General features: G+C 53.2%; 117 protein-coding genes, 3 tRNA genes and 1 pseudogene (2 of these 121 cut by a window edge). 47 read left to right on the top strand and 74 right to left on the bottom strand.

The window, feature by feature from the left end; all coding sequences use genetic code 11:
* A protein-coding gene (rraB, locus tag EOS97_RS12905) for a ribonuclease E inhibitor RraB (protein ID WP_000013206.1) crosses the window boundary here: on the bottom strand, positions 1-260 show its 5' portion. It extends 157 nt beyond the left edge of the window; the window shows 260 of its 417 coding nt (coding positions 1-260); it begins with the start codon at positions 258-260; the stop codon falls past the left edge of the window.
* A 165-nt stretch (positions 261-425) separates the two neighbouring features.
* On the opposite strand from rraB, the gene argF (EOS97_RS12900) reads away from it, so the two are divergent.
* Positions 426-1430, top strand: coding sequence for an ornithine carbamoyltransferase (gene argF / locus EOS97_RS12900; RefSeq protein ID WP_000103041.1), 1005 nt, complete (start codon positions 426-428; stop codon positions 1428-1430).
* Positions 1431-1503: 73 nt separating this feature from the next.
* Here argF (EOS97_RS12900) and EOS97_RS12895 read toward each other — a convergent pair whose 3' ends face one another.
* Positions 1504-1956: a YhcH/YjgK/YiaL family protein gene (locus EOS97_RS12895; protein WP_000635207.1), complete on the bottom strand. Its 453-nt coding sequence runs from the start codon at positions 1954-1956 to the stop codon at positions 1504-1506.
* A gap of 675 nt (positions 1957-2631) precedes the next feature.
* On the opposite strand from EOS97_RS12895, the gene arcA reads away from it, so the two are divergent.
* The 5 genes from arcA (at position 2632) to EOS97_RS12860 (ending at position 8045) form a co-directional block, all read left to right on the top strand.
* Positions 2632-3852 carry an arginine deiminase gene (gene arcA, locus EOS97_RS12880; protein WP_000410846.1) on the top strand — a complete coding sequence of 407 codons (1221 nt, stop codon included), beginning with the start codon at positions 2632-2634 and terminating at the stop codon, positions 3850-3852.
* A gap of 10 nt (positions 3853-3862) precedes the next feature.
* Complete coding sequence (arcC, locus tag EOS97_RS12875) at positions 3863-4795, top strand: carbamate kinase (protein WP_000428751.1); 933 nt, start codon at positions 3863-3865, stop codon at positions 4793-4795.
* A gap of 111 nt (positions 4796-4906) precedes the next feature.
* Positions 4907-5911, top strand: coding sequence for an ornithine carbamoyltransferase (gene argF / locus EOS97_RS12870; protein ID WP_000237031.1), 1005 nt, complete (start codon positions 4907-4909; stop codon positions 5909-5911).
* Between the two features lie 55 nt (positions 5912-5966).
* Positions 5967-7370, top strand: a complete 1404-nt coding sequence (locus EOS97_RS12865; RefSeq protein ID WP_000514434.1) for a YfcC family protein — start codon at positions 5967-5969, stop codon at positions 7368-7370.
* A gap of 186 nt (positions 7371-7556) precedes the next feature.
* On the top strand, positions 7557-8045 hold the full coding sequence (locus EOS97_RS12860) for an arginine repressor (RefSeq protein WP_000666051.1): 489 nt from the start codon (positions 7557-7559) through the stop codon (positions 8043-8045).
* On the opposite strand, the pseudogene EOS97_RS12855 reads toward EOS97_RS12860, so the two are convergent.
* Positions 8015-8156 (bottom strand): annotated as a pseudogene (locus tag EOS97_RS12855) (hypothetical protein). The gene EOS97_RS12860 and the pseudogene EOS97_RS12855 sit on opposite strands and share 31 nt — an antisense overlap.
* Between EOS97_RS12855 and pyrL the strand changes: the two are divergent.
* The 5 genes from pyrL (at position 8136) to EOS97_RS12830 (ending at position 10666) form a co-directional block, all read left to right on the top strand.
* Complete coding sequence (gene pyrL / locus EOS97_RS12850; protein ID WP_000249504.1) at positions 8136-8237, top strand: pyr operon leader peptide; 102 nt, start codon at positions 8136-8138, stop codon at positions 8235-8237. The pseudogene EOS97_RS12855 and the gene pyrL overlap by 21 nt on opposite strands.
* Positions 8238-8272: 35 nt before the next feature.
* Positions 8273-9208 (top strand): aspartate carbamoyltransferase, encoded by a 936-nt coding sequence (gene pyrB, locus EOS97_RS12845; protein ID WP_000013034.1) that lies wholly within the window; start codon positions 8273-8275, stop codon positions 9206-9208.
* A gap of 12 nt (positions 9209-9220) precedes the next feature.
* Complete coding sequence (gene pyrI, locus EOS97_RS12840; protein ID WP_000148566.1) at positions 9221-9682, top strand: aspartate carbamoyltransferase regulatory subunit; 462 nt, start codon at positions 9221-9223, stop codon at positions 9680-9682.
* A 76-nt stretch (positions 9683-9758) separates the two neighbouring features.
* Positions 9759-10145 carry a 2-iminobutanoate/2-iminopropanoate deaminase gene (gene ridA / locus EOS97_RS12835; protein ID WP_000047544.1) on the top strand — a complete coding sequence of 129 codons (387 nt, stop codon included), beginning with the start codon at positions 9759-9761 and terminating at the stop codon, positions 10143-10145.
* Between the two features lie 74 nt (positions 10146-10219).
* Positions 10220-10666: a transposase gene (locus tag EOS97_RS12830; RefSeq protein WP_000252552.1), complete on the top strand. Its 447-nt coding sequence runs from the start codon at positions 10220-10222 to the stop codon at positions 10664-10666.
* Positions 10667-10781: 115 nt separating this feature from the next.
* Here EOS97_RS12830 and mgtA read toward each other — a convergent pair whose 3' ends face one another.
* Positions 10782-13490, bottom strand: coding sequence for a magnesium-translocating P-type ATPase (gene mgtA, locus EOS97_RS12825; RefSeq protein WP_000920858.1), 2709 nt, complete (start codon positions 13488-13490; stop codon positions 10782-10784).
* Positions 13491-13630: 140 nt separating this feature from the next.
* Positions 13631-13684, bottom strand: coding sequence for a mgtA regulatory leader peptide MgtL (gene mgtL / locus EOS97_RS27500; protein WP_099374030.1), 54 nt, complete (start codon positions 13682-13684; stop codon positions 13631-13633).
* Between the two features lie 189 nt (positions 13685-13873).
* Here mgtL and treR point away from each other — a divergent pair, with 189 nt between their 5' ends.
* The 5 genes from treR to nrdG all read left to right on the top strand — a co-directional run bounded on the left by treR (position 13874) and on the right by nrdG (position 21211).
* On the top strand, positions 13874-14821 hold the full coding sequence (gene treR / locus EOS97_RS12815) for a trehalose operon repressor TreR (RefSeq protein WP_001181297.1): 948 nt from the start codon (positions 13874-13876) through the stop codon (positions 14819-14821).
* Positions 14822-14958: 137 nt separating this feature from the next.
* Entirely contained in the window at positions 14959-16377 is a 1419-nt protein-coding gene (gene treB, locus EOS97_RS12810) for a PTS trehalose transporter subunit IIBC (protein WP_000048830.1), read from the top strand.
* Positions 16378-16426: 49 nt separating this feature from the next.
* Positions 16427-18079 carry an alpha,alpha-phosphotrehalase gene (gene treC, locus EOS97_RS12805; protein WP_000155037.1) on the top strand — a complete coding sequence of 551 codons (1653 nt, stop codon included), beginning with the start codon at positions 16427-16429 and terminating at the stop codon, positions 18077-18079.
* 408 nt (positions 18080-18487) lie between these two features.
* Positions 18488-20626 carry an anaerobic ribonucleoside-triphosphate reductase gene (gene nrdD / locus EOS97_RS12800; protein WP_000187821.1) on the top strand — a complete coding sequence of 713 codons (2139 nt, stop codon included), beginning with the start codon at positions 18488-18490 and terminating at the stop codon, positions 20624-20626.
* 120 nt (positions 20627-20746) lie between these two features.
* Complete coding sequence (gene nrdG / locus EOS97_RS12795; RefSeq protein ID WP_001268863.1) at positions 20747-21211, top strand: anaerobic ribonucleoside-triphosphate reductase-activating protein; 465 nt, start codon at positions 20747-20749, stop codon at positions 21209-21211.
* Positions 21212-21214: 3 nt separating this feature from the next.
* On the opposite strand, the gene EOS97_RS12790 is transcribed toward nrdG, so the two are convergent.
* The 13 genes from EOS97_RS12790 to pmbA form a co-directional block, all read right to left on the bottom strand.
* Positions 21215-21499, bottom strand: coding sequence for a type II toxin-antitoxin system RelE/ParE family toxin (locus tag EOS97_RS12790; protein ID WP_000220577.1), 285 nt, complete (start codon positions 21497-21499; stop codon positions 21215-21217).
* Positions 21489-21731 carry a type II toxin-antitoxin system RelB/DinJ family antitoxin gene (locus EOS97_RS12785; RefSeq protein ID WP_000212724.1) on the bottom strand — a complete coding sequence of 81 codons (243 nt, stop codon included), beginning with the start codon at positions 21729-21731 and terminating at the stop codon, positions 21489-21491. The genes EOS97_RS12790 and EOS97_RS12785 overlap by 11 nt, the downstream gene beginning before the upstream one ends.
* A 77-nt stretch (positions 21732-21808) precedes the next feature.
* Entirely contained in the window at positions 21809-23722 is a 1914-nt protein-coding gene (locus tag EOS97_RS12780; RefSeq protein ID WP_001212145.1) for a BglG family transcription antiterminator, read from the bottom strand.
* A 16-nt stretch (positions 23723-23738) separates the two neighbouring features.
* Positions 23739-24479 (bottom strand): KDGP aldolase family protein, encoded by a 741-nt coding sequence (locus EOS97_RS12775; RefSeq protein WP_000779267.1) that lies wholly within the window; start codon positions 24477-24479, stop codon positions 23739-23741.
* Entirely contained in the window at positions 24476-25594 is a 1119-nt protein-coding gene (locus EOS97_RS12770; RefSeq protein WP_001139181.1) for a DgaE family pyridoxal phosphate-dependent ammonia lyase, read from the bottom strand. The genes EOS97_RS12775 and EOS97_RS12770 overlap by 4 nt, the downstream gene beginning before the upstream one ends.
* Positions 25578-26711: an amidohydrolase/deacetylase family metallohydrolase gene (locus EOS97_RS12765; RefSeq protein WP_000459941.1), complete on the bottom strand. Its 1134-nt coding sequence runs from the start codon at positions 26709-26711 to the stop codon at positions 25578-25580. Before EOS97_RS12765 ends, EOS97_RS12770 begins: the two co-directional genes overlap by 17 nt.
* Before the next feature lie 58 nt (positions 26712-26769).
* Positions 26770-27414, bottom strand: a complete 645-nt coding sequence (locus tag EOS97_RS12760) for a DUF4310 family protein (protein ID WP_000392127.1) — start codon at positions 27412-27414, stop codon at positions 26770-26772.
* An 11-nt stretch (positions 27415-27425) separates the two neighbouring features.
* On the bottom strand, positions 27426-28202 hold the full coding sequence (locus EOS97_RS12755) for a DUF4311 domain-containing protein (RefSeq protein WP_000478578.1): 777 nt from the start codon (positions 28200-28202) through the stop codon (positions 27426-27428).
* Positions 28203-28224: 22 nt separating this feature from the next.
* Positions 28225-28527, bottom strand: a complete 303-nt coding sequence (locus EOS97_RS12750) for a DUF4312 family protein (protein ID WP_000975187.1) — start codon at positions 28525-28527, stop codon at positions 28225-28227.
* Positions 28527-28889 carry an SFCGS family glycine-rich protein gene (locus tag EOS97_RS12745; RefSeq protein ID WP_000435389.1) on the bottom strand — a complete coding sequence of 121 codons (363 nt, stop codon included), beginning with the start codon at positions 28887-28889 and terminating at the stop codon, positions 28527-28529. Before EOS97_RS12745 ends, EOS97_RS12750 begins: the two co-directional genes overlap by 1 nt.
* 10 nt (positions 28890-28899) lie before the next feature.
* The gene (locus EOS97_RS12740) at positions 28900-29238 is read right to left on the bottom strand and encodes a glycine dehydrogenase (protein ID WP_001255103.1); all 339 of its coding nucleotides are present in this window, start codon (positions 29236-29238) and stop codon (positions 28900-28902) included.
* A gap of 277 nt (positions 29239-29515) precedes the next feature.
* On the bottom strand, positions 29516-29902 hold the full coding sequence (gene cybC, locus EOS97_RS12735; RefSeq protein ID WP_001232231.1) for a cytochrome b562: 387 nt from the start codon (positions 29900-29902) through the stop codon (positions 29516-29518).
* Between the two features lie 98 nt (positions 29903-30000).
* On the bottom strand, positions 30001-31353 hold the full coding sequence (gene pmbA, locus EOS97_RS12730; RefSeq protein ID WP_000852994.1) for a metalloprotease PmbA: 1353 nt from the start codon (positions 31351-31353) through the stop codon (positions 30001-30003).
* 95 nt (positions 31354-31448) lie between these two features.
* Between pmbA and yjgA the strand changes: the two genes are divergently transcribed.
* Positions 31449-32000: a ribosome biogenesis factor YjgA gene (yjgA, locus tag EOS97_RS12725; protein WP_000166287.1), complete on the top strand. Its 552-nt coding sequence runs from the start codon at positions 31449-31451 to the stop codon at positions 31998-32000.
* Positions 32001-32106: 106 nt separating this feature from the next.
* Here yjgA and mpl read toward each other — a convergent pair whose 3' ends face one another.
* On the bottom strand, positions 32107-33480 hold the full coding sequence (gene mpl, locus EOS97_RS12715) for a UDP-N-acetylmuramate:L-alanyl-gamma-D-glutamyl-meso-diaminopimelate ligase (RefSeq protein WP_001219832.1): 1374 nt from the start codon (positions 33478-33480) through the stop codon (positions 32107-32109).
* A gap of 174 nt (positions 33481-33654) precedes the next feature.
* Here mpl and fbp point away from each other — a divergent pair, with 174 nt between their 5' ends.
* The 4 genes from fbp to EOS97_RS12695 all read left to right on the top strand — a co-directional run bounded on the left by fbp (position 33655) and on the right by EOS97_RS12695 (position 38188).
* Positions 33655-34653, top strand: a complete 999-nt coding sequence (fbp, locus tag EOS97_RS12710) for a class 1 fructose-bisphosphatase (protein WP_000853764.1) — start codon at positions 33655-33657, stop codon at positions 34651-34653.
* 226 nt (positions 34654-34879) lie between these two features.
* Positions 34880-35410 (top strand): inorganic diphosphatase, encoded by a 531-nt coding sequence (ppa, locus tag EOS97_RS12705; protein WP_000055079.1) that lies wholly within the window; start codon positions 34880-34882, stop codon positions 35408-35410.
* A 409-nt stretch (positions 35411-35819) separates the two neighbouring features.
* Positions 35820-36983, top strand: coding sequence for a metallo-dependent hydrolase (locus tag EOS97_RS12700; RefSeq protein WP_000977207.1), 1164 nt, complete (start codon positions 35820-35822; stop codon positions 36981-36983).
* Entirely contained in the window at positions 36980-38188 is a 1209-nt protein-coding gene (locus EOS97_RS12695; RefSeq protein WP_000203131.1) for an MFS transporter, read from the top strand. Before EOS97_RS12700 ends, EOS97_RS12695 begins: the two co-directional genes overlap by 4 nt.
* A 54-nt stretch (positions 38189-38242) precedes the next feature.
* Here the strand turns inward: EOS97_RS12695 and EOS97_RS12690 are convergent, their stop codons facing one another.
* Genes EOS97_RS12690 through tamA form a run of 3 tightly spaced genes read right to left on the bottom strand, consistent with a single transcriptional unit; the run spans position 38243 to position 44099 of the window.
* Entirely contained in the window at positions 38243-38587 is a 345-nt protein-coding gene (locus EOS97_RS12690; RefSeq protein ID WP_001219167.1) for a gamma-glutamylcyclotransferase, read from the bottom strand.
* A 2-nt stretch (positions 38588-38589) separates the two neighbouring features.
* Positions 38590-42369, bottom strand: a complete 3780-nt coding sequence (gene tamB / locus EOS97_RS12685) for an autotransporter assembly complex protein TamB (RefSeq protein WP_000060821.1) — start codon at positions 42367-42369, stop codon at positions 38590-38592.
* On the bottom strand, positions 42366-44099 hold the full coding sequence (gene tamA, locus EOS97_RS12680) for an autotransporter assembly complex protein TamA (protein ID WP_001120230.1): 1734 nt from the start codon (positions 44097-44099) through the stop codon (positions 42366-42368). Before tamA ends, tamB begins: the two co-directional genes overlap by 4 nt.
* Before the next feature lie 212 nt (positions 44100-44311).
* Here tamA and msrA point away from each other — a divergent pair, with 212 nt between their 5' ends.
* Complete coding sequence (gene msrA, locus EOS97_RS12675) at positions 44312-44950, top strand: peptide-methionine (S)-S-oxide reductase MsrA (RefSeq protein WP_000051466.1); 639 nt, start codon at positions 44312-44314, stop codon at positions 44948-44950.
* Between the two features lie 182 nt (positions 44951-45132).
* Positions 45133-46476 carry a hemolysin family protein gene (locus EOS97_RS12670; RefSeq protein ID WP_000934969.1) on the top strand — a complete coding sequence of 448 codons (1344 nt, stop codon included), beginning with the start codon at positions 45133-45135 and terminating at the stop codon, positions 46474-46476.
* Positions 46477-46559: 83 nt separating this feature from the next.
* On the opposite strand, the gene EOS97_RS12665 is transcribed toward EOS97_RS12670, so the two are convergent.
* Positions 46560-46766 (bottom strand): DUF1107 domain-containing protein, encoded by a 207-nt coding sequence (locus tag EOS97_RS12665; RefSeq protein WP_000689229.1) that lies wholly within the window; start codon positions 46764-46766, stop codon positions 46560-46562.
* A 326-nt stretch (positions 46767-47092) separates the two neighbouring features.
* Here EOS97_RS12665 and EOS97_RS12655 point away from each other — a divergent pair, with 326 nt between their 5' ends.
* Positions 47093-47650 carry a YtfJ family protein gene (locus EOS97_RS12655; protein ID WP_000175300.1) on the top strand — a complete coding sequence of 186 codons (558 nt, stop codon included), beginning with the start codon at positions 47093-47095 and terminating at the stop codon, positions 47648-47650.
* On the opposite strand, the gene cysQ is transcribed toward EOS97_RS12655, so the two are convergent.
* Positions 47640-48380: a 3'(2'),5'-bisphosphate nucleotidase CysQ gene (cysQ, locus tag EOS97_RS12650; RefSeq protein WP_000893398.1), complete on the bottom strand. Its 741-nt coding sequence runs from the start codon at positions 48378-48380 to the stop codon at positions 47640-47642. The two genes, EOS97_RS12655 and cysQ, sit on opposite strands and share 11 nt — an antisense overlap.
* Before the next feature lie 267 nt (positions 48381-48647).
* Here cysQ and EOS97_RS12640 point away from each other — a divergent pair, with 267 nt between their 5' ends.
* The gene (locus EOS97_RS12640; protein ID WP_000589491.1) at positions 48648-50591 is read left to right on the top strand and encodes a bifunctional 2',3'-cyclic-nucleotide 2'-phosphodiesterase/3'-nucleotidase; all 1944 of its coding nucleotides are present in this window, start codon (positions 48648-48650) and stop codon (positions 50589-50591) included.
* Positions 50592-50648: 57 nt separating this feature from the next.
* On the opposite strand, the gene EOS97_RS12635 is transcribed toward EOS97_RS12640, so the two are convergent.
* Positions 50649-51035: a helix-turn-helix domain-containing protein gene (locus EOS97_RS12635; protein ID WP_001201297.1), complete on the bottom strand. Its 387-nt coding sequence runs from the start codon at positions 51033-51035 to the stop codon at positions 50649-50651.
* A gap of 87 nt (positions 51036-51122) precedes the next feature.
* Here EOS97_RS12635 and EOS97_RS12630 point away from each other — a divergent pair, with 87 nt between their 5' ends.
* The 3 genes from EOS97_RS12630 to ytfE all read left to right on the top strand — a co-directional run bounded on the left by EOS97_RS12630 (position 51123) and on the right by ytfE (position 53782).
* A complete protein-coding gene (locus tag EOS97_RS12630; protein WP_000560607.1) occupies positions 51123-51971 on the top strand; it encodes an SDR family oxidoreductase in 849 nt (282 codons plus the stop codon).
* An 80-nt stretch (positions 51972-52051) separates the two neighbouring features.
* The gene (locus EOS97_RS12625) at positions 52052-53017 is read left to right on the top strand and encodes a DMT family transporter (RefSeq protein ID WP_000623290.1); all 966 of its coding nucleotides are present in this window, start codon (positions 52052-52054) and stop codon (positions 53015-53017) included.
* Positions 53018-53119: 102 nt separating this feature from the next.
* Positions 53120-53782 carry an iron-sulfur cluster repair protein YtfE gene (ytfE, locus tag EOS97_RS12620; RefSeq protein WP_000331471.1) on the top strand — a complete coding sequence of 221 codons (663 nt, stop codon included), beginning with the start codon at positions 53120-53122 and terminating at the stop codon, positions 53780-53782.
* 111 nt (positions 53783-53893) lie between these two features.
* Here ytfE and cycA read toward each other — a convergent pair whose 3' ends face one another.
* Both cycA and fklB read right to left on the bottom strand, forming a co-directional pair.
* Complete coding sequence (cycA, locus tag EOS97_RS12615; protein WP_000228322.1) at positions 53894-55303, bottom strand: D-serine/D-alanine/glycine transporter; 1410 nt, start codon at positions 55301-55303, stop codon at positions 53894-53896.
* A 295-nt stretch (positions 55304-55598) separates the two neighbouring features.
* Positions 55599-56219 (bottom strand): FKBP-type peptidyl-prolyl cis-trans isomerase, encoded by a 621-nt coding sequence (fklB, locus tag EOS97_RS12610; RefSeq protein ID WP_000235161.1) that lies wholly within the window; start codon positions 56217-56219, stop codon positions 55599-55601.
* Between the two features lie 219 nt (positions 56220-56438).
* Between fklB and EOS97_RS12605 the strand changes: the two genes are divergently transcribed.
* On the top strand, positions 56439-57074 hold the full coding sequence (locus tag EOS97_RS12605) for an OapA family protein (RefSeq protein WP_001119448.1): 636 nt from the start codon (positions 56439-56441) through the stop codon (positions 57072-57074).
* Between the two features lie 49 nt (positions 57075-57123).
* Here the strand turns inward: EOS97_RS12605 and EOS97_RS12600 are convergent, their stop codons facing one another.
* The 5 genes from EOS97_RS12600 to rpsF all read right to left on the bottom strand — a co-directional run bounded on the left by EOS97_RS12600 (position 57124) and on the right by rpsF (position 59637).
* Positions 57124-58050: a DMT family transporter gene (locus EOS97_RS12600; RefSeq protein WP_127836157.1), complete on the bottom strand. Its 927-nt coding sequence runs from the start codon at positions 58048-58050 to the stop codon at positions 57124-57126.
* A 147-nt stretch (positions 58051-58197) separates the two neighbouring features.
* Positions 58198-58647 (bottom strand): 50S ribosomal protein L9, encoded by a 450-nt coding sequence (gene rplI / locus EOS97_RS12595; protein WP_001196065.1) that lies wholly within the window; start codon positions 58645-58647, stop codon positions 58198-58200.
* A gap of 41 nt (positions 58648-58688) precedes the next feature.
* Complete coding sequence (gene rpsR, locus EOS97_RS12590) at positions 58689-58916, bottom strand: 30S ribosomal protein S18 (protein WP_000135199.1); 228 nt, start codon at positions 58914-58916, stop codon at positions 58689-58691.
* A gap of 4 nt (positions 58917-58920) precedes the next feature.
* Positions 58921-59235, bottom strand: coding sequence for a primosomal replication protein N (gene priB / locus EOS97_RS12585; protein WP_001519453.1), 315 nt, complete (start codon positions 59233-59235; stop codon positions 58921-58923).
* Between the two features lie 6 nt (positions 59236-59241).
* A complete protein-coding gene (rpsF, locus tag EOS97_RS12580; RefSeq protein ID WP_001216673.1) occupies positions 59242-59637 on the bottom strand; it encodes a 30S ribosomal protein S6 in 396 nt (131 codons plus the stop codon).
* 386 nt (positions 59638-60023) lie between these two features.
* Here rpsF and yjfY point away from each other — a divergent pair, with 386 nt between their 5' ends.
* On the top strand, positions 60024-60299 hold the full coding sequence (yjfY, locus tag EOS97_RS12575; protein ID WP_000466074.1) for a DUF1471 family protein YjfY: 276 nt from the start codon (positions 60024-60026) through the stop codon (positions 60297-60299).
* A gap of 53 nt (positions 60300-60352) precedes the next feature.
* On the opposite strand, the gene EOS97_RS12570 is transcribed toward yjfY, so the two are convergent.
* The 7 genes from EOS97_RS12570 to ulaA form a co-directional block, all read right to left on the bottom strand.
* Entirely contained in the window at positions 60353-60910 is a 558-nt protein-coding gene (locus EOS97_RS12570; RefSeq protein WP_000026295.1) for a DUF1440 domain-containing protein, read from the bottom strand.
* An 87-nt stretch (positions 60911-60997) separates the two neighbouring features.
* Positions 60998-61684 carry an L-ribulose-5-phosphate 4-epimerase gene (locus tag EOS97_RS12565; protein ID WP_001170771.1) on the bottom strand — a complete coding sequence of 229 codons (687 nt, stop codon included), beginning with the start codon at positions 61682-61684 and terminating at the stop codon, positions 60998-61000.
* Positions 61684-62538, bottom strand: a complete 855-nt coding sequence (ulaE, locus tag EOS97_RS12560) for an L-ribulose-5-phosphate 3-epimerase UlaE (RefSeq protein ID WP_000949530.1) — start codon at positions 62536-62538, stop codon at positions 61684-61686. The genes EOS97_RS12565 and ulaE overlap by 1 nt, the downstream gene beginning before the upstream one ends.
* A gap of 9 nt (positions 62539-62547) precedes the next feature.
* Entirely contained in the window at positions 62548-63198 is a 651-nt protein-coding gene (gene ulaD / locus EOS97_RS12555) for a 3-keto-L-gulonate-6-phosphate decarboxylase UlaD (protein WP_000056761.1), read from the bottom strand.
* A gap of 13 nt (positions 63199-63211) precedes the next feature.
* Positions 63212-63676 carry a PTS ascorbate transporter subunit IIA gene (gene ulaC / locus EOS97_RS12550; RefSeq protein WP_000776531.1) on the bottom strand — a complete coding sequence of 155 codons (465 nt, stop codon included), beginning with the start codon at positions 63674-63676 and terminating at the stop codon, positions 63212-63214.
* A gap of 9 nt (positions 63677-63685) precedes the next feature.
* Positions 63686-63991, bottom strand: a complete 306-nt coding sequence (gene ulaB, locus EOS97_RS12545; RefSeq protein WP_000218358.1) for a PTS ascorbate transporter subunit IIB — start codon at positions 63989-63991, stop codon at positions 63686-63688.
* Positions 63992-64006: 15 nt separating this feature from the next.
* On the bottom strand, positions 64007-65404 hold the full coding sequence (gene ulaA, locus EOS97_RS12540) for a PTS ascorbate transporter subunit IIC (protein WP_000404873.1): 1398 nt from the start codon (positions 65402-65404) through the stop codon (positions 64007-64009).
* A 362-nt stretch (positions 65405-65766) separates the two neighbouring features.
* Between ulaA and ulaG the strand changes: the two genes are divergently transcribed.
* Together ulaG and ulaR are read left to right on the top strand one after the other, a co-directional pair.
* A complete protein-coding gene (gene ulaG / locus EOS97_RS12535) occupies positions 65767-66831 on the top strand; it encodes an L-ascorbate 6-phosphate lactonase (protein WP_000049161.1) in 1065 nt (354 codons plus the stop codon).
* A 104-nt stretch (positions 66832-66935) separates the two neighbouring features.
* Positions 66936-67691, top strand: a complete 756-nt coding sequence (ulaR, locus tag EOS97_RS12530; RefSeq protein WP_000133618.1) for an HTH-type transcriptional regulator UlaR — start codon at positions 66936-66938, stop codon at positions 67689-67691.
* Here ulaR and yjfP read toward each other — a convergent pair.
* On the bottom strand, positions 67688-68437 hold the full coding sequence (gene yjfP / locus EOS97_RS12525; protein ID WP_000560308.1) for an esterase: 750 nt from the start codon (positions 68435-68437) through the stop codon (positions 67688-67690). The two genes, ulaR and yjfP, sit on opposite strands and share 4 nt — an antisense overlap.
* Before the next feature lie 183 nt (positions 68438-68620).
* Between yjfP and bsmA the strand changes: the two genes are divergently transcribed.
* Together bsmA and yjfN are read left to right on the top strand one after the other, a co-directional pair.
* Positions 68621-68950: a biofilm peroxide resistance protein BsmA gene (gene bsmA / locus EOS97_RS12520; RefSeq protein ID WP_000586836.1), complete on the top strand. Its 330-nt coding sequence runs from the start codon at positions 68621-68623 to the stop codon at positions 68948-68950.
* A gap of 130 nt (positions 68951-69080) precedes the next feature.
* Positions 69081-69356, top strand: coding sequence for a DUF1471 family protease activator YjfN (yjfN, locus tag EOS97_RS12515; protein ID WP_001518964.1), 276 nt, complete (start codon positions 69081-69083; stop codon positions 69354-69356).
* Between the two features lie 44 nt (positions 69357-69400).
* Here the strand turns inward: yjfN and EOS97_RS12510 are convergent, their stop codons facing one another.
* The 22 genes from EOS97_RS12510 to nnr form a co-directional block, all read right to left on the bottom strand.
* Positions 69401-71023: an isovaleryl-CoA dehydrogenase gene (locus EOS97_RS12510; RefSeq protein ID WP_000118967.1), complete on the bottom strand. Its 1623-nt coding sequence runs from the start codon at positions 71021-71023 to the stop codon at positions 69401-69403.
* Between the two features lie 84 nt (positions 71024-71107).
* The gene (locus EOS97_RS12505) at positions 71108-72271 is read right to left on the bottom strand and encodes a glutathionylspermidine synthase family protein (protein ID WP_000943934.1); all 1164 of its coding nucleotides are present in this window, start codon (positions 72269-72271) and stop codon (positions 71108-71110) included.
* 2 nt (positions 72272-72273) lie between these two features.
* Positions 72274-72912: a DUF1190 domain-containing protein gene (locus tag EOS97_RS12500; RefSeq protein ID WP_001085607.1), complete on the bottom strand. Its 639-nt coding sequence runs from the start codon at positions 72910-72912 to the stop codon at positions 72274-72276.
* Between the two features lie 9 nt (positions 72913-72921).
* On the bottom strand, positions 72922-73320 hold the full coding sequence (locus EOS97_RS12495) for a DUF350 domain-containing protein (protein ID WP_000547738.1): 399 nt from the start codon (positions 73318-73320) through the stop codon (positions 72922-72924).
* Between the two features lie 17 nt (positions 73321-73337).
* Entirely contained in the window at positions 73338-74021 is a 684-nt protein-coding gene (locus EOS97_RS12490; RefSeq protein WP_000090294.1) for a YjfK family protein, read from the bottom strand.
* Entirely contained in the window at positions 73994-75064 is a 1071-nt protein-coding gene (locus EOS97_RS12485) for a potassium channel family protein (RefSeq protein ID WP_000899675.1), read from the bottom strand. Before EOS97_RS12485 ends, EOS97_RS12490 begins: the two co-directional genes overlap by 28 nt.
* Positions 75064-75762, bottom strand: a complete 699-nt coding sequence (locus tag EOS97_RS12480) for a PspA/IM30 family protein (protein WP_000511981.1) — start codon at positions 75760-75762, stop codon at positions 75064-75066. Before EOS97_RS12480 ends, EOS97_RS12485 begins: the two co-directional genes overlap by 1 nt.
* Positions 75763-75776: 14 nt before the next feature.
* Positions 75777-76181, bottom strand: a complete 405-nt coding sequence (locus EOS97_RS12475; protein ID WP_000312605.1) for a YjfI family protein — start codon at positions 76179-76181, stop codon at positions 75777-75779.
* A 131-nt stretch (positions 76182-76312) separates the two neighbouring features.
* Positions 76313-77044: a 23S rRNA (guanosine(2251)-2'-O)-methyltransferase RlmB gene (gene rlmB / locus EOS97_RS12470; RefSeq protein WP_001293274.1), complete on the bottom strand. Its 732-nt coding sequence runs from the start codon at positions 77042-77044 to the stop codon at positions 76313-76315.
* 90 nt (positions 77045-77134) lie between these two features.
* Positions 77135-79573 carry a ribonuclease R gene (gene rnr / locus EOS97_RS12465; protein WP_000076360.1) on the bottom strand — a complete coding sequence of 813 codons (2439 nt, stop codon included), beginning with the start codon at positions 79571-79573 and terminating at the stop codon, positions 77135-77137.
* 37 nt (positions 79574-79610) lie between these two features.
* Positions 79611-80036, bottom strand: coding sequence for a nitric oxide-sensing transcriptional repressor NsrR (nsrR, locus tag EOS97_RS12460; RefSeq protein WP_001177632.1), 426 nt, complete (start codon positions 80034-80036; stop codon positions 79611-79613).
* 206 nt (positions 80037-80242) lie between these two features.
* Entirely contained in the window at positions 80243-81541 is a 1299-nt protein-coding gene (gene purA, locus EOS97_RS12455) for an adenylosuccinate synthase (protein ID WP_000527976.1), read from the bottom strand.
* Between the two features lie 102 nt (positions 81542-81643).
* Complete coding sequence (locus EOS97_RS12450; RefSeq protein ID WP_001089290.1) at positions 81644-81841, bottom strand: DUF2065 family protein; 198 nt, start codon at positions 81839-81841, stop codon at positions 81644-81646.
* A 78-nt stretch (positions 81842-81919) separates the two neighbouring features.
* The gene (gene hflC, locus EOS97_RS12445) at positions 81920-82924 is read right to left on the bottom strand and encodes a protease modulator HflC (protein ID WP_001232417.1); all 1005 of its coding nucleotides are present in this window, start codon (positions 82922-82924) and stop codon (positions 81920-81922) included.
* 2 nt (positions 82925-82926) lie between these two features.
* Positions 82927-84186: an FtsH protease activity modulator HflK gene (hflK, locus tag EOS97_RS12440; protein WP_000312505.1), complete on the bottom strand. Its 1260-nt coding sequence runs from the start codon at positions 84184-84186 to the stop codon at positions 82927-82929.
* Positions 84187-84400: 214 nt separating this feature from the next.
* A complete protein-coding gene (gene hflX, locus EOS97_RS12435; RefSeq protein ID WP_000460338.1) occupies positions 84401-85681 on the bottom strand; it encodes a ribosome rescue GTPase HflX in 1281 nt (426 codons plus the stop codon).
* A 71-nt stretch (positions 85682-85752) separates the two neighbouring features.
* Positions 85753-86061 (bottom strand): RNA chaperone Hfq, encoded by a 309-nt coding sequence (gene hfq / locus EOS97_RS12430; RefSeq protein ID WP_001051875.1) that lies wholly within the window; start codon positions 86059-86061, stop codon positions 85753-85755.
* An 82-nt stretch (positions 86062-86143) separates the two neighbouring features.
* A complete protein-coding gene (gene miaA / locus EOS97_RS12425) occupies positions 86144-87094 on the bottom strand; it encodes a tRNA (adenosine(37)-N6)-dimethylallyltransferase MiaA (protein WP_001000734.1) in 951 nt (316 codons plus the stop codon).
* Positions 87087-88943 carry a DNA mismatch repair endonuclease MutL gene (gene mutL, locus EOS97_RS12420; protein WP_001122550.1) on the bottom strand — a complete coding sequence of 619 codons (1857 nt, stop codon included), beginning with the start codon at positions 88941-88943 and terminating at the stop codon, positions 87087-87089. The genes miaA and mutL overlap by 8 nt, the downstream gene beginning before the upstream one ends.
* A 9-nt stretch (positions 88944-88952) precedes the next feature.
* Positions 88953-90272 carry an N-acetylmuramoyl-L-alanine amidase AmiB gene (gene amiB, locus EOS97_RS12415; RefSeq protein WP_000640372.1) on the bottom strand — a complete coding sequence of 440 codons (1320 nt, stop codon included), beginning with the start codon at positions 90270-90272 and terminating at the stop codon, positions 88953-88955.
* 16 nt (positions 90273-90288) lie between these two features.
* Complete coding sequence (tsaE, locus tag EOS97_RS12410; protein WP_000981984.1) at positions 90289-90750, bottom strand: tRNA (adenosine(37)-N6)-threonylcarbamoyltransferase complex ATPase subunit type 1 TsaE; 462 nt, start codon at positions 90748-90750, stop codon at positions 90289-90291.
* Positions 90722-92269, bottom strand: a complete 1548-nt coding sequence (gene nnr / locus EOS97_RS12405; RefSeq protein ID WP_000968675.1) for a bifunctional ADP-dependent NAD(P)H-hydrate dehydratase/NAD(P)H-hydrate epimerase — start codon at positions 92267-92269, stop codon at positions 90722-90724. Before nnr ends, tsaE begins: the two co-directional genes overlap by 29 nt.
* On the opposite strand from nnr, the gene queG reads away from it, so the two are divergent.
* Positions 92268-93407 carry a tRNA epoxyqueuosine(34) reductase QueG gene (queG, locus tag EOS97_RS12400; protein WP_001805423.1) on the top strand — a complete coding sequence of 380 codons (1140 nt, stop codon included), beginning with the start codon at positions 92268-92270 and terminating at the stop codon, positions 93405-93407. The genes nnr and queG overlap by 2 nt on opposite strands.
* Before the next feature lie 269 nt (positions 93408-93676).
* Here queG and EOS97_RS12395 read toward each other — a convergent pair.
* The 3 genes from EOS97_RS12395 to EOS97_RS12385 form a co-directional block, all read right to left on the bottom strand.
* Positions 93677-93752: transfer RNA gene (locus tag EOS97_RS12395), tRNA-Gly, on the bottom strand.
* Between the two features lie 156 nt (positions 93753-93908).
* Positions 93909-93984: transfer RNA gene (locus tag EOS97_RS12390), tRNA-Gly, on the bottom strand.
* A 37-nt stretch (positions 93985-94021) separates the two neighbouring features.
* Positions 94022-94097: transfer RNA gene (locus EOS97_RS12385), tRNA-Gly, on the bottom strand.
* Positions 94098-94372: 275 nt separating this feature from the next.
* Between EOS97_RS12385 and EOS97_RS12380 the strand changes: the two genes are divergently transcribed.
* Positions 94373-95113 (top strand): arginine ABC transporter substrate-binding protein, encoded by a 741-nt coding sequence (locus tag EOS97_RS12380; protein ID WP_000727892.1) that lies wholly within the window; start codon positions 94373-94375, stop codon positions 95111-95113.
* 61 nt (positions 95114-95174) lie between these two features.
* Here the strand turns inward: EOS97_RS12380 and orn are convergent, their stop codons facing one another.
* Positions 95175-95720 carry an oligoribonuclease gene (gene orn / locus EOS97_RS12375; RefSeq protein ID WP_001271546.1) on the bottom strand — a complete coding sequence of 182 codons (546 nt, stop codon included), beginning with the start codon at positions 95718-95720 and terminating at the stop codon, positions 95175-95177.
* Between the two features lie 106 nt (positions 95721-95826).
* Here orn and rsgA point away from each other — a divergent pair, with 106 nt between their 5' ends.
* The 3 genes from rsgA to mscM all read left to right on the top strand — a co-directional run bounded on the left by rsgA (position 95827) and on the right by mscM (position 101284).
* Entirely contained in the window at positions 95827-96879 is a 1053-nt protein-coding gene (rsgA, locus tag EOS97_RS12370; RefSeq protein WP_000041945.1) for a small ribosomal subunit biogenesis GTPase RsgA, read from the top strand.
* 91 nt (positions 96880-96970) lie between these two features.
* Positions 96971-97939, top strand: a complete 969-nt coding sequence (gene asd / locus EOS97_RS12365; RefSeq protein WP_000934949.1) for an archaetidylserine decarboxylase — start codon at positions 96971-96973, stop codon at positions 97937-97939.
* Between the two features lie 18 nt (positions 97940-97957).
* Complete coding sequence (gene mscM, locus EOS97_RS12360; protein WP_001236755.1) at positions 97958-101284, top strand: miniconductance mechanosensitive channel MscM; 3327 nt, start codon at positions 97958-97960, stop codon at positions 101282-101284.
* A gap of 66 nt (positions 101285-101350) precedes the next feature.
* Here the strand turns inward: mscM and EOS97_RS12355 are convergent, their stop codons facing one another.
* From EOS97_RS12355 to epmA, 3 genes are all read right to left on the bottom strand, one after another.
* Entirely contained in the window at positions 101351-101665 is a 315-nt protein-coding gene (locus EOS97_RS12355; RefSeq protein WP_000074655.1) for a YjeO family protein, read from the bottom strand.
* A gap of 51 nt (positions 101666-101716) precedes the next feature.
* Positions 101717-103219 carry a glutamate/gamma-aminobutyrate family transporter YjeM gene (gene yjeM, locus EOS97_RS12350; RefSeq protein WP_127836155.1) on the bottom strand — a complete coding sequence of 501 codons (1503 nt, stop codon included), beginning with the start codon at positions 103217-103219 and terminating at the stop codon, positions 101717-101719.
* Positions 103220-103444: 225 nt separating this feature from the next.
* Positions 103445-104422, bottom strand: a complete 978-nt coding sequence (epmA, locus tag EOS97_RS12345; RefSeq protein ID WP_000004797.1) for an elongation factor P--(R)-beta-lysine ligase — start codon at positions 104420-104422, stop codon at positions 103445-103447.
* 322 nt (positions 104423-104744) lie between these two features.
* Here epmA and frdA point away from each other — a divergent pair, with 322 nt between their 5' ends.
* From frdA to EOS97_RS12320, 5 genes are all read left to right on the top strand, one after another.
* Positions 104745-106535 carry a fumarate reductase (quinol) flavoprotein subunit gene (gene frdA, locus EOS97_RS12340; protein WP_001192952.1) on the top strand — a complete coding sequence of 597 codons (1791 nt, stop codon included), beginning with the start codon at positions 104745-104747 and terminating at the stop codon, positions 106533-106535.
* On the top strand, positions 106528-107262 hold the full coding sequence (frdB, locus tag EOS97_RS12335) for a fumarate reductase iron-sulfur protein (protein ID WP_000829509.1): 735 nt from the start codon (positions 106528-106530) through the stop codon (positions 107260-107262). Before frdA ends, frdB begins: the two co-directional genes overlap by 8 nt.
* Positions 107263-107272: 10 nt before the next feature.
* Positions 107273-107668 carry a fumarate reductase subunit FrdC gene (gene frdC, locus EOS97_RS12330; protein WP_000208749.1) on the top strand — a complete coding sequence of 132 codons (396 nt, stop codon included), beginning with the start codon at positions 107273-107275 and terminating at the stop codon, positions 107666-107668.
* A gap of 10 nt (positions 107669-107678) precedes the next feature.
* Positions 107679-108038 (top strand): fumarate reductase subunit FrdD, encoded by a 360-nt coding sequence (gene frdD, locus EOS97_RS12325; RefSeq protein ID WP_000609650.1) that lies wholly within the window; start codon positions 107679-107681, stop codon positions 108036-108038.
* A gap of 110 nt (positions 108039-108148) precedes the next feature.
* Positions 108149-108682: a lipocalin family protein gene (locus tag EOS97_RS12320; protein ID WP_001221670.1), complete on the top strand. Its 534-nt coding sequence runs from the start codon at positions 108149-108151 to the stop codon at positions 108680-108682.
* 16 nt (positions 108683-108698) lie between these two features.
* Here the strand turns inward: EOS97_RS12320 and sugE are convergent, their stop codons facing one another.
* The gene (gene sugE / locus EOS97_RS12315) at positions 108699-109016 is read right to left on the bottom strand and encodes a quaternary ammonium compound efflux SMR transporter SugE (RefSeq protein WP_000118469.1); all 318 of its coding nucleotides are present in this window, start codon (positions 109014-109016) and stop codon (positions 108699-108701) included.
* Positions 109017-109272: 256 nt separating this feature from the next.
* Between sugE and EOS97_RS12310 the strand changes: the two genes are divergently transcribed.
* Complete coding sequence (locus tag EOS97_RS12310) at positions 109273-109860, top strand: LuxR C-terminal-related transcriptional regulator (protein WP_000912958.1); 588 nt, start codon at positions 109273-109275, stop codon at positions 109858-109860.
* A gap of 30 nt (positions 109861-109890) precedes the next feature.
* Here the strand turns inward: EOS97_RS12310 and ecnB are convergent, their stop codons facing one another.
* The 3 genes from ecnB to efp form a co-directional block, all read right to left on the bottom strand.
* A complete protein-coding gene (gene ecnB, locus EOS97_RS12305; protein ID WP_000239598.1) occupies positions 109891-110037 on the bottom strand; it encodes a lipoprotein toxin entericidin B in 147 nt (48 codons plus the stop codon).
* Positions 110038-110144: 107 nt separating this feature from the next.
* Positions 110145-110279, bottom strand: a complete 135-nt coding sequence (locus tag EOS97_RS12295) for an entericidin A/B family lipoprotein (RefSeq protein WP_000977686.1) — start codon at positions 110277-110279, stop codon at positions 110145-110147.
* 60 nt (positions 110280-110339) lie between these two features.
* Positions 110340-110906, bottom strand: a complete 567-nt coding sequence (gene efp, locus EOS97_RS12290; protein WP_000257282.1) for an elongation factor P — start codon at positions 110904-110906, stop codon at positions 110340-110342.
* A gap of 40 nt (positions 110907-110946) precedes the next feature.
* Between efp and epmB the strand changes: the two genes are divergently transcribed.
* Positions 110947-111975 (top strand): EF-P beta-lysylation protein EpmB, encoded by a 1029-nt coding sequence (epmB, locus tag EOS97_RS12285; RefSeq protein ID WP_000940483.1) that lies wholly within the window; start codon positions 110947-110949, stop codon positions 111973-111975.
* A gap of 280 nt (positions 111976-112255) precedes the next feature.
* On the top strand, positions 112256-113113 hold the full coding sequence (locus EOS97_RS12280; RefSeq protein WP_001229227.1) for a YjeJ family protein: 858 nt from the start codon (positions 112256-112258) through the stop codon (positions 113111-113113).
* A gap of 47 nt (positions 113114-113160) precedes the next feature.
* Here the strand turns inward: EOS97_RS12280 and EOS97_RS12275 are convergent, their stop codons facing one another.
* A protein-coding gene (locus tag EOS97_RS12275) for a DUF4156 domain-containing protein (protein WP_000558210.1) crosses the window boundary here: on the bottom strand, positions 113161-113486 show its 3' portion. The gene runs 28 nt beyond the window's last position; 326 of the gene's 354 nt are visible here — the last part of the coding sequence; its start codon lies beyond the right edge, outside the window — the gene reads right to left on this strand; its stop codon occupies positions 113161-113163.

Genomic DNA, 113486 nt, shown 5'->3' with positions numbered 1-113486 from the left:
GCGTTCAACGCGCACTCGCTGAGGATGTCGCAACAAATAACCGTATCGCCCTCTTCCACTTCCAGCTCTTCCGGCTCCGTCACTTCATAGCCGAGTTTAAAGGCTTCTACCGCGGCTTTTTCCAACGTTTCGAAATCGTCAGCGGAAAGGTGATGCTCGATAGTGTACAGCGCATCCGGATCGCTGCCGTCCTCAAGTAACTCTTCAATAATTAACCGCGTTTCTTCACGCTGCTCTTCCAGTAATTCCTGGTTTGCCATAGCTCGTTCCTCATAGATGTCCTGCCGATACTCTTATTGTCACATACCGCCGACGTTGCCTCCACCTTATCGAGAAAAGTTTTATCAAACAGGGTTGCAAATGAATAATCATCCATATAAAGTGAATTTTAATTCAATGAGAGGCCTAAGCCATGTGAGGGAAGTATGTCTACGTTTTACCAAAAACCTTTTTTAAAGTTACTTGATTTCACCGCCAGCGAACTCACTGCTCTGTTGCAGCTTGCCGCCAAACTGAAAGCCGATAAGAAAAACGGTAAAGAAGAACAAAAGCTGGTGGGTAAGAATATTGCGCTCATCTTCGAAAAAGACTCGACCCGGACACGATGCTCTTTCGAAGTTGCCGCATACGATCAGGGGGCGCGCGTGACGTACCTGGGTTCCAGCGGGAGCCAGATCGGCCATAAAGAGTCCATCAAAGATACTGCCCGCGTCCTGGGCCGAATGTTTGACGGTATTCAGTATCGAGGATATGGCCAGGAGATCGTCGAAACGCTGGCTGAATATTCCGGTGTGCCGGTATGGAACGGTTTAACCGATGAGTATCACCCAACGCAATTACTGGCGGATCTGCTCACCATGCAGGAACATCTGCCGGGTAAAGCCTTTAACGAGATGACGTTGGTCTATGCCGGAGACGCGCGTAATAACATGGGTAACTCCATGCTGGAAGCCGCCGCGTTAACAGGATTGGATCTCCGTCTGGTCGCGCCAAAAGCCTGCTGGCCGCAAGCCGCGTTAGTGGCGGAGTGCAGCGCCATGGCGAAAAAGAACGGCGGCGCCATCACCCTGACCGAAGATATCGCCTCGGGCGTAAAAGGCGCGGATTTTATCTATACCGATGTTTGGGTCTCTATGGGCGAACCCAAAGAGAAATGGGCGGAGCGTATTGCCCTGCTGCGTGATTATCAGGTCAACAGCCAGATGATGGCGTTAACCGGCAATCCGCAGGTTAAGTTCCTGCATTGTCTGCCTGCGTTCCATGATGACGAAACCACGCTCGGCAAAAAAATGGCCGAAGAGTACGGTTTACATGGCGGGATGGAAGTGACCGACGAGGTTTTTGAGTCTGCGGCCAGCATTGTCTTTGATGAAGCGGAAAACCGCATGCATACCATCAAAGCAGTAATGGTAGCGACGCTGTCTAAATAATGTCGTGATGATGCCGGATGGCGGTTGGCCTACAAGATCGCAACGTGCAGGCGCCGCCATCCGGCACAAAATATTACGCCATCAGCATTTTCACAACCGCTTTACGTACCCGCGCCGGTTCTCCCACCGCGCACAGGGGCTTATGCACTTCGCCGGGATAAAACACCACAAAGTCACCTTCGTTCAGGACGACGGTTTTCTCGTCGACGCTCGTCGGTAAAAATGCAATGTCTTTATCCGCCAGCCAGTCCGTGTGCGGCGTTCCCGCAGGCCGGGTACTGAATGCCATCCCTTCCTGACCTTGTAGCACAATCTGAATATCAAGATAACGAGCGTGGTACTCTGCGCTACGCGATTCGCCCGGCTCCGTCATATTTTCAGAAATCATATAAAACAGCCTGTCGCCGTCAATGTCATACTTACCTGGCGCGGTCGTTGCCGTGACATGCGCATTGACGTGCTCAATCGCCTGCCGTAACGCCGTCGGCAGCCAGGCCTCCAGATGTTCAATATTGCCAACAATCATCGCATCCCCTTAGTTAAAACAGCGTTTTATTTTTCTCTTTATACGAGAAAAATGGCTGCCATACTACCCTTACTCTCATCGATTTTGCGCCAGCGCATGTTTATCGCCAGCGGTGTTTATATATTGTTAATAGTTTACCCAACTTTATGCAGCACCTATGCATAAACCCCAGCGGCGCCAAATTGCCACCACTAACAACGCTTTGATATTAAAGGCGTTAACATAAAAACGTTTTAGCGATCACAATTCGCTCTCCCTGCATAAATGACTTCTCTATCCATAGTTATTTTTAAATTATTTAAATATCCCCGATAATAAAATCCCCCTCACGCATAGTTATGCAACCATTAAAAATAATCACTTTATTTTCAATAATTTAAGATTTAAACATCATTCAATACAGCAAACAAATAATTAACAATAAAAAAATAACAAACCATATAGCTGCGTAGTAATTCATTTAATGCCTTATTGTTTTTTGAATTTCTCTGACCCGGCTCATATATTAAGTAAGAAAAATAGCACTCCTTGATTGATGTGAATCTCATCACATTAACAACCCAAATAAAATTCAATCATTGCTCCCGAATTTAACTGAAACGCCGCGACTGCAAGCACGCTAAATATTTGCAGCCACTCCTTCTTTATTCTTGAAATTATGTAAAAGGTATAATGATGGAAAAGCATTTTGTCGGTTCTGAAATCGGTCAATTACGCAGCGTAATGTTGCATCGGCCCAATCTCAGCCTAAAAAGACTTACCCCTTCAAATTGTCAGGAATTACTTTTTGACGATGTATTATCCGTAGAGCGCGCTGGCGAAGAGCATGACATTTTTGCCAACACGCTGCGCCAGCAAGGGATAGAAGTGTTGCTGTTAACCGACCTGCTCACCCAAACGCTGGATGTGGCTGACGCTAAAGCCTGGCTACTGGACACGCAAATTTCCGATTATCGCCTTGGGCCCACCTTTGCCGCAGATATTCGCGCCTGGCTGGCGGATATGCCGCACCGTGAACTGGCTCGCCATTTAAGCGGCGGTTTAACTTACGGCGAAATCCCCGCCTCCATAAAAAATATGGTGGTCGATACTCACGATATTAATGACTTTATTATGAAGCCATTACCGAATCACCTATTTACCCGTGACACGTCCTGCTGGATATATAACGGCGTCTCAATTAACCCCATGGCGAAACCTGCACGCCAACGTGAAACGAATAATTTACGTGCTATTTATCGCTGGCATCCTCAATTCGCAGGCGGTGATTTCATTAAATATTTCGGCGACGAGGACATTAATTACGACCACGCCACTTTAGAGGGCGGCGATGTGCTGGTGATTGGCCGCGGCGCGGTGTTGATCGGTATGTCTGAACGTACTACGCCGCAGGGCGTCGAGTTCCTGGCGCAGGCATTGTTTAAACATCGTCAGGCGGAACGCGTCATTGCCGTTGAACTGCCAAAACATCGCTCCTGTATGCACCTTGACACCGTCATGACCCACATTGATATCGACACCTTCTCCGTCTATCCGGAAGTCGTTCGCCCGGACGTTCAGTGCTGGACGCTGACGCCAGACGGACGCGGCGGTCTGAAACGAACCCAGGAGAGCACGCTGGTTCATGCTCTTGAAACAGCGCTTGGCATCGATCAGGTGCGCTTAATCACCACTGGCGGCGACGCATTTGAAGCTGAGCGCGAACAGTGGAATGACGCCAATAACGTGCTCACCCTGCGTCCCGGCGTGGTGGTGGGCTATGAGCGCAACATCTGGACCAACGAAAAATACGACAAAGCCGGCATTACCGTCCTTCCCATTCCCGGCGATGAACTGGGTCGCGGGCGCGGGGGCGCACGCTGCATGAGCTGTCCACTGGAACGCGATGGTATCTAAAGGAGACGTTATGGAAAACAAACGCACACTGGTCGTCGCGCTGGGCGGCAATGCGCTGCTCAAACGCGGCGAACCGCTGGAGGCTGATATTCAGCGTAAAAATATCGAACTGGCGGCCAGAACCATCGCCCAGCTTACGCGGCAATGGCGCGTGGTGTTAGTGCACGGCAACGGCCCACAGGTAGGACTGCTGGCGCTACAAAATAGCGCCTACGCTAACGTTACGCCCTACCCGCTCGATATTCTCGGTGCGGAAAGCCAGGGCATGATTGGCTACATGCTGCAACAGGCGCTGAAGAATCATCTGCCGGAGCGTGAAATCAGCGTCCTGCTCACCCAGGTCGAAGTCGATGCCAACGACCCGGCATTCCTCAATCCAACCAAATATATCGGACCGATTTACGACGAAGCGCAGGCCCGTGCGTTACAGGCAGAAAAGGGCTGGGTATTCAAAGCCGACGGTAACGCCTTCCGCCGCGTTGTGCCCTCCCCGCAGCCGAAACGCATTGTGGAAAACGATGCCATCCGCGCGCTGATTAGCCGCGATCACCTGGTTATCTGTAACGGCGGCGGCGGCGTGCCGGTCGTGGAAAAAGCCGATGGCTACCACGGTATCGAGGCGGTGATCGACAAAGATCTGTCCGCCGCCCTGCTTGCCAGCCAAATTCACGCCGACGCGCTGCTCATTCTGACCGATGCCGACGCGGTGTATCTCGACTGGGGCAAGCCCACCCAACGCCCGCTGGCGCAGGTTACGCCGGAGCTGCTTCGTGAAATGCAGTTCGACGCCGGTTCGATGGGCCCGAAAGTGACCGCCTGCGCTGAGTTTGTCAGCCATTGCCGCGGCATTGCCGGAATCGGCTCGCTGGCGGATGGGCAAGCCATTCTCGCGGGCGAGAAAGGTACTTTGATTCGGTGTGAAACCGCCGACGTTGACGCATAAGGCTTTTTACCGGATGGCGGCTTCCGCCTTATTCGGCCTACAGAGCGCGCATAACCGTGGGCCGGATAAGCGCAGCGCCATCAGGCAATTCATTTTAACAAGGATATTGTAATGGTTATTTCACTGAAAAATCGTAACTTTTTGAAGCTGCTTGACTACACCCCGGCGGAAATCCAACACCTCATCGATCTGGCTATTGAGCTGAAAGCCGCCAAAAAAGCCGGATGCGAAAAGCAAACACTGATCGGCAAAAATATCGCGCTGATTTTTGAAAAAACCTCTACCCGCACCCGATGCGCGTTTGAAGTCGCCGCGTTCGACCAGGGCGCGCAGGTGACTTATCTCGGCCCAAGCGGCTCGCAGATCGGCCATAAAGAGTCCATGAAAGATACTGCTCGCGTCCTGGGGCGGATGTATGACGGCATCGAATATCGCGGTTTTGGTCAACACATTGTGGAAGAACTAGGGGAATACGCGGGCGTTCCCGTCTGGAACGGCCTGACCGATGAATTTCACCCCACACAGATCCTGGCCGATCTGATGACCATGCTGGAACACGCGCCGGGTAAAACGCTGCCGGAACTGAGCTTCGCCTACCTGGGCGACGCGCGCAACAACATGGGCAACTCGCTGATGGTGGGCGCGGCGAAGATGGGCATGGATATCCGCCTGATAGCGCCAAAGTCCTTCTGGCCTGATGCCGCGCTGGTCGCGCAGTGCCGGGAAATCGCCAGCGTTACCGGCGCTCGTATCACCTTAACGGAGAGCGTTGAAGATGGCGTTCACGGTGTGGATTTCCTCTATACCGACGTCTGGGTCTCGATGGGAGAGCCCAAAGAAGCCTGGGCGGAGCGCGTCAGTCTGATGACGCCATATCAGGTCAACCAGCAGGTGGTAAACGCTACCGGTAATCCTGATGTGAAGTTTATGCACTGCCTGCCCGCCTTCCATAACGAGCACACCAAAGTGGGACGCGAAATCGAAATGGCTTACGGCCTGAAAGGACTGGAGGTCACGGAAGAGGTGTTCGAGTCCGCAGGCTCGATAGTCTTCGATGAAGCGGAAAACCGGATGCATACCATCAAAGCGGTCATGGTGGCGACGCTCGGCGACTAATCCCACAGGATATGCGCCCTCGCGGCGCATATCCGTGATATCAGGAGAGAACATCATGGGTAAATTTAAATTTCCCACCGCTTATACCATCCTGTTTATTCTTATTGCCCTGGTCGCGGTGATGACCTGGATTGTGCCGGCGGGAAAATACCAAATGGCGATGAACGCCACGCTGGGAAAAGAGGTGCCGGTGGCGGGAACGTATGCCCCCGTGGACGCGCATCCGCAAGGGATTACCGCTGTTTTACTGGCGCCGATTGACGGCCTCTATAACCACGAAACCTACACCGCCGGCGCCATTGACGTCGCGCTGTTTGTCTTGATTATCGGCGGCTTTCTGGGGGTGGTGAATAAAACGGGGGCGATTGATGCCGGTATTGAACGGGTAACAGTCAAACTCAACGGCAAAGATGAGTGGATGATCCCCATTCTGATGGCGCTGTTCGCCGCAGGCGGCACTATCTATGGCATGGCGGAGGAGTCGTTGCCCTTCTACACGCTGCTGGTGCCGGTCATGATGGCGGCCCGCTTCGATCCGTTAGTGGCGGCGGCAACCGTACTACTCGGCGCGGGGATAGGCACGCTCGGTTCGACCATTAACCCTTTCGCCACGGTCATTGCCGCCAACGCCGCCGGCATCCCTTTTACTCAGGGAATGCTGATGCGCGTACTGCTGTTAATTGTCGGCTACGTACTGTGCGTGTTTTGGGTAATGCGCTATGCGCGCAAAGTCCGCGCCCATCCTGAGCTTTCTATCGTGGCGGATAAAATGGAGGAAAACCGCGCTCATTTCCTCGGCAATCGCGCCAATACTCTGCTGGAGTTTACGGCTACCCGGAAATGGGTGCTGCTGATCTTCGCCGCCTCTTTCGCGGTGATGATTTACGGCGTGGCGGTTCTCGGCTGGTGGATGGCGGAAATCTCCGGCGTCTTTCTGGCGGCGGCGATTATCGTTGGCGTGATAACGCGGATGGGTGAGGAAGCGTTCACCAGTACCTTTATTGACGGCGCGCGGGATTTACTCGGCGTGGCGCTAATTATTGGTATCGCGCGCGGCATTGTGGTGGTCATGGATAACGGTATGATTACCCACACCATTTTGCACAGCGCGGAAAATCTGGTTTCCGGCCTCTCTACCACCATTTTCATAAACGTAACCTACTGGCTGGAAGTATTGCTCTCCTTCCTGGTGCCCTCCTCTTCCGGTCTTGCCGTATTGACAATGCCCATTATGGCGCCGTTAGCGGATTTTGCCCACGTACAGCGGGATTTGGTCGTAACCGCCTACCAGTCGGCCTCCGGGATTGTGAACCTGGTTACTCCCACCTCCGCCGTGGTCATGGGCGGTCTGGCGATCGCGCGGGTTCCCTATGTCCGCTATCTGAAATGGGTCGCGCCGCTGTTGCTGATCCTGACATTGCTGAACATGGCGGTACTGAGCATCGGAGCGATGATGTAACGAGCCAGATGGCGACGCGTCTTATCCGACAGGACTGATAAGCACAGCGCCATCAGGCACGCCGTCACCTTTTTTGATCGGCTTCTCATTTTCCTGCAAAACCGCCCGATTGATCCGCAATCGATGTGACAAATGTGATGAATTTCGCCAGTCCGTTGATATTAATAATAAAGATAAGGTGCATTTATGAAGGAATACGATGATTACTCCGCCAAAGAACAACAGCAACTGGCGGTTTGTCAGCGCCTGATTAGTGAAAAAAGTTACCTGTCCCAGGAGGAGATTCGCCGCGATTTACAAAATGAGGGATTTGAAGGTATCAGCCAGTCTACGGTTTCGCGCCTGCTCAAGCTGCTGGGCGCAATAAAAATCAGAAATACGAAGGGACAAAAGATTTATTCCGTAAATCCCCAGCGGCGTCCTTCGCCGGATGCCGGACGTTCAATAGCCGAAATGGTCGTCAGCGTTGAACATAATAGCGAATTTATCCTTATCCATACGGCAGCAGGTTATGGTCGCGCCGTCGCAAGAATTCTGGATTACCACGCATTGCCGGAAATTCTCGGCGTCGTTGCCGGTAGCAGTATTGTCTGGGTCGCACCACGGGTCGTTCAGCGCACGGCGCTGGTACACAAACAAATTAATTATTTGCTTAAAATGAATTTAAATTCATAAGAACCGTTTGCGATGAGTAAATCATGCATTAATTCGCTTGATCCCAAAACAGAGCTGAGTATAATCGCGGACAATTTGCCGGGAGGAAGCATGGTTCAGTGTGTACGACATTCTGTCTTACCGCGTCTGAAAAAAGACGCAGGCCTGCCGTTTTTCTTTCCGTTGAAAACCAATACCAAGCCCCTCAATTGAGGGGCTTTTTTTTGCCCAGGCGTCAGGAGATAAACATGGCTAACCCGCTATATCAAAAACATATCATTTCCATAAACGACCTCAGCCGCGACGATCTTAATCTGGTACTGGCGACGGCGGCGAAATTAAAAGCCAACCCGCAGCCGGAGCTATTGAAACATAAAGTGATCGCCAGCTGCTTTTTCGAAGCCTCCACGCGTACCCGCCTGTCGTTTGAAACTTCAATGCATCGCCTGGGCGCCAGCGTAGTGGGCTTCTCCGACAGTGCCAACACGTCGCTGGGGAAAAAAGGAGAAACGTTAGCCGACACGATCTCAGTGATTAGCACTTACGTGGACGCGATTGTGATGCGCCATCCGCAAGAAGGCGCGGCACGTCTGGCGACGGAGTTTTCCGGTCATGTGCCGGTGCTCAATGCGGGCGACGGTTCGAACCAGCATCCGACGCAGACCCTGTTGGATCTGTTCACCATCCAGGAAACGCAGGGCCGTCTGGATAACCTGCATATCGCGATGGTCGGCGATCTGAAATATGGCCGCACCGTGCATTCGCTAACCCAGGCGCTGGCGAAATTTAGCGGCAACCGTTTTTATTTTATCGCGCCGGACGCGCTGGCGATGCCGCAGTACATTCTGGATATGCTGGATGAAAAAGGGATGGCCTGGAGCCTGCATGGTTCTATTGAAGAGGTCATGGCCGACGTCGACATCCTCTATATGACTCGCGTACAGAAAGAGCGTCTCGACCCGTCGGAGTACGCCAATGTGAAGGCGCAGTTTGTTCTGCGCGCCAGCGACCTGAACGGCGCGCGTGAAAATATGAAAGTGCTGCACCCGCTGCCGCGGATTGATGAAATCACCACGGATGTGGATAAAACGCCACACGCCTGGTACTTCCAACAGGCGGGCAACGGTATTTTCGCTCGCCAGGCGTTACTGGCGTTAGTACTGAATAGCGAACTGAGTCTGTAAGGGAGAAAAACGATGACACACGATAACAAACTGCAGGTTGAAGCCATTAAATGCGGCACCGTGATTGACCATATCCCTGCGCAGGTAGGCTTTAAACTGCTGAGTCTGTTTAAATTGACCGAGACCGATCAGCGAATCACTATCGGTCTGAATCTCCCGTCTGGCGAGATGGGGCGTAAAGACTTAATCAAAATAGAAAACACCTTCCTCACCGATGAGCAGGTTAACCAACTTGCTCTGTACGCGCCGCAGGCCACCGTTAACCGCATCGACAACTACGACGTAGTCGGGAAATCACGTCCCAGCCTGCCGGAGCGTATTAATAATGTGCTGGTTTGCCCGAACAGCAACTGCATCAGCCACGCGGAACCGGTATCCTCCAGCTTTGCAGTGAAAAAACGCGCCAATGATATCGCCCTCAAATGCAAATACTGTGAAAAAGAGTTTTCGCATAATGTGGTGCTGGCCAACTAATTTGGGTTGGTTATGAGATCCCGGCTCCCTATAATGAGCGGGGACATTCTATTACCGCTGTAATTCAGGAGAAATCATGAGCAAAACTATTGCGACGGAAAATGCACCAGCAGCAATCGGCCCATACGTACAGGGCGTTGACCTGGGTAGCATGGTAATCACTTCCGGTCAGATCCCGGTCGATCCGAAAACCGGTGCCGTAGCGGAAGACGTATCCGCTCAGGCACGTCAGTCGCTGGAAAACGTTAAAGCTATCGTGGAAGCCGCTGGCCTGAAAGTAGGCGACATTGTGAAAACGACCGTATTCGTGAAAGACCTGAACGATTTCGCGACCGTCAACGCCACCTACGAAGCCTTCTTCACCGAGCACAACGCCACCTTCCCGGCGCGTTCCTGCGTGGAAGTTGCCCGTCTGCCGAAAGACGTGAAAATTGAGATTGAAGCGATCGCTGTTCGTCGCTAAGCGCCGGACGTTATCCCCGCCGGGCGGCGCAAGTTTGCCCGGTTCGGGGCACCAACAGCCATGGAGAGGCGGCAATGGTAAGATCGCGTTTTACCGAGGAACAAATCGCCGATTTTCTGCAACAGTCGAAAAACGGCGTACCGAATAAGGCGTTGTGCGAAGAATATGGATTTAGCAACAGCACGCTCCGTCGCTGGCAGGAGAAACATGCTGAAAGCATACGCCAGGAATTAAAACAGATAGAATCTACCGCGAAGATAGTCTTTTTATGCTTCATTGTCGCAGCCATATTGCTTACCCTTATGTTTCCTAAACCCACTGGCGCCTTAGCGATTCCTCCTTACTTAGTTTATTGCATTAGCTATATTCGCCGCTTTCGTCGCATATCCGCAAAACATATCCGGCGGTGGGACATCTCCTCCTCTCGTTCTGGCTCGGGGGCAGAGAATGTATTTTACAAACTTAGCTGGACATTCCTCTTTTTTATGCCTGCATATAGCATTCTACAGTTGTTTGAATAAGCCCTGAAATTTAAAGATAAAGCCGATCGCGTTAAACTTGTCGAGCTTTACGGGCATCTGGCCTGGTTAGCGATATCGGGGATTAAGCACGCTGGCGAATCCCCGACGAAAGTGTTTACTGCCAGCCATAACGTCGGCTGTAAAATCCTTTCACCAACTGGGTTAACGTCATATAGCCCGCCAGAATGGCAATCAGCCACGGGAAATAGCTTAACGGCAGCGCCTGCAACTGCAGGTAAGACGCCAGCGGCGAAAACGGCAACGAGACTCCCACGACCATCACCAACAACGTCATCGCCATCAGCGGCCAGGCGGCGCGACTTTGAATAAACGGCAGACGACGGGTACGGATCATATGCACAATCAGCGTTTGCGACAGTAATCCCACCACAAACCAGCCGGACTGGAACAAAGTTTGCGTTTCTGGCGTATTCGCATGAAATACCCACCACATCAGGCAAAAGGTCAAAATGTCGAAAATCGAGCTGATCGGACCGAAAAAGACCATAAAGCGCCCCAAATCCGCCGGATTCCAGCGCTGCGGCTTTTGAATTTGTTCTTCATCGACATTATCAAACGGAATCGCCACCTGGGATACATCGTACAGCAGGTTTTGAATCAGCAAGTGCAGCGGCAGCATTGGCAGGAACGGCAAAAAGGCGCTCGCTACCAGCACGCTAAACACGTTACCGAAATTTGAGCTGGCCGTCATCTTGATATATTTCAACATATTAGAAAAAGTACGACGACCTTCAATGACGCCTTCTTCCAGCACCATCAGGCTCTTTTCCAGCAGGATAATATCGGCGGCTTCACGGGCGATGTCCACCGCGCCATCTACCGAGATACCAATATCCGCCGCCCGCAACGCCGGAGCATCATTAATCCCGTCGCCCATAAAACCGACCACATGCCCCTCGCGTTTGAGCAAAGTGACGATGCGCTCTTTATGCATCGGCGTCAGACGCGCAAACAACGTCGTACGGGCGGCCAGCGCCGCCAGCGCGTCGTCGCTTAACCCTTCAATATCACTGCCAATAACGACATCGCCCGCATCCAGCCCAACTTCATGGCAAACTTTCGCCGCTACCAGCTCGCTGTCGCCGGTGAGAATTTTCACCGTAATTCCGCTCGCCTTCAGCGCTTTCAGCGCCGGCGCGGTGGTCTCTTTCGGCGGATCGAGAAAAGCAATATACCCTTCCAGGATCAGGTCAGATTCATCGATACGCTGGTAGTCGCCCTCACGCGCAGGCAGGTATTTGGTCGCGACGGCGACCACGCGTAGCCCCTGACGGTTCAGCGTGTCGGTAACGCGTTTCACCCGGCGCAGCATATTGTCGTCCAGCGGCACAATATCGCCGTTGTGGCGCACCTGAGTACACACGTTCAGGATCTCCTGTAACGCGCCTTTGCAGACCAGTTGATGCACGTTCGAATCTTCGGCGACCACCACCGACATCCGGCGACGCTCAAAATCAAACGGAATCTCATCGATTTTCTGCCAGCGTCCGGAGAGCTGACGCGCGGCGGTTTCGTCTACTCCCTCCAGGACCGCCGTATCCAGTAAATTTTTTAGACCGGTCTGATAATGGCTGTTCAGCCAGGCGCAATGCAGTACATGCTCGCTGGGCTTACCAGAAATATCCGTATGATTCTCCAGCACAATTTTATCCTGCGTCAGAGTGCCGGTTTTATCGGTGCACAGAATATCCATCGCGCCGAAGTTCTGAATCGCATCAAGGTGCTTCACGATAACTTTCTGTTTCGAGAGTTTCACCGCCCCGCGCGCGAGGGTAGAGGTGACGATCATCGGCAACATTTCCGGGGTGAGCCCTACCGCGACCGAGAGCGCAAATAACGCCGCTTCCCACCAGTCACCTTTCGTGTAACCATTAATAATCAGTACTACCGGCGCCATGACCAGCATAAAGCGGATCAGCAACATACTGACGCGGCTAATTCCTTTCTGGAAAGCGTTCTGCTCGTTATCTTGTTCCGAAACGCGCCCCGCCAATTGACCAAACCAGGTGTCGGCGCCGGTCGCCATCACCACGGCCTGCGCCGTTCCGCTCACGACGTTCGTCCCCATAAAGCACAGCGTGTCGCACTCAAGCGGGTTATTTTGCCGGGGCTCACGCGTCGCGGCGACTTTCTCGACCGGCAGAGATTCGCCGGTCAGCGACGCCTGGGCGACAAACAGATCGCGCGCCTGGATAATCCGTAAATCCGCCGGGATCATATCCCCCGCCGCCAGCTTAATAATATCGCCGGGCACCAGTTGATCGATGGGCAATTCCAGCCAGGCGTTTTCGCCATTTTCATTAATAACCCGCAGTACGGTAGCGGTATTGCTCACCATCGCTTTTAGCGCGTCCGCCGCTTTTGTCGAGCGCGCTTCCTGCACAAAATTCAGCAGCGTTGAGATACCGACCATCAGGGCGATAACGCCTGCGGCAAACAGATCCTCCGTGGCATAAGAAATGCCGCCAAGAATCGTGAGTAAGATATTGAAAGGATTGCGATAACATACCCACAGATGCACCCACCACGGCGAGGGTTTCTGTGCCGGAAGGCGGTTTTCGCCATGCTTTTCACGCGCGCGCGTCACCTCGGCGGCGTTTAATCCCTCCGGGTGCGTATCAAAAACGCGCCAGAGAGTTTCCTGCTCCATTGCCGCGACTTTCAGACAGCGCTCGCTCAGCGAAGGCGGGATAGTCGCATTTACCGCGGTCTGCGCGCCGGGCAGCGGATCGCGGTGAACCAGACGATAAGGCAAATGACGATTAAGCCGGGCAAAAAGCTGGCGGGTAATGGTTTTTAGCATAGGTAATCCCTCCGCGCCGAAGTCAGGCGCAGAAAATTCTTCAGGCGCGGCAAAGCCTTGCCCGATGAGCAATGTTTAAATAAAAACAGGGACGTTATTGTGTCACTGTCTTACACACCGGTAAGACAGCAGAGGCAGGCTTACCGGAAAAGGAAAATTCTCCATCGCGGGAGAGGGGTGGGTTCAGGGTCCATGTCGCCTCCGGTAAGTAAATAATTTGCGCCGCGGATTATACGCATAAATCCATAAGTTTTGTGGCAATTATGGCGGTATCATACCGTTACGTAATTAAACCAACGATAAACCAGACTTTGCCCATTGCCCTTCGCTTGAGTAAAGTTACTCTTTTTATCACCATCAGCGTCACGCCACGGGAAAACAGGATGCAAAACCGGCTCACTATCAAAGACATCGCCCGCCTGAGCGGCGTAGGGAAATCAACCGTTTCCCGCGTGCTTAACAATGAAAGCGGCGTAAGCGAACGTACCCGCGAGCGTGTCGAAGCGGTGATGAATCAACACGGTTTCTCCCCGTCCCGCTCCGCCCGCGCGATGCGGGGACAAAGCGATAAAGTGGTCGCTATTATCGTCACTCGCCTTGATTCGTTGTCTGAAAACCTCGCGGTTCAGACCATGCTGCCTGCGTTTTACGAACAGGGCTACGACCCTATTATGATGGAAAGTCAGTTCTCGCCGACGCTGGTAATGGAACATCTGGGCATGCTCAGACGACGTAACATTGATGGCGTGGTGCTGTTTGGCTTTACCGGCATCACAGAAGAGTTGATCGCCCCCTGGAAAGCCTCGCTGGTGCTGCTGGCAAGAGATGCGCAAGGTTTTGCCTCCGTCTGTTACGACGACGAGGGCGCGATTCATATCCTTATGCAGCGGCTGTATGAGCAGGGACACCGCAACATTAGCTTTCTGGGCGTTCCCCATAGCGATATTACCACCGGCAAACGTCGGCATGACGCATACCTGGCGTTTTGCAAAAAACATAAACTTCACCCCGTCGCCGCCCTGCCCGGTCTTGCCATGAAGCAGGGCTATGAGCATACGGCAAGCGTCATCATGCCGGATACCACCGCGTTAGTCTGCGCCACCGATACGCTGGCGTTGGGCGCCAGCAAGTATTTACAGGAGCAACGTATTGAGACGCTGCAACTGGCAAGCGTCGGGAACACGCCGCTGATAAAATTCCTGCACCCGGAGATCGTCACTGTCGATCCTGGCTATGCTGAAGCCGGACGGCAGGCGGCTTCGCAACTGATCGAACAGATCAATGGCCGCTGCGATCCGCGCCGGATCGTCATTCCTTCTACCCTCGCCTGAGTGACTGATTAAACGGAATACCACGAGTAATTTGTGATCGTCGCAGCGTTTCGGGAACGTTCCCATTTTTAAACCAACGTTGAAGAGATACTCTTGCGCCAACCCATAACATACCTCCTCTGCCATGAGGCTTTACGATGAGCAAAGTAAAACAAGCCGATATCGACCGGCTGATTGACCTGGTTGGCGGGCGCGACAACATCGCCACGGTGAGCCACTGCATTACTCGCCTGCGCTTTGTGCTCCACCAGCCCGCGAACGCCAGGCCAAAAGAGATCGAACAATTACCGATGGTTAAAGGCTGTTTCACCAACGCCGGGCAGTTTCAGGTGGTGATCGGCACCGAAGTCGGCGATTACTATAACGCGCTGCTGGAGACCACCGGCAAAGCGTATGCCGATAAAGAGCAGGCAAAAAAAGCCGCTCGCCAGAACATGAAGTGGCATGAGCAGTTAATTTCCCATTTCGCGGAGATCTTCTTTCCGCTACTACCGGCGTTGATCAGCGGCGGTTTGATCTTAGGCTTTCGTAACGTGATCGGCGATGTGCCGATGAGCAACGGCCAAACGCTGGCGCAGATGCATCCGGCGCTAAAAACGCTTTATGATTTTTTATGGTTGATCGGCGAAGCGATCTTTTTCTATCTGCCGGTGGGGATCTGCTGGTCGGCGGTGAAAAAAGTGGGCGGCACGCCGATTCTTGGTATCGTGCTCGGCGTGACGCTGGTGTCGCCGCAGTTGATGAATGCGTATCTGCTGGGCCAGCAAACGCCGGACGTCTGGAACTTCGGCTTATTTAGCATTGAGAAAGTGGGCTACCAGGCGCAGGTTATCCCGGCGCTACTGGCAGGGCTGGCGCTTGGGTTTATTGAAACGCGGTTGAAACGCATCGTGCCGGATTATCTCTACCTGGTCGTCGTCCCGGTGTGTTCGTTGATACTGGCCGTCTTTCTCGCCCACACCTTTATCGGCCCCTTTGGTCGTATGATCGGCGACGGCGTGGCCTTTGCGGTACGTTATCTGATGACCGGCAGTTTCGCCCCGATAGGCGCGGCGCTGTTCGGCTTCCTGTATGCCCCGCTGGTCATTACCGGCGTCCACCAGACAACGCTCGCTATCGATATGCAGATGATCCAGAGCATGGGCGGTACGCCAGTCTGGCCGCTGATTGCGCTGTCGAATATCGCGCAGGCCTCCGCCGTGGTGGGCATCATCATCTCCAGCCGTAAACACAATGAACGCGAGATCTCCGTTCCTGCCGCCATTTCCGCTTACCTTGGGGTAACCGAACCGGCGATGTACGGTATCAACCTGAAGTATCGTTTTCCGATGCTATGCGCGATGATCGGCTCTGGTCTGGCGGGACTGCTCTGCGGTCTGAACGGCGTCATCGCCAACGGTATCGGCGTGGGCGGCCTGCCGGGTATCCTGTCTATACCGCCGCGCTACTGGCAGGTGTACGGCATGGCGATGGTTATCGCGATCGTTATCCCGGTGATTCTGACCACCTTTATCTATCAGCGTAAGCATCGTCAGGGCACATTACAAATTGTCTAATACTTCTTCGGGGCGCAGTTGCGTCCCAACGCACTTGCAGGAAACAACAATGACTATTCCCCTCTGGTGGCAAAACGGCGTTATCTATCAGATCTACCCGAAAAGTTTTCAGGACACGACCGGCAGCGGCACCGGCGATTTACGCGGCGTCACGCAGCACCTTGACTATCTACAGCGACTCGGCGTAGATGCCATCTGGCTCACGCCGTTTTATATCTCGCCGCAGGTGGATAACGGTTATGACGTCGCAAATTATACGGCTATCGACCCGACCTACGGCACGCTGGATGATTTTGACGAGCTGGTCGCGCAGGCGAAAGCACGCGGTATTCGTATCATCCTGGATATGGTGTTTAACCATACTTCTACCCAGCACGCCTGGTTTCGCGAAGCGCTGAACAAAGAGAGCCCATACCGTCAGTTTTATATCTGGCGCGATGGCACGCCGGATGTCTGCCCGAATAACTGGCAATCCAAATTCGGCGGCAGCGCCTGGCGCTGGCATAGCCAGAGCGAACAATATTATTTACACCTTTTCGCGCCTGAACAGGCTGACCTGAACTGGGAAAACCCCGCCGTGCGCGCCGAGCTGAAAAAGGTCTGCGAATTCTGGGCCGATCGCGGCGTGGATGGCCTGCGTCTGGACGTGGTGAACCTGATCGCCAAAGATCAGGATTTTCCTGACGATCCGACGGGCGACGGACGCCGCTTTTATACCGACGGACCGCGCGCGCATACGTTTTTACGCGAAATGAACCGTGATGTTTTTACGCCGCGTAATCTGATGACGGTAGGCGAAATGTCCTCTACCACGCTGGAAAACTGCCAGCAATATGCCGCGCTTAGCGGCGACGAACTCTCGATGACCTTCAATTTTCATCATCTGAAGGTGGATTACCCCAATGGCGAAAAGTGGACGCTGGCAAAACCTGATTATGTGGCGCTGAAAGCGTTGTTCCGCCACTGGCAACAGGGGATGCATAACGTCGCCTGGAACGCGTTATTCTGGTGTAATCACGATCAGCCGCGCATCGTTTCCCGCTTTGGCGACGAGGGTGAATACCGGGTTCCAGCCGCGAAAATGCTGGCGATGGCGCTGCACGGTATGCAAGGGACGCCTTATATCTATCAGGGCGAAGAAATCGGCATGACCAACCCACACTTTACCCGCATCACCGATTATCGCGACGTGGAAAGCCATAACATGTTTGCCGCGCTACGCGCCGCCGGACGCGACCCCGACGAACTACTGGCTATCCTGGCCAGTAAATCCCGCGACAACAGCCGCACGCCGATGCAGTGGGACCACGGTAAAAACGCCGGTTTCACCCAGGGCGAGCCGTGGATAAGCCTGTGCGATAACTATACGGAGGTTAACGTCGCGGCGGCATTACGCGATGAAAACTCGGTGTTTTACACCTATCAAAAGCTGATTGCGCTACGTAAAACCCAGCCTGTACTGATCTGGGGCGATTATCAGGATCTCCTCCCGGATAGCCCATCAGTATGGTGTTATCGCCGCCAGTGGCAGGGGCAAACCCTGCTGGTTGTCGCCAATCTGAGCGACCAGTGTCAGGAGTGGCATCCACCGCATATCAAAGGACAGTGGCAGGCGCTACTGCACAATTATGGCGAGGTCGCCAGCCAGCCAGCCGCGATGACGCTCCGCCCATTTGAAGCCATCTGGTGGTTACAACGCTAACGCGACGTCCTTATACGGATAAACGCCACAAACCTATTGACACGGGCTGTGGCGTTGCTCCAGGTTACTGACTGTTTTTGTTGAATAATTAATCAGATTTTTCTTGCTATCTTTTACAAACGCTACAGCGCCCGCCATCTGTACGCTCTGATTTTTACCTTGTTCTACATCAATAAAATTGCAAACATCCTTGATGCAAATCACTACATATAGACTTTAAAATGCACTCCGACCCAATATGTTGTATTAATTGACTACAATTGCTACAACACCTGTTCACTCGACACAAGGTGAATTGTGGATAACCTGGGTCAGGATTGCGGGAAGTCGTTGGAAAAGAGATGAATAAACCTGTTATGGCTTCCCCGGCCTCTGTGGATAACCTGTTCTTACAAATATGGAGTGATCATGACACCGCATGTGATGAAACGAGATGGCTGTAAAGTGCCATTCAAATCAGAGCGCATTAAGGAAGCCATTCTACGTGCAGCTAAAGCAGCGGGAGTCGATGACGCAGATTACTGTGCCACCGTCGCAGAAGTCGTTAGCAGCCAAATGAACGCACGCAGTCAGGTGGATATTAACGAGATCCAAACTGCGGTTGAAAACCAACTGATGTCCGGCCCGTACAAACAGCTTGCCCGCGCCTACATCGAATACCGTCACGATCGCGACATTCAGCGTGAAAAGCGTGGTCGTCTGAACCAGGAAATTCGCGGCCTGGTAGAGCAAACTAACTCCGCGTTGCTCAATGAAAACGCCAACAAAGACAGTAAAGTCATTCCCACCCAGCGCGATTTGCTGGCCGGGATTGTCGCCAAACACTATGCCCGCCAGCACCTGTTGCCGCGTGACGTAGTACAAGCGCATGAGCGCGGCGATATCCACTATCACGATCTCGACTATTCGCCGTTCTTCCCGATGTTCAACTGTATGTTGATCGACCTGAAAGGCATGTTGACCCAGGGCTTTAAGATGGGTAACGCCGAGATCGAACCGCCGAAATCAATCTCTACCGCCACTGCCGTTACCGCGCAGATTATCGCGCAGGTCGCCAGCCATATTTATGGCGGCACCACCATTAACCGTATCGACGAAGTGCTGGCGCCGTTTGTCACCGAAAGCTATAACAAGCACCGCAAAACCGCCGATGAGTGGCAGATCCCGGATGCCGAAGGGTATGCGCGTTCTCGCACCGAAAAAGAGTGCTACGACGCGTTCCAGTCGCTGGAATACGAAGTTAACACGCTGCACACCGCTAACGGCCAGACGCCTTTCGTGACCTTTGGTTTTGGCCTCGGCACCAGTTGGGAGTCGCGTCTGATCCAGGCGTCTATTTTGCGTAACCGTATCGCCGGTCTGGGTAAAAATCGCAAAACCGCCGTGTTCCCGAAACTGGTCTTCGCTATCCGCGACGGCTTGAACCACAAGTTTGGCGATCCGAACTACGACATTAAACAACTGGCGCTGGAGTGCGCGAGCAAGCGCATGTATCCGGACATCCTCAACTACGATCAGGTGGTCAAAGTCACCGGTTCGTTCAAAACGCCAATGGGCTGCCGCAGCTTCCTCGGCGTGTGGGAGAACGAAAACGGCGAGCAGATCCACGACGGGCGTAACAACCTGGGCGTGATTAGCCTTAACCTGCCGCGCATCGCGCTGGAAGCAAAAGGCGACGAAACCGCATTCTGGAAACTGCTGGATGAACGTCTGGCGCTGGCGCGGAAGGCGCTGATGACCCGTATCGCCCGCCTTGAAGGCGTGAAAGCCCGCGTCGCGCCTATCCTGTATATGGAAGGCGCCTGCGGCGTGCGGCTGAAAGCGGACGACGACGTGTCTGAAATCTTTAAAAATGGTCGTGCGTCCATCTCTCTGGGCTACATTGGTATCCATGAAACCATTAACGCGCTGTTCGGCGGCGAGCACCTGTACGACAGCGAGCAGCTTCGCGCTAAAGGCATCGCGATTGTGGAGCGTCTGCGCCAGGCCGTGGATCAGTGGAAAGAAGAGACCGGCTACGGCTTTAGCCTGTACAGCACGCCAAGCGAAAACCTCTGTGACCGCTTCTGCCGTCTGGATACCGCCGAGTTCGGCGTGGTGCCGGGCGTAACCGATAAAGGTTACTACACCAACAGCTTCCACCTCGACGTGGAGAAGAAGGTCAACCCGTACGACAAAATCGATTTCGAAGCACCGTATCCGCCGCTGGCGAACGGGGGTTTCATTTGCTACGGCGAATACCCGAACATTCAGCACAACCTGAAAGCGCTGGAAGATGTCTGGGATTACAGCTATCAGCATGTACCGTATTACGGCACCAACACGCCGATCGATGAATGCTACGAGTGCGGCTTTACCGGCGAGTTCGAATGTACCAGTAAAGGTTTCACCTGCCCGAAATGCGGCAACCACGACGCCGCGCGCGTCTCGGTCACCCGCCGCGTGTGCGGTTATTTAGGCAGCCCGGACGCACGCCCATTTAACGCCGGTAAGCAGGAAGAAGTGAAGCGCCGCGTGAAGCATTTAGGCAATGGGCAGATCGGTTAATTTCCGTTTGCAAAGACCGTAGGCCTGATAAGACGCAATCGCGTCGTCATCAGGCATCACAATGTTGCCGGATGCGGTGCAAGCACCTTATCCGGCCTACATGCTTTCTGGACACCCGCTATGCGCTACCATCAATACTATCCCGTAGACATCGTTAACGGCCCCGGCACCCGCTGCACCCTGTTTGTGTCAGGGTGCGTGCACGAATGCCCTGGCTGCTATAACAAAAGCACCTGGCGGCTCAATTCCGGCCAGCCGTTTACCAAAGAGGTGGAAGATAAGATCATTGCCGATCTGAACGACACGCGCATTCACCGTCAGGGGATCTCGCTGTCGGGCGGCGATCCGCTGCATCCGCAAAACGTACCGGATATCCTGGCACTGGTACAACGCATCCACGCGGAGTGCCCGGGGAAAGATATCTGGGTGTGGACCGGCTACAAGCTCGATGAACTCAACGCCGCGCAGATGCAGGTGGTCGATCTCATCAACGTGCTGGTCGATGGCAAATTTGTGCAGGATCTGAAAGACCCGGCGCTTATCTGGCGCGGTAGCAGCAACCAGGTAGTGCATCATTTGCGTTGATCGCTAAAGCCGTTTGTTTGCATCGTGATAGACGGCTGAATGTTCTCGCTTGCCGACCGCGACAACAAACACAATCACAACGTCATCCCGAACCTGGTACACCAGACGATAACCGGACGATTTAAGCTTAATTTTATAGCAGTCAGGAAGATCGTTTAAACGGGCAGAGTCGATTCTGGGGTTCAATAGCACATCAGCCAACTTTTTCTTAAGCTGAGCCTTCACCGTATCGCCCAGCTTATGCCACTCTTTTAAGGCCCTCGGGTCGAATTCCAGTTCATAAGTCATCCAGACTAACCTTGATTCCCTTTTGCGGACTAGACAGCCTCTCCCGAACTGTCTGAATCAGTGCATCTTCACTGTCGCTAAGAGTGACGGTTTTCACTGGCATGCGCCCCGTTTCCGCGACGTACTGGAACAGTAATCGCACGGCTTCCGTTGGAGTAATGTTCAGTTTTTCCAGCACGGCATAAGCCTCATTTTTGAGTTTGTCATCCAGACGGACGTTCAGCGTGGCCATTATGCCTCCAGTAGAATCGAATGTGTAATGCAGTTTAGCATTACATTCGCATTACATCGAATTCTGGATAACGCCTCTCAAAAACGACTCACGCACTCCATCGCGACCGTTTTAAATTGCGTAAAATTCTGACATGCGCAGAGGCGCGTCATGGCGCGTTCGCGCAGGAAAGTGACGAAAATATCGTAGATGGCCATCGCCTCTTCATACTCACTTTTGCTGATGGCGAGTAAAAAAATAACGTGCGCCGTTTCGTCACCCCAGGCAATCCCCTGTGGCGCGAGTACCGTATAAACCACCGTTTTCTTCGCCAGCAGCCCCAGCGCGTGTGGCAAGGCAATCCCGTCGCCTAATAACGTACTGACGATAGCTTCACGTTCAATAACCGAATCGAGAAACGCCGCATCAACAAAGCCTTCCTCGTGCAACTGATCGCACAGCGTTTTAAACAGCGTCTGTTGATCTATTTCCCCCTCCACGATGCGAAAATGCGAGGCATCGAAATATTTATCCAGCATCCACGGACGGGTTCTGTCCACCAGCACCAGCTTACCGATCTGCTCCAATTGATAGTCGGTAGGAAAGGGGGCGATCATGATAACCGGTTTATCTTTTTCGCCGATCCGCGCCGTGGAAATCACAAAATCCTCCACAATACTGTCCCGCGCCTCATAGTCGCGTAGTGTCAGAGTGCGGGCAATCTCAATCTGCGGGTATTTCCGCGCCAGTACCGCTTCAATCATCCGCACCATCGCATTACCAGCATCGCACACCAGCAGTACCTGCGGCTGCCGCTGGTAGCCAATGTTGTAACTACGTTCCAGCCCAACGCCAATATGCAGCACCAGAAAACCGATTTCGTTTTCGCTAATGGTATACGGCGTGTATTTTCCCCAACTCGATATCGCCGCCAACGTCATATCCCACGCCATCGGATAGTGCTGCTTAATATTTTCCAGTAGTGGGTTGGGGATCATGATCTGGTAGCGCACGCGGGTGATCATCGTTTTGATGTGGGTCAGCAAGTCCGCGTGGAGCTGTTTATCATTCAACAGGTTATAGTTGTACTGGGTATTAATAAAATTGAGGATATAGCGCACCAGCGCCTCTTCATCATCGGCATTAATGGCGCTGGGGGCAATTTCCTGTACCTGGCGGGCGGCAATATGCACCTTCAGCCAGCTTACTTCCGGCTCCGACAGCGGCTTGTCGGCCAGCTGTTGTAGTAGCTCCGCAATCTCATGCGCCGCATGGCGCACCTTTTCATCGACCTCCTCCGCCACGCATTCCGATAACGGATACCCCTCGCGAATACGCCGTACCGCCACCGCGCAGTATAAACGCAGAAACAGCTCGCCCTCATCGGTCAGGCGGATTTGACAATGAGAGAAAATATCCGGTAAAAGAGACTGCAGCCGTTGAGACACCTCGGTGTTCAGCGTGGTACTAACAATTAACGGATGGGAGGGCTCCTGCTGCGCCAGCGTCCATAAAAGGTCGGTCAGACAGGCGCGAATCGCCATCTCTCCGCCAAACAATTTCATGCCATGACGCGGACGCGTTTCCAGCGTCAGATGATAACGCAGCAAATGCTCGCGTACGTCCGCCATGTCGTTCTGCAGCGTCGCACGGCTGACAAACCATTCATCTGCCAAATCCTCCAGCTTCAGCGAGAAGGCGGAGGTTAAAAAACGCGCCAGCAAGTAGTGTATCCGCTCCTGGCTGGTGCGCGGACCGCGCGCCAGCGTGGGAGATTGCTGCGTTTGCAGGGATTGATAACGTGCCGGATCATCAATTTTGAGCTGATACCCGTTGCCGCGGCTGAGAGTAAATTGCGCGCCATGCGGCGTCAGCAACATGTTCAGCGCGGCGATATCCGCCCGAACAGTACGCGTGGAGACCGACAACCGCTGCGCCAGCTCGTCCTGCGGCAGCGTCTCGTTTTGCAGCATCGCAAATAGCTGCGCTAAACGTTGGTTGGGGAATCGCACGTCTCTCTCCTCATGATTAGCCGACACGCGACCGGACGATAGCGAGTAACTGACGCACATCGTCCGCACGGGTGTTGCCGCTCACCTTATCAATAATCGAACTATAAATGTGAGGAATGATTTTGCTTACACCTGCATCAAGGGCGATGTGCAGAATCTCGGCGAAGTTTTCCAGATCGATACCGCCCGTCGGTTCCAGCCAGAAATCATGGCGGGCGCAGGCGTCAGCCACCGCTTTATACTCGTCGCGACAGGTGAGTCCTCCCATCGGAAAGTATTTAACAGAGCTGCCGCCCATGTCTTTGAGTAGCGCAATCGCCGTTTCTATGGGTACGATGCCGTCCGGCGCGCGGCTGCTTAGCGGGCCGGTGGAAATTTTCACCAGCCCCGGCGTGCCGGTCGGCGAGACAAGACCGTTCACCACCGTCTCATTTTGCCCCAGCAGCGCCCGGCTGGCCCCTACGCCGGTAAACACCTGGTTGACATGCTGCGGCTGTACCTGACGCGAGATTTCGCTCACCATCGCCGACTGGTTAGGATCGCCTGCCCCCAGTCCGACGGAGAGCGCATTATCGATAAGCGCCGCATATTCACGCATATCCGTGACTGCGCTTGCCACATCCGGATAGTTTTTGGAGAGCACGCCAACCAGCACATGACCTTCCGCCGCCGCGTAGATTTCCCGGGCGTTATCTTTCGAACCGGCCAGTACGTTCAGGCAAACGCGATCGCGGTAAAAGTTAGGGGTTAGTTTCATGCTTTTTTCTCCTGATTAATCACCTCGCCAATACGACGCGCCACAATCGCTAACTGCGCGCGATCGACGCTGCGGACATCCGCTTCAATAATCCCTTCGTTGGCTTTGTATCCGCGAAAGTAAATCGCGTATTCCCCTTGCTTCAGCGCGTCTACCAGTTCGCCTGTGGCGATGCCGGTAACGGCTTCATCAAACTTAATTTCCGTGCGCGCGATGTCGCGTCCGGCGCTGTCCCACACCACGCGGGCGCTGACGCCGTTAAACGTGTTCAACGTGTCGATAAAGGGCGCCATTTTTTCTACCATCTCCGCGCCGCTCTCTTTTTGCGCCCGCAGGTACAATTCAATGGCGCAGGTCAGGCCAACAATTCCCTCTTTGCCGACCTTCATCGCCCGGCCTATGCCCGCTGACTGACGTTTTACCCACTCAACATACTGCGTTTTACCAATCACCAGCCCGCTGGTCGGCCCTTCAATCGCTTTCGCGCCGCTATAGATAACGAGATCTGCGCCCACGCGGTAGTAGCACTGCAAATCTTCTTCCGCCGCCGCGTCCACAATCAGCGGGAGATTATGCGTGCGCGCCACCACCGCAGCCTGCTCCACGCTGAGCATACTTTTCTGCACGCAGTGGTGAGATTTGATATAGAGAATAGCCGCCGTGCGCGGCGTAATGGCCGCCGCCAACTGCGCGGCGGAACATTCGTTGGCGTAACCGGCTTCCACCAGTTTGCCGCCGCCCAGCGCCACCATCGTTCCCACCGGCGCGCCAAAGTTGACGTTGTGGCCCTTTGGCAGGACGATTTCGTTATTTTCAATCGGTGTAACGTGCAGGTTTTCCAGCAGCCAGTCGCTGTCCTGAACCAGGACCGCGGCAACCGACTGGGCAAGGCCCGCACTGGCGCAGGAGACTACCGTCGCCCCTTCCACTTCCAACAATTTCGCAATGTACTCACCGGTTTTATTCACCAGATCTTTCATCTCGAAATACTGATTCATTCCGGCCATCGCCGCGTCTATCACTTCCGGGCGCGGCGTAGAGACACCGAGCGCCGTCATACGTCCGGAGGCGTTAATCACCTGTTTTAATTGATACTTCTCAAAAATCGAAGGCATGTTCCGCGCTCCCTTGTTCGGTCATATAGCCCTTGCCTGCGCGTATCGCGGCAAGCGGCGTCAGCAATTCTTCAGCCTGTAAGCTGTCGTTTTCCGCGTCTACCAACACGGCGGGCTGGCGTTTAAGCGTAAAGAGGGTCAGGTCGGCATCCAGACCCGGCTGAAGACGCCCTTTGGTTTTCAGATTCAGGCTATCGGCGGCATTGGCCGTCACGCACGCAATGACCTGCGGCAGCGACATGCCGATGGCGAGGAATTTCGACATCACATTAGCCAGCGAATGCACCGGGCCATTGATGCGGTTACGGCAGTAGATATCGGAACTGATGGTATGCGGTAAAATCCCCAGGCTAATAGCGCGTTTCGCCACCGCAAAGCTCAGGCTGGCGGTACCATGCCCGACGTCCAGACGCACGCCGCGCGCCAGCGCTCGTGTCACCGAGGCGCGCAGCTCGCCTTCCGGCGTCAGAATACGGTTCGGCTTACCGTTGTAACAGTGGGTAATGATATCGCCCGCCGTCAGACGCTCCGCGATTTCGTCCAGATCCGGCGGGTTATTGCCAATATGCACCATCAGCGGCAGGTTGCCGTTTTCTTGCTGCATGGCTTTAGCGCGTTCCAGCGGCGTGATGCCGTTAACGCCTACTACGCTGCTGCTCATCCGCGCCTTGAGGCCGACGATAAAATCCGGGTGGCGTTTTACCGCCTGCCGGACCGCATCGGCGTCAATATTGGCCATGTTAGCCAGTTCATTCTGAGCTATCAGCCCGACGCGGGAAATATTCAGCAGCGCATAAACGTCAGTGGTCGCCTGACGCGTCAGAGCATAGAAATCATCAATGTCGTCTGCGCCAGTGCTACCGGCATCCACCACTGTGGTAACGCCAGTGGCAATACCCACGCTGTCCGGTTCGTCGTGATAAATCGGTGATGTCGGGTAGCAGTGAACGTGAGAATCAATCCAACCCGCACTAACGTAACACTCGCCGCGCAGGTCAATGGTTTTCAGCGCCGGACCATCAACGTCACCCAACGCCGCGATTTTGCCATCTTGCAGGGCAATATTAGTCAGCGTGTCATCGACCAGACGCGCATGGCGCAGGAGTAAATCAAACATCGTTCTCTCCTTTGCCGGATGGCGGCGCAACCGCCTTATCCGGCCTACAAATCAACAGTTAGCTAATCGCAATCGGGAAGATGGAACCGAGGATCATCGCGCCTAAAATCGCGCCGCCGGTAATCGGCTTCTGCCAGATATAAAACAGCAGCGCGCCCACCAGAGAGCCCAGACCAATGGGAATCGATGCCGTCATGGCGCTGAGGATAATCAACGGCCCCAGAAAACGGCCTGAAGTGTTACCGGCCCCCATCATGACGTCCGCCCCGTACGTGGAGTCGCTCTGATTAATGGTGAACTTACGCGCCAGAATAATGATGTAGCCAATCGCCAGGCCAATCACCAGACCGGTTATCAGCGAAGCGATAAAGTTCGCCACCGGGAAGACAAAGCCAGCCCCCAGCAGTAACGCCGGAACCCCTAAGCCCACGCCGGTCTGAATTGCCCCGCCGATATCCAGAATTCCGACCAGCGAACCTTCGATAATGCGGGCAAATAAAAAGCTGGCGCCGAAAGCGGCGACCGCGCCGTAGACGCCGGTATCCATCCCCGCTTTCAACATCGCCACAAAAGCGACTTCGTTAAATGCGCCGATACCGTACAGATAGTACATATGCGTCCCGGCGAAAACGCCGGAGGAGAGCAGGCCAACAAAGATCGGGAACGACCAGTCGGCATACCAAAAACCTTTATTCTCTTCCATTGTGGCCTCCGTTATTTGCCGCTGAGCGAGTTGTGGATCAGTTCAAGCCAGTTCGGTACCGTCATGTTGAAAGACTCGATCATTTTCATGTCGAAGCCGCGGAAGAAGCCGCTCAACACAAACAGCAAAACGATGGCGACCATCATCACTTTGGTGACATGGTTCCAGCCGCTCTCTTCTACGCCTTTACCGATCAAAATACCCAGCACCAGCCCCGGTACGGCGTTCCCCATGATGAGCTGCGCCGCGCCGCCGAAAACGGTGGCCCAGAAGCCCGATTTTTTACCAGCGTCGATCGCCGCTAACCAGAAGATCACAGGCATGACGATGTTGACCAGCAGGTTTGCCGCCGGTACCAGCACCTTAACCGCCGTCACCTGTAGCGCCTCTGGCACGGATGAGGCGGTCAGGTTAAGGAACGTTACGACAATCATGCCGATGACGGCGCAGGCGATCGCCATTTTTTTCGGGTCGTGCAGCGTCTCGCCGACGTTACGGTTTTTGATCATTAGCGCCGCCGCGCCCCAGTTAGGGATGATGCGGTGATCGACATCCTGGGTGAACGATCCGGCCGCCACAGACGACGCCCAGGCGTTAAAGAAGAAACCCAGCCCAAAGGAGAAGTGAGATGCCGGGTCGCCTTCACAAGAGTTGAGTTCGCCCAACGTACGGAACGCGCCCATCCCCTGCGTGGTTGGCGCGTGAAACATGCGTGCAGCCCCAGCGCCCACCCCTACGCCGACCAGCGCGCCGATAATGAGCGATTTAATTAGTATTATCAGGAACATAACTATGCCTTTTTAATAAAAATCAGCGTTTCGCGACGAAATCCACCCTGTCGAGATTGATGGCGGTCACGTTGACGGTCACATCCAGCTCCACGCTGTAAGTGCGTCGTTCCCGGCGCAAAAAGAAAAACAGAAAGGCCTCTTTACGCACCGACTCATGCGCCTGAACAATCCGCACATCCTGTGGCTCAATACGCAGTAAGATATACGGCGACTCTCTCATCACCGCCGACTGAACATGGTTCAGCGCATCGGCAAAGGCGCGTGCTTTGGCGTCGCCCTTGCCTTTTACTCTCACCGTGGTGGTGAATTGCTCTTTCATCATCAGGCGCCGTATTTCTTTTGCCACGCCTGCACCAGGCGCTCGCCGAGCTCTTCTTTATCCATAAAGCCGAAACCCAACACGTTGCAGCCTTCATTAATAGCGGTGACGCCTTCATCCACTGACCGCATGCCATATTTGGCTTTGTAGCCATGCTTGTTTTGCGCGGTGATAGCACCCGCGCCGCCGCTGCCGCAAAATGAAATGCCGAAAGTGGCGTTTTCCGCTTTCATCACATCGCCCAGCTTCATGTCTGCCGCGACGCCCGGTACGACGACCGCGCGACCGCCCGCTTTTTCCACGCCTGCCGCCACTTTCTGGCCTTTACCCAGGCGATCGCCAATCACGACGGTAATCTGTTCCATTTTTTGCTCCTTAGAGGTTGTCTTTCGCGACTTCAAAATGTACCGATAATAGCCAGGCTTCTTCGTCAGGAAGGTTGCCAAACGCCGCCACGATTTCGCGGGCGAGCGCCATTGATTCGGCTGAGATTTCATCAAACAAGCTGGCATCGACTTCCGGTAAAGGCTCGCCGGTAATTGACCGGTGCGCCATCGCGCGAACGTGCGAGGTCAGCATTTGCGTCTGTACCGCATTGGGGACAATGTGATGCCGCCCCAGCAGGCCATCCACCTGCGTTAACACCTGTTCAGCCAGTTCGTTAATTCGCTCACCAGCATCGTGTTTTACTGCTCCGTTATCCACGCGTCTCACCCCGTTAATGGCAATGAGATAAAACTAGCGGTAAGGGTTAAAAGTTTGTAGCGAGTTATTTTCCACCTCGAAGTGGAAACGCGAGTGGGATAGGTGATCTGCACCACAGAAAAGGCGGCATTAATGAATTATCGCCGGGAAAGTGTGAGATCTATCGCGGCATAAAGAGGAAATGGCGAAACAATGACGTTGTCGTATAAAGTGAGAAAGTGTGATGGGTATTACAGTTTGCCGGATGGCGACCTGCGGATAAAGCGAAGCCGCCATCCCACAAAAATTAACGATACTTCTTATGATACGTATTGCGGGTGGTTTTTAGCGCTTCCGCCGCCGCTTTCGCTTCTTTAACGTTACCTTCGTTCGCCAGCTTCAGCGCGCCATCAATTTGGCCGACCAGAATGTCAAAACCGTGACGAAAATCCTTCATTTCCGGGCTATCCGGCGCTTTATCTTCCAGCTTTGGCGGCGTAGCTTTTTGAGCATCCAGCGCGGCCGCGCGCATTTTGGTTAATGCCGCTTTCAGTTCAGGGGCACTATCCGTTTTCTCAACAACTTTCAGGTTATCATTGAGAATATCCATATTATCTTCAAGATCGGCAGCAAAAACAGCCGAACCGAATACCAGCGATGACACAGCAAGAATAGCTAACAGGCTTTTACGCATTGCTCACTTCCTTTTTTATTATTAACGATAAGTGTAATACCCTGAATAATTCGAGTTGCAGGCAGCCAACGCGCCTGCAGCCTGAAGTATGACGGGTATTATTGTCCAGCGATTTTCATCTCCGGTAACAATACCGAACCACACTGTATATTACTGCGCGTTTCAATATCATCACCCACGGTGACAATATTACGCCACATCTCTTTTAAATTACCGGCAATGGTAATTTCACTTACCGGGTACTGGATTTCACCATTTTCAACCCAGAATCCCGCAGCGCCGCGGGAGTAGTCGCCGGTAATACCGCTGACGCCCTGGCCCATCAGTTCCGTCACCACCAGGCCGGTGCCCATCTCTTTTAGCAATTGCTCAAAGTTCAGCCCCTGCCCGGCGATACGCCAGTTATGAATGCCGCCGGCATGACCGGTACTTTTCAGCCCCAGTTTGCGGGCGGAATAGTTGGTCAGCAACCATTGCGTCAGTACGCCATCCTTCACAATATCCCGGCGCTCCGTACGCACGCCTTCGCTGTCGAACGGTGAAGACGCCAGCCCTTTTAGCAGATGCGGGTGTTCTTCGATGGTTAACCATTCCGGCAGAATTTGTTTGCCCAGCGAGTCGAGCAGAAAAGTGGATTTACGGTATACCGCGCCGCCGGCAATCGCCCCGACCAGATGACCAAATAGCCCTGTCGCCACTTCATTGGCGAAAATGACCGGCGCTTTCATGGTGGAGAGCTTGCGCGGCGACAGGCGGGATAAGGTACGGCGCGCGCACTCGGCCCCGACCCATTCCGGCGCTTGCAGATCCGCCATTGCCCGACCGATGGTGTAAGCGTAATCACGCTCCATATCGCCGTTCTCTTCGGCGATGACGCAGCTTGAGAGCGAATGGCGCGTGGAGCAATATCCCTGCAACATGCCGTGGCTGTTGCCGAACACTTTAATGCCGTAATGGCTGTTAAAACTACCGCCTTCGGTATTGGTGATGCGTTTATCCGCCTTTAGAGAAGCCTGTTCCGCACGCGCGGCCAGTTCAATGGCTTCGTCTGGCGTAACCTCTGCCGGGTGGAACAAGTCCAGATCCGGCGCGTCAAACGCCAGCAGTTCTTTGTCCGCCACGCCTGCGCACGGGTCAGGCGACGTGTAACGCGCGATATCCAGCGCGGCCTGCACGGTACGGGCAATCGCCTGCGGGCTTAAATCCGTCGAAGAGGCGCTGCCTTTGCGGTTCTGGTGATACACCGTAATGCCCAGCGCGCCGTCGCTATTAAATTCGACATTCTCTACTTCACCATAACGGGTGCTGACGCTAATGCCGGTGGTCTTGCTGACGGCGACTTCCGCCCCATCCGATTTGCCTGAGGCTAACTCCAGCGCTGTCGAAACTGCTTCTTCCAGAATCTTACGCTGCGCTTCAACTTGTGAGATTACTTTCATTGCAAATGCCATAATGTAGAGAGAGTTTCTCTGAAGTCTAACAGAGAACCGTTTTTCAGTGCGCATCTTAACTGGTAACATTAGCCTCTTTTTTTAAGGAGCCTGACATGACAAAGCAGCCCGAAGACTGGCTCGACGACGTTCCCGGTGATGACATCGAAGACGAAGACGATGAAATTATCTGGGTCAGTAAAAGTGAAATTAAACGCGATGCCGAGGAATTAAAACGCCTGGGCGCGGAACTGGTGGATCTGGGGAAAAACGCGCTGGATAAGATCCCGCTGGACGCCGATCTGCGCGACGCCATTGAACTGGCCCAGCGTATCAAAATGGAAGGACGCCGCCGCCAGTTGCAGCTTATCGGAAAAATGCTGCGCCAACGCGACGTTGAACCTATTCGCCAGGCGCTGGACAAGCTGAAGAACCGCCATAATCAGCAGGTGGTGCTGTTTCACAAACTTGAGCATCTGCGCGATCGTCTGATCGTCGAAGGCGATGACGCGGTAGCCGAAGTACTGACCCTGTGGCCGCACGCCGATCGTCAACAGCTTCGTTCATTGATCCGCAATGCGAAGAAAGAGAAAGAAGGCAACAAACCGCCGAAATCAGCGCGTCAGATTTTCCAGTATCTGCGCGAGCTGGCGGAAAACGAAGGGTAATTTTACACGTTGGTAGCGTCTGCCGGATGGCGGCGCTGGCGCCTTATCCGGCCTACAGGAATGTACGTATTGTAGGCCCGGTAAGCGCAGCGCCACCGGGCATTTTTTACTCCACAACCAGTGCTTTTTTCGCCAGCCCATCCAGCAATTTCTGATGGATGCCGCCGAAACCGCCGTTGCTCATCACCAGGATGTGATCGCCAGGCTGTGCGGTTTTCACCACCATTTCCGCCAGCGTATCGACATCGCCACTCCAGTGAGCAGGCTGTACGCAGGCTTCGGCGACTTCCGCCACTTGCCACGGAATATGCGGCGGCTGCAGCAGGAACACTTCATCCGCACGCCCTAACGACGGCGCCAGGTCATCCTTGCATAACCCCATCTTCATCGTGTTAGAACGCGGCTCCAGCACTGCGATAATGCGCGCGGTGCCGCCCACTTTACCGCGCAACGCCGCCAGAGTGGCCAGAATTGCCGTCGGGTGGTGAGCAAAATCGTCATACACCGTCACGCCGTTCGCTTCACCGCGTAGCTCCAGACGGCGGCGGGCGTTAATAAATGACCCCAGCGCGCTGGCCGCTTCTGCGGGCGCGACGCCCACGTGGCGCGCGGCGGCAATCGCCATCAGACCGTTGTGCATGTTATGTTCGCCGACCAGGCCCCATTTCACATCGCCGACTTTTTCGCCGTCCAGCCACACTTCCCACTCGGAAGCATCCGTAGTCAGCTTCTTCGCCTGCCAGTGTCCCTGCTCGCCCACCAGCTCTTGCTCGCTCCAGCAGCCCAGCGCCATGGTCTGTTTCAGGTTGATGTCGTTTTCCGGCCAGATGATGCGCCCCTGCCCCGGCACGATGCGCACCAGATGGTGGAACTGCTTCTGGATCGCTTTCAGATCGTCGAAGATGTCGGCATGATCAAACTCAAGGTTGTTGAGGATCAGCGTACGCGGGCAGTAATGCACAAATTTAGAACGTTTATCAAAGAACGCGCAGTCGTACTCATCCGCTTCGATAACAAAGAACGGGCTCTCGCCCAGGCGCGCGGAAACCTCAAAGTTGCCCGGTACGCCGCCGATCACGAAGCCCGGTTTGTACCCGCACGCTTCCAGTATCCAGGTCGCCATGCCTGCGGTCGTGGTTTTGCCGTGGGTACCGGCGACCGCCAGTACCCAGCGGTCGCGCAACACAAAGTCATGCAGCCACTGTGGACCAGACATAAAGGGAATGTTTTTTTCCAGCACCGCTTCCACGCACGGATTCCCGCGCGTCATCGCATTGCCGATAATCACCAGATCCGGCTGCGGATCGAGCTGGCTGGCGTCATAACCCTGGATCAGATCAATGCCTTGCTTCTCAAGTAAGGTACTCATCGGCGGATACACATTGGCGTCCGAACCCGTTACTTCATGACCAAGCGAGCGAGCCAGCATCGCCAGCCCCCCCATGAAAGTGCCACAAATTCCCAAAATATGAATGCGCATACGTCACTATCCTTTTTTTATCTGCGAGCCATTTTACGCACATGTCTGGCAAGTGAGAAACGCATTTCAGGTAAATCTGTACTTTGCTGGCGCGATTCACCTGAGCGCATCATCTGAAATGTTTGTTAAGATTGTTACGGTCGCTTTACTCCAATCAATTGCAGGGAAAGTGTTATGAAAACGTTAGGTGAATTTATTGTCGAAAAGCAGCACGAGTTCTCTCAGGCTACCGGTGAGCTCACTGCTTTGCTGTCGGCAATAAAATTGGGCGCCAAGATCATCCACCGCGATATCAACAAGGCCGGTCTGGTCGATATCCTGGGTGCCAGCGGTGCTGAGAACGTACAGGGCGAGGTTCAGCAGAAACTCGATCTGTTCGCGAACGAGAAACTGAAAGCTGCACTAAAAGCGCGCGATATTGTAGCGGGCATCGCATCGGAAGAAGAGGACGAAATTGTCGTCTTTGAAGGCTGCGAACACGCGAAATATGTGGTGCTGATGGACCCTCTGGATGGCTCTTCTAACATCGACGTTAACGTCTCTGTCGGTACGATTTTCTCGATTTATCGCCGCGTGACGCCTGTCGGCACGCCGGTCACCGAAGAAGATTTCCTGCAACCCGGCAACAAACAGGTCGCAGCGGGATATGTCGTGTATGGCTCGTCCACCATGCTGGTTTACACCACCGGCTGCGGCGTACACGCTTTCACCTACGATCCGTCGTTAGGCGTGTTCTGTCTGTGCCAGGAACGTATGCGTTTCCCGGAAAAGGGTAAAACCTACTCCATTAACGAAGGCAACTACATTAAATTCCCGAATGGCGTGAAGAAGTACATCAAATTCTGCCAGGAAGAGGATAGTTCAACAAGTCGCCCTTATACCTCACGTTACATTGGCTCTCTGGTGGCCGATTTCCACCGCAACCTGCTGAAAGGCGGCATCTATCTCTACCCCAGCACCGCCAGCCATCCGCAGGGGAAACTGCGTCTGCTGTATGAATGCAACCCGATGGCGTTCCTCGCGGAACAGGCCGGCGGCAAAGCAAGCGATGGTAAAGAACGTATTCTGGATATCATTCCGGAAAGCCTGCACCAGCGCCGCTCGTTCTTCGTTGGCAACCGCCATATGGTTGACGATGTGGAACGCTTTATCCGCGAATACCCGGACGCGTAATCTTTACCACCATGCGGAATAACGCATGAAGCCGCCATTGGGCAATAACATGTCCGATGGCGGCGTTGCCTTATCAGGCCCGTGATTTTTCCGGTTCTTAACCTTTGTCGTTTATGCTCCGCAACGACGCGCCAGATGAGGCGGAAACGAAAACAAGCGAAGACTTTCGGCGTGAGTTGGCTATAATACTCGCCACTTGTTTGTCATAAATTCAAAGGAAACAGACATGAGCTTACTCAACGTCCCGGCGGGTAAAGAACTGCCGGAAGATATCTACGTCGTTATCGAGATCCCGGCTAACGCAGATCCGATCAAATACGAAGTTGACAAAGAGAGCGGCGCGCTGTTCGTTGACCGCTTCATGTCCACCGCGATGTTCTATCCGTGCAACTACGGTTACATCAACCATACCCTGTCTCTGGACGGCGACCCGGTAGACGTTCTGGTCCCGACGCCGTACCCGCTGCAGCCAGGCGCCGTCATCCGTTGCCGTCCGGTTGGCGTACTGAAAATGACCGACGAATCCGGTGAAGATGCGAAACTGGTTGCCGTACCGCACACCAAACTGAGCAAAGAGTACGATCACATTAAAGATGTGAACGATCTGCCGGAACTGCTGAAAGCGCAGATCACTCATTTCTTCGAGCATTATAAAGATCTCGAAAAAGGCAAATGGGTGAAAGTTGACGGTTGGGACAACGCCGAAGCGGCTAAAGCGGAAATCGTTGCCTCCTTCGAGCGCGCAGCGAAGAAATAAGTTCGCTTTTACATAATCGTCAAGATAAAGGCTCTCATAGTAATGAGGGCCTTTTTATTGGCTAATGAATAGAACACAATTTTTATCATTATTAGTTTAACATTCACGGAATGAATAAGACTCTACCTTATTTTTTATTAAAAAGGGTTGAATACACTCACGCTTTCTCTAAAAAGCTCAAGATAATAATTGTTTTGTGAATGCCCCCAGATTCCCCTGGACTTACGCCCTAAATATTAGCAAGCGCCAAATTCTTATTTAGTGCATAAGCCCGATTACCTTTTTAATAAGGTATCCTAAGCTCTCCCTACCAATAACCGTATTTTTAATCCAACATAACATCCGCTCAAAACACACTTTTTAATATATTTTTAAGGGCTGCCATAATTATTTACTATTTTAAGAGATTATGATGAAAAATGATATATTAATTACCGGTGGACATATCATCGATCCCGCTCGTAATATTAATGAGATTAACAATTTACGCATCATTAACGATATTATCGTTGATGCCGATAAATATCCTGTAACTTCGGAGACCCGGATTATCCATGCCGACGGTATGATCGTCACTCCCGGTCTTATCGATTATCACGCGCATGTTTTTTATGACGCGACGGAAGGCGGCGTCAGGCCTGATATGTACATGCCGCCGAATGGCGTCACCACCGTCGTGGATGCAGGTTCTGCCGGTACGGCAAACTTTGATGCCTTCTACCGAACGGTGATTTGCGCCAGCAAAGTTCGAATCAAAGCGTTTCTGACCGTGTCGCCGCCGGGCCAAACCTGGTCACAAGAAAATTATGATCCTGACAATATTGATGAAAATAAGATCCACGCGCTGTTTCGTCAGTATCGCAACGTTCTTCAGGGATTAAAACTCAAGGTTCAGACTGAGGACATTGCTGAATATGGATTAAAACCGCTGACTGAATCCCTTCGTATTGCCAACGATTTAAGGTGCCCCGTGGCAATACACTCGACTCATCCCGTCGTTCCCATGAAAGAACTTGTCTCCTTGCTACGCCGCGGCGATATTATCGCTCATGCGTTTCACGGCAAAGGTAGCACCATTCTTACTGATGAAGGCGCTGTCTTAGCCGAAGTCCGTCAGGCAAGGGAAAGAGGCGTTATATTTGATGCCGCCAATGGTCGCAGCCATTTTTCAATGAACACGGCACGCCGGGCCATCGCCAATGGCTTTCTTCCGGATATCATCAGTAGCGATCTCTCAACCATCACTAAACTCGCCTGGCCTGTTTACGCCTTACCATGGATTTTATCGAAATACTTAGCACTCGGCGTCGCGCTTACCGATGTCATTAACGCCTGTACCCATACCCCAGCAGTTTTATTGGGCATGGCAGCAGAAATTGGTACGCTGGCCCCTGGGGCATTTGCCGATATCGCCATCTTTAAATTAAAAAACAGGCATGTTGAATTTGCCGATATTCATGGTGAAACGCTCACGGGGACGCATGTGCTGGTACCACAAATGACCATAAAATCCGGTGAGATATTATTTCGTCAAATTGATTTTGGCGCGCGGCCAAACGGAGTTGAAAAATGACCTCAATGCAAAAATGGCTACGGATCGGCGCGACATTAATGTTCGGCCTTTTTGTTGCTTATCTTGACCGTTCTAATCTTTCCGTTACGTTACCTACGATTACACACGACCTGAATATTGATGGCGCAACGGCCAGCATTGTATTAACCATATTTCTTATTGGCTATGCCTTTTCAAATATTTTTGGCGGCGTATTTACCCAGCGATACGATCCGAAAAAAATAGTCATTCTGATGGTGCTAATCTGGTCGATTGCGACCGTTTTTGTCGGATTTACCTCGTCAGTGTATGTTATTTTGATTTGTCGGCTGGTGCTTGGCATTACCGAAGGCATTTATTGGCCGCAGCAGTCCCGCTTCGCCAGCGACTGGTTTTCAGACAAAGAACGGACGCAGGCGAACAGCATTATCCAGTATTATGGACAGTTCCTGGCATTAGGCCTGGGATTTATGATTTTGTCTCCGCTGGATGCTGCCTTCGGTTGGCGAAATGTTTTTATTATCACTGGTGTGATCGGCATTGTTGTTGTGGTTCCACTTTATATAACAATGCTAAAAAAACAGGAAGAAGCGCCTTATTATCGTGCGCCGGCGCCAACAGAGAAAACTAAACTTACCCTGGAATCGCTGGGCGGAACCCCCTTCCTACTCCTTATTTTTACCTACATCACTCAAGGGATGTTGTTCTGGGGAATTACGTTATGGATACCCATGGTTGTCAATTCTCTCGGCTATACCGGATTCAGTAAAGCATTGGTCAGTTCTCTGCCTTATCTGACTGCCGTTATACTGGCAATCCCTATCTCATGGATCAGTGATAAGACACAAAAGCGTGTACTTATTGCTTCACTGGGCCTACTAATCCCCGGCGTGATGTTATTTCTCCTGCCATTTGTCGATGCGCCAGGCTTTAAAATCACGCTCATTACCCTGGCGATGGGTTATTATGCCGCCAGCTTTACCCCCAATATCTGGTCGATTATCCAGTCGAACGTTAAACCCCATGCGATTGGCCCAGCCTCCGGTATTATTAATGGCATCGGCGCCGGCGGCGGCGGTACGCTGGCAGGCCTAATGGTCGGCTATTTTTACCGGACAACCGGCAGCTATATGCAGGGATTTATGGTTCTCGGATGCATTGTTATCCTGGGCGGCGCGTCATTATTGATCTACGGCAGAATAAGAGCTCACCATGCCCGGCGCTAGCGTCATCAGCCAGAATGTAAAAAAACAACGCCACCCGAGGGTGGCGTGTTCAGTTCAGGGCTGGTTTCTGTCTAACCAGTCACCGCTTTCAATCAGAGTTAACCCATCAACAGGACGTTGATATACATACATCCATGCGCTGCCGTAAGGCGTCTGGATTAACTGGCGTGCGTATTCACCGCCCCTGGTGCGCAAAGCATCAAGTTCGGCCAGCGTGGCGTTATCAATTCGATAAACTTCACCGTATACCGCTCCGTTTCCCGGAACTGCGCCTGGATAGTGGCCCAGACTATACAACTGGTAGTTATCGATACGGTAATCGCCAAGCAATTGGGCATTGGTCATCCAGTGACTGTTGCCTTGTTTCTGTCGTAAACTGCCATAGACAAATATTCGCATTGCTAAAACTCAAACTGATAGAGCAAATCAAGTGCCTGATCTACGCCAGACACTGCTTCCAGATATAGCTTAGGCATCAGGCGATAACGTAACGTGAGCGTCGCCAGAGAGTCAAATATCCCTACACCATACTTCACCTGTAGACCCGGCAGTACATAGCCGCTGACCACAACCTGGGACGAATCGCCCACCCCTTGCGTGTCCAGCGCCAGATTACTTACACCGAATGTCTCTCCGATTTTACCCACAACCTGACCACTTTGCGCAACCCCCAGGCCAATAAGCATGGAAGTCATTGCTGCGCTATCACTCTGATTGCTGTCCAACCCCTGCCCACGCAGCAGATAAGAAAGCGCTTCAGCCTGCGGCATCGCCGGATCGGAGAAGATTTCCGCTTTGGGTTCATCAGCAGTGCCTGTGACACGCACGCCCGCAATGACATCGTCTTCGGTGGCGTCAGGGTTACGGATCGCTTCGATATTGAGCAGCGGCTGATCCGGCGGGCCGGAGAACAGCAGCTCGCCTTTACGGACAAGCAGGTCCTGGCCGTAGGCGCGGAATCGGCCGTCAGGAATATTGATTTGACCATTCAGCCCCAGCCCCTGCTTATCCTGCGCGACTTTCAAATCGCCGGTCAAACGCGCTTTAAGCCCGAAGGCGTCGATGCGCACGTTGTTGCCGACGTGGACCGTCAGATTACTGTTGATGGGAATAGACGCTGTCTGCGGCGTTTCTGGTTGCAGGTCATTGTTGAGCATAACCACATCGCTGGAGACGCCGACCGCGCTCTCCGGCAGGTCGTGCACCACAATTCGCGCCCACGGAACGTCCACACGCCCATCCAACGTGAACAGCGAAGGCGTCGCGTCAAAGACCACATCCGGCGAGACATCCAGGCGCACCATCGGCGGAACGGTAATCCGCACCCGGCTGCCTTTCGCCGTCACCCGCGCGCGCCAGTTGTCAATCTGACTCCAGTCGGCGTTGCCGTTCAGGTTAATTTGCCCTTGTTGTGTTCGCACGATACCGGCGAGCGTCGAACGCGTCCCGCTAAAGTTCATGGTGAGCTGGCTCGGCTGCATCTCAAACGGCATAAAATTACCGTCAATATCCAGCGCGCTAAGCTGCAACTGGCCAAACAACTGCGGGCTTTGCACATCGCCGCCCAGACGTAGCCTGGCGTTTAACATTCCCGCCGCTTTTTCGCCGCGCGAAAAGACAGGGTTGACCATCGCCAGATTGAGATTGCGCATGTTGACGTTACCGCCGAGATTGCGCCGCCCCTGAGGATCGGTTACCTGCACCTGGCCATCGAATTGACCATTGTTCGTCAGGCGAATCAGCCATCCCAACTCGGCGCGATTATTGTGCAGATCGGCGCTGAGGTTCAGCGTCTCAAACGCGACAGGTAACGGCGCGTCATTGACGGTCTGCGTGACCTTCACATTACGACCGGAAAGCGTGACCTTCCCCTGCGGCAATCCCTCCTGGGTGGTGTCCCACGACACGTCCGCTTTCCCGCTAAAGATCCCGCTGGCCTGAGTGGTATCAGGCATAAATGGCTTCAGCATCGCCAGATCAAAGCGGTTGAGATTGACCACCGCCCGTCCTGCGGCGCCCGCATCAATGGTTTGCGGTACGCATAGCTCGGCGTTCGGGTTCAGCCAACAATGTGGCCCGATACTGATTTTCTGTTCTTTATTACGGTAGTCCAGCGCAATCGCGCGGTTCAACGACCATGGCCCCACTGGCGTCTGGAAACGGGTGTCGCTTAACGTCCCTTTCCAGCGCGCCGCCTCGCGATCAAAACTGCCTGTCAGGGAGAGTTGACCGGATACCGGTTCTCCCTGAACACGGAGCTGTAGCTGATGCTGCTTCTCGCTGCCTTTGGCGTCAAGCGTCACCAGATTGATGTTAACGTCGGGCTGCGAAATCCGCTCTACGCGAACGTTGAGATGGCCCGCTATCTGATCGGTGGATTTAATATCGCCCTCAATGCGCGCCTGGGCGACAGACAGCTCCTGCCAGCGCAAGCCGCGGGCGGTGATATCCGCCAACAGCTGCGGCGCTTCTACCGTACCGCGGACTTTAACGATTCCTTTTGCCATGCCGCCCAGCCCTGGCAGCGCATTATCCAGCCCTGGCGCATCGATGGCGGCGTCAAGATTCAGCTCCTTAACGCCAAGCTCGCCTTTTATATCGGCGCTGTTTGGGCCCAGCGCAAGGTGCAGCCCCGGGATCGTCCACTGCATGTAGCTGTTGCCCTTTAGCGTCCCGTTGACGTTAACGCTGTTCTGCTTCACATTGCCGGTCAGCTTGAGCTCCGGAACATCCATCTGCCAGGTGCCGCCGTAGAGGCTGCCTTTGGTTTTCATGACGCCGTTAAGCTTCGCGGGCCAGTCCGGGATCTCTTTAGCGGTATTGATGCCATTCAGCGTCAGTTCGCCACGCCAGCTAATCGCCTGCTGCCAGTCCACCAGCGCTTTCAGTTCGGTTTTTCCCTCCAGAGCGGCGACGGTGAGTTTATCGAGATTAATCTGCCGCTCATTCCCTTTAGCATCCAGCGTAATGGTCGCCGGCGGAATATCTTGTCCTTTCACGGCGGTTCGCATCGACAACGTATAGTCGGTCATCTTACCGCTCAGTTTGAGCTTCAGATCGTCAGCCTGAAACTGGGTATCACCCGTCAATGGCCAGGCAATGCGTTGGCTGACGACCTCAAGATTGAGCGGTAAACCGGCCTCCGCCAGCCGCGTCTGGGCGCGAAGCGCGACATCCATCGGCCCGGAAAGGTTCACCCCGACCTCCAGTTGTTCGCGTAGCGCGCCGCCGACCTTGAGTTTTATCTTTTCACCCTTTAGCGGATCGATATTCAGCGTACTGTTGAGCGTAATATCGACCGGCCAGTTATTGGCGAGCTGCGCCGTACCGGAGGCTTTCACCGTGCCCTGGTTGGCGTCGATATCCAGAGTATCCAGCTTCATATTACCGTCGATACTGCTGACTTTAAGCAGCATCGTGCGCACCGTCAGATCGGTATCGCCGGTGATGCGTAGCTGCTCGCCGCGAAATGACTCGATATTCAGATTGAGCGGCAGGTGAACATCGGTCATCTCCGGCATTACCGGTTTTGCAAACAGATCTTTTAGCGTTTCGCCAAGCGGCTTTTCATCCGGTTGAGGTTTCTCGATTTTGGGTTCAACCACCTCTTCCTGCGCCACGTCAGCGACCTTCGGCAGAGCGATCAGCAATCCCTGAAGCCGCGTCGGTTTCAGGGTCAGGTTTTTCTCCTGCCATGCCAGCCCGGAGGTAAAATCCAGCACCGAAACGGTAGTGTCATCAATCTTGATATTGATGTTATTCAACGCCACGCGCGACAGCGTGATGGGCCAGGGGGTGGAGAGGTTCAGCGGTCCGCTTTCTTCCTCTTCTTGCGCCGGTTCGGAGGGTGGCATTTTTTTGCTGTCGATAGCGACATTAATATCTTTTAGCGCCAGATCATTGACGCACAGGCTACTGCGCCACAGGCAATCAAGCCCGACGGCCAGATGAATTTCGCCCGCATTTACCGCAACGCCCGGCTGCTCATAGCGGATATTTTTTAACGATAAGTCCCGCCAGCCGCCGGTGACCTGCCCAATCTCCAGCCCCGGCACCCAGCGGTTCGCCGCACTGAATACCAGATGCAGCCCCGTCGTCGTCCCGACCAGAAACGCAACGCTCGCCAGTAACACCACAATGAAAATCAACACGCCGAGGCTTATTTTCTTCCATAAACTCATAATTCAGGCCCCAGACCGATATAAAACTGTAAACCGTGTTCGTCTTTGTCGCCGACCGGTACGGCAAAATCGAGTTTGATAGGCCCAACCGGCGACGCCCAGCGCACGCCGACCCCGGTCCCGGTTTTGAAATCGCTACGGCGAATATCACTCACCGCCTCGCCGCTATCGACAAACACTGCCCCCCACCATTTGCCGGTGACGTTATACTGGTACTCCAGCGATCCGGTTGCCAGTTTTGAGGCGCCTTTAAGATTGCCGTCGCTATCTTTAGGCGAAATAGATTTGTATTTATAGCCGCGAATACTGCGGTCGCCCCCGGCGAAGAAACGTAAATCCGGCGGAACTTTGTCGAAATCACCGGTTTCTATCCAGCCCAAATTGGCGCGCATCACAAAACGGTGGCGATCGTACAAAGTCCGAATCCAGACGTTTTGCGCCTGCAGCACGGAGAAATCCACGTCGGAGCCCCAGGCCGTATTCGAATAGTCTACTGAATAGCGCTGCGAATCGCCCCAGGTTGGCATCAGTCCCCCTCGCGAGCGGGTTCGGCTGATCATCACGCCCGGGTAGAACAGCATGGTGGTATTGGTGACGTTCCCCTGGGTAAAGTGGTCGAAACTCCAGCGCAGGTTAATCGCCCGCTGCCAACCGCTGGAAAGGTCCCAGTAACGCGACACGGCAAGCGTGGTCGAGTCCTGCTCCGTATCATTCAAATCGGTACGTTTAAAACCGCCCTGTACCAGATAGTATTGCTCCAGCGGGTTTTTCAGCAGCGGCATTTTATAACTAAAATCCAGCACCTGTTCCGGCGCAGAAATACTGGTGCTGGTGGTCAGGCTATGACCGTAGGAGTTCATCCACGGTTTTTTCCACGACGCTTTCACGCGCGGCCCGACGTCGGTGGAGTACCCCACCCCGGTTTCAATCGTGTTTTCGGTTCGCGGCGATACCACGCCTTTTAACGGCAGAATTTTTGTTTTACGCGATTTCTCAAATTCCGGCGCCACCACGACAGAATTAAACCATCCGGTAGCGGAAAGTCGGCGGTTTAGTTCCGCCAAATCTTTCGATTCGTACTCATCGCCCTCTTTAAACGGCAACAGATTTTGTAAATATTCATCACGAATCTGCGAACCTTCGAAGGTGACAGGTCCGAAGCGATAGCGCTCACCGCTATCATAATCAATATCCCAAAACGCCTGATGACGGCCCAGAGCAATTCCCAACTGACTTTTAATGAATTCGCTGTCGAAATAGCCTTTACGTAGCGACACGCTGGTTAACGACTTTTTAAAATTGTCATAGTCTCCCTGGTTCAGCACCGTGCCGATTGCCGGACGCGTTTTCAGTAAGGCCAGATAATCTTTGTCCGTGCGCGCGCCGCCGCGTAAAATGACTTCTGTACCGCCAATCAACACCGGCTGGCCGGGCGTAACCCTGGCGATTAATACCTGCCGTCCTTTCGCAGGCGGTGGAAGCAAGTCGAATTTGATAGTGGGTTCGTAATAGCCTAACGCTTTAAGCCCTTCGCGAATCGCATCATCAACTCGGGCGCGAAAGCGCCGATCCGGCGTCACCTCATCGCTCTGAATCGTAGAGAGCTGTGCGCGAACGTTTTTTTCCAGCTCTCCGGATAGCCCTTCGACTTTCAGACGAACATTTGCGGCTACCGCAGAACTGCTCAGGCACAGTAAGCTAACCCAACATAACTGACGGATATGTGGCACATTTTCTCCTGAATATCCCCTATTCCCACCCCTGGAAAAAATCACACTACCGCTCCGCGGCTTAACATAAAATCAACAATTGCGATTGAAAAGCAGACGACTGCCCAAATATTTCTTATGGTTAAATCCAGATACATTAATGTTGTTATTGTGTGCAAAGATGCGTCTCGTTACAACCTTAACGCCAATTAACGCTTTCGGGAGAATAGCTCATGAGTTTATTTGATAAAAAACATCTGGTTACTCAAGCAGATGCGTTACCAGGACGCAACACCCCGATGCCGATCGCCACTCTGCATGCGGTAAATGAACACTCTATGACCAATGTCCCTGCCGGGATGGAGATCGCCTACTTCGCTATGGGCTGTTTCTGGGGCGTAGAACGTTTATTCTGGCAATTGCCCGGCGTATATAGCACCGCGGCAGGGTATGCAGGCGGTTACACGCCTAATCCAACCTACCGGGAAGTCTGCTCCGGGCAGACCGGTCATGCCGAAGCGGTACGGATAGTGTACGATCCTGCCGTTATCCGTTATGAGCAGCTTTTACAGACCTTCTGGGAAAATCACGATCCGACGCAGGGGATGCAACAGGGTAACGATCACGGTACGCAATACCGTTCTGCGATTTATCCCTTAACGCCGGAACAGAATGCCGCCGCTCACGCCAGTCGCGAGCGCTTTCAGGCGGCAATGGCCGCCGCCGGAGACCATCGCCCTATTACCACGGAAATCGCCCATGCGACGCCGTTTTACTACGCCGAAGATGAACACCAACAGTATTTGCACAAAAATCCATACGGTTACTGCGGGATTGGCGGGATCGGCGTTTGCCTGCCGCCTGACGCGTGACGACGCTGGCGTAGGGGGAACCTGTCGGAGTTGAAAATGAACCCTCTGGCGACTTTACAGTAGCTTACGCTATACTAGCCCTGAACTTATCGGCTCACTGCTACGAGCCGGTTTTCATTAAACGTTACCACACGGATTTATAAACTTCCCTTCCGAGGATCTGGCGTTTCGCCGGATAAGATATGTTAAACAGTATATTCATTATATTCTGCCTGATCGCTGTAAGTGCGTTCTTCTCCATCTCCGAGATCTCGCTTGCCGCATCACGTAAGATTAAACTTAAGCTATTAGCTGATGAAGGCAGTATCAACGCACAACGCGTATTGAAAATGCAGGAAAATCCCGGCATGTTTTTCACCGTTGTGCAAATTGGCCTGAACGCCGTCGCTATTCTTGGCGGTATCGTCGGCGATGCGGCATTTTCGCCCGCCTTTTCCGCCCTTTTCTCGCACTATATGTCGCCAGAACTCTCCGAGCAGCTGAGCTTTATTCTCTCCTTCTCGCTGGTGACGGGGCTGTTTATCCTGTTCGCGGATTTAACCCCGAAACGCATCGGTATGATTGCGCCAGAAGCTGTGGCTTTGCGTATCATCAACCCGATGCGCTTCTGCCTGTTCGTTTTTCGCCCGCTGGTGTGGCTGTTTAACGGCATGGCAAACAACATCTTCCGCCTGTTCAAAATTCCAATGGTGCGGAAAGACGACATTACTTCTGATGATATTTACGCAGTGGTGGAAGCCGGCGCGCTGGCGGGCGTCTTGCGCAAGCAAGAGCACGAACTGATTGAAAATGTGTTTGAACTTGAATCCCGCACCGTACCGTCTTCCATGACGCCGCGCGAAAGTATCATCTGGTTTGATCTGCACGAAGACGAGCAAAGCCTGAAGAAAAAGGTCGCCGAACATCCGCACTCAAAATTTTTGGTGTGTAATGAAGATATCGACCACATCATCGGCTATGTAGACTCCAAAGATCTGCTGAACCGCGTGCTGGCGAACCAAAGTATGGCGCTGAATGGCGGCGTGCAAATTCGCAATACCTTGATTGTGCCGGATACGCTGACCCTTTCTGAGGCGCTGGAAAGTTTCAAAACGGCGGGCGAGGATTTCGCGGTCATTATGAATGAATACGCGCTGGTCGTCGGTATCATTACGCTGAACGATGTGATGACCACGCTAATGGGTGACCTGGTCGGCCAGGGACTGGAAGAGCAAATTGTGGCACGCGATGAAAATTCCTGGCTGGTTGACGGCGGCACGCCGATTGACGACGTCATGCGCGTGCTGGATATCGATGAGTTTCCGCAATCCGGCAACTATGAAACCATTGGCGGCTTTATGATGTTTATGCTGCGCAAGATCCCAAAACGTACTGATTCGGTGAAGTTTTCCGGCTACAAATTTGAAGTGGTGGATATCGACAACTACCGTATCGATCAGTTGCTGGTGACGCGTCTCGACAATAAAAGCAACGTACCGGCACCGAAACTGCCCGATGCAAAAGACAAAGAAGACAGCGCGGCCTGAAATCCGTTTGCCAGAAACATCAACGGCTCCTGATTCAGGAGCCGTTTTTTTTACTTTTTTAACCTACTGCATAGCACTTTTGGTTACGCCATCTCAGTTTGCAGACGCATAACCTGACGGTTAACTTCAGACATCACAGACAAGTGCTGCTTGTCCCTCACTTTTGGGATAAGAATCTTACCCTTATCGAACTCAAAAGCGCCAACATCCTTGATATATAACCGTCCACGGAACAGGATCTTCACGTACTTCGCCACCTGTAGCGGGTTGTAGCGTTGGAAAATTTTCATTGTTGTCTCCTGCAGAGTATTACGCCCTTGCGGTGCCACAATCGGCCCAACAGTTTTAAGGCGCAAATTTTAATGCCATATGACTATAGACCATATCTACGTCGTTTCCAGTGTGCATAAGTATATTTACCTTTTGATTACAGTTATTCAGAATTATCTAAACATCAGCTCATTTTTCTCAGTATATGCCTTCATTTTTCACAGGAAGTGTGCGCCCGCCCGCAAACTGGCATCCCCTTTGCGGGAAAAAGCATCAATCGCACATATGATTAACTATCGGCCCAAAGTGGTCGGATCACCTGCAAAAAAATAAAGAAGGAATGACCATGACCCTACGTAAAATTCTGGCGATGTCGTGTCTGCTACTCCCCATAATGGCTTGTGCGCATAACCTTGAAGATAACCAACGGGTGCCGCCGGTAGGCATTGCCGACCGTGGCGAACTGACGTTGAATAAAGATGAGTTTAGTTATAAAAACTGGAATAGCGCGCAGCTGGCGGGAAAAGTGCGCGTCCTGCTGCACATTGCGGGTCGAACGTCAGCGAAGGAAAAAAACGCCACGCTGATTGAAGCGATTAAATCCGCCGGGCTTCCGCATGACAGATACCAGACGACCACAATTGTGAACACCGATGATGCGATCCCCGGCTCCGGTATGTTCGTGCGTAGCAGTATAGAAAGTAATAAAAAGCTCTACCCGTGGTCGCAATTTATTGTCGACAGCAATGGCGTGGCGCGTAACGCCTGGCAATTAAAAGAAGAGGGGTCCGCCGTCATTGTGCTTGACAAAGACGGTCGGGTTCAATGGGTGAAAGATGGCGCGTTAACCCAGCAAGAGGTACAGCAGGTGGTCGACCTGCTGCATAAGCTCCTCAGTAAATAGTCACCCGGAAGCCGGGGTTAAGGAACGATTCACGAGGGGTATAGTCCAGCGTTTTTCCCTGCCAGTCGTGAACGTGCGCCCCAGCTGCAACGGCAATGGCATGACCTGCGGCAGTGTCCCAGACGCTGGTCGGCCCAAATCTGGGGTAAAGCTGCGCCTGGCCTTCCGCCACAAGGCAGAATTTCAGCGAGGAACCAATAGAGGTTGTCTGATGTTCGCCAAGCTGTTGGAGATATTCGGTGAGTTCATCATCCGTATGCGAACGGCTAATCACCACCAGCGGCGGGCGGGCATCCCGGACCTGAATCTGCTTACGCACCCCGCACTCCTCTTTCCAGGCCTTACCTTCCGCCGCGTAGTACATCACTTTCAGCACCGGCGCATAGACCACGCCCAACACCGGTTTGCCCTGCTCAATCAGCGCGATATTGACCGTGAATTCGCCATTGCGCTTGATGAACTCTTTGGTGCCGTCGAGCGGATCGACCAGCCAGTAGCGCTGCCAGTGCTGGCGCACTTCCCAGGCAGGCGGATCTTCTTCTGAAAGCACCGGAATATCCGGCGTGAGCGTGCGTAACCCTTCGAGAATCACGGTATGTGCGGCGATATCCGCCGCAGTGACTGGAGAATCGTCCTGCTTGCGGGCGTACTCCATCGGTTTGGCTCCATCATAAACCTGCATAATGGCATCGCCCGCGTTCCGTGCAAGCTGGCATACTTGTTCTAACATTCTCCACCTCTTTATGACAGGGGCGTTAACTCGTTGTTTTACTTATACCCGATCGTTAAGGGTTCCGCCAACTGTGATACCGTCAGCGGTTTTGATAATAGCTTTCATGGCATGATTCACCTTTCTGTGAACACTCGCAAAAAATCGGCCGGATGGGGCGGTTTCGCCTTCTTCTGGCGACGGTCGGAACGATATCGGGTTTCACTGTTTATCATCGCTATTTTTCACTATCCGGCTTTTCTATTGCGTTCTTAAAAGGTGCCTCTGATGATTAAGTTTAGTGCAACGCTTCTGGCTACGCTGATCGCCGCCAGCGTGAATGCGGCCACCGTCGATCTCCGCATCATGGAAACTACTGATTTACATAGCAACATGATGGATTTCGATTATTACAAGGATACCTCAACCGAAAAATTCGGATTGGTACGTACCGCAAGTTTGATTCATGCCGCCCGAAATGAAGTCAAAAACAGCGTGCTGGTGGATAACGGCGACCTGATTCAGGGGAGCCCTCTGGGCGATTATATGGCGGCAAAAGGGCTCAAAGACGGTGATGTTCACCCGGTCTATAAAGCGCTCAACACTCTGGATTACGCGGTTGGAAACCTCGGCAACCATGAGTTTAATTATGGTCTGGACTATCTGCATAACGCGCTGGCCGGCGCGAAATTCCCTTATGTTAACGCCAATATTATCGACGTTAAAACCCAAAAGCCGCTCTTTACGCCTTATCTGATTAAAGAGACGAACGTTATTGATAAAGACGGCAACCCGCAAACTCTGAAAATCGGCTATATCGGCTTTGTTCCGCCGCAAATCATGATTTGGGATAAAGCGAATCTGAACGGCAAAGTTACCGTCAATGACATTACGGAAACCGCCCGGAAATATGTGCCCGAAATGCGCGAGAAAGGCGCTGATATCGTGGTAGTCATTGCTCACTCAGGCCTTTCTGCCGATCCGTACCACAGCATGGCGGAAAACTCGGTTTATTACCTCAGCGAAGTTCCCGGCGTCGACGCGATTATGTTTGGCCACGCTCATGCCGTCTTCCCCGGTAAAGATTTTGCCGACATTAAAGGCGCGGATATCGCCAAAGGTACGCTTAACGGCATTCCTGCGGTAATGCCTGGCATGTGGGGCGACCATCTGGGAGTGGTCGATCTGGTGCTCAATAACGACAGCGGCAAATGGCAGGTTACGCAGGCGAAAGCGGAAGCGCGGCCTATCTATGACGCCGCCGCTAAAAAGTCGCTGGCGGCGGAAGACAGTAAGCTGGTCGATATTCTGAAAGCCGATCACGATGCCACCCGCGAGTTTGTCAGCAAGCCCATCGGCAAGTCTGCCGATAACATGTACAGTTATCTTGCTCTGGTGCAGGACGATCCTACCGTACAGGTGGTGAATAACGCGCAAAAAGCGTATGTGGAACACTTTATTCAGGGCGATCCGGATCTGGCGAAACTGCCGGTGCTGTCCGCCGCCGCGCCGTTTAAAGTTGGCGGGCGTAAGAACGATCCTGCCAGCTTTGTCGAAGTGGAAAAAGGCCAGTTGACCTTCCGTAACGCCGCCGATCTTTATCTCTATCCGAATACGCTGGTGGTGGTGAAAGCCAGCGGCAAGGAGGTAAAAGAGTGGCTGGAATGTTCTGCCGGACAATTTAATCAGATTGATATTCACAGCAACAAACCGCAATCGTTGATCAATTGGGATGGCTTTCGCACCTATAATTTCGATGTCATTGACGGCGTGAATTATCAAATCGATGTGTCACAGCCCGCCCGCTATGATGGCGAATGCCAGATGGTGAATCCGCAGGCGGAACGTATTAAAAACCTGACCTTTAACGGTAAGCCTGTCGACCCGAACGCTACGTTCCTGGTCGCCACGAATAACTATCGCGCTTACGGCGGCAAGTTTGCCGGCACGGGCGACAGCCATATCGCCTTTGCGTCTCCGGATGAAAATCGCGCCGTGCTGGCGGCATGGATTGGCGCAGAGTCAAAACGCGCGGGCGAAATCCATCCGGCGGCGGATAATAACTGGCGTCTGGCGCCAATCCACAGCGATACGGCGCTGGATATCCGCTTTGAAACATCGCCAGGCGATAAAGCCGCTGCCTTCATTAAAGCGAAAGGGCAGTATCCGATGAAGAAGGTTGCCGTCGATGATATCGGTTTTGCCATTTATCAGGTGGATTTAAGCAAGTAACGTGTGTCCCGTATGGCGCTGCGTTTATTCGGCCTGACTGGCAGGCCGAATAAAGCGCTAGCCGCCATCTGATAAACGCTCCCGCTGCGCCAATACCTGCGGCAAATTCAGTTCTATCCAGTCCGCCAGAGCGGCGACTTTATCACTCACCTGCTCGCCAAGCGGCGTCAGGCTGTACTCCACATGCGGCGGAACAACTGGATATGACACCCGGTTAAGAAATCCGTCCTGTTCAAGCGCCTGTAACGACTGCGCCAGCATCTTTTCACTCACGCCTCCCATCTTGCGCCGCAGGTCGCTAAAACGGTGTGTACCGTCGCGTAACGCGACCAGAATCAGTACGCCCCAGCGACTGGTGACATGTTTTAACACCTCACGGGACGGGCACTGTTCAGCAAAGAGATTGCCTTCACGCAACTGCCGGGAAAGAGTATGAGCGCGCATTGATACTTACCTTTTTGTACGTACTTACTAAAAGTAAGTTTAGGTGGTAGCGTAATAAAACACAAGACCAAAACTGAGGAGTTCACCATGATTGCTATCACTGGCGCAACGGGCCAACTGGGCCAACACGTTATTGAAAACCTGCTAAAAACGACGCCCGCCAGTCACCTCATCGCGATCGTCCGTAACCCGAAAAAAGCCGCCCTGCTCAGTCAGCGCGGGATTGCCGTTCGCCAGGCGGATTACGCTAACGAAGCTGCGCTGACCACCGCCTTACAGGGCGTTGATAAACTGCTGCTTATATCATCCAGCGAAGTGGGACAACGCACAGTTCAGCACCGCAACGTTATTCAGGCCGCCATTGCCGCGAAGGTGAAATTCATCGCCTATACCAGCCTGCTACATGCGGATAAATCGCCGCTGGCGCTCGCCGATGAACATATTGAAACGGAAAAGATGCTGGCTGAGTCAGGTATTCCTCACACGCTATTACGTAACGGCTGGTATACGGAAAACTACCTGGCGAGCGTCCCTGCCGCGCTGAAACATGGCGTCTTTATTGGCGCGGCGGGAGAAGGGAAAATCGCCTCCGCAATGCGCGCTGACTATGCCGCCGCCGCCGCGCGCGTCATCCGTGAAGAGGGTCACGCCGGGAATGTCTACGAGCTGGCGGGTGATGGCGCCTGGACATTAAGCCAGTTGGCGGATGAACTTACTCATCAGAGCGGAAAAAAAATCGTCTACCAGAACCTGAGCGAAGTCGATTTTGCCGCCGCGCTGAAAGGCGCAGGCCTGCCTGACGGACTGGCGGATATGTTGGCCAATTCTGACGCTGGCGCGGCGAAAGGCGGCCTGTTTGATGACAGCCATACGCTGCGTAAACTCATCGGTCGCCCGACGACGACGCTCACAGAAAGCCTTCGCTCCGTACTGTAAGTGTTAAAATTTAGTTAATTTATGTGGCATCCTCATAGACCTTCTCTGATAATGACGGAACGGTTTATGAGGAGAATCTGATGATTAGCGGCGTGCTATACGCCCTGCTGGCAGGGCTAATGTGGGGATTGATTTTCGTCGGCCCGTTAATCGTGCCGGATTACCCGGCCCTCTTACAGTCAATGGGACGCTATCTGGCGCTGGGGCTGATTGCCCTGCCGATTGCCTGGCTAGGCCGCACGCGGTTACGCCAGTTGACGCGCAAAGACTGGTCCACCGCCCTGTCGCTGACTCTGATGGGCAATGTAATCTATTACGCCTGCCTCGCCAGCGCCATTCAGCGAACCGGCGCGCCGGTTTCGACGATGATCATCGGGACATTGCCGGTCGTCATTCCGCTTTTCGCTAACGTTCTCTATAGCCAACGAGACGGCAGATTATCCTGGCGGCGTTTAGCGCCCGCGCTGGCGCTTATCGGTTTTGGCCTGCTGTGCGTCAATATTGCTGAACTTAGCCAGGGATTGTCCGATGTTAGCGGCTGGCGCTATGGTTCAGGCATTGTGCTGGCGCTGATTTCCGTAGCGTGCTGGGCATGGTATGCGCTGCGCAACGCCCGCTGGCTGCGGGAAAATCCCGACAAACATCCCATGATGTGGGCAACGGCGCAGGCGCTGGTTACGCTGCCGGTCTCGTTAATCGGCTATGCGGCGGTCTGTCTGTGGCTGAGTATCCAGAAACCGCTGTTTACCCTGCCCTTTGGCCCGCATCCCGCGCTGTTTATCGGTCTGATGATCGCCATCGCGGTGCTGTGTTCCTGGGTGGGCGCGCTGTGCTGGAATATCGCCAGCCAAAAATTGCCAACCGTTATTTTAGGGCCGCTGATTGTTTTTGAGACGTTGGCGGGACTGCTCTATACCTTCATTCTGCGCCAGGAAATCCCGCCATTCCTGACGTTAAGCGGCATTGCGCTCCTGGTGGCGGGCGTGGTCATTGCCGTGAGAGCGAAACCGGAAAAAGCGACCGTCGTTCCGGTCACGGAACGCTAATTTCATACTCGCTTAAATTATACGCACCCCGAAAGAGTTATAGCCTCGCCTTAAAGATGTATTTAAAATACAACTTATATTATTGCAAATGAGGTAACGGCTATGGCTTATCGCGATCAACCTTTAGGCGAACTGGCGCTCTCTATTCCCCGCGCATCGGCGCTGTTTCGCCAGTACGATATGGATTACTGCTGCGGCGGAAAACAGACGCTGGCGCGTGCCGCCGCGCGTCACGACGTCGATATTGACATTATTGAAGCGCAACTGGCGCAATTGGCTGAACAGCCCATCGAAAAAGACTGGCGCGCCGTTCCGCTGGCGGACATTATTGACCATATCGTGGTGCGCTATCATGACCGACACCGCGAACAACTGCCGGAGCTTATCCTGCAGGCAACCAAAGTGGAACGCGTTCACGCGGATAAGCCAAACGTCCCACGCGGCCTGACAAAATATCTCACCGCGCTGCATGAAGAGCTTTCCAGCCATATGATGAAAGAAGAACAGATCCTGTTCCCAATGATCAAACAGGGTATGGGTCGCCAGGCAACGGGCCCGATAAGCGTAATGGAAAGCGAGCATGACGAGGCGGGAGAGCTGGTAGACGTCATCAAACACGTTACCCAAAATGTAACGCCGCCGCCAGAAGCGTGTACCACCTGGAAAGCGATGTATAACGGCATTAATGAGATGATTGATGATCTGATGGAGCACATCAGCCTGGAGAATAACGTGCTGTTCCCACGCGCGCTGGCCGGGGAATAATCGCCAGCCGGGCATTTTGCCGGATGGCGGCTGTAAACTGCGCCTTATCCGGCCTACAAATCAACGCTACGCTGTAAGCCCGGTAAGCGCCAGCGCCACCGGGCAAAACAATTAACGCATTCCCGCCATCCGTTTCTTACCTATCAACAGCCAGCCCAGACCCAACGCGATAAACCACAGCGGCGTCACGATCAGCGCCTGGCGCGTATCGTCTTCCAGCGTCAGTAATACCAGCACGAACGCAAAGAACGCCATGCAGACCCAGCACATCAGCTTACCGAGCGGCATCTTATAGATGGATTTTTCATGCAGGTGGGGACGCTTTTTGCGGTACACCAGGTATGAACACAGAATGATGGTCCAGACAAACATAAACAGGATAGCCGAAACCGTAGTGATCATGGTGAATGCGCCAATCACGCTCGGGTTGACCATCAGCATAACCACGCCGCCCAGCAGGCAGATACAGGAGAAGGTCAGGCCTTTCGCCGGTACCGCGCGTTTCGATAGCTTAGCGAACGCTTTTGGCGCCACGCCTTCTTGCGCCAGGCCAAACAGCATACGGCTGGTCGAGAAGACGCCACTGTTGGCGGAAGACGCCGCCGAGGTCAGCACAACAAAGTTGATCACGCTCGCGGCGGCAGGCAGACCCACCAGTACAAACAGCTCAACGAACGGGCTCTTATCCGGCACCACGGAACTCCACGGCGTCACCGACATAATGACAATCAGCGCAAAGACGTAGAACATGATGATACGGATCGGTATTGAGTTAATCGCGCGCGGCAGCGATTTTTCCGGATCTTTAGTTTCTGCGGCGGTAGTACCGACCAGCTCAATGCCCACGAAGGCGAACACCGCAATCTGGAAACCGGCAAAGAACCCGCTAATACCTTTCGGGAACCAGCCGCCGTCATTCCACAGATGCGCGAAAGACGCTTCAACGCCGGTCGGCGATTTAAAGTGCATCGCAATCATCACCAGCCCGACCACAATCAACGCTACGATGGCGACGATTTTGACCATGGCAAACCAAAATTCCATTTCACCAAACATTTTAACGGTGGCGAGGTTGAGGCTTAGCAGCAGGATCACTACCGCCAGCGAGGCGACCCAATCGGAAAGGCCGGGAAACCAGAACTGCGCGTAGGCAGTAATCGCCACCACGTCAGCCATACCGGTCACTACCCAGCAAAACCAGTACGTCCAGCCGGTGAAATATCCCGCCCAGGGGCCAAGCAGGTCGGAAGCAAAATCGCTAAACGATTTATATTCCAGATTCGAGAGCAGCAATTCCCCCATGGCGCGCATCACGAAAAAAAGCATAAAACCGATGATCATATACACAAAAATGATCGACGGTCCGGCGAGACTGATCGTTTTACCCGATCCCATAAACAGACCGGTACCAATAGCGCCGCCAATAGCGATAAGCTGTATATGACGGTTTGTAAGATTGCGCCGTAGCGACTGTTCAGCCGGAGCCTGTTCGTCGGCTGCGACTTTTACCTGATCTACCATGTTTTTCTTCCTGTACCTGTCTGTGTTGTGCGGGCTCTACGGCCTTTGGTCTATGATACGACGATCCTGTTATCAGGACTCATCGATATTAGGTAAGAATCGGCGGGATGAATACTAAGATTCAAATACAATGTTAATTTTATGTTTAAAATGAGTGTTATATCACTTTGATAATGCGAATTAGCTCACAAAAATACACGTAACGACGCCATTTGCAAAATAAAATATTGGCATCTGCTGAAGTCAGGGTTGCCGGATAAGGCGTTTACGCCATCATCCGGCAAACCCGGGGCGCTTACAGAATTTCCAGCAGTTCCACCTCAAACACCAGGGTGCTGAATGGCGGAATAGATGCCCCGGCCCCACGCTCGCCATAGGCCAGCTCCTGTGGGATAGTCAGTTCCCATTTGGAACCTACCGGCATCAGAGTCAGCGCTTCAATCCAGCCGGCGATCACGCCATTTACCGGGAATTCAGCCGGTTCGCCGCGCGCGACGGAGCTGTCAAATACGGTGCCATCAATAAGCTTACCGGTGTAATGCACGCGTACGCGGTCGGTACGCGCCGGAATCGCGCCTTCGCCCTGCGTCAGAACGCGGAACTGTAAACCAGATTCAGTACTGTTCACACCGTCTTTTTCGCGGTTTTCTTCCAGGTATTTCACGCCTTCGGCCGCCATCGCTTTGAAACGCTCACGACGCACCGCGTCCGCACGCTCATGAATTTCACGCAGCGCACGATGCACCACATCAACAGGAACCGCCGGGTGTTTACCTTCCAGCGCATCAGCAATGCCTGCAACCAGCGCTTCAGGCAACAGCCCTTCAAGACCGGATTCGCTGAGCTGCTGCCCTACCTGCAAACCAATGCCGTAGCTCGCTTGCGCTTCAATAGTGTCAAAAGTCGGGGTGGCCATTATTTTTCCTTCATCGGATATCAAAAAAGTAGCGGGCAGCATAACAGCCACGCTTCTTCTGGTAAAACTTTGTCTCAGGGAGGATGACAAATCGCAGGGAAAAAGAAACAATAGATTATCCGTATTGATGTCACGAAAGCGGATAGCACTACCAGTATCATAGCGTTAGCCATCTATACTCTATGATTAAGGAACGAGATGCGGAGCAGGAGGTAAACCATGCCCGGGCGCTTTGAATTAAAACCAACCCTGGCGAAAATCTGGCACGCGCCGGATAATTTTCGCATCATGGAGCCGCTGCCGCCTATGCATCGTCGTGGCATTATCATTGCCGCTATCGTGCTGGTGATCGGCTTCCTGCTGCCCGCCAGCGAGACCAGCGACTCGCCTGTCGTCACGCGGGAAGCGCAATTGGATCTGCAATCGCAATCACAGCCGCCGACGGAGGCCCAGCTTCAGGCGCAACTGGTCGCGCCGCAAAACGATCCGGATCAGGTGGCGCCCGTTGCGCCGGAACCTATCCAGGAAGGCCAGCCGGAAGAACAAAACCAGCCGCAGACGCAGCCTTTCCAGCAGGATAGCGGCATCGGTCAACAGTGGCGCTCGTACCGGGTAGAGTCTGGTAAAACTCTGGCGCAACTGTTCCGTGACCACGGACTGCCCCCGACAGACGTTTATGCAATGGCGCAGGTAGAAGGCGCTGGCAAACCGCTGAGTAACCTCAAAAATGGTCAAATGATTAAAATTCGCCAGAATGCCAGCGGGGTGGTGACAGGTTTAACGATAGATGGCGATAACGGTCAACAGGTGCTGTTTACGCGTCAGCCTGACGGCAGTTTTATTCGCGCACAGTAACGCCGGCTGCGCCTTACCCCGCCTATACCCTATTCGTTCAGGTGAAGCATTACCGCTTCACCTTATTCACCCACCAAATCCCCGAACACACCAGCACCAGCGCAATCATGTATTTCCACTCCAATATATTCTCGCCGAGAAAAATAGCCGAAAGAGCCGCGTCAGAAACCGGGATCAGAAAGTTAAACGGCGCAATCATCCCCACGCGATTATATTTGAGTAAAATGCTCCATAGCGCAAAAGCGACCGACGAGAGCAGCGTCAGGTAGACTAAAATCGCCACCGACGAGAAGCCATGTATCGTCAGCGTACCGCCAAAAACGTAACCGCCAATGACCAGTACCAGACCGCCAATCCCCAATTGATAGCCAGTCATGACCATCGGATCGACCGTCTGCGAGAGACGTTTGCCATACAATGTGGCCGCAGAAAGAATAAACGCCGCCAGCACCACGGAGCCTTCTCCCGGCAGATTAAAGCTGAAATCCAGGCCATTGCTGACGTTCACCACCATGACGCCCGCAAAGCCCAGAATACAGCCGAGCGTTTTGTTGTAGCTCAATCGGTCGTTCTGATAAATAAAGTGCGCCAGCAATACGCTGAAGAATGTGCCTGTCGCGTTCATGATTGAGCCTTTCACGCCGGAGGTAAACGCAAGGCCGATATAGAAAAAGAGATATTGCAGCGACGTCTGGGTCAGCCCCAGTAACGTTAACTGAGCAAACTGGCGCGGACGAAACCGACCAATCGGTTTACGCTGAAGCAGCGCGAACAGTAGCAGCAACCCACCCGCAAACAAAAAACGATAACCAGCAAAAACAATTTTAGAAGGGATATCGTCGGTGGCTATCTGAAAGAGGTCATAACCACTTTTGATGGCTGGATAAGCGCTGCCCCATAGCAGGCAACAAAATGCGGCACACACATAAACGACGTTTTTGCGGGCAAACGGGGAGGCCTGGCGTTGGGTATCCATTCTTTCACCAAGAAATTAAAATAATGTTTTATTTTTGATTATCGCGAAAAGAGGGGGAGATAGCCAGTCGAAAAGCGATGGGGTTAAAAAAGCAAAACGCCGGCGCTGGGCCGACGTTTCGTTGCTAGCAAAAACGAGAATGACTGATTACTCAGCAACCACGTTGATGATAACTTTTGCGAATACTTCGCTGTGAACCTGGAAGTTCACTTCGTGTTCGCCAGTGGTACGCAGAACGCCGTTCGGCAGACGAACTTCGCTCTTAGCCACGTCAACGCCAGCTGCAGTCACAGCGTCAGCGATGTCGCGAGTACCGATGGAACCGAACAGTTTACCTTCGTCGCCTGCTTTAGACGCGATAGTAACGGTTTCCAGGGCGTTGATTTTCTCTGCGCGTGCATTTGCAGCAGCCAGAACGTCAGCCAGTTTAGCTTCCAGTTCAGCGCGACGTGCTTCGAAGTATTCAACGTTTTTCTTGGTAGCCGGAACAGCTTTACCCTGTGGTACCAGGAAGTTACGAGCATAGCCCGCTTTAACGTTAACCTGATCACCCAGGCTACCCAGGTTTGCTACTTTATCAAGCAGAATAACTTGCATTACCTTATCCTCTCAAAGTCGTATTAATGGACCGTGACCGATTACTGATGGCGATCAGTGTACGGCAGCAGAGACAGGTAGCGAGCGCGTTTGATAGCGCGAGCCAGCTGACGCTGGTATTTTGCACGGGTACCGGTGATACGGCTTGGGACAATCTTACCGCTTTCGGTGATGTAGTTTTTCAGCGTAGCGATATCTTTATAGTCGATCTCTTGAACGCCTTCCGCGGTGAAACGGCAGAACTTGCGACGACGGAAATAACGTGCCATATGGCTAGTCTCCAGAATCTATCAATTCAATCTGCTCGGCATGCAGAACCATTTTGCTCAGACCGTTCTTTGCCTTGTGGCAAGAAATAAACCCCTGAACGGTTATGCGGCTGCCGACCGTTATACTGTGAGTAATGGCCTGGTTTTCGTGTCCGCTAACAATAACGGGCATTTGGCACCACGCCTGCCGGTGAAAGCCGGCTTCCTCTTGCACAGAACGATGCTCAAGCACGAACTGGCAATGCGGAATTCCTGATGGACTGACCTTTCGAAGGGGGGCCCTGCACACGGTGCCGGACAACGCCAGACGGTTGGTCATCAGAAATTACTCTTCAGAATCCCCAGCTTCAGCATCATCTGCGGTTTCGTTAGCGAAATCATCGCGACGCTCACGGCGCTCGTCTTTCGCTTTAACCATCGGAGAAGCTTCGGTAACAGCGTGCTTAGTACGCATAACCATGCTGCGGATAACGGCATCGTTGAAGCGGAAGGTAGTTTCCAGCTCATCGATCACTTCCTGCGGCGCTTCAACGTTCATCAGAACGTAGTGCGCTTTGTGCAGTTTGTTGATCGGGTAAGCCAGCTGACGGCGGCCCCAGTCTTCCAGACGGTGGATCTTGCCTTCTGCGCCAGTGATGGCGGCAGAGTAACGCTCGATCATACCCGGAACCTGTTCGCTCTGGTCAGGATGGACCATAAAAACGATTTCGTAATGACGCATCGAATTGCTCCTTACGGATTATTCAGCCTCCTGTCTGGGTCAGCCGCGGCCCATGGAGGCAAGGAACGTGTTAAAGGTCGGCTGAAAAATGACGCGTTATAATACTGACACGCCCGGCGAAACTCAAGGCAATAGTTCGATTATTTATGTGCCTGCCGATCAGTTCTGAAATGTAAAAGATTAAGGATGAGATACCGACCTGTTAACCACCATAACAGCTAGCGAGTTGACGATTTATCAGGCATCAGCGGGAAATGCGGTAATTTTTTGAACAACTGCATCAGAAATGGTCGCTATCGCTCCTGCTGGTAGCGATTAAAATAACATCAGAGGTTCACAAAAAAGGAGGCAGGGCCAGGTCAGCAACCGCCGCCGAGGAGGTCACTATGTTCTTCCGTATTTTCCCCCTTCTGGCTGGATTTTTGCTCAGCGTAAATACAATGGCAGCCATTGAAATTGATAATCGTCAGGCCAGAAATATGGACGATATACAGAGCTTAGGCGTGATTTACATAAACCATAATTTCGCGACTGAAAGCGAGGCCCGCCAGGCGCTGAAAGAAGAAACTGATGCGCGAGGCGCAATGTACTACCACCCGATTTTGTTACGGGAGCCCGGTAGTAACGGCAACATGCATGCCAGCGCGGAAATTTATCGCTAGTATCAGGAAAATGCCATAGTTTTGCCCCCTGGTCAGGGGGCATTTTTTTTCGCTTATCGGGTTGTTAATGGCACTTCGGCATCCTGCTCATGCGTTATGCGGTTTCGCAGATCGCGGCGCATTAACTCAATCACCCAAAACCAAAATACATGTCCCAGAATTTCAGAAGCGTACTCGTCAAAAGGAAGTTGTGTAAGCGGAGGCGTTAAGTTCAGCGCCGGGCAGAATATGCCATGCACGACAACCGTAACAATCAGCCCCGCCAGTATCCCCTGCCATAATTTAACTTTAGGGAAAATTTCCGCGACGACGCAGTAACCTATTGCGAATACCAGCGAAAAGATAATGTGAGTTACCATCACAGGGTTAATAACATGCTCAGAAAAGGTATAAACCGTTTGTGTTGGGTCAATGCCTAAATAATCCCGCAAAAAAATATACGGTGGATTAAACTCATCGCGCCCGCCGGAAAACGTTCGCGGCGGTAAAGGAACTTCCGCGCCCCATTTTACAAATGCTGAAATAATACCCGCTGCAAAACCAATTAACGCAGCTACTCCATACCGACGCCGCTGTGGGTCAGTTTTAACAAACAATCCGTTGATAGACACAATAGTATGATTCTATAGAGTGTTATGAAAGAAGCTCCGGAATCTGACCAATTACATCCCTGAGGGATAGGATCCCGGAGCGTTGTTTTACTTCTGCCCGTAATACGCATTCGGGCCATGCTTACGCATGAAGTGTTTATTCATCAGATAATCGTCGATGGGATTCAGCGCCGGGTTAATGCCGCGCGCAATCCACGCCATTCGCGCCACTTCCTCCATGACGACCGCGTTATGTACCGCATCGTGCGCATCTTTCCCCCAGGCGAACGGCCCGTGTTGATACACCACAATGCCTGGCGTATGCAGCGGTTCCACCTCGCCCAGCGTTTCGATGATCACCTTACCGGTGTTCAGCTCGTACTCGCCCTGCACTTCTTCTTCGCTTAACGCCCTGGTACAAGGAATATCGCCAAAGAAATAGTCCGCGTGCGTGGTGCCGAGCGCTGGAATAGCCATCCCCGCCTGCGCCCATGCCGTGGCGTGGGTGGAGTGGGTATGAACGACGCCGCCAAGCGACGGATAGCGTTGATACAGCGCCAGATGGGTAGCGGTATCGGAAGAAGGACGATAACGTCCCTCCACCACTTTGCCATCCATATCCACCACCACCATGTCATCTACCTTCATGGTTTCATAGGCGACACCGCTTGGCTTAATCACCACCAATCCGCGTTCGCGATCGATAGCGCTGACGTTGCCCCAGGTAAACGTCACCAGTCCATAACGGGGCAAATCCATGTTAGCGTCAAATACCTGCTGCTTGAGCTTTTGCATTAGGCTGCCTCCACCAGACCGGCGCTGGCCATGCGCGCTTTCACCCAGTCACGCGCTTTCGCTACCTCTGCCGCCGGGTTCTCTGCTGTTTCGCTCCACATCTCAATCAGATAGGGCCCGCAATAGCCACTCTGTTTGAGCGTTTCGAAGCAGCGTTCGAAATCGACAACGCCTTCGCCAAACGGCACATTTTTGAACACGCCGGGTTTAGTATCTTTGACGTGTACCGCGACGATATGCCCGATTCCCGCCTGTAGCTCCATCTGTACGTCGTTATCCCACGCCGACAGATTGCCGATATCCGGATAGAGCTGGAACCACGGGTTATTGAGGTAGTGAGCATAGCCCAGCGCTTTACTGATGGAATTCATCAGCGGGTAGTCCATGATCTCCATCGCCAGCGTCACCTGGGCGCGGCTGGCCATATCAACGCTCTCTTTTAACCCATCGCGGAAGCGGCAACGCGTTTCGTCGTTGGCCTGCTGATAGTAAACATCGTACCCCGCCAGTTGAATGACGCGAATCCCGACGTCCTGCGCAAACTGAATCGCTTTACGCATAATCTCCAGCCCCTGCGCCCGTACCGCGTCATCTTCGCTACCGAGCGGAAAACGACGATGCGCGCTCAGACACATGGACGGCACGCGCACGCCGGTTTCAGCAACCGCGCTCACCAGCGCCAGGCGCTGCTCGCGACTCCAGTCGAGCCGCGCCAGGCGGGCGTCGGTCTCGTCCACCGACATTTCAACGAAGTCAAAACCCAGCGTTTTCGCCAGCCGCAGGCGTTCCAGCCAGCACTCCCCGGCAGGGAGCGCTTTTTCATAGATGCCGAGCGGAATTTGTTTCGACAGCATAGCCGCTCCTTAGCCCCACAGTTGGGCAATGGAGCGTTTGAACTGCCGTGCGGCTTCTACCGGCGATTCGGCATCGCGAATGCTACGCCCCGCGATAAAGACATGGATCGGAATGCCTTTGAACAGCGGCAGGTCTTCCAGCGCCAGTCCGCCGGTCACGGTCACTTTAAAGCCCATATCGGAGAGCCGTTTAATCGCGGTAATATCCGCCTCGCCCCACGCCACGCCTGCCGCCTGCGCGTCACGGCTGCGGTGATAAACCACTTGCTGAATACCCGCATCACGCCACTGCTGCGCCTGTTCCCAGGTCCAGTAACCGGTCAGCTCGATCTGCACGTCGCCGTTGAACTCTTTCGCCACATCCAGCGCGCCCTTTGCGGTGTTGATATCCGCACAGCAAATCACGGTCACCCAGTCCGCGTTGGCTTCGAAACACATACGGGAGAGGATTTTACCGGCATCGGCAATTTTGGCGTCCGCCAGCACGATTTTGTGCGGATAGAGCGCTTTCAGATCGCGAACCGCACGCACGCCTTCGCCCACGCACAGAATGGTGCCCACTTCGATAATGTCGACTTCTTCGGCAATCAGGCGAGTGGTTTCATAGGCGCTATCCATAGTCTGGTTGTCCAGCGCGACCTGCAACATTGGTAATGACATTTTCAATTCCTTCTTAAGCTGCCGCGTTGGTGCGGTCAATGAGATCCAGGACTTCCTGCGCGGTGCGGCAGGCGCGTAAACGGTCAAAATTAGCTTCGTCTTCAAACAGGTTGACGATCTGCATGATGCCCACTTCCTGGTGAGTGTTGGCATCAACCGCCGCCATGGTGATCAGAATATCGACCGGGTCGTTATCTTCGTGGTTGAACTCCAGCGGCTTTTTCAGGGTCACCAGCGAAAAACCGGTTTTCTTCACCCCTTCTTCCGGGCGGCCATGCGGCATCGCCAGGCCGGGGGCAATCACAAAATAGGGGCCAAACTGCTCAACGCCATCCAGAATCGCCTGGTAATAGCGCGGCTCTACCACGTCGGCAGCCACCAGTAAATCGACGCCGATCTTGACGGCTTCCTGCCAGGTATTCGCTTCAGCCTGCAGGCGGATAGAATTATTCTCCGCCAGTGAATCACGTAATTTCATGTTGCATCCTTACTTCACGTCTTGCGGGAAATGTTCTTTGATCACTTCCAGCAGTTTCGGGCCGAAGTCAGCAGGAGAGAGCATGTTACGCACGCCAACCACATATTTGTTGCCGGTCACGCTGATTTCGCCCGCAATATGGGTAGAAGCGATGATGATATCCGCGCCGCTCAACTCGCTTTTGTACTCGCCAACCGCGCAGCTGTTTACCGTGTGGTCAATGTTTGATTGGGTTAAAAACTGGTCCACTTTCATTTTCATGATCATGGAACTGCCCTGTCCGTTGCCACACACAGCCAGAATACGTACGGTCATAATCAAAACTCCTTATTAAGCAGACTGTTCTGCCAGTTGTTTTTCTGCATCTTCTTCTGCGCGCAGTGCGCGGCCAGCGAAGAACATATAAGCCAGTGCAATTACAATGATGACGGCCATAAAGGCGATACCGAGGGAGAAGAAGCCCTGCATCATCGGCGGTGCCAGAATCGACCAGTCCGCCATACCCATCCAGGCGCTCATCCCCGTGAGTTTCACCGCCCAGACGCAACCAAAGATTTCGATCATCCCCATCACCAGACAAATCTTCAGCGCCGCACGCCAGCCGCCGAAGTGGTTAGCGAACACGCCGATAGTGGCGTTAGAGAAGAACATCGGGATAAAACCAGGAATAATCAGGATCGAGGAGCCGCAGGCAACCAGGATGCCAACCGCAATCAGCTGACCGATGGTGCCCCACATAAAGCCCCAGACCACCGCGTTCGGCGCGAAGCTATAAATAGCGGCGCAGTCAATCGCCAGTACTGCGCCCGGAATCAGACGCTGGGAGATACCGTTAAAGGCCTCAGAGAGTTCGGCGACAAACATACGCACGCCCTGAGTGATGATGAAGATCGCCACCGCAAAGGAGAAACCGGTTTGCAGGATATAGATTGTCCAGTGGGTTTTACCCGCCATCGCCTGTACGGTATCGATACCAAAGGAGAGCAGAATGGCACCAAAGAAGATGGTCATTACAATCGCCGTGGAGACGATGTTGTCATGGAAAATGTTCAGCCAGCCCGGCAGTTTGAGGTCTTCAACGCTTTCCTCTTTTTTGCCCAGGAACGGCGCGACTTTATAGGCAATCCAGGAAGCAAACTGCTGCTGGTGACCGATGGAGAAACCGCAGCCGTCCGTCACTTCCTGAGTCGGCTTGTACATCATGTTGGAGGTAATACCCCAGTACAGGGAAACCAGTATCGCCGTGCAGATAATGGTGGTCCACATGGAATAGCCGAAGATATAGAAAGAGACCGCAATCAGCCCCGCCTGCTGGAACATGATGTGCCCGGTCAACATGATGGTGCGAATACCGGTAATGCGTCGCAACAAGACGTAACAAATATTCAGCGCCAGCGCGAGCAACACCGCGTAGCCTACCCAACTATACGCATCACCCATCCGTTCGATCGTTGCCATCATCGAAGCATAGGTATCGGAAATCGCGCCGTTGATGCCGTAGACCTCAGACATTTTCGCCACCACCGGTTTAAAGGTGCTGGTCAGAATGCCGGACCCGGCCTGTAGCAGCATGAAGCCAATGATGGTTTTGATCGTCCCTTTGATGATCACGCTGACGCTTTTACGCAGCAGGATATAGCCCAGGCAGGTCACAATACCCAGTAATAGCGGGGCATTGGTCATTACCTGATTAAAAAAAATGGTAAAGATGTTGTAGAGGATCTCCATAACGATCTCCGGTAGACAAGGTTGCTGAGTCACAGGCGCTCAGAATAATGTCCCTCCACTGTAATTTTCAAAAGTAATCACAACAAGATTGAATTTGATTAAATGTGACGTAGCGCGCAAATAATTAGCACACTTAATACATGGTTTACTTATAAATAACTCATTTCTTCATTAAAATAAGTAAAATCATAAAGATGAATACATCCCCATGACGCCAGAAAAGATTAAATTTTCTTCTGGCTGCGTTCTCCTCTACCCAAAAGTCAAAAAATAGCCCATTGCCTTCTTGAGAAAATAGTGTCAGGATTAATCAAAACAAATCACGTTTTGAACCATTTTGAACAAACATGAAGGTAAATGCGATGAGTAAAGTACAAAGCATCACGCGTGAATCATGGATTCTGAGCACGTTTCCGGAGTGGGGAAGCTGGCTGAACGAAGAGATTGAGCAAGAGCAGGTCGCGCCGGGTACGTTCGCTATGTGGTGGCTGGGCTGTACCGGTATCTGGCTAAAATCTGAAGGCGGCACTAACGTATGCGTCGATTTCTGGTGCGGTACCGGTAAACAGAGCCACGGTAATCCGTTGATGAAAACCGGCCATCAGATGCAGCGTATGGCTGGCGTCAAAAAATTACAGCCTAACCTGCGCACCACGCCGTTTGTTCTCGATCCTTTCGCTATCCGTCAGATTGACGCCGTACTGGCGACCCACGACCATAACGATCACATTGACGTCAATGTCGCGGCTGCCGTAATGCAGAATTGCGCCGATGATGTTCCGTTTATCGGCCCGCAGACCTGCGTGGATTTATGGGTTGGCTGGGGCGTGCCGAAAGAACGCTGCATCGTGGTAAAACCGGGCGATGTCGTGAAAGTGAAAGATATTGAAATTCACGCGCTTGATGCCTTTGACCGCACCGCATTAATCACCCTGCCCGCCGATCAGAAAGCCGCTGGCGTACTGCCGGACGGCATGGATGTACGCGCGGTTAACTATCTGTTTAAAACGCCGGGCGGCAATCTCTATCACAGCGGCGATTCTCACTATTCCAACTACTACGCGAAACACGGCAACGAACATCAAATTGATGTCGCGCTTGGTTCTTACGGTGAAAACCCGCGCGGTATTACGGACAAAATGACCAGCGCGGATATTTTACGCATGGCGGAATCGCTGAATACCAAAGTGGTGATCCCGTTCCATCACGATATCTGGTCGAACTTCCAGGCCGATCCGCAGGAGATCCGCGTGCTATGGGAAATGAAGAAAGATCGCCTGAAGTATGGTTTTAAACCGTTTATCTGGCAGGTTGGCGGCAAGTTTACCTGGCCGCTGGATAAAGACAATTTCGAATACCACTATCCGCGTGGGTTTGACGATTGCTTTACCATTGAACCCGATCTACCGTTCAAATCCTTCCTGTGAGTCGATATCATGCCGGGATTACCCGGCATTTTTTCCATTTACTTTAGTATTTCCAGGCTATTTCAAATATCATCTTTTCAAATCAATTTGTATCGGAATAGCTCATGACTGAAGCACAAAGACATCAAATACTGCTGGATATGCTGGCACAGTTGGGCTTTGTTACCGTCGAAAACGTGATTGAGCGTCTGGGGATCTCCCCGGCGACAGCGCGCCGCGACATCAACAAGCTCGACGAAAGCGGGAAACTTAAAAAAGTGCGCAACGGCGCAGAGGCCATTACCCAACAGCGGCCCCGCTGGACGCCGATGAATCTGCACCAGGCGCAAAATCACGATGAAAAAGTACGCATCGCGAAAGCGGCGTCGCAGCTGGTAAACCCGGGTGAAAGCGTAGTGATTAACTGCGGCTCCACCGCTTTCCTGCTGGGGCGCGAAATGTGCGGGAAGCCGGTACAGATCATTACCAACTATCTGCCGCTGGCGAATTATCTGATCGATCAAGAGCATGACAGCGTGATTATCATGGGGGGGCAGTACAACAAAAGCCAGTCGATTACCCTGAGCCCGCAGGGAAGTGAAAACAGTCTCTATGCTGGCCACTGGATGTTTACCAGCGGAAAGGGCTTAACCGCGGATGGCCTGTACAAGACCGATATGCTAACCGCCATGGCGGAACAAAAAATGCTCAGCGTCGTCGGGAAACTGGTCGCGCTGGTCGATAGTAGTAAAATTGGCGAGCGCGCGGGAATGCTGTTCAGCCGCGCCGATCAGATCGCTATGCTGATTACCGGCAAAAATGCCAATCCGCAAGTTTTGCAACAGCTTGAAGCCCAGGGTGTAAGCATACTCCGCGTTTAAAGATGCTGTCGGAAAAACGCTACCGTCGCCGACAACGCTTCTGGCGTAATGCGATGCCGCACGCCTGCGGCCCATAAACAGGTCACATGCTTATCCAGCTTCGCCCCGGCGAGTGCCTGCTGGAGCCGGAAGGTTTCGATAGCAGGCACCACGTCATCCTCCTGACCATGCCACAACAGAAGCGGCCTGTCGGCCAGTCGCTCTAACTGGTGTGTGACTTCCCATTCACGTAGTGGCGCGATGATATTGTCGAATTCCGCCTGCTGTGCCGGGTTCTGCGGGGATAACGGCGGGAAAAGCGTCCGGGCGAGCCCGGTAAAATAGCCCGACCCCATTAAACTGGCCCCGCATTTTACCTCTCGGTGACGCGTCATAATGCCCAACGCCGTCATACCGCCCATGGATGCGCCGCCCACCGCCAACCGCCCGTCAAGTAGCCAGTTTTCCGCCTGAATCCCCGCACGTAACGTCGTAAATTCCTGCATGTTTTGGTGCAGAATCTGCCAGAATCGGTGTATTCGTCCCTGTGAGTCGCCGCCGAAGCGAGCGCCATGCTCCGGCGCATCCGGCATGACTACCCGGAATCCTGCCTGTGCCAGGGCAACGGCAAAATAACTATAAACCAGGCTGGAGGAGGTGAAGCCATGATAGAACACCACACAGGGAAGCGGCACGGCGCGTTTCCCTTCCGGGAAGGCATGTAGTACGACGCCTCCGGCTAATTGTCGTGTTTCAATCGCTATCATTATTCTCTCCTTTTTATCCGGTATGCCACGGAGAAATACTTAACGCAAGTTTATGGATAGCGCAATAATTCATAATGTTTGAGAACTGGGTTACGCTTTCGCAACGTTTTCATTCGAAAATCGCGTGACAGGTAACACTTCGGGAACATTCCCCCTAAAGGGAAATCAATAAGGCATTACACTATGATTATCAGGAAACGAGATAGAGTTATGCGTCGGTTTGCTTCATTGATAGCAGCGCTGTTATTAAGCGCGTGTAGCGTGCTGCAGGGTACGCCGCAACCTGCACCGCCTGTCGCCGATCACCCGCAGGAAATCCGTCGCGATCAAACGCAAGGACTACAGCGGATGGGGACCGTAAGCGCGCTGGTTCGGGGCTCCCCGGATGATGCAATAGATGAAATCAGAGCGAAAGCCGTCGCTGCGAAAGCCGATTATTACGTTATCTTAATGGTTGATGAAACGGTTGTAACCGGCCAGTGGTATTCACAAGCCATTTTGTATCGTCAATAACAGTAGATTGATTTTTAGTCAGTTTTACATTGCTTTGCGTCCCTATGCGTTTACCTGTGCACAATAAACAAACAGGTTTACCGTGATGGAGCGTCCTGTTAAATACGGGGTATGTAATAAGGAGCTGACGATGAAACAAGAACTTGCCTTATCCTCACTGCTGCTTTCTGCCGGACTGGTGAGTACGACGGCACAGTCTGCCGAATTCGCCAGTGCTGACTGCGTAACGGGTCTGAATGAAATCGGCCTGATCTCGGTCAGTAATGTTGCAGGAAACCCACAGGATGTGGAGCGGATTATCGCCCTGAAAGCCGATGAACAGGGTGCGTCCTGGTACAGAATTATTCAAATGTATGAAGAACAACAGTCGGATAACTGGCGCGTACAGGCGATACTCTATGCCTGATGCCGCGTGGCTCGCGCCGGATGGCATGTACTACAGGCCAAACGTTACCGCAGTCCCCCGGTCGCCCTTAACAGTAAATCATTTTGCACCTGGGCAGGCAGCGGCATTTCGCCGCGTGTATCCAGCATCATCTGACACCACGCTTGCGCCAGCGGCGGCGAGGCATGACGCAGCATTTCCGCTCCGCACCCCAGCAGGAAAAGCTGCTGCGTAATCTCTCTGCCCATTGCTTCGTCCGGTTTGCGTAAACGTTGCTGTAGCTGACGTACCGCGCGGTCGTAATGGCGATCCTGACCTTTGACTTCCGCAAAAGCTTCACTCAATACGTCATAGACGCCGTGTTGTTTTGTCAGCACCCGAAGTACATCCAGACACATGATATTGCCGGAACCTTCCCAGATACTGTTCACCGGCATTTCACGGTACAGGCGCGGGAGTTCGCTCTCTTCGCAATACCCCATCCCGCCGAGAACCTCCATCACCTCAGCCACAAAAGGGATTCCCTGCTTACAGATGGCGAATTTCGCCGCTGGCGTGAATAATCGCGCCCATAATGCCTCTTTCGCCTCGCGACGTTGCTCCCAGGCGCGCGCCAGCCGAAACAAAAGCGCTGTCTGCCCTTCCAGGCATAGCGCCATACGACTTAAGGTTTGTCGCATCAACGGTTGTTCGATCAGCGGCTTACCAAAAGCCTGACGCTGATGAGCATGGTAAATCGCGACTGAAAATGCGCGCCGCATTAAGCCATGACTCCCGAGCGCGCAATCAAGACGCGTCATACCGCCCATCTTTAAGATATGCCGAATCCCTTCGCCCTCTTCTCCCAGCCGCCAGCCGACGGCATCCTGAAACTCGACTTCGGCGCTGGCATTAGATCGATTACCGAGTTTATCTTTCAGGCGTTCAAGGCGAACAGAGTTCCGTTGCCCGTCTGGCAGGAAACGCGGCACAAAGAAACAGGATAGTCCTCCTTTTGCCTGCGCCAGCACGAGGTGCGCATCGCTTTGCGGCACAGAGAAAAACCATTTATGTCCCACCAGCCGATATGAATCATCCGCCAGCCGCTCCGCGTGGGTCGTATTACTGAGTACGTCAGATCCGCCCTGCTTTTCCGTCATTCCCATGCCGATAAGCAGGCCCCGTTTTTGCCCGCCCGGCAGCAAATGCGAATCGTAGCGATCGCTGCGCAGCGGCGCCAGCCAGTCATGGAAAGTGGCGGGAAGCATCTGCAATAGCAACGGCGTCGCGGCAAAGGTCATCGTGACAGGACAGAGTGTTCCCGCTTCTACCTGAGCATGTAATACAAAACGCGCCGCCCGGGCGACAAAACTTCCCGCCCTTGCCTCTTCCTCCCAGGCCAGGTTATGTACCCGATTAGCGCAAAGCCCCTGCATCAACAGGTGCCAGGCGGGGTGAAAGCGAACGTCATCCAGACGCTGTCCCTGGGGATCGTAACGCAGCAACTCAGGAGGATGCGCGTTCGCCAGACGCCCCAGTTCCAGTGATTCCGCCGTTCCCAGTTGTTGGCCAATACTGGCGAGAAGATCGCTATCCCATCCCGCGCCTTCCCGGGAAACCGCTTCACACAGCGCGCCATCAGACAGGAATAAGTTACTGTTATTGAGCGGAGCAGGTTGATTAAAGACGGTATGTGTTTGCCAGGACATGGTGTCTCCCTCCTTCAATGGCGCTGAAGTCAAGTATGGTCATGACTGCGCCATTGACGCCGGAGCAAGATCACAAAAGTATGATTAACCGGCAATATAATGTGGGACGAAACGGGAAGTGTCTTTGGTAATCAGCGTATTGTCCTCGCGAATCCCCATCCCGGAGGCTTCATCGTCAATGATCCAACTGCCAATCAGCGTATAGCTATCGCCAAAGCGCGGCAAAGGCTGAAACGCCTGGTAAATCATCGGCTCGTCAGCGTAGTCGCCGTCGGCATGATCGATAACATTTTGCCGCTCGTCGAAAATCGTGACGTTGCCGCCTTCACGTGAATAAATCGGCTTCCGCACGCTGCTTTCGCCTGGCGCTGCGAGCGATTTTTCGCCCTCAAACCAGGCCGGCAGCAGATTCGGATGGCCAGGGAAAAAGCGCCACAATAACGGCAACAGCCCTTTGTTACTCAGAATACTTTTCCACAATGGCTCAATCCATTGCTCACGCCGTTTTCGCAACAGCGGGCCGTTGTCGTCGCGCATCATCCACTCCAGCGGGTAGAGCTTAAAGGCGCGGCGAATCACGTTATCGTCCAGATCGGTCAGCACGCCGCCTACGCCAAGCCCCAGTTCTTCAATATAGATAAATCGCGTTTCCTGCCCCGCCTGCTGCGCGCAATCCTGAAGGTACAGCACCGTCGTGCGATCTTCGTCGGTATCTTCACAACAGCAAAAGTAGAGCGGTTCCCGACTGTACAGCTCGCTGAAGCGGGCGATCAGCCGCTCCTGTATCGCGTTGTATTGATCGGCATCACGCGGGATGGCGCCGCTACGACGGGCATCCTCCAGCCATAGCCATTGAAAGTAGGAGGACTCATAGAGCGACGTCGGCGTATCCGCATTGTATTCCAGCAATTTAACCGGATCTTTGCCGCACCAGACGAAATCCATCCGCCCGTAAAGCGAAGGATCGCGGCTGCGCCAACTTTCGGCGATGACATCCCAGTACAATGGCGGGATCGCCAGCTGCTGCATGATCTGCTCATCCCGGACGGCCCGCTCGACAACCTCCAGACACATCTGATGAAGCTCTGCGGTCGGTTTTTCGATCTGTTCTTCAATTTGCCGTAATGTAAAACGGTAGGCCCGGCTTTCATCCCAGTAAATTTCGTTATCGATAACATGAAAGTCAAAACCGTGATCGCAGGCGATCTTATCCAGATCCCGGCGTATCGGTACGTTATGTCGTAGCATGGTTAGCCTCCCCAGTGCCCGCGGGCGCTGGAAGAACGACCATAGCCGCCGCGGGAGACGGTGGACGCTTTCCGTGTGATATAACCAGGGCTGGTCGCGGTATCGCTTTTCCCTGTGCCGCTGCGCCACGCATAGTCGCCGGATGTGGTGCGCCAAACGGGACGGGAGACGTAGGATGAACCGCCGCTGCTATAGATATATTGTTCGTCACGGTTCTGACGAATCGCGCGGCTGAGTAAAAAGCCGCTTAATACCGGAACCCAGCTCCGCTCGGTGATATCAAAGTAGCAATCGCCAAACTGCGTCTGACAGCGCTCCTGCGTCAATTGCTTAGGCACATTCGCGTAAAATTCTGTTTTCGCATTATTCCAGCCGTCAGCGCAAACGCTGGCGCTATTGCCATCGTCAATACAGTCGTTCACCGTGGCGTAAAACGTCCCATCGCCGTCGTTGTCACTATTGCTGCCGTCACCGTACCCTTTCAGGAGAAAAAAGGCCGCTCCGCCCATAATCGCCAGCGTCAGGTATTTTGGCGTGTAGCGATTTCGTTGCCGCTCAAAGGGATTGACCGGTTCGGCTATCCGTCTTATTGCCGAATGGCCTACGCCGGATGTGCTTCTGGATTTTCGTTTTTTTGCCATGATCTTCCGTTACCATGTCATACAGGCAGCGTTAAAAATACCGCCAGCCAGCGCTGCGGTTCCCATAAATAGCCCCGCCGCCACGTTGTGATTAATAATTTTTTCGCTCAGCGTAGGCATGTATAACCTTACGCAACCATAAATCAGCAGCTGAATAACCAGCGCAATGCCGCCCCAGGCAAAATAGTCCGGGATACTGACCGAGTTTATCGCCGCGCTGGATAAGGGGATGACATAGCCCAGCAACGTACCGCTAAAGGCCAGCGATGCCGCAGTATTGTTATTTTTTATCAACTGCCATTCATTATGCGGCGTTATCTTTGAGTAAATAAAAAGAAATACAATGACCATTGCCGCGCCAATAAAAAAATAGGCGCAGAAAGCCAGTAATGCGTCCAGTATATGCATAATTTCCCTGTATGTGCTTAACCAATAACCGTCAGTGAAGTGAGCGGGATATCCACGCCGAGGGCGCGTGAAAACACCCATTCAGGCTCACCGCGCTCGTTAAATGATTCTTCCCCGTTCAATAGAAGATACTCCCAGGCGTCATCCGTCACCTGGCGCTGGAAGCCCATCGTAAAATTGTGAACGTCCCATTTCTCTGCCTGCTGATTTTCAACCTTTTCCAGCATGTAGACAGGTTCAATATTGCCCGGCTCTTCATGGTTAAAAAAACGCTGCCAGCGCCGTTCTTGCCAGTTGAGCGTCATCGGCCCTATTGCCGCTGGCGCAATGGCTGAACGCCAGTGACGTTCCTCGTTAATACCGAAACTTTCCTCATATACAAAAAGTTTGATGTCATCAATGTCGTCAACATCCGTGCCGCCAGTGGTGTTAATTTGCAAAAACTCATCGCCCGAGGTGTAGTAGCGAAAAATCTGACTGCCGCCGCCTAAATCTATGCGACTCGCTGCCGCGACAGTGTATTTTTCACCCGGTAGCTCCACCAGCAACGACGACTCCAGTAGCCGGAATGCCAGCGTATCCAGCGTGAAACCGGCGTTAAGATGTAATCCTAATGGTCCGCGAATCGGAGCTGGCGCGCTTGTTTTACCGAGCAAACGCTGAAAAAATTGCATCATAGGGGAACCTCTATCTCTTGCCATGCGACCTCTTCAGCCAGAATGCGATTATTACCGACCAGATGTAGCCACATACCGCCTCTGACTTCAGTTGAAATCACCGGATTCAATTCCATACCACGACCATTCTTGCAGTGACTGATCCCCAGCACCGTCGCGTCATGATGAAGCTTCATATAACGCATTAGCGCGCCGTATCGCATAGGCGCGACAGAAGCCGGGACAGGCAGCGCGAATCCGGTATCGCCCAGCATCGGATTCATAATGGAAGCGACAGATTGCGATGATCCTGGGTCCTGAATGGAACGGGAAAGTTGTTCAGCGGAAAGGTTACGGACTATCTCCATGCGCGGGCAGTGGGTTTCCAGTAATCCGGCATAACGCTCGTCTTCCAGATAAACCACAATATGGCACTGCGCGGGTACATAGTCTGCCAGCGAGAGCGCCGCCGTGAAGGTCTGCTCATCGGTACGAGCGAAAATAATCACGCTCTGGCACTGCTCCAGCCCCATGCGCTGGTGTTCCTGCGGATCGTTAAAGTTGCTGATGCGGATAAAATCCACCCAGTTATTACCCGGCAGCGGATGCTGAATATCTTCCAGTTCGCACAGCAGAACCCGTTCAAAGGCACGCCGCTTGTCATATAGCAGCAATGAGATCATCTTTTCGGTTTGATGACCCCGCCAGCCAATCACCAGCATATGATGGTGTAAATGGCGATAATCGCCCATGCCCGTTATTCCTTTCGCTAACATTCCCTGCACCTGCGCAATCACTTTTCCCATTAACGCGCCGAACAACCCGACGCTAACCGGAATTTGCCACAGCGCGGTGAACAGACGTCCTGGCGCCGTCTGCGGGCTAAGATCGCCAAAACCTAATGTGGAACCCACCACCGAGCAGTAATAGATAAAATCGCTTAACTGGCTCACCAACGCGCTTTCGCGCAACAGGCGCAGCACCAGATAACAAAGCAGATACTGCCCGATAAACAGGCCCAGCAAAGCGGGCCAGGTCAGTCTGGACAAATGACGCTGGCAGGTTTTGACAATCCACGTAAAGAGCATTATTCGCCTTGTTGACGCTGTAAACGCGCCAACACATCCTGAGCATTGCTTTTATTGGTTGCGCCAATACCCGCCTGCGCCAGTTTTTCGTCCAGGTCGCGTCCATCGGCGACTTTTTCCAGCTGCGCGGCGGCATCCAGCCGGGCCTGGCGTTCAGCCTGACGCGTTTGTAAACGTTTAAGCGACTCCGCCGCCGTAGACACATTCGACGCGGCTCCGACGGTCGAAGTCGTCACCGCCTGCTGCGCGCGCTGCATGGCTTCTGTCGCCTTAACCACTTCAAGTTGCTGCTCAAACTGCGCAATCCGCTGGCCTGTCGCCGTTACGGCCTTCTCCACCGCATCGCGAGAGGCTTCCAGATTAGTCAGCACCTGTTCTTCGGCAAGAATGGCATTTTCCAGACGGGCTATTTCTTCCGCCACTTCGTTGAGTAAAGCGGCGTCGACATTCTTACTCATTGCCGCCAACGCCCGCGTTTCAAGGCTGGCTTTACGCTCACGTAAATCATTCAGCTTGTCATGGCTTAACTTCACCCGCGCCAATAAATCCACTCTGGATTTACCCGCTTTATCCAGCTCGGCTTTTGCGTCGCGAATATGCTGCTCCAGCATACGTACACCCTGTGCTTCATCAATGGCTTCTTCTGCCTGAGCAACGAATGATTTACCTAACGTGAACAAACTTTTTAAAATTCCCATGTAAGCCGCCTGTATTATTCCTGTGAATAGACTTGTGTTATTTCAGCGATATCCAACGCATTTTCTACAAGCGTGGTGATTTCCAGCGTCACGTCGGCAAGCGACGAATTTAACGACAACGCGCCAAAAGCGACATAATATTCCTCCTGTTTTACCTGGGTAATACCGACCGAAGACAGCGGTAAAACCTTCTGATTTCTCAGTAAGAAAAGATTAAATTCCGCGGTATCTCTAATCGTATTTACCGGACAGATATAAGTCTCGATAACTATTTGTTGCGAGGTAAATAAAACCGCCAGTGGTAAATCGCCATAATCATTCATTTTTATTATTAATGAGGATTCATTATTTTCTATATCAATATCTAATTCGGCGATGTTGTTTAATGCATCCGCCAGCGTCCGTGGAGTCCATGCCATATTTTTATCTCTATCTCATTTTTATAAATAAAAGAAATTACAGGGTAGGTTTTTCTTTTTATATTACCAGCCAGAGATAAAAAAAAACCATCCGATTATGGATGGTTTTTTCTTAAAAAATACTATTAGCGTCAGGTTCGCTGGCGAACGGCTTCAAACAGACAAATCCCGGTCGCAACAGAGACATTCAGCGACGACACGCTACCGGCCATAGGAATGCTGATCAGCTCATCGCAGTGCTCACGGGTCAGACGACGCATACCTTCACCTTCTGCGCCCATGACCAGCGCCATGCGGCCAGGCATTTTGCTCTGATACAGCGTATGGTCAGCCTCGCCCGCCGTTCCGACAATCCAGATATTCTCTTCCTGCAACATGCGCATCGTGCGCGCCAGGTTGGTGACGCGGATCAATGGCACGCTTTCTGCTGCGCCGCAGGCGACTTTCTTCGCCGTCGCGTTAAGTTGCGCGGAGCGGTCTTTCGGCACGATTACCGCATGTACGCCTGCGGCATCGGCGCTGCGCAGACAGGCGCCAAGATTATGCGGATCGGTGACGCCATCGAGGATCAACAAAAAGGGGCGATCGTGTAATGCGATCAGATCCGGCAGATCGTTTTCCTGATACTGCCGGCCTGGTTTCACGCGAGCGATAATACCCTGATGCACGGCACCGTCGCTTTTCTCGTCGAGATATTGGCGGTTTGCCAGCTGGATAACCACGCCCTGGGACTCAAGGGCGTGAATCAGCGGCAACAGACGTTTATCTTCACGGCCTTTTAAAATAAAGACTTCCTGAAAACGTTCAGGGGCGCGCTCCAGCAGGGCCTGCACTGCGTGGATGCCGTAAATCATTTCGCTCATTAATGTACTCATTGTTTACGTTTTGCCGGGGGCGCTACGCTTGCCCGGCCTACAGATAATTCACCCTCTTCTGTTTGAAGAGGGTATTGCTCACTCTGCCGCTTTTTTCTTCGCCGCACGCTTCGCTTTGGTCGCTGCGGCTATTTTCTGCGTTTTAGCCGATGGCTTTTTTGCTTTTCTCGCGTCTTTTTTCGCTGCTTTCGGCTTCGCTTTTTTCTCGCCGCGGAAGGCGCTATCAGGCTCGAAGTTAACTTTTTTACCTACCTGACGACGTTTACCGGCGTTTTTACTTTCACCTTTTTTCGCTTTTTCACGCGCCGTTTTGCCGACGTTACGCGGTGCGCGCTCGCTGGAGATCAGGCTAAAGTCAATTTTCCGTTCGTCCATATTCACCGCTTCGACGCGTACCTCGACCCGGTCGCCCAGGCGATATGTCTGCCCACCGGACTCGCCAATCAGACGTTGCCCTACCTGATCGAAGCGATAGTAATCGTTATCCAGTGAGGAAACGTGTACCAGCCCATCGATAAACAGTTCATCAAGACGGACAAAGAAGCCGAAACCGGTGACGCTGGCAATCACGCCCTTAAAGACGTTGCCTACCTGATCCAGCATAAAGTCACATTTCAGCCAGTCGGAGACATCACGCGTCGCTTCATCAGCGCGGCGTTCCGCCATCGAACAGTGCTGACCGAGCTGCAACATCTCTTCCATCGAGTAGTGATAACCGCCCGTTTCTGTGGTGTTGCCCTTGTACCCTTGCTCTTTAGCCAGCAGGTACTTAATGGCACGGTGCAAAGAAAGATCCGGATAGCGGCGAATCGGCGAGGTAAAGTGTGCATAAGACTGCAACGCCAGGCCAAAGTGCCCGCGGTTTTCCGGATCGTAAATCGCCTGCTTCATTGAACGCAGCAGCATAGTTTGCAGCATTTCGGCGTCCGGCCGGTCGGCAATCGATTCAAGCAGTTCGGCATAATCGCGCGGTTCCGGTTTATTTCCGCCCGGCAGCTCCAATCCCAGCTCCGCCAGTACGGAACGGAATGAGGTGATCGCTTCGGTGGTGGGCTTATCATGAATACGGAATAGCGCCGGCTCTTTAGCTTTTTCGACAAAGCGCGCCGCCGAGATATTCGCCATGATCATGCACTCTTCGATAAGCTTATGCGCGTCATTACGCTGGGTCTGTTCGATACGCTCAATGCGACGTTCGGCGTTAAAGATAAACTTCGCCTCTTCGCTCTCAAACGAGATCCCCCCGCGCTCTTCACGCGCTTTATCCAGCACTTTGTAGAGGTTGTGCAGCTCTTCAATATGCTTCACCAGCGGCGCATATTGTTCACGCAGATCCTGATCGCCCTGCAGCATATGCCAGACTTTGGTATAGGTCAGACGCGCATGGGAGCTCATCACCGCTTCATAGAATTTGTAGCCGGTCAGCCGACCTTTCGCCGAGATGGTCATTTCACAGACCATACACAGCCTGTCAACCTGCGGGTTTAGCGAACACAGGCCGTTGGAGAGCACCTCCGGCAACATTGGGACAACCTGTGACGGGAAGTAAACCGACGTGCCGCGATTGCGCGCCTCGCGATCCAACGGCGTTGGCGGCCGTACATAATAGCTCACGTCAGCAATAGCGACCCACAAACGCCAGCCGCCGCCGCGTTTTTTCTCACAGTAAACCGCGTCGTCAAAGTCACGGGCATCTTCGCCATCAATAGTGACCAGCGGCAAATCGCGCAGATCGACACGACCGACTTTCGCCTCTTCCGGCACCTCTTCTTTCAGCCCGGCGACCTGCTGCTCTACCGCCTGCGGCCAGATGTAAGGTATTTCATGGGTACGCAGCGCCATATCAACCGCCATACCGGTGCCCATATTGTCGCCCAGCACTTCGACGATTTTCCCTACTGCTTTAGTACGGCGAGTTGGACGTTGGGTCAGTTCAACCACGACCACGAACCCCATCCGCGCGCCCATGACGTCTTCTGGCGGGATAAGAATGTCGAAGCTTAGGCGGCTGTCGTCCGGCACCACAAAGCCGACGCCCGCATCGGTGAAATAACGCCCGACTATCTGACTGGTTTTCGGTACCAGTACACGGACGATACGCGCTTCGCGGCGACCTTTACGATCGGCGCCCAGCGGCTGCGCCAGCACCTGATCGCCATGAATACAGGTTTTCATCTGCTCGCTGGAAAGATACAGATCGTCTTTGCGGCCTTCGACACGTAAGAAACCGTAACCATCACGATGACCGATCACGGTGCCTTTCAGCAGGTCGAGGCGTTCCGGCAGCGCATAGCACTGGCGGCGGGTAAAGACCAGTTGTCCATCGCGCTCCATCGCGCGCAGGCGGCGACGCAAGGCTTCAAGCTGCTCTTCGCCTTCAATATTCAGTTCTACGGCCAGTTCTTCGCGACTGGCCGGTTTTTCACGTTTCGTTAAATGTTCGAGGATAAATTCCCGGCTCGGGATAGGATTCGCGTATTTTTCTGCTTCGCGTTCCTGGAAAGGATCTTGTGACATTGAGGTTCCTCCATTGTCATCTCTAATGAAGTTTACTTCACTCCACCAGTAATAATTTATAAAGCGGTTGATTCTCTTCAACCAAATCGGCAAGCGTGTAGTTATCCAGCTCCTTGAGAAAACTCTGCACGGCCTTAGAAAGCGCCTGTTTCAGACGACAGGCAGGGGTGATGTGGCAAAATTCGCTGCTACAGTTGACCAGTGATAAGGGTTCCAGCTCACGCACCACATCGCCAATACAAATAGTATTAGCCGGTTTACCCAGGCGGATACCGCCATTTTTTCCCCGAACGGCGGTGACAAAGCCCGCCCGGCTAAGCTGATTGATAATTTTGACCATATGATTACGGGACACGCCGTAGACTTCTGTCACCTCAGAAATGCTGGTCATTCGTCCATCTGGTAACGACGCCATATAGATTAGCGCACGTAAGCCGTAATCGGTGAAACTCGTTAACTGCACATCAACCTCAGGAAAAGGGAAAACGGGATATAACTTATCTGTATTGATGATAAACCAGCCACCTGTCAGGCTGCTAATTTATTTCGGTTCAGGAAGGAAAAAAGCGAGGATTTAGCACTGTGTCGGATAGCGTAATGGCTTACCCGACACAGCAATGTATCACACTGTTAGCCCGGCAAGCAAAATATCTGCCAGGCGTACCAGATTTACGCGTCGAACGGATCGCGCAGAATCATCGTCTCAGTACGATCGGGGCCGGTAGAAATAATATCAATCGGCACGCCGGTCAGTTCTTCGATACGTTTGATGTAGTTCAGCGCCGCCTGCGGCAGGCCGCTACGATCTTTCACGCCGAAGGTGGATTCAGACCAGCCCGGCATAGTTTCGTAAATCGGCTCTACACCTTTCCAGTCGTCAGCTGCCAGCGGAGTGGTAGTCACTTCGCGGCCATCCGGCATACGATAAGCCACGCAGAGTTTCACCTCTTTCAGGCCATCCAGCACGTCCAGTTTGGTCAGGCAGAAGCCAGACAGGGAGTTCAGCTGTACCGCACGACGAACGGCAACGGTGTCCAGCCAGCCGGTACGACGACGACGGCCGGTAGTGGCGCCGTATTCGTTACCCTGCTTGCAGAGGAACTCGCCGGTTTCATCAAACAGTTCGGTCGGGAACGGACCTGCACCTACACGAGTGGAGTAAGCTTTGAGGATACCCAGAACGTAATCAACATAACGCGGGCCCAGGCCGGAACCGGTCGCCACGCCACCTGCAGTGGTGTTAGAAGAAGTTACGTACGGATAAGTACCGTGGTCGATATCCAGCAGGGTACCCTGCGCACCTTCAAACATGACGAAATCGCCACGCTGACGCGCCTGGTCGAGCAGGTCCGAAACGTCAACAACCATAGAAGTCAGGATGTCGGCAACAGCCATCGTATCATCCAGAACTTTCTGGTAATCAACCGCTTCAACTTTGTAGTAGTTAACCAACTGGAAGTTGTGATATTCCATCACTTCTTTCAGTTTTTCAGCGAAGGTTTCTTTGTCGAAAAGGTCACCAACACGCAGACCGCGACGTGCCACTTTATCTTCATAAGCAGGCCCGATTCCACGACCGGTGGTGCCGATCGCTTTCGCGCCACGCGCTTTCTCACGCGCGTTATCCAGCGCAACGTGATAATCAAGGATCAGCGGACAGGCTTCAGACAGCAGCAGACGCTCACGAACGGGGATGCCACGGTCTTCCAGTTCTTTCATCTCTTTCATCAGCGCGCTCGGAGACAGCACAACACCGTTACCGATGATGCTGGTTACATTCTCGCGAAGAATACCTGATGGAATAAGATGGAGAACGGTTTTTTCACCGTTGATTACGAGAGTATGGCCTGCGTTGTGACCGCCCTGGTAGCGTACAACATATTTAGCCCGTTCAGTCAGAAGATCGACGATCTTTCCTTTACCTTCGTCACCCCATTGGGTGCCCAGTACGACGACGTTGTTACCCATTTTTCAAAATCACCGTTTGCTTAAAAATGGATTCTACCATCGCTTTTTCAGATATACAGCACTTTTTGCACTCAATCTGCGGCAAATCCGACCACTTTTTGTTCAGCCAATCGTTTTCCTCAACATGTAGTAGACCACAACTCCCGCAACCACAAGTCCGCCGCCAAAACGTCGTAAAACATTTTCCGGCAGTTGCGCCAGTGCCGAAACCATTTTTTTCCATGCGCCGGGATACAGCATCGGTCCCAGCCCTTCGAGGACTAATACCAGAGCAAGCGCCAACCAGATTGTTGAATTCATTTATCGCCCTTATAAAAGAAAACCACCGGCATCCTTTGGATGCGGTGGTTTTGCTGGTCTAAAACCGCTGACGCTATTTTAGCGTGTCGTCGAACTCGGTGTCTTCATGTAGCGGAAGAAATCGCTGTCCGGGCTCAATACCATCACGTCCTGATTACCTTCGAAGCTCTTCTCGTAAGCGCGCAGACTACGAATGAACGCGTAGAAATCAGGGTCCTGACTGAACGCGTCGGCAAACAGCTTCGCGGCTTCAGCATCACCTTCACCACGCATGATACGCCCCTGACGCTCGGCTTCCGCCAGAGTTTTCGTCACCTCATAGTCAGCAGCCGCACGCAGTTTTTCCGCTTCTTCCTGACCTTGTGAACGATGACGACGCGCGACCGCTTCACGCTCGGCGCGCATACGGTTGTAAATCGCCTCAGAAACCTCGGTCGGCAGGTTGATCTGCTTAATACGCACATCGACCACTTCGATACCCAACGCCGCCATACTGTTCGGGTTGATGACCGGTACTTTACCTTTGGTTTCCGCCGTAACGCGTTCCGCCGCTTCGGCAATCGCGTCATCCGCCGCCGGGGTCGCTACTTCATCATCGGTACCGGCTGAACCGGAGTTCAGCGCGTCGCGCACTTCCAGAGTCAGACGACCACGAGAATCGGTCACGATGTCTTTTACGTCCAGGCGACCAATCTCAGAACGCAAACGGTCCGAGAATTTACGTTTTAACAGCACTTCGGCTTGCGAAATATCGCCGCCGCCGGTCGCCAGATAGTAACGGCTAAAGTCGCTGATACGCCATTTGATGTAAGAGTCGACAATCAGGTCTTTCTTCTCTTTAGTCACAAAGCGATCGGCCTGGTTATCCATCGTCTGGATACGCGCATCAAGCATTTTCACTGATTCAATAAACGGGATCTTAAAGTGCAGACCCGGCGCGTAAACCAACGGTTTGTTCTCATCGTCACGCAGAACTTTACCAAAACGCAGCGTAATGCCGCGCTCGCCCTCTTTGACCACAAAGACGGACATGTAGAGCACTACCAGCACGATGATGATAATCGCAATAACTGACTTACGCATCGTTATTCCCCCTGACGCTGGTAGTCGTTACGCTGCGCATTCGCGCGGCGTTGGTCCATAATATCGCCCTGATTTGAGGACGACGTGTTGCTTGCTCCGCTGGCGTTAGACTTTGTGGACGGCGGCAGGCGCAGCAGGTTGCTGGCGCTATTGTCGCTCTTTGCCGCCGGCGCATTCCCGCCTTTCAGCATCTGATCTAACGGCAGCACCATTAAATTACCGCTCTTGTCGTTAACCAGTACTTTACGGGTATGGCTCAGCACTTTTTCCATCGTTTCAATATACAGACGCTCGCGTGTAATCTGCGGCGCGGCTTTATATTCCGGCAAAATCTTCGCAAACCGGGCGACTTCACCCTGCGCTTCCAGGATAGTCTGGGTTTTATAGGCGCGTGCCTCTTCCAGAATACGCTGCGCCTGACCGTTGGCGCGCGGCTGAACTTCGTTGGTATACGCTTCCGCTTCACGAATGTACTGCTGCTCGTTTTCACGTGCGGCAATCGCGTCGTCAAAGGCGGCTTTCACCTCTTCCGGCGGGCGCGCAGCCTGGAAGTTCACGTCCAGCAGGGTAATCCCCATGTTGTACGGTTTGATAGTCTCTTCCAGCTCGCGTTGGGTATCGCTACGAATAACGGTACGGCCTTCGGTCAGGATGCGATCCATCGTGTATTTACCAATGACGCCACGCAGCGCGCTGTCGGTGGCCTGACGCAGGCTATCGTCCGGGCTGGTCACGCTAAACAGATATTTCTGCGGATCGGTGACGCGGTATTGCACGTTCATTTCAACGCGCACGACGTTTTCATCAGACGTCAGCATCACGCCTGACGCCGCCAGTTCGCGCACCGCTTCGACGTTCACCGGCGTGACGTCGTCAATAAATGTCGGCTTCCAGTTCAGACCTGGCTCTACCAGATGGCTGAATTTACCAAAACGCGTCACAACGCCGCGCTCGGCTTCTTTAATGGTATAAAAACCGCTGGCCGCCCAGATAATGACTACTGCCGCCGCGGCGATGGCGACAATACGGCCTCCCAGTTGCGGACGCGGGCCTTGCGATGAGCTACCGCCGCCGGAACCGGTGCCTTTACCGCCCCCAAAACCACCGAGTTTTTTACTCAGCTTACGGAAGATATCATCCAGATCGGGAGGTCCCTGATCGCGGCCACCTTTGTTTCCATTTCCCCCAGAGTTGCTGCCAGGTTTGCTGCTTCCCCACGGGTCGCGGTCCTGTCCGTTATTACCGGGCTGATTCCACGCCATGTTTGTGCTCCATATTTGTTATGCGGTGATCCCCGTTGTCTTTCGACCTCAGAGGATAAGGCGAAATTACTCCATGCTTCAGACGAACCGCCGTTACAGACATCATCTTTCAGGCTGCGTCTTGAGTGGCGGCTTTTTTACTCCAGGTCACTTCGTTGTGAGCTCCTGAAATTCTCTCAGCTACCGCTTCAATACGACCTGAATGACTTCGCGTCTAGATCACGTATTCGATCAACGCCGGTTCTTGTTTACAGAGGCGACGCCAGTCGACAATCGGCATTCGTACCTGCAGACTGACGCTACCGTCTTCCTCCATCCACTCTTTTTCTATTGCCTGAAGCTGATAAAACCGGCTTCTCAGACGCCCTTCCTGCGGCGGCAAACGCAGCGTATGCTGCGCCACCTCGCCGGAAAGACGCTCCGTCAAAGCCTGAAAAAGCTGTGGTATCCCCACGCCGCTTTGCGCTGAAAGCCAAACGCGGATGGGTTTATTCTCTTCATCTCTGTCGATACGCGGTTCAAAGTCGTCCAGCATATCGATTTTGTTCATCACCATTAAGGTGGGGATTTCGTGAGCGTCAATCTCTTCGAGAACGGTGTTTACCGCCTCGATGTTTTCCTGCACACGAACATCCGCCGCATCGACCACATGCAGCAGCAGCGTCGCCTGACGCGTCTCTTGCAGGGTAGCTTTAAAGGCAGCCACCAGATCGTGCGGTAAATGGCGGATAAAGCCTACCGTATCCGCCAGAACGGTTTCACCGACATCCGCTACATCAATACGACGTAATGTGGGGTCCAGCGTCGCAAATAGCTGATCTGCCGCATAGACCCGCGCTTCAGTGATCTGATTAAAAAGGGTGGATTTTCCGGCGTTGGTATAGCCCACCAGCGATACCGTCGGAACGTCGGCCTTGATGCGCGACTGCCGCCCCTGCTCACGTTGCTTCTCAACTTTCTCCAGGCGCGACTGAATCTGCACAATGCGATTACGCAGTAAACGACGGTCGGTTTCGAGCTGGGTTTCACCCGGACCGCGCAAACCAATCCCGCCTTTCTGACGTTCAAGGTGGGTCCAGCCACGCACCAGACGCGTAGCCAGATGGCGTAGCTGCGCCAGCTCAACCTGCAACTTACCTTCATGGGTACGCGCACGTTGGGCAAAAATATCTAAGATAAGACCGGTGCGATCGATAACCCGGCACTCGCACAAACGCTCCAGGTTTCGCTCCTGGGCTGGACTCAATGCATGATCAAACAATACGACCGCTGCGCCAGTCGCTTTCACGGCTTCCGCAATTTCAACTGCCTTACCTTCACCTACAAAGTACTTCGGGTGCGGTGCTTTACGGCTACCGGTAATCACCTGCATTGCTTCGACACCGGCGGAAGAGACCAGAGATTCAAACTCCTGGAGGTCTTCCATATCTTTGTCTTGCGAAAAATAGATGTGTACCAGTACCGCCTGCTCACCGGCATCATAACGGTCAAACAAGCGTAAACCCTCTTAATAACCAGCGGGGGCGATTATCCGACGCCCCCGACATGGATAAACAGCGCGTGAACTTATTCAGTCTCTTCGCTGTCCTGTTGCGCAGTAGAACCCTGCGCGTTGCTACCGTGATGGTAGTTATTGCTGGCGCCGCCACCGGCATTGTTGCTGTGATGGGAAACCGGGCGAGACGGGACAACAGTAGAAATCGCGTGCTTATAAACCATCTGGCTGACCGTGTTCTTCAACAGGATCACGAACTGATCAAAGGACTCGATTTGACCTTGCAGCTTAATACCATTCACCAAATAAATAGAAACTGGAACACGTTCCCGACGCAATGCGTTCAGGAACGGATCTTGTAAAGATTGCCCCTTAGCCATTCTCTTTTCCTTATATGCTTATTTGTACTTTGAACCTTTCGATTCTGAAAAATTGCGCACGATACGTCTCAATTGTACACATTCAGTCTGCGATAGCACCAACAACCTGTAATACTTCTTTTCGCGCCCGATCGGGATTCTCACTGTCAAGCCAGCGCACCCCTTCCCAACCGCGCAACCAGGTCATCTGGCGCTTCGCCAACTGTCTCGTGGCGCAAACACCTCTATAAACCATTTCATCATATGAGATTTCGCCCTCAATGTATGACCACATCTGGCGGTATCCCACACAACGGATGGAAGGCAAGTCCGTATGCAAATCTCCTCGGGCAAAAAGCGCCCGGACTTCTGCTTCAAAACCTGAAGCCAACATCTGATGAAAACGCAGTTCAATGCGCTGATGGAGCAGTTCACGGCTCGCCGGGGCGATAGCGAACTGATGCACCTGGTACGGTAGCGCGTCTCCTGACGTTTGCGTTAGCTCCGTTAAAGTTTTACCCGAAATGAAAAAAACTTCCAGTGCCCGGGAAAGTCTTTGCGGATCATTTGGATGAATTCGCGCGGCGGCAACCGGATCTATCTCCTGAAGTTGCTGATGCAACGCCTCCCATCCAAGCTCCGCTGCTTGCTGCTCTATCCGGGATCTGACTTCCGGATCTGCTGAAGGCAGCGGCGATAACCCTTCCAGCAATGCCTTAAAATACAGCATGGTACCGCCCACTAACAGCGGGATACGCCCCGCAGCGGTGATCTCCGCCATTTGCGCTAACGCGTCGCGGCGAAAATCCGCCGCCGAATACGCCTGCGACGGGTCGCGTATATCCAGCAGTCGATGCGGCGCCGCTTTCAGCTCATCGGCATTCGGCTTAGCCGTGCCAATATCCATTCCCCGATAAATGAGGGCGGAATCAACGCTTATCAACTCTACTGGCAAAACTTTACGCAGTTCTATCGCCAGCGCCGTTTTGCCGGAGGCCGTCGGCCCCATCAAAAATATCGCCTTAGGCAGGCTCGCCTTGCTTACATCATTCATGCTTCAGGGCGTTCATCGCCGAATGTAAATCAACAGGTTGTAACAGGCCACCCGGCGGCGCTTTTACCAGCTGCGGACATAGCCGCTCAACATCCGCCAGCAGCGATATGGCCTGCGCCATCGACCACTGCGGATGTTCGCTCTGCACATTACGCGCTATCCATTGTGCAATATTGACCGTTGCAAATGTGGTCTGTTGCGCCAGGTAGCCTATCAGTTCAGGAATCAAGATTTGTAAATTTTGTTGTCGTAAGGGTAAAGGCACTGCCCGAATGGTCACATGCTGCGCATCTGACTGAAATTCAATACCCAATTCTCCCAACAAAGATTGGGCTTTTTGCAGCGCGGCTTTTTCATCGGCGCTCACTTTTAAACGCAGCGGAATCAGCAACGGCTGCGCGCAAACCGGACTTTGACCCGGTGTAAGCTGCGCCTGACGCAGCCAACGCTCCGCAACCGGCAGCGACAAGAGCTGGATAGTCCCCGCGTGTTCCAGCAACGCGCAGTCACCGCCGACTATCGTCAGTACGCGACCAAAACTCTGGCTATGTCCGTCAAGCGCAGGCGCAACCGGCTCCGGCGCGGGGCTCGTCGCCGGCGTCTGTAAAAGCGCGCGATAAACCTCGCCCTGCTGCTTCTGATAACCTGGCTGAGCGTGCGGCCAACCACCCGCGGACTGACGCCCGCCGTTGCCGCCCGATGCGCCGCCGGAATAACGCGGTGTCGCGGGCTCGCGCGCCGCAGTTGGCTCGGCGGGTACAGCAAAATGGTTGCGCCCGGCGGCGATACGGTTTTCCGGGACATGCCGCGGCGCTGGCGCAATCTCCTCCAGCGGCAGCGTCGTTTCCGTCTGCTGTTGCAGAACGCTCAGCACCCCTTGATAGATGAAGTCGTGCACCAGCCGGGATTGATGAAAACGCACTTCGTGCTTGGCGGGATGAACATTGACATCCACCTGATGCGGGTCAATCTCCAGATACAGCACAAACGCAGGCTGTTGGTCCGCGCCCAGTTTATCTTCACAGGCCTGGCGAATGGCATGGTTGATCAAGCGGTCGCGCATCATGCGGCCATTCACATAGCAGTACTGGATCTCCGTTAACGCCGTGGTGGTGTGATTCGGATCGGCGACCCAGCCGCGCAGGGTCAGATCGCCATGCTGCCACTCGATCGCCAGTGCCTGTTCGAGAAACGGCGTGCCGCAGATGGCGCCTAACCGGCGCTCTTTTTGCCCGTCCTTTGCGACAGCGCGATACTGCCGTACCAATTTGCCGTTGTGCGACAGGTTAAGCGTGACGTCAAAACGGGCCAATGCAATACGACGGATGATCTCATCGATGTGATTAAATTCCGTTTTTTCGGTACGCATGAATTTGCGCCGGGCGGGCGTATTATAAAAGAGATCCAGAACTTCCAGGGTGGTGCCGACCGGGTGCGCGGCGGGTTTTACCGTCACGTCCATGTCGCGCCCTTCCGCATACGCCTGCCAGGCTTCCGCCTGCTCCGCCGTGCGCGACGTTAGCGTCAAACGCGAGACCGAACTGATACTGGCCAGCGCTTCGCCGCGAAATCCCAGACTGATAATCGCTTCCAGATCGTCAAGCGAGGCGATTTTACTGGTGGCATGACGGGCCAGCGCCAGCGCCAGCTCCTCTTTTTTAATGCCGCAGCCATTGTCGCGAATACGAATAAGCTTCGCGCCGCCACGCTCGATGTCGATATCAACGCGGGTGGCGCCTGCATCCAGACTATTCTCTACCAGCTCTTTAACAACCGACGCAGGGCGTTCCACCACTTCGCCAGCGGCGATTTGGTTCGCAAGCTGCGGCGGCAGAACCTGAATCGGCATGAAATCTCCTTAATTCGCGGCGGTTATGGCGCCAGGCTGGTTGGTACTGGCCGTCTGGCCTGGGCCGCCCTGCGGCGCAGACTGGATCGGATGCGCTGCAAAGTACTTACGCAACCCCCGGTATATAGCGTCAGCAATCTGCTGCTGATAGCGGTCGCTCGCCAGCAATCGCTCTTCGCCGTGATTACTGATAAAGCCCGTCTCCACCAAAATGGACGGGATATCCGGCGAACGCAACACGCCCAGGCTCGCGTGTTCCGGGCGACGTTTATGCAACGACCCCACACCATCCAGTTGGCTTAGCACGTTCGTCGCCACATCATACCCTACCCGCTGCGAATGACCGAATTGCAAATCCAGTACCGCCTGGCTCAGGTAAGGGTCTGACTGACTGTTCGCCAGCACATCGCCAGCGCCGCCTAACAGTTCGGATTGCTTCTCATGCTGCTCAAGCCAGTTTGCCATTTCGCTGTTCGCGCGACGATTGGACAATACCCAGACGGAGGCGCCGGTGGCGTCGCGATTTGGCGCGGCATCCGCATGAATAGAGACAAGGAAGTTGGCGTTTTGCTTACGCGCCACGTCAGACCGCCCCATCACCGAAATAAAATAGTCGCCGTCACGCGTCAGCACGCCTTTAAACATCGGATCGTTATTCAGCAATGTGCGTAACTTACGCGCGATGGCGATGGTGACATTTTTCTCGCGCGTACCGCCCGGGCCTATCGCACCGGGGTCCTGGCCTCCATGTCCGGCATCAATAGCAATCACCACTTTATCGCCAGCGCCTGCCGACGCGCGCGCCGCAGGCCGCGTAACGGTATTGCTGCTGGTTACGCCGGTCAGGCGATCATCAGAAGATTTAAACGGATTACGGGCAGGCTCCGTCGGGCGGGGCGCGCTTTCAACCCGTTTCGCGACGACAGGCGGTGGCGGCGGCGGAACATCGGCATTAATGGTGAAAATGACCGTATAGTTGCCGCCGTTTTGCCGCTTCACCGCCTCGGTTTTACCATTTTCCGTCAGATCGACAAGCAACCGTAAAGATTGCGCATCTTTCGGCGTTCCGGCACGGATCGTTTTCACCAGATTGTTACCGCTAAACTGAAGCGGCAGCCCCTGAATCACGCCGGTCTGCCTGATATCCAGCGCCACGGTCCGTTTACCGTCCTGTGAGTAAGCATATTCCGGCTCGCCGATAAAACTCAGCGTAATGCGCGCCTGCTGCTCGCCGTTGGACACCTGAATATCAGAGAGACTGGCGGCGCCCGACTGCGCGCACAGCAGGATTAAGGCTGCTATTACGGCATTTTTGATGCGATAAATCATCCCGCCACCTTTATAGCTAATCGGCTAAACGCGCCAGTAACGAATGACCCGATGAGGATACCGCGCTTACGCGAGCCTCACGCCCCTGCGCCTGGTAATCAATATGGATTTCGACGTCCGGGTCGGGGAGAACGCCTTTACCTTGTTGCGGCCACTCCACCAGACAAATGGCGTCGTTGGCGAAATAATCGCGAATGCCCATAAACTCCAGCTCCTCCGGGTCCGCAAGACGGTATAAGTCGAAGTGATATACCATCATGTTATCAAGCGCATAAGGCTCTACCAGCGTATAGGTGGGGCTTTTTACATTACCGTTATGGCCTAACGCCTGTAAAAATCCCCGGCTAAACGTCGTTTTACCGGCACCTAAATCGCCATACAGATAAATAACGGTCGCGCCATCACAGGCGTTGGCTACCCGTTGTCCCAGGTCTAGCGTCGCCTGTTCGTCAGGTAGCGGAATTACTCGATTCATCATGGTTTACGTCAATCACATCAGGGTTAACAATACGCCGCAGCGTAGTAAAAAGATCGGTCGCCAACATGCCGCGAGCGCCATAACGCGCTGCCAGTAAGTCCGCCGCCGCGCCGTGAGCCACACATCCCACACATGCCGCATCATACGGGGTAAACTTCTGTCCGAGCAATGCGCCGATGATGCCGGACAGGACATCGCCCATCCCGCCGCTCGCCATCCCTGCATTACCAGCGTCAATGATAGCCAGAGGGTGGTGTTCAGCGGCAATAATCGTTCCTGCGCCTTTTAACACGACCACGCCTCCGTACCGTTTTACCAGACGCTGTGCTGAAAGTAAGCGATCACTTTCAATTTCTGCCACAGAACATCCTAACAGGCGGGCAGCTTCTCCCGGATGCGGCGTAATCACGCGATTGTGACGTTTATCAGGATTGATTGCCAGTAGGTTCAACGCATCCGCATCCCACAGCATAGGTTTACGGACGTTTTCTACTTTCTGTAAGGCTTTTTTGCCCCATTCCTGCTGCCCAAGCCCCGGGCCGATCACCACAACGTCAGCCCAGGTCAGGCTCTCTTCCAGCGACTGAGGCGTGAGTTCATGTACCATCAGTTCCGGGCGGGCCGTCAGCAACGGCGCGATGTTTTCACCGCGAGTCAGTACTCTGACCAACCCAGCCCCCGTACGCAGCGCCGCCTCGCCAGCCATCCGAATTGCGCCCGCTGTTCCCTGGTCGCCGCCGATAATCGCCAGACGACCATGATCGCCCTTATGCGAGGTCGGTCGACGCGGCGTTAGCCATTGCCCCAACTGCGTCGCGTCAAAACGCCGGAGCGGCGGCGTCTGGCTTGCCAGCCAGCCTTCCAGTCCCAACGCGTCATAATGCAGTATGCCGGTAACGTCACGCGCTTTGCCGGTCAGCAGGCCTGGTTTCAGGGCGATAAACGTGACCGTATGCGCGGCGCTTATCACCGCGCCAGGCGTGGCGCCCGTTTGCGCCAGCAGGCCTGACGGGATATCGACGGCGACAACCGGCGCAGGATGAGCGTTCGCCTGTTCAATCAGACCGGCTACCGGGTCGCGCGGTGCCTGGGCTATGCCGGTGCCAAGCAGCGCGTCGATAATCAGATCCGTCGCTTCCGGCCAGATAATATCGGCAGCATGGATAATGCCGCCGGCATTCAGCCAGGCATCGCGCGCCTGCGCCGCTTCTTCAGGCAACGGTTTGTCGCTCTCCTGCGCCAGCAACGTTACGCTAATGCCCGCCGCTTGCGCTAGTCGCGCCACGACGTAACCATCGCCGCCGTTGTTGCCATGACCACACAACACCAGCCAGTGTCGGGTGTCAGGATAACTGTCACGGGCTACCCGAAATGCCGCGTCGCCAGCGCGCAGCATCAATTCATAGAGTGTGAGTCCGAAGGCATCCGCCGCATCGCGTTCCAGCCGTTTGATGTCATCGGCGGGCCAAATGGAGTGTGGTATACTTACAGGGTTTTTCTTCATGTTATGGTCCATCATGTCAAAGCCCCTCGATCTCAATCAGTTAGCGCAAAATATTAAGCAGTGGGGGCTGGAGCTGGGCTTTCAGCAGGTCGGTATTACTGATACCGATCTGCGCGCATCCGAACCTGCGCTGCAGGCGTGGCTGGACAAACAATACCACGGCGAGATGGCATGGATGGCGCGCCACGGTATGATGCGCGCCCGGCCTCATGAGCTCTTACCCGGTACGCTACGTGTCATCAGCGTGCGCATGAACTATCTGCCCGCCAACGCCGCGTTTGCCAGTACGTTGAAGGATCCCACGCTGGGCTACGTTAGCCGATATGCGCTGGGGCGTGATTATCACAAGCTATTACGCAGCCGCCTTAAAAAACTGGGCGAGCAGATCCAGCAGTACTGCGGTTCGCTGAATTTTAGACCGTTTGTCGACTCTGCGCCTATTCTTGAACGCCCATTAGCGGAAAAAGCCGGACTTGGCTGGACAGGTAAGCACTCACTTATCCTTAATCGGGAGGCAGGCTCATTCTTTTTCCTGGGGGAACTGCTGATTGATTTACCGCTGCCGGTCGACCAGCCGGTCGAGGAAGGTTGCGGCAAATGCGTCGCCTGTATGACCATTTGCCCGACCGGGGCGATTGTCGAACCGTATACGGTGGACGCGCGGCGCTGTATTTCTTATCTCACCATTGAGCTGGAAGGCGCTATTCCGGAAGCATTTCGCCCACTGATAGGCAACCGTATTTACGGCTGCGATGACTGCCAGCTTATCTGTCCATGGAATCGTTACTCTCAGTTGACCGACGAAGCAGATTTTAGCCCACGCAAGGCGCTGCATAACCCAGATTTGGTTGAGTTGTTTAGCTGGAGCGAAGCGCAGTTTCTGAAAGTCACTGAAGGTTCTGCGATTCGGCGCATTGGTCATTTACGCTGGCTGCGCAATGTTGCCGTCGCGCTGGGGAATGCGCCGTGGAGTAATGCCGTCATTACGGCGCTGGAAAGCCGCAAGGGTGAGCATCCACTTCTCGATGAGCATATCGAATGGGCGATTGCGCAACAAATTGAAAAGCGCAACGCCTGCATCATTGAAGTGCAGCTACCGAAAAAACAGCGTCTGGTCAGGGCGATTGAAAAAGGGCTGGTGCGCGATGCCTGAATTATTCACAGGCTGTGTATAAAAATAAAAACACATTGCGATTCAAGAGGGAAAAAAGGAACAGTCAATAACGCTAACGTTTTGAAATCTTATTTTTTCTATATTTTTCAGTAAATTATAGAAATTCTACGCGTCAGGTATAATTTTTTGCATTCCAGGAGTAATGGGCCAACCTGTGGATAAGTCTGTTTACAAGGATCTGACGAAAGCGGAACAAAACGTGCCCCAACGCGATATTCGTTGTGGATAATTTTACTGTAGATAAGAATTGGAGCGGGAAACGAGACTCGAACTCGCGACCCCGACCTTGGCAAGGTCGTGCTCTACCAACTGAGCTATTCCCGCATAATCTTCGTCTTTCGAACCGCTACTGCGTTGGCTGCCTTCACTCGCCTGAGTCACTTACTTCAGTAAGCTCCTGAGGACTCATTCAGTTGCCGCCTTGTCGCAATTCGAAATCCTGCGATTGGTGGTCTGTGCTTAACAAGCACTTTCAAATTTTGGAGCGGGAAACGAGACTCGAACTCGCGACCCCGACCTTGGCAAGGTCGTGCTCTACCAACTGAGCTATTCCCGCTTGGGTGCGCTTGTACTTAACAAGTACTTTCAAATTTTGGAGCGGGAAACGAGACTCGAACTCGCGACCCCGACCTTGGCAAGGTCGTGCTCTACCAACTGAGCTATTCCCGCAAATTTGTTGCTGTCGTAATTCGCATTTCTGCGTCGTTACGGGAGGCGCATTATACGAGAAATCCATTTAGCTGCAAGCCCCTGAACGCATTTTTTCGCGATTTTTGTTTGAATGCTGATTAAATCACCAAACAAGACAAAAAACGAGCAAAGCGTGCGCTATGCAACAAAAAACTTTTCACGCCACGCCTAAAGGCACAGAATCAGAATAGCACCCTGCGCCAAAAAAAGAATAGCACGGTGACCACAACATCCAATTGATATCAGGGATCAAGATGAAAAAAAAACTTATTGTCATGCTGTTAGCCAGCCTCTCCGTTCACGCCGCTTCCGTTTCCGCCAGAACATTACATTTTGGCACCTCCGCCACCTATGCGCCCTATGAGTTTGTCGATGCCGATAATAAAATTGTTGGTTTCGATATTGATGTCGCCAACGCGGTCTGCAAAGAGATGCAAGCGGAGTGCTCATTCACTAACCAGAGCTTTGATAGTCTGATCCCCGGCCTACGCTTCAAAAAGTTTGATGCGGTGATCGCCGGTATGGATATGACGCCCAAACGTGAGCAGCAGGTCTCCTTTAGCCAACCCTATTACGAAGGTTTATCGGCGGTAGTCGTCACGCGTAAAGGGGCTTATCACACTTTTGCCGATCTGAAAGGCAAAAAAGTCGGTCTGGAAAACGGTACAACGCATCAGCGCTATTTGCAGGATAAACAACAAGCGATCACGCCTGTCGCCTATGACAGCTATCTAAACGCCTTTACCGATCTGAAAAACAACCGTCTTGAGGGCGTGTTTGGCGATGTCGCCGCGATTGGTAAGTGGCTAAAAAACAATCCGGATTACGCCATCATGGATGAACGCGCCAGCGATCCTGACTACTACGGAAAAGGGTTAGGCATTGCGGTACGCAAAGGCAACGACGCGCTATTGCAAGAAATTAATGCCGCGCTCGACAAGGTGAAAGCGTCGCCGGAATATGCGCAAATGCAGGAGAAATGGTTTACGCAGTAATTCAGTGGCGGGAGAGCTGCCGGATGAGACGCTCTGGCGTTGCCATCCGGCATGTTACGCCTCACAGCTTAATGAAATGCTCGCGGTAGTAAGCCAGCTCCGCCACCGACTCGCGAATATCATCCATCGCCTGGTGCGTGCCCTGCTTGGTAAAGCCGGCCAGAATCTCCGGCTTCCAGCGGCGCGCCAGTTCCTTGAGCGTACTGACATCCAGATAGCGATAGTGGAAGTAGGCCTCCAGTTCCGGCATATATTTAAACAGAAAACGACGATCCTGACCGATGCTGTTACCGCAAATCGGCGACTTACCCGCAGGCACCCACGTTTTCAGAAATTCAATCGTCGCCAGTTCAGCGTCTCGTTCGCCCATCGTACTTGCCTTAACGCGATCCACCAGACCGCTGCCGGTATGGGTGCGCACGTTCCAGTCATCCATTAACGCCAGTTGCGCATCGGATTGATGTACCGCAATCGTCGGCCCTTCCGCCAGAATGTTCAGGCTGGCATCCGTCACCAGCGTGGCTATCTCAATAATGCGATCGCGCTCGGGGTCCAGACCTGTCATCTCCAGATCGATCCAAATCAGGTTGTTTTCATCGGCACTCATGCTATTTTCCACCCTTCAGAGGTCACATTCACTGTGACTATATTCATCTACAATTGCGTGTATCATAGATGTTTTGCCCACTATGGGCGACCAGGAGCCAGTACGATTGAGCAAAAATAAACTCTCCAAAGGCCAGCAGCGCCGTGTGAACGCCAATCACCAGCGTCGTTTAAAAACGTCCGCGGAGAAAGCCGACTACGATGACAACCTGTTTGGCGAGCCTGCAGAAGGTATCGTCATTAGCCGTTTTGGTATGCATGCCGATGTGGAGTCTGCTGACGGCGAGGTTCACCGCTGCAATATCCGCCGCACTATCCGTTCGCTGGTGACGGGCGATCGCGTCGTCTGGCGTCCGGGCAAAGCCGCCGCAGAGGGCGTCAACGTAAAAGGCATCGTTGAAGCGGTGCATGAGCGCACCTCGGTATTGACGCGCCCGGACTTCTACGACGGCGTGAAGCCTATTGCCGCCAACATTGACCAAATCGTTATCGTCTCCGCGATTTTGCCGGAGCTGTCGCTGAATATCATCGATCGCTACCTGGTCGGCTGTGAAACCCTACAGGTTGAGCCGCTTATCGTACTCAATAAAATTGATCTGCTGGACGACGAAGGTATGGACTTCGTTAATGAGCAGATGGATATCTACCGCAATATCGGCTATCGCGTGCTGATGGTCTCCAGCCATACGCAGGATGGTCTGAAACCGCTGGAAGAGGCATTAACCGGTCGCATCAGTATTTTTGCCGGGCAGTCCGGCGTCGGAAAATCCAGTCTGCTAAACGCTCTACTCGGCTTACAGAACGAGATTCTGACGAACGATGTGTCGAATGTCTCCGGTCTGGGTCAACATACCACTACCGCTGCTCGTCTGTATCATTTCCCGCATGGCGGCGATGTCATTGATTCCCCCGGCGTGCGCGAGTTCGGCTTATGGCATCTGGAGCCGGAACAAATCACCCAGGGCTTTGTCGAATTTCATGACTATTTGGGACATTGCAAATACCGGGACTGCAAGCATGACGCCGATCCAGGCTGCGCCATTCGCGAAGCGGTAGAGAACGGCGCTATTGCGGAAACCCGTTTCGAAAATTATCACCGAATTCTTGAAAGTATGGCGCAGGTAAAAACGCGTAAAAACTTTTCTGATACGGACGACTGACAGATACGCTAGGCGTCGTTAGAATCGTCCCCTTTTTTCAGGATACCGGTATAACTGCCGGTTCAGGAACAACAATGGCCTGGAGGCTACCTTGTTAAACTCATTTAAACTTTCGCTACAATACATTCTGCCGAAACTATGGCTCACTCGCCTGGCGGGCTGGGGCGCAAGCAAACGAGCAGGATGGCTGACAAAACTGGTTATCGATCTCTTCGTAAAGTATTACAAAGTCGATATGACCGAGGCGCAAAAACCGGATACCGCCAGCTATCGTACGTTCAATGATTTCTTTGTTCGTCCGCTGCGTGATGACGTGCGTCCGCTCAATACCGATCCTAACATCCTGGTGATGCCTGCCGACGGCGTGATAAGCCAGTTGGGTCGTATCGAAGAAGATAAAATTTTGCAGGCCAAAGGCCATAATTACAGCCTTGAAGCGTTGCTGGCGGGTAACTACCTGATGGCGGATAAGTTCCGCAACGGCACGTTTGTGACCACTTACCTCTCCCCTCGCGACTACCATCGCGTGCATATGCCATGCAACGGCATCCTGCGTGAAATGATCTACGTACCGGGCGATCTGTTCTCCGTTAACCATCTGACCGCGCAAAACGTCCCCAACCTGTTTGCCCGCAACGAGCGCGTTATCTGCCTGTTTGATACCGAGTTCGGCCCTATGGCGCAGATTCTGGTCGGCGCAACTATTGTCGGCAGTATCGAAACCGTCTGGGCGGGGACCATTACCCCGCCGCGCGAAGGCATCATCAAGCGCTGGACCTGGCCAGAAGGCGAACATGAAGGGTCTGTCGCCTTGTTGAAAGGCCAGGAGATGGGGCGCTTTAAACTGGGTTCCACGGTCATCAACTTATTTGCGCCGGGGAAAGTGAATCTGATCGCGTCGCTGGCAAGCCTGTCCGTTACCAAAATTGGCCAACCGCTGGCGACGTCGACCGAAACATTCGTCGCGCCAGAGGTAGAACCCGCTCCGCTGCCGGCAGAAGAAATTAAAGCCGAACACGACGCCAGCCCGCTGGTTGACAATAAAAAAGACGACACCTAATCAAGAGAGAATGCTGACGTGCGCCTGATTATCGCTTTTCTGATGGCCTGGTGCCTCAGCACGGGGGCGTTCGCCGCAACGGCCCCCGACGCCAAACAAATCACCCAGGAACTGGAGCAGGCAAAAGCGGCGAAGCCCGCTCAGCCGGAAGCCGTTGAGGCGCTCCAGACTGCGTTAAACGCGCTTGAAGAGCGAAAAGGCTCGCTTGAGCGCGCGAAACAATATCAACACGTTATTGATAATTTTCCTAAGCTATCCGCCACCTTGCGCGCCCAGTTGAATAATCTGCGCGATGAACCTCGCAGCGTACCGCCAGAGATGTCCACCGAAGCGTTAAATCAGGAGATCTTGCAGGTTAGCAGCCAGCTACTGGATAAAACCCGCGAGGCGCAACAGGAGCAGGAGCGCGTCAGGGAGATCGCCGACTCGCTCAGCCAGCTTCCCCAACAGCAAAACGACGCCCGCCGCCAGCTTAATGAGATTGAGCGACGGCTCGGCGCCGCAGGCGGAAGTGCCGCGCTTAGCCAGGCGCAAAGTCTCAGTATGCAGGCGGAGTCCGCCAAACTAAAAGCGTTAGTCGACGAACTGGAGTTGGCGCAACTGTCCGCCAACAACCGTCAGGAACTGGCTCGTCTGCGTTCCGAGCTGGCGGAAAAACAGAGTCAGCAATTGGATGCGTATCTTCAGGCGCTGCGCAATCAGCTCAACAGCCTGCGCCAACGTGAAGCGGAACGCGCGCTGGAAAGCACTGAGCTGCTGGCGGAAAACAGCGCCGGTTTGCCGGAAGGCATCGTCGAACAATTTAAAGTCAACCGCGAGCTGTCACAGGCGCTCAATCAACAAGCGCAGCGGATGGATCTGGTCGCCTCGCAGCAGCGACAGGCCACCAGCCAAACGTTACAGGTGCGCCAGGCGCTCAATACGCTGCGGGAGCAGTCGCAATGGCTTGGCGTGTCCAACATGCTTGGCGAAGCGCTGCGCGCGCAGGTCGCCCGTCTGCCAGAGATGCCTAAGCCGCAGCAGCTTGATACGGAAATGGCGCAGCTACGCGTCCACCGTATGCGCTATGAAGAGTTACTCAATAAACAGCCGCAGCTACGGCAAATACGTCAGGCCAATGGACAGCCGCTGACCGCCGAGCAAAACCAGATTCTTGACGCCCAGCTTCGCACTCAGCGCGAGCTGCTCAACTCGTTGTTACAGGGCGGCGATACGCTGATCCTGGAGCTGACCAAACTGAAAGTCTCCAACAGCCAACTGGAGGATGCGCTTAAAGAGGTTAATGAAGCGACCCACCGTTATCTGTTCTGGACCGCTGACGTTAGCCCGCTATCGCTCTCCTGGCCTGTTGATTTGGTTCAGGATTTACGCCGGCTTATCTCATTAGATACGTTTAATCAGTTAGGTAAAGCCAGCATCATGATGCTGACCAGCAAAGAGACGCTACTGCCGTTATTCGGCGCGCTGGCGCTGGTCGGGTTTAGCCTCTATTCGCGCCAACACTTCAACCGGTTCCTTGAGCGCTCGGCCTCGCGCGTCGGGAAAGTCACCCAGGATCACTTCTCGCTGACGCTGCGAACGGTGTTCTGGTCGATTCTGGTCGCCTCGCCGCTGCCCGTCTTGTGGGCGACGCTCGGCTATGGTCTGCAGGAAGCCTGGCCGTATCCGCTGGCCGTCGCCATCGGCGATGGCGTGACGGCGACAGTACCGCTGTTGTGGGTAGTCATGATTTGCGCCGCTTTTGCCCGCCCTAATGGCCTGTTTGTGGCGCATTTCGGCTGGCCGCGAAACCGGGTAGCGAAAGCGATGCGCTACTACCTGATGAGCATTGGGCTGATCGTGCCGCTCATTATGGCAGTGATCATGTTTGATAATCTTAACGATCGGGAGTTTTCCGGCTCGTTGGGCCGCCTTTGCTTCATCCTGATATGCGGCGCGCTGGCGCTGGTCACGCTGAGTCTGAAAAAAGCGGGCATCCCGCTCTATCTTGATAAAGAAGGCAACGGCGACAACATGGTCAACAGCCTGCTGTGGAATATGCTGATGGGCGCGCCGCTTATCGCGATTCTGGCGGCGGCGGTGGGTTATCTGGCCACGGCGCAGGCGCTACTGGCGAGACTGGAAACCTCGGTCGCCATCTGGTTCCTGTTGCTGGTCATCTATCACGTCATTCGCCGCTGGATGCTGATCCAACGACGCCGACTGGCTTTTGACCGCGCCAAACATCGTCGGGCGGAAATGCTGGCGCAGCGCGCGCGCGGCGAAGAAGAACCGGCGCACTCCTCCAGCCTGGAAGGCGCGGTCGACATCGATGAAAGTGAAATCGATCTTGACGCTATTAGCGCTCAGTCGCTGCGTCTGGTCCGCTCAATTCTGATGCTTATCGCCCTGCTATCGGTAATTGTACTGTGGTCGGAAATCCACTCGGCATTCGGCTTCCTGGAGAATATTTCGCTGTGGGATGTCACCTCTACGGTGCAAGGCGTGGAAAGCCTGGAGCCGATTACCCTCGGGGCGGTGCTCATTGCGATTCTGGTCTTTATCATCACCACGCAGTTGGTGCGTAATCTGCCTGCGCTGCTGGAACTGGCGTTATTACAGCATCTCGATTTAACGCCTGGTACCGGTTACGCCATCACGACCATCACCAAATATCTGTTAATGCTGATTGGCGGACTGGTCGGTTTCTCGATGATCGGCATTGAGTGGTCGAAGCTACAATGGCTGGTGGCCGCGCTCGGCGTTGGGCTTGGTTTTGGCCTGCAAGAAATTTTCGCTAACTTTATCTCCGGCCTGATTATTTTGTTTGAAAAGCCGATTCGTATCGGCGATACGGTGACCATTCGCGATCTCACCGGCAGCGTGACCAAAATCAATACCCGCGCCACCACCATCAGCGACTGGGATCGTAAAGAGATTATCGTGCCGAATAAAGCCTTTATCACCGAACAGTTTATCAACTGGTCGCTGTCTGACTCCGTTACGCGCGTGGTGTTAACTATCCCGGCGCCGGCGGATGCCAATAGCGAAGAGGTGACGCAAATTCTGCTGACGGCGGCGCAGCGCTGCTCTTTGGTGCTGGACAACCCACCGCCTGAAATCTTTCTGGTGGATCTTCAGCAGGGTATTCAGATTTTCGAACTGCGTATCTATGCCGCGGAAATGGGACACCGTATGCCATTACGCCATGAGATCCACCAATTGATTCTGGCGGGCTTCCGCGAGCACGGTATTGATATGCCGTTCCCGCCGTTCCAGATGCGTCTGGAGAGCCTCGGCGGTAAACAAACGGGGAGAACGTTAACGTCAGCGGGTAAAACCAGCCGCCCGGCGGGGAGTTTGTAAACGCAATGGTGCCGGATGACGCTAAAAGACTCGATGACATAGGCTTATCAGGTCTTTTAGCATAGATCACACACAAAACTGATAGCGCAAGAAGAATTGCCAGGACCAGTAAGCAAATATCACCAACGCGACACAGTACAAAAACCAACTACGTATTTTCTTATACACAGTAACGTAAAAAAACGGGAAAAACAGGGGCAGCGTCATCATCGCGCCAAAACCTCTGGAATCATCATTTTCGACAGTTCTCATCACATCACAAATGTTGTTTATCCCACTCTCGCCAATCATCCACTCTTTATCCAGGACTGAAAATACAGCGATGAGTGGGATAGCCAGTAAAATCCAGATAGCGCACAATGCAAACATTTTCGGACTCATTATAAATATCCTTTTCATAAAGCCGATGAGCTAACGCTATCCGGACAAAGATTACTCCGCCGCCCACTCCGGATCAGCGCTCATGCGGCTACTGTAATTCTGATAAATCGCCATCGCCAGCAACGAGAAGAAGATCGGGCCGCCGATCATCCACAAGGCGCTGTCCCAATCCCCAGCTTCAATCACCGGCTGGATGATGGTAAAGACGTTGGCAAACGTCACCACCAGCACCACAACACCCGTCGCGACCAGGGTAGAGGCTTTGGTTTTAAAGAGAACAAATGGCCGCTCCAGATCCTGACGCGCTTTAAAGAAGGGAAATGCCAGCGCAAGGAACAGGTATGGCAAGGTCATTGAGACGTTCGCCATCAGCGTGAGTTTGTTATAAAACGCCGATGCGGTGTCACCGCCAAAAGAGACCAGCAAAATAAACAGACTCACCAGCACGCACTGTAGCCACATAGCGGTCGCCGGCATACCGTTAGCGTTCAGTGTCGTGATCGGCGCGGGCCACAACGCTTTTGGCGTCCCCTGAATAATGGCTTTCAGCGGTGAATAGCTCAACGTAAAAAACGCGCCGGTATAAGCCAGAAACATAGAAAGGCCGGTGATACGCGCAAACCAGACGCCCACCGTCATCGCAGCTTCCGGAGAAAGGTTTAACGCGCTACCTAATGTCGTGCCTAAACTCGACATCAAAATGTAGGTAATATTCCCTAAGTTAACGGCGCTATTACTTAATATCTGTTGCCAGTTAGTACTGACGCCCCATAAAAAGATCGCCAAAGAATAACCAATTGAAATCACAATGGCCGCGAAGACAATACCTTTCGCAAAATTCTTTTCCGGTTTCTCGGTTTTATCCACCAGTCCGCCGACAGCCTCAATACCGCCGTAAGCAAAAATAGCAAATACCACAAATGACAACATTGCCAGGCCGGAGTGATAACCCGGATTCGGTGACGAGGTAAAATTAATTTCTTGTGCAAAATGCCCACCATTTAATAACAAAATAGCGACACTCACTAACAATAAAACTAAATTAAGACACATTACGGCAATACCTCCGACCGCCGTAATTCGCGCAATTTTATTGATCCCTCTGGCGGCGACACACGTCACCAGAATCATCCAGCCAACGGCGAGCAGCCCGACAACCTGCGTAGGCTCAAGCCCCGCAATACGCCAGTGCTGCGTCATATCGGCGCCAAAAACAAAAGTAGAAAACGGTACCCAAATTTTTGCCGCCGTACTTACCATCCATATGACATACGATGAAAACCACATAAACGTGCCAATAAACGCGTAACGTGGCCCCACGCTATTATTCATCCACGAATAGATCCCGCCCTCTTCTTTGCGATAAGCGGAACCCATTTCAGCCATCATTAAGGCGAATGGAATAAAAAACAGCAAGGCAGAAAATATATACCACGGGATTGCGCTATACCCCATTAAATAAAACGCCGACGGGCTATTCGCAAAACCAAAAACAGAAGTAAAAATCATCAGGATAAGCCCAATAAGGCTCATCTTTTTTATCGTGTGGGTCATTCAACCATCCCTTACGCTCGAGCGCGTTTGCCAGACGCCGCTCACCGATTGACGCCGCCTTCTTTTTTACAAAGGTCAGCGATAAAAAAATCAACACAGGATTGATACCTAAATGGCATCAAAGTTCCAGCCTTATGTTGTGGCAAATAGAGGATAATTGAAAAAATATGCTACAAAATGGCGCTTATTGCGCCATTTTATCTCGCGAAAGAGTGAATTTCAGATTTACGCCCGATCGACCGTAAAAGCAATCACGTCCGCCAGGCTTTCTGCTCCCAGCGCCAGCATCACCAGACGATCAACACCCAGCGCCACGCCGGAACAATCCGGTAGACCGGCGGCCAGCGCATCCAGTAGATTTTGGTCAATCGGCTGCTGCGGCAGACCGCGCGCGGCGCGCTTACGATTGTCCTGTTCAAAGCGCTGTTGTTGCTCACGTGCGTCCGTCAGTTCGTGGAAACCATTCGCCAGTTCAATACCTTTGTAGTACACCTCAAAGCGCTCGGCGACGCGATGATCCTCGGTACTGATTTGTGCCAGCGATGCCTGACTGGCCGGAAAGTGATAAATAAAGGTCGGCTTTTCTTTACCTATATGCGGCTCAACCCCCATCGTGAACAGCAGTTGCAGCAACGTATCACGGTCTTCTTCCGTATCGGCGATATTGCTTAAATCAAGCTTTGCCGCCGCCTCACGCAGTTGCGTTTTATCTGCTGATAACGGGTCAATCTCCAGATGGCGCTGAAACGCCTGTTGATAGGAGAGACTTTCCGCAGGTTGACAATCCAGCACTTGCTGAAGCAAATCATCCACTTCATTCATCAGGCGGTACATATCGTAATGCGGGCGATACCACTCCAGCATAGTGAATTCCGGATTATGATGTCGTCCCATCTCTTCATTACGGAAACTGCGGCATAGCTGGAAAACCGGGCCGCACCCTGCCGCCAGCAGGCGTTTCATATGGTATTCCGGACTGGTCATTAAATAGAGGTTCATCCCCTGGGAATGGCCAGGTCCGACGAAACGCGTTTCGAACGGGAACAGATGAATGTCTGTGACCGTCGCCTGACTCATGCAGGGCGTCTCAACCTCAAGCACTCCACGATCGGCAAAGAAACGACGGATTTCCGCCATAATCGCCGCACGTTTTAATAAATTGGGGATGGACGCGCTCGGCTGCCAGGTTGCCGTTTCGCTCATGATTCTTTCTCCAGTTTAAGACAAGGTCACGAAGTCTACTCGCAACGCGCGGGCGAAACAAATTTTGCGCAGGCGTATCGGGTGCCTTCTGGAGGGTAAAAAAAGTGATTTCAGATGGTTTAGTAATTAAATTAATCAAAATCAATGATAATTCATCCCTCTGATACGCTAAAAAAATCGAACACGTCAAATTTCCCTCACATCCCTGAGACTATACTGTTGTACCCATAAAGGAGCAGTGGAAACGCATTCATACTTCGCAGAACCCAGAGGCTTTATCTGGCTGCGCGAGGGTGAAATTACAATAATCTGGAGGAATGTCGTGCAAACCTTTCAAGCCGATCTTGCCATTATAGGCGCCGGTGGCGCGGGATTACGTGCTGCAATTGCTGCCGCACAGGCGAATCCCAATGCTAAAATCGCACTGATCTCAAAAGTGTACCCGATGCGCAGCCATACCGTCGCTGCCGAAGGGGGTTCAGCCGCTGTCGCCCAGGATCATGACAGCTTTGACTACCATTTTCACGATACGGTAGCAGGCGGAGACTGGCTGTGTGAGCAGGATGTCGTGGATTACTTTGTCCACCATTGTCCCACTGAGATGACGCAGCTGGAGCAATGGGGCTGCCCGTGGAGCCGCCGTCCGGACGGTAGCGTTAACGTGCGTCGCTTCGGTGGTATGAAAATCGAGCGTACCTGGTTCGCCGCGGATAAAACCGGCTTCCATATGCTGCATACTCTGTTCCAGACTTCCCTGCAGTTCCCACAAATCCAGCGCTTTGACGAACATTTTGTGCTGGATATTCTGGTTGATGACAACCATGCGCGCGGCCTGGTGGCAATGAACATGATGGAAGGCACGCTGGTGCAAATCCGCGCCAACGCCGTGGTCATGGCGACAGGCGGCGCAGGCCGCGTATACCGCTATAACACCAACGGCGGCATCGTCACCGGCGACGGGATGGGCATGGCGCTGAGCCACGGCGTTCCGCTGCGTGATATGGAATTCGTTCAGTATCACCCGACCGGCCTGCCAGGTTCCGGTATCCTGATGACCGAAGGTTGCCGCGGCGAAGGCGGTATTCTGGTCAATAAAAATGGCTACCGTTACCTGCAAGACTACGGCATGGGCCCCGAAACGCCGCTGGGCGAGCCGAAAAACAAATATATGGAACTGGGGCCACGTGACAAAGTATCCCAGGCTTTCTGGCACGAATGGCGTAAAGGCAACACCATCTCCACGCCGCGCGGCGATGTGGTTCACCTCGATCTGCGTCATCTCGGCGAGAAGAAACTGCATGAACGTCTGCCGTTCATTTGCGAACTGGCGAAAGCCTATGTCGGCGTCGATCCGGTTAAAGAACCGATTCCAGTACGTCCGACCGCGCACTACACCATGGGCGGCATTGAAACCGACCAGAACTGTGAAAGCCGTGTCAAAGGGCTGTTTGCCGTTGGCGAATGCTCCTCTGTTGGCCTGCATGGCGCGAACCGCCTCGGTTCCAACTCACTGGCGGAACTGGTGGTATTTGGTCGTCTGGCTGGCGAACAAGCAATGGAACGCGCTGCGACGGCAGGCGCCGCAAATAGCGCCGCGCTCGACGCCCAGGTTGCCGATATTGAACAACGTCTGAAAAATCTGGTGAACCAGGAAGGCAACGAAAACTGGTCGAAGATCCGCGATGAGATGGGTCTGTCTATGGAAGAAGGTTGTGGTATTTACCGTACCCCGGAACTGATGCAGAAAACCATTGATAAACTGGCCGAGCTTCAGGAACGTTTCAAGCGCGTACGTATCTCCGATACCTCCAGCGTGTTCAACACTGACCTGCTGTATACCATCGAACTGGGTCATGGTCTGAACGTGGCGGAATGTATGGCGCACTCTGCGCTGGCGCGTAAAGAGTCCCGCGGCGCGCATCAGCGTCTGGATGAAGGCTGTACCGAGCGCGACGATGTGAACTTCCTCAAGCACACCCTCGCCTTCCGCGATGCTGATGGCACGACCCGTCTGGAATACAGCGACGTGAAAATCACCACCCTGCCGCCAGCCAAACGTGTTTACGGCGGTGAAGCGGAAGCAGCCGATAAGAAGGAGAAGGCGAATGGCTGAGATGAAAAACCTGAAAGTTGAGGTGGTGCGCTATAACCCGGAAACCGATACCGCGCCGCACAGTGCTTTCTATGAAGTTCCTTATGATGAAACAACATCGCTACTGGACGCGTTGGGCTACATCAAAGATAACCTGTCGCCAGACCTGAGCTACCGCTGGTCCTGCCGTATGGCGATCTGCGGCTCTTGCGGCATGATGGTCAACAACGTCCCTAAACTGGCGTGTAAAACCTTCCTGCGCGATTACACCAATGGTATGAAGGTGGAAGCGCTGGCGAACTTCCCGATTGAGCGCGATCTGGTTGTCGATATGACGCACTTTATCGAAAGCCTGGAAGCGATCAAACCGTACATTATTGGCAACTCTCGCACGCCAGATCAGGGGCCGAATGTCCAGACCCCGGCGCAAATGGCGAAGTATCACCAGTTCTCCGGTTGCATCAACTGTGGTCTGTGCTACGCCGCGTGCCCGCAGTTCGGTCTGAATCCTGAGTTTATCGGACCGGCTGCGATTACGCTGGCGCATCGCTATAACGAAGATAGCCGCGATCACGGTAAGAAGGAGCGTATGGCGCAGTTGAACAGTCCGAACGGCGTATGGACCTGTACTTTCGTGGGCTACTGCTCCGAAGTCTGTCCAAAACATGTCGATCCGGCTGCGGCCATTCAGCAGGGTAAAGTGGAAAGCTCGAAAGACTTTCTTATCGCTACCCTGAAACCACGCTAAGGAGTGCAACATGACGACTAAACGCAAACCCTATGTGCGGCCGATGACGTCCACCTGGTGGAAAAAACTGCCGTTTTATCGCTTTTATATGCTGCGCGAAGGCACAGCGGTGCCGGCAGTCTGGTTCAGTATTGAACTGATTTTCGGTCTGTTTGCGCTCAAACACGGCGCGGAATCCTGGATGGGATTCGTCGGCTTTTTACAAAACCCGGTGGTGGTGATCTTAAACCTGATCACCCTGGCGGCCGCGCTGCTGCACACCAAAACCTGGTTTGAACTGGCGCCGAAGGCGGCCAATATCATTGTAAAAGACGAAAAAATGGGGCCAGAGCCAATCATCAAAGGGCTTTGGGTGGTCACTGCGGTAGTCACCGTAGTCATTCTGTATGTTGCCCTGTTCTGGTAAGGAGTCCCGGATGATTAATCCAAACCCAAAACGTTCTGATGAACCCGTATTCTGGGGACTGTTTGGCGCAGGCGGTATGTGGGGCGCGATCATCGCGCCGGTGATCGTGCTACTGGTTGGCATCATGCTGCCGCTGGGGCTATTTCCGGGCGATGCCCTGAGTTTTGAGCGCGTACTGACGTTCGCCCAAAGCTTTATTGGTCGCGTTTTTCTATTCCTGATGATCGTGCTGCCGCTATGGTGTGGCCTACACCGTATGCACCACGCGATGCATGACCTGAAAATCCACGTGCCCGCGGGCAAATGGGTCTTTTACGGTCTGGCGGCAATCCTGACCGTTGTGACGGCAATTGGCGTTATCACTCTCTAAGTTGCCACGACGCCCTCTTATCTACCCGATAAGAGGGCGTTTTTTCTTTTCCTGCCTCTCATTTTCCCGCCAGGTTCTACACTTAGAAAAAACACTGGAAGGAAAATTTTATGCGCATTCTGCCCGTCGTTGCTGCAGTTACGGCTGCATTTCTGGTTGTCGCCTGTAGTTCGCCTACTCCGCCTAAAGGCGTTACCGTGGTAAATAACTTTGATGCCAAACGTTACCTCGGCACCTGGTATGAGATCGCACGCCTCGATCATCGATTTGAACGTGGACTGGAACAAGTCACGGCCACCTATAGTCTGCGTGACGATGGCGGGATTAATGTCATCAATAAAGGCTATAACCCGGATCGGGGAATGTGGCAAAAAACAGAAGGCAAAGCGTATTTTACCGGTAGTCCAAACCGCGCCGCGCTCAAGGTCTCTTTTTTCGGCCCGTTCTACGGCGGCTATAACGTGATTGCGCTTGACCGGGAATACCGTCATGCGCTGGTGTGCGGCCCGGATCGCGACTATCTGTGGATACTCTCTCGCACGCCAACGCTTTCTGAGGAAATAAAACAGCAAATGCTGGCCGTCGCGACCCGGGAGGGGTTTGACGTCAATAAATTAATTTGGGTAAAACAATCAGGTTCGTAGCAATGTCAGCGACGAATTAATGCGCACTGAGTTTTAGCCCAATGATACCCGCGACGATCAAGCCAAGACTGAGCAAACGCGCCGGTGAGGCAGACTCGCCCAGCAGAAGGATACCGGTGATTGCCGCCCCGACGGCGCCGATGCCGGTCCAGATGGCGTACGCCGTTCCAACGGGCAGCGTTTTCATTGCCCAGGAAAGTAACGCCATACTAATAACCATGGCCGTAATGGTGATAATACTGGGGGTCAGACGAGAAAAACCGTGGGTATACTTCAGGCCGACAGCCCATACCACTTCAAGTAAACCAGCGATTAATAGAATGATCCAGGACATAGCAGGCTCCAGATAATTAATGGGGCCGTCCCCGGTGAGAATAGCGTTTACAGGTCGTCCTGTAACGTATACGGATGAAAAGCCATTCTTGCCTGAGAGAAAATGAATTTCAACCTTTTTATTTTTTTCCGTCTAAAGGCGGGAATTGGCCCTTTTAAGCCGCGTAGTTTTCGCATTTAGCGCCCACAGGAGTTCTCTATGATGGAACGCCTTCTGGGAAAGAAAGTGCTTTATCTACTTCCGGGTGCAAAAAACTATGTTGAAAATTTTAGTGATAGACCGATGCCACTTTACCCGTACGGGCATGGAGGCCTGGCTTAATCACACTGATGTGCTCAGTTCTTCACTGCTGGTATCCGGGATGAATAACCTTATACTGGCGAAAGAACATATTCTGCAATGGAAGCCCCATCTGGTTATCGCTGATTTATATGGTTTTCTCAACGATGCCTTACCCGAGCAGCCTATCAATGCATTTTTTGCCGCCTGCAGGATGACGCCGTTGGTATTATTACAGTCAGGGAATATGCCGTACAGACCGCAATATGCCAGTCATGCGGTGTTATCTAAACACACGCCTTTACATGAGCTTGCACAACGAATTAAAGGAGCGCTATATACTCATCCACTGCAGGAAGCGCCGGAAAGCGCCACGCCATTGCTCTCTCCGCAGGAGGAAAAGGTGCTCGCGATGTGGACGGAAGGTACCAGCAATAAAGAGATTGCGTATGCGCTTGGCATTCACGGGAAAACGGTTTACACCTATAAGCGTAATATCCGTATGAAACTTCATATGGATAACCGGTATTCTCCCTTTCTTATGCTTCCGGATAAAATCGATTAACGGTACGACGCCATGCCGTACCGTTGATGATTACTGCTGAGCTCTGGTTGCAGCGCCAGAGATCGCACTACCACCGTCCGAGATGTCCTCGCCCACGCCGCGCGTGGTATTACAAGCAGTTAATACAGTGGAAAGTACCAAAACAGAAAAGATCGCTGCAATTGTCTTTTTAACCATAATGTCTTCCTTTTCTAGCCAATGTTGTTTGTGTATAGCAACTTAATAATAGACAACATCCCAGAAAATGATGGGCGATCGACTAATTTTAGGAAGACGAGAAGCGATTAGCTGGCTGCGCGGGAGATGGCGTGGCCAAGATGCTGAATATCTTCGCCGAAGCCGCGGGCGGTATTACATGCCGTTAATAATGTGCCGGTAAGAAGAACCAGCGCGACAAGGCCGATAAAGCGTTTCATCATTGAGGCGCGAAAAATAGGATGGCGCAGCATACGCTGCACCATTTTTCCCGATAACGTAAATTATTTTACGCGGGATACGTATTCGCCGGAACGGGTATCGACTTTGATCACTTCGCCAATCTGCACGAACAGCGGAACTTTAACCACTGCGCCAGTAGACAGCGTGGCTGGTTTGCCGCCAGTACCTGCGGTATCGCCCTTCAGACCTGGGTCGGTATCAACAATTTCCAGCTCAACAAAGTTCGGCGGAGTGACAGAGATAGGCTGACCGTTCCACAGGGTTACGATGCATTCTGCCTGATCCAACAGCCATTTTGCGTTGTCGCCGATAGCCTTGGCATCTGCAGACAGCTGCTCGAAGGTTTCGTTGTTCATGAAATGCCAGAACTCACCGTCGTTGTACAGGTAAGTCAGGTTCATATCGACTACATCCGCGCCTTCAGCGGAATCGGTCGATTTGAAGGTTTTCTCAACGCGCGTGCCGGTCAGCAGACGGCGCAGCTTAACGCGGGCAAACGCCTGGCCTTTACCCGGTTTCACGAATTCACTGGATTCAACCGCATAAGGTTCGCCATCCAACATGATTTTAAGACCGGAACGAAAATCGTTGCTATAGTAAGTCGCCATAAGGCCCTCTGAAATTGTTAACTGGTAGCTAAGCCACAAAATGGCGCATATTGTAACCCTAAATACCCCATTGCGAGAAGATTGGTTAGCGCAACTTGCCGATGTTGTGACCAATCCCGACGAACTGCTGCATCTTTTACAGATTGAAGCTGATGAAAACCTCCGGGCAGGACAGGACGCCAGGCGCTTGTTTGCCCTCCGCGTGCCGCGCGCTTTTATTGCGCGCATGGAGAAGGGCAACCCTGACGATCCTCTTTTACGTCAAGTGCTGACGTCCCGGGATGAATTTATTGTCGCCCCCGGTTTCTCCACCGACCCGCTGGAAGAGCAACACAGCGTGGTGCCAGGATTATTGCATAAATACCAAAACCGGGCGCTATTGCTGGTAAAAGGCGGATGTGCGGTAAATTGCCGCTACTGTTTCCGTCGTCACTTCCCATATGCGGAGAATCAAGGCAATAAGCGCAACTGGACAGTCGCGCTGGAGTATATCGCCGCACACCCGGAACTGGATGAAATCATCTTTTCCGGCGGCGATCCGCTGATGGCGAAAGATCATGAGCTGGACTGGCTGCTCACGCAACTGGAAGCCATTAAGCACGTCAAGCGGCTACGCATCCACAGTCGGTTGCCTATCGTCATCCCGGCACGCATTACTGACGAACTGGTCGCCCGCTTTGACCAGTCACGTCTGCAAATTTTGTTGGTGAACCATATCAACCACGCTAATGAAGTGGACGAGGCGTTCTGCCTGGCGATGAAGAAACTGCGCCACGTGGGCGTCACGCTTCTCAACCAGAGCGTCCTGCTGCGTGGCGTGAATGATAACGCGCGAACGCTGGCGAATCTGAGCAACGCGCTATTTGACGCTGGCGTGATGCCCTATTACCTGCATGTGCTGGATAAAGTGCAGGGCGCCGCGCATTTTATGGTCACCGATGACGAAGCCCGGCAAATCATGCGCGAACTGCTCACGCTGGTATCCGGCTATATGGTGCCAAGACTGGCGCGTGAAATCGGCGGCGAACCGAGCAAAACACCGCTGGATTTACAGCTTCGTCAGCGCTAATCCTCGCGGGCGCGTCAGGGACGACGAAAATATTACCGCGCAATATCACGAGGAGATTCCCCCGCGATTCTCCTCACCCTCTGGCGACGATAAAATACCCTTCGTTAAATACACCTTTCCGCTACTCTCTTTTCAATAAAGTCCGTTTTAGGACTCGCTTAGCGTGTACTGCATTTTCGAATTATACTGGTTCTCCTTTTTATAGGACGGCATAAACAATTTATATATCAAATACATTGCAGTAAAACATTTAATTATTTTATATTTGTGGAGAATTGACATGGCCTTAACGATTAAGGGACTAAATACCGGCGTTATTCGTCACAATGATAAGTTTATCGCGCTGGCGCTTAAGGTGAAGTCACTGAGAAATAAAGAAACACTGCTTTTCTTTCCTGTGCTCGCGCTGCGAGACTTGTTGATCGGCCTTGAACACCGGCTTTATTTACAACACTCGCTTCCGGAACAAGAGCAGGAAAAACGCCAGAAAGCTAAAAGCAGTCACGTGCTTAAAATGCATGAGAATATTCCGGCAATACTCCGTGAAGAGCTGGAAAACGCCGATGTTAATCAGCGTGTTGAATCTTTAGCGTTGAGCGATAATACAGAAAAAGTATTAACCTTTACGTTAAAGCTGCACAATGGTAGCCATCTTGATTTACAGGTCGGTGAGTGGCAGGTTGAAGTTCTGGTGATGGCTATTATTCACGCCATTAATAATGCCGAAATGCGTGAGCTCGCATTGCGTATTTCTTCAATGCTGGACTTTTTACCATTATACGATGCTGACTGCCTGGAAAACGGTAATATCGAATTCGATACCTATAACCAGCCTGACTGGAAACATAATCTGTATAACCATTATTTAGCACTCGTTTATCGTTATACGGATGAGGCAGGACAATCGCATGATTGCGGCACCATCATTAAGACCCGTAGTCAGTCAGGCTCTAAAGAAGCTGAAGCGATATCACGCCGCTTGCTGAATTTCAGCCCGCGTCTTAAAAAGCTGGAAGGAAAACCGTGTAAGGTTTTTGTCAGAACGCTTGGAACCGGTAAAGCAGCGCGTCTGACGCAAGATCAATGCATGCGCGCGTTGCATAATCTACGCATGGCGTCATCGCAGGAAAAACGCTAACCATATCGCCCTCTGAATCTTTCAGAGGGCGTTACGATTCAGACATATCAGTTCGGACATTTATAAACCTGGCCGTTCATCTCGCTGGCCGTCGGGACAAAACTGGACAACATGCCCTGTGACGGACTACTTACGCCATACAGCACGTTTCCACCCATCGCGGCCGCCTGATTACGCAGATCGTTCGCTGCGCCACGCATTGAGCCCCCCTCTTCGCCGTGCTGGCCTGAAAACCAGTTACTCTGTTTACCGGTTGCCGTACCAATTAGCTGGCATTCCGCGCCTGGCTTATCTTCGACAAAGCGTACATTTTGGCCGGCAGCGGTGAGTTCGTTGCTGGAGCTACAACCCGCCATCAGCAGCGCGGCGCCAA

This window comes from Salmonella sp. SSDFZ54 (assembly GCF_004010735.1).
GTDB classification, from domain to species: Bacteria; Pseudomonadota; Gammaproteobacteria; order Enterobacterales; family Enterobacteriaceae; genus Salmonella; species Salmonella enterica.
The sequence above is the reverse complement of the archived record's forward strand: the minus strand, read 5'-3'. Positions and strand labels throughout refer to the sequence as shown.

Coding starts and splice junctions, on each gene's coding strand:
- rpsR (WP_000135199.1), bottom strand. CDS start 58,916: ATGGCACGTTATTTCCGTCGTCGCAAGTTCTGCCGTTTCACCGCGGAA.
- EOS97_RS12295 (WP_000977686.1), bottom strand. CDS start 110,279: ATGATGAAACGCTTTATCGGCCTTGTCGCGCTGGTTCTTCTTACCGGC.
- nnr (WP_000968675.1), bottom strand. CDS start 92,269: ATGATGGACCATAACATGAAGAAAAACCCTGTAAGTATACCACACTCC.
- purA (WP_000527976.1), bottom strand. CDS start 81,541: ATGGGTAACAACGTCGTCGTACTGGGCACCCAATGGGGTGACGAAGGT.
- treC (WP_000155037.1), top strand. CDS start 16,427: ATGACTATTCCCCTCTGGTGGCAAAACGGCGTTATCTATCAGATCTAC.
- ulaA (WP_000404873.1), bottom strand. CDS start 65,404: ATGGAGATCCTCTACAACATCTTTACCATTTTTTTTAATCAGGTAATG.
- EOS97_RS12450 (WP_001089290.1), bottom strand. CDS start 81,841: ATGAATTCAACAATCTGGTTGGCGCTTGCTCTGGTATTAGTCCTCGAA.
- cysQ (WP_000893398.1), bottom strand. CDS start 48,380: ATGTTAGAACAAGTATGCCAGCTTGCACGGAACGCGGGCGATGCCATT.
- ridA (WP_000047544.1), top strand. CDS start 9,759: ATGAGCAAAACTATTGCGACGGAAAATGCACCAGCAGCAATCGGCCCA.
- EOS97_RS12745 (WP_000435389.1), bottom strand. CDS start 28,889: ATGGAACAGATTACCGTCGTGATTGGCGATCGCCTGGGTAAAGGCCAG.
- hflK (WP_000312505.1), bottom strand. CDS start 84,186: ATGGCGTGGAATCAGCCCGGTAATAACGGACAGGACCGCGACCCGTGG.
- EOS97_RS12785 (WP_000212724.1), bottom strand. CDS start 21,731: ATGGCCACGCTGAACGTCCGTCTGGATGACAAACTCAAAAATGAGGCT.
- nrdD (WP_000187821.1), top strand. CDS start 18,488: ATGACACCGCATGTGATGAAACGAGATGGCTGTAAAGTGCCATTCAAA.
- ulaC (WP_000776531.1), bottom strand. CDS start 63,676: ATGAAATTACGTGATTCACTGGCGGAGAATAATTCTATCCGCCTGCAG.
- yjfN (WP_001518964.1), top strand. CDS start 69,081: ATGAAACAAGAACTTGCCTTATCCTCACTGCTGCTTTCTGCCGGACTG.
- argF (WP_000237031.1), top strand. CDS start 4,907: ATGGTTATTTCACTGAAAAATCGTAACTTTTTGAAGCTGCTTGACTAC.
- EOS97_RS12700 (WP_000977207.1), top strand. CDS start 35,820: ATGATGAAAAATGATATATTAATTACCGGTGGACATATCATCGATCCC.
- yjgA (WP_000166287.1), top strand. CDS start 31,449: ATGACAAAGCAGCCCGAAGACTGGCTCGACGACGTTCCCGGTGATGAC.
- pmbA (WP_000852994.1), bottom strand. CDS start 31,353: ATGGCATTTGCAATGAAAGTAATCTCACAAGTTGAAGCGCAGCGTAAG.
- EOS97_RS12355 (WP_000074655.1), bottom strand. CDS start 101,665: ATGAGTCCGAAAATGTTTGCATTGTGCGCTATCTGGATTTTACTGGCT.
- EOS97_RS12665 (WP_000689229.1), bottom strand. CDS start 46,766: ATGAAAATTTTCCAACGCTACAACCCGCTACAGGTGGCGAAGTACGTG.
- msrA (WP_000051466.1), top strand. CDS start 44,312: ATGAGTTTATTTGATAAAAAACATCTGGTTACTCAAGCAGATGCGTTA.
- ppa (WP_000055079.1), top strand. CDS start 34,880: ATGAGCTTACTCAACGTCCCGGCGGGTAAAGAACTGCCGGAAGATATC.
- EOS97_RS12865 (WP_000514434.1), top strand. CDS start 5,967: ATGGGTAAATTTAAATTTCCCACCGCTTATACCATCCTGTTTATTCTT.
- tamB (WP_000060821.1), bottom strand. CDS start 42,369: ATGAGTTTATGGAAGAAAATAAGCCTCGGCGTGTTGATTTTCATTGTG.
- EOS97_RS12565 (WP_001170771.1), bottom strand. CDS start 61,684: ATGCAAAAGCTCAAGCAGCAGGTATTTGACGCTAACATGGATTTGCCC.
- EOS97_RS12750 (WP_000975187.1), bottom strand. CDS start 28,527: ATGATGAAAGAGCAATTCACCACCACGGTGAGAGTAAAAGGCAAGGGC.
- EOS97_RS12830 (WP_000252552.1), top strand. CDS start 10,220: ATGGTAAGATCGCGTTTTACCGAGGAACAAATCGCCGATTTTCTGCAA.
- EOS97_RS12655 (WP_000175300.1), top strand. CDS start 47,093: ATGACCCTACGTAAAATTCTGGCGATGTCGTGTCTGCTACTCCCCATA.
- miaA (WP_001000734.1), bottom strand. CDS start 87,094: ATGAATGATGTAAGCAAGGCGAGCCTGCCTAAGGCGATATTTTTGATG.
- rlmB (WP_001293274.1), bottom strand. CDS start 77,044: ATGAGCGAAATGATTTACGGCATCCACGCAGTGCAGGCCCTGCTGGAG.
- EOS97_RS12625 (WP_000623290.1), top strand. CDS start 52,052: ATGATTAGCGGCGTGCTATACGCCCTGCTGGCAGGGCTAATGTGGGGA.
- treB (WP_000048830.1), top strand. CDS start 14,959: ATGAGCAAAGTAAAACAAGCCGATATCGACCGGCTGATTGACCTGGTT.
- EOS97_RS12505 (WP_000943934.1), bottom strand. CDS start 72,271: ATGCTACGACATAACGTACCGATACGCCGGGATCTGGATAAGATCGCC.
- pyrI (WP_000148566.1), top strand. CDS start 9,221: ATGACACACGATAACAAACTGCAGGTTGAAGCCATTAAATGCGGCACC.
- EOS97_RS12860 (WP_000666051.1), top strand. CDS start 7,557: ATGAAGGAATACGATGATTACTCCGCCAAAGAACAACAGCAACTGGCG.
- EOS97_RS12630 (WP_000560607.1), top strand. CDS start 51,123: ATGATTGCTATCACTGGCGCAACGGGCCAACTGGGCCAACACGTTATT.
- epmB (WP_000940483.1), top strand. CDS start 110,947: ATGGCGCATATTGTAACCCTAAATACCCCATTGCGAGAAGATTGGTTA.
- fbp (WP_000853764.1), top strand. CDS start 33,655: ATGAAAACGTTAGGTGAATTTATTGTCGAAAAGCAGCACGAGTTCTCT.
- rplI (WP_001196065.1), bottom strand. CDS start 58,647: ATGCAAGTTATTCTGCTTGATAAAGTAGCAAACCTGGGTAGCCTGGGT.
- queG (WP_001805423.1), top strand. CDS start 92,268: ATGTCAAAGCCCCTCGATCTCAATCAGTTAGCGCAAAATATTAAGCAG.
- yjeM (WP_127836155.1), bottom strand. CDS start 103,219: ATGACCCACACGATAAAAAAGATGAGCCTTATTGGGCTTATCCTGATG.
- EOS97_RS12310 (WP_000912958.1), top strand. CDS start 109,273: ATGTTGAAAATTTTAGTGATAGACCGATGCCACTTTACCCGTACGGGC.
- yjfY (WP_000466074.1), top strand. CDS start 60,024: ATGTTCTTCCGTATTTTCCCCCTTCTGGCTGGATTTTTGCTCAGCGTA.
- EOS97_RS12790 (WP_000220577.1), bottom strand. CDS start 21,499: ATGACTTATGAACTGGAATTCGACCCGAGGGCCTTAAAAGAGTGGCAT.
- EOS97_RS12490 (WP_000090294.1), bottom strand. CDS start 74,021: ATGGCAAGAGATAGAGGTTCCCCTATGATGCAATTTTTTCAGCGTTTG.
- priB (WP_001519453.1), bottom strand. CDS start 59,235: ATGACCAACCGTCTGGCGTTGTCCGGCACCGTGTGCAGGGCCCCCCTT.
- ulaR (WP_000133618.1), top strand. CDS start 66,936: ATGACTGAAGCACAAAGACATCAAATACTGCTGGATATGCTGGCACAG.
- EOS97_RS12485 (WP_000899675.1), bottom strand. CDS start 75,064: ATGCTCTTTACGTGGATTGTCAAAACCTGCCAGCGTCATTTGTCCAGA.
- EOS97_RS12895 (WP_000635207.1), bottom strand. CDS start 1,956: ATGATTGTTGGCAATATTGAACATCTGGAGGCCTGGCTGCCGACGGCG.
- ulaD (WP_000056761.1), bottom strand. CDS start 63,198: ATGTCATTACCAATGTTGCAGGTCGCGCTGGACAACCAGACTATGGAT.
- EOS97_RS12765 (WP_000459941.1), bottom strand. CDS start 26,711: ATGTTTGATTTACTCCTGCGCCATGCGCGTCTGGTCGATGACACGCTG.
- pyrL (WP_000249504.1), top strand. CDS start 8,136: ATGGTTCAGTGTGTACGACATTCTGTCTTACCGCGTCTGAAAAAAGAC.
- arcA (WP_000410846.1), top strand. CDS start 2,632: ATGGAAAAGCATTTTGTCGGTTCTGAAATCGGTCAATTACGCAGCGTA.
- treR (WP_001181297.1), top strand. CDS start 13,874: ATGCAAAACCGGCTCACTATCAAAGACATCGCCCGCCTGAGCGGCGTA.
- tsaE (WP_000981984.1), bottom strand. CDS start 90,750: ATGATGAATCGAGTAATTCCGCTACCTGACGAACAGGCGACGCTAGAC.
- epmA (WP_000004797.1), bottom strand. CDS start 104,422: ATGAGCGAAACGGCAACCTGGCAGCCGAGCGCGTCCATCCCCAATTTA.
- EOS97_RS12480 (WP_000511981.1), bottom strand. CDS start 75,762: ATGGGAATTTTAAAAAGTTTGTTCACGTTAGGTAAATCATTCGTTGCT.
- pyrB (WP_000013034.1), top strand. CDS start 8,273: ATGGCTAACCCGCTATATCAAAAACATATCATTTCCATAAACGACCTC.
- sugE (WP_000118469.1), bottom strand. CDS start 109,016: ATGTCCTGGATCATTCTATTAATCGCTGGTTTACTTGAAGTGGTATGG.
- EOS97_RS12605 (WP_001119448.1), top strand. CDS start 56,439: ATGCCCGGGCGCTTTGAATTAAAACCAACCCTGGCGAAAATCTGGCAC.
- nrdG (WP_001268863.1), top strand. CDS start 20,747: ATGCGCTACCATCAATACTATCCCGTAGACATCGTTAACGGCCCCGGC.
- ytfE (WP_000331471.1), top strand. CDS start 53,120: ATGGCTTATCGCGATCAACCTTTAGGCGAACTGGCGCTCTCTATTCCC.
- hfq (WP_001051875.1), bottom strand. CDS start 86,061: ATGGCTAAGGGGCAATCTTTACAAGATCCGTTCCTGAACGCATTGCGT.
- arcC (WP_000428751.1), top strand. CDS start 3,863: ATGGAAAACAAACGCACACTGGTCGTCGCGCTGGGCGGCAATGCGCTG.
- EOS97_RS12755 (WP_000478578.1), bottom strand. CDS start 28,202: ATGTTCCTGATAATACTAATTAAATCGCTCATTATCGGCGCGCTGGTC.
- EOS97_RS12775 (WP_000779267.1), bottom strand. CDS start 24,479: ATGAAACTAACCCCTAACTTTTACCGCGATCGCGTTTGCCTGAACGTA.
- ulaB (WP_000218358.1), bottom strand. CDS start 63,991: ATGACCGTACGTATTCTGGCTGTGTGTGGCAACGGACAGGGCAGTTCC.
- EOS97_RS12510 (WP_000118967.1), bottom strand. CDS start 71,023: ATGTCCTGGCAAACACATACCGTCTTTAATCAACCTGCTCCGCTCAAT.
- EOS97_RS12760 (WP_000392127.1), bottom strand. CDS start 27,414: ATGGAAGAGAATAAAGGTTTTTGGTATGCCGACTGGTCGTTCCCGATC.
- amiB (WP_000640372.1), bottom strand. CDS start 90,272: ATGATTTATCGCATCAAAAATGCCGTAATAGCAGCCTTAATCCTGCTG.
- hflC (WP_001232417.1), bottom strand. CDS start 82,924: ATGCGTAAGTCAGTTATTGCGATTATCATCATCGTGCTGGTAGTGCTC.
- mutL (WP_001122550.1), bottom strand. CDS start 88,943: ATGCCGATTCAGGTTCTGCCGCCGCAGCTTGCGAACCAAATCGCCGCT.
- frdC (WP_000208749.1), top strand. CDS start 107,273: ATGACGACTAAACGCAAACCCTATGTGCGGCCGATGACGTCCACCTGG.
- EOS97_RS12770 (WP_001139181.1), bottom strand. CDS start 25,594: ATGCCTTCGATTTTTGAGAAGTATCAATTAAAACAGGTGATTAACGCC.
- bsmA (WP_000586836.1), top strand. CDS start 68,621: ATGATTATCAGGAAACGAGATAGAGTTATGCGTCGGTTTGCTTCATTG.
- orn (WP_001271546.1), bottom strand. CDS start 95,720: ATGAGTGCCGATGAAAACAACCTGATTTGGATCGATCTGGAGATGACA.
- cycA (WP_000228322.1), bottom strand. CDS start 55,303: ATGGTAGATCAGGTAAAAGTCGCAGCCGACGAACAGGCTCCGGCTGAA.
- argF (WP_000103041.1), top strand. CDS start 426: ATGTCTACGTTTTACCAAAAACCTTTTTTAAAGTTACTTGATTTCACC.
- mgtA (WP_000920858.1), bottom strand. CDS start 13,490: ATGCTAAAAACCATTACCCGCCAGCTTTTTGCCCGGCTTAATCGTCAT.
- EOS97_RS12635 (WP_001201297.1), bottom strand. CDS start 51,035: ATGCGCGCTCATACTCTTTCCCGGCAGTTGCGTGAAGGCAATCTCTTT.
- EOS97_RS12640 (WP_000589491.1), top strand. CDS start 48,648: ATGATTAAGTTTAGTGCAACGCTTCTGGCTACGCTGATCGCCGCCAGC.
- rpsF (WP_001216673.1), bottom strand. CDS start 59,637: ATGCGTCATTACGAAATCGTTTTTATGGTCCATCCTGACCAGAGCGAA.
- EOS97_RS12495 (WP_000547738.1), bottom strand. CDS start 73,320: ATGCATATACTGGACGCATTACTGGCTTTCTGCGCCTATTTTTTTATT.
- ulaE (WP_000949530.1), bottom strand. CDS start 62,538: ATGCTGTCGAAACAAATTCCGCTCGGCATCTATGAAAAAGCGCTCCCT.
- ecnB (WP_000239598.1), bottom strand. CDS start 110,037: ATGGTTAAAAAGACAATTGCAGCGATCTTTTCTGTTTTGGTACTTTCC.
- EOS97_RS12320 (WP_001221670.1), top strand. CDS start 108,149: ATGCGCATTCTGCCCGTCGTTGCTGCAGTTACGGCTGCATTTCTGGTT.
- fklB (WP_000235161.1), bottom strand. CDS start 56,219: ATGGCCACCCCGACTTTTGACACTATTGAAGCGCAAGCGAGCTACGGC.
- EOS97_RS12670 (WP_000934969.1), top strand. CDS start 45,133: ATGTTAAACAGTATATTCATTATATTCTGCCTGATCGCTGTAAGTGCG.
- cybC (WP_001232231.1), bottom strand. CDS start 29,902: ATGCGTAAAAGCCTGTTAGCTATTCTTGCTGTGTCATCGCTGGTATTC.
- EOS97_RS12500 (WP_001085607.1), bottom strand. CDS start 72,912: ATGGCAAAAAAACGAAAATCCAGAAGCACATCCGGCGTAGGCCATTCG.
- EOS97_RS12600 (WP_127836157.1), bottom strand. CDS start 58,050: ATGGATACCCAACGCCAGGCCTCCCCGTTTGCCCGCAAAAACGTCGTT.
- EOS97_RS12280 (WP_001229227.1), top strand. CDS start 112,256: ATGGCCTTAACGATTAAGGGACTAAATACCGGCGTTATTCGTCACAAT.
- rnr (WP_000076360.1), bottom strand. CDS start 79,573: ATGTCACAAGATCCTTTCCAGGAACGCGAAGCAGAAAAATACGCGAAT.
- mpl (WP_001219832.1), bottom strand. CDS start 33,480: ATGCGCATTCATATTTTGGGAATTTGTGGCACTTTCATGGGGGGGCTG.
- ulaG (WP_000049161.1), top strand. CDS start 65,767: ATGAGTAAAGTACAAAGCATCACGCGTGAATCATGGATTCTGAGCACG.
- efp (WP_000257282.1), bottom strand. CDS start 110,906: ATGGCGACTTACTATAGCAACGATTTTCGTTCCGGTCTTAAAATCATG.
- EOS97_RS12475 (WP_000312605.1), bottom strand. CDS start 76,181: ATGGCATGGACTCCACGGACGCTGGCGGATGCATTAAACAACATCGCC.
- EOS97_RS12690 (WP_001219167.1), bottom strand. CDS start 38,587: ATGCGAATATTTGTCTATGGCAGTTTACGACAGAAACAAGGCAACAGT.
- yjfP (WP_000560308.1), bottom strand. CDS start 68,437: ATGATAGCGATTGAAACACGACAATTAGCCGGAGGCGTCGTACTACAT.
- EOS97_RS12695 (WP_000203131.1), top strand. CDS start 36,980: ATGACCTCAATGCAAAAATGGCTACGGATCGGCGCGACATTAATGTTC.
- frdD (WP_000609650.1), top strand. CDS start 107,679: ATGATTAATCCAAACCCAAAACGTTCTGATGAACCCGTATTCTGGGGA.
- frdB (WP_000829509.1), top strand. CDS start 106,528: ATGGCTGAGATGAAAAACCTGAAAGTTGAGGTGGTGCGCTATAACCCG.
- EOS97_RS12380 (WP_000727892.1), top strand. CDS start 94,373: ATGAAAAAAAAACTTATTGTCATGCTGTTAGCCAGCCTCTCCGTTCAC.